We start from the raw sequence: 83,044 nt of genomic DNA, 5'->3' as shown, positions 1-83,044 counted from the left end.
GGCGCGCCACGCCGCGGCGGGGGCCCGCCCCCCCCCCCCCGCGGGGGGGGGGGGGGCGGGGGCGGCGCGGGGGGCGGGGGGGGGGCGGCCCCCGCCCCCGGGGGCCCCCCGGCCCAGAGCCCGTGGCTCAACCGACTACGCCGGGACCAGTCTGCACAGGCCCGCGCCCACGACTTCCCGCACGAGCCCGGGGGTCGCCCGCACGACCTTCTGCGCGATGTGGCCCTGGGCCAGTACGCCGTCGGGGAAGCGGGGGACCCGGTCCCCGTCGTACAGCACCGCCGAGTCCCATTCCTCCGGATCGGACGCGCCGCCCCTGTCGATGATCACCGCGCGCGTGGGCACGGCGAGCCGGGTCGTCGCCGCGGTCACGGCCGCCTCGACGCGCAGCACCTCGCCGGGCGTCAGCCCGTCCAGCCAGAGCGTCTGGATCTCGCAGCCCAGCGGCTCGTACACGAACTCGTCTATGACGTTGTTGTCGGCCGAGAACCACCAGTTCATGGTGAGGGAGGCGATGCGCATGCCGAGCAGCCGGGTCAGTTCCTCCCGGCCGATCGGCACGTCGTCGCCCTCCACGTCGACCACGAACGCGTCGCCCCGCACGGGGTGCGGGAGGCGGAGTCCGTACTCCGCGAAGAGCTCGACCTGCTCGGCGAAGACCGAGGTGGCGGCCGATTCCCGGTACCAGCGGACGAAGCCGTCAGCCATGGCGGACGCCGTGGCGGTCAGAGCCGCGGGCCGGGCCGCCGGCCACGGCTCGACAGCGTGAGGATGTGCGCATTCTCGTCTCCAAAGACCTTCTCGGCCTGCTTGATCGCGGATTCCGGGGTGTCGTCGGCCAGATAGTAGATCGCCACGGCGCCCACTTCGCCGGCCGTGCACCCATTGATCGTCAAGGCTTTGCCGAACGTGGACGGTGTGACCGCTCCATCGAGTGGTGCATTATTCAACCAGCCACCCGGCGGCCGACGTTCACATCCGCCGCACCGCAACGCGGGCCCCCGGCACGGTCCTTCACCGGACGCCCCTCACGCTTATGTGCTCCTTACACGCACAACCACAGTAATCAGACATTCGATTCGGGCGCGGACGTGCGACTCGAAGCGGTCCGCGCGGGCGCTCCCCGTCGCACCCCCGAGGCCCCCGTTCGCCCGGAAGGAACGGACTGTTTACCGCAAAACCATCTACCGGCGTCCGCTATCCGGATTTTTCTGTCCGGAAAGCGGCCTCACGTTTTGACCCGGCTCCCCGTCATCACCAAATGTCGCCGCGTGACCACACCCCAGACGTCCGACCGGCCCCCCGGCGCCGGACTCCTGCAACACCGCGATTTCCGTTGGCTGTTGTCCGGCGCCGCCGTCAGCCAGATCGGCACCCAGGTGACCCTGGTGGCGCTGCCGCTGATCGCCGTCGTCGGACTGCGGGCCCCGGCCTTCCAGGTCGGGCTGCTGACCGCGGCCGAGACCGCCGCGTTCCTGCTCATCGGACTCCCCGCGGGGGCGTGGGTCGACCGGACGCGCCGACTGCCCGTGCTGCTGCGCGCGGACGTGGTGCGGGCCGTCGCGATGGGCAGCGTGCCGCTCGCCGCGGCCCTCGACGCGCTGACGATGGCCCAGCTGTACGCGGTCGCGCTCGTCACCGGCGCCGCGACGGTCTTCTTCGACGTCGCGCACCAGAGCTACCTGCCCCGCCTGCTGCCCAGGGAGCACCTGGTGGCGGGCAACGGCGCGCTGGAGACGGCGCGTTCGGCCGCGCAGGTGGCGGGTCCCGGGCTCGGCGGCGGGCTCGTGCAGCTGCTGGGCGCGCCGGTCGCCATCGTGGCCAACGCGCTCGGCTACCTGCTGTCGGCGCTGTTCCTGCGGGGCATCAAGTCCCGCGAGCCGGAGCCCGAGCCGCCCGCGCCCGGCGTCTCGCTGGCCGACCAGGTCAAGGAGGGCCTGGTCTTCGTGCTGCGCCACCCCGTGCTGCGGATGATCGCCCTGGCCACCGGCACCGCCAACTTCTTCTCGGCGATGCTGATGTCCGTGCAGACCGTGTTCCTGGTGCGGGAGCTCGGCCTTCCCGCCGGGACGCTGGGCCTGATGCTGTCGGCGTCCGCCGTGGGAGGGCTCGCCGGGGCGGTGTGCGCGGGTCCTGTCGCACGGGCCGTGGGGCAGGCCCGGGTCATCTGGCTGTCCACGGTGGTCACCGGGCCCTTCGCCCTGCTGTGGCCGCTGTCCGGCTCCGGGTACGCCGCCGGGTGGTTCGCGGTGGCGTCGGCCGCGGTCTTCTTCGGGGCCGTCGTCTACAACATCGCCCAGGTCAGCTTCCGGCAACTCCTGTGCCCCGACGAACTGCTGGGGCGCATGAACGCCACGCTGCGCTTCCTGGTGTGGGGCACCATGCCGCTCGGCGCGCTGGTGGGCGGGGCCGTCGCGGGGGCGGCCGGACCGCGCGCCGCCGTCTGGGTGTGCGCGGCCGGATTCCTGCTCGTACCGCTCCCGCTGCTGCTGTCGCCGCTGCGGGGGATGCGCGACCTGCCGACACCGGACGCGACGGCCGCGCGCTGAGCGCGCGCCGGCGACCGGCGCCCCGACGGGCCCGTGCGGCAGCACTGTCCGCACCTTCACAGGACCGGCCGCGTCGGCGGCCGCGCCAGAGAGGACATCGTGAACCCCAGCACCCTCACGCCCGGGACCCCCGCGGCACGGACCGCCGTCCCCGGCACCCCCAGCATCACCACCCAGTACCTCGCCAGGTACCGCAGGGCCGTCGGGAGCGCGGCCGACCCCGACGGGCCGCTGCCGGTCACCGGCGCACAGCGGCGCTTCGTGCTCGCCCGGCGGCTGGCCCCTGGCGGGCGGCCCGACGTCGTCCCGCTGTTCTTCGCGTTCCCCGCCGGGACCGTCGACCTGGACCGGCTGCGCCGCGCCGCCGGGCACCTGGCCGCCCGGCACCCCGCGCTGCGCGCCCGCACCGAAGTGCTGCGGGCGGCGCCCGTGCAACGCCTGTGCGCCGCCGAGGCGTTGGTCGAGCGCGCGGCCGCCCGCCCCGGGGAGAGCGCGGCCGACGCGCTGCGGCGGGAGCTGGCGCGGTGGGCCCCAGAAGGGCCTCCGCTGCGGCTGTTCCTCGCGGACGCCTCGAAGGACCGCGCCCCCGACGACCCGCGGACGGACCGGGACGAACCCGTCGAACTGCTCGCGCTCGCCCTGGACCACGCCGTCTGCGACGAACAGTCGCTCGGCCGGATCACCGCCGACCTGACCGACGCCTACCGCGCCGGGCTCGGCCCCGCCGACGTGCCCCAGGACCTCGCCGCCGAGGAGGCGCAGGGGTACCGCGACGCCGTACACCTGCAACTCGCCGCCGAGGAGCGGGCGTCCGCGCCCCGCTCGCTCGCGTACTGGGCACGGCGGCTGGCCTCCGTGCGCACGGAGGCCCCCCGGCCCCCGCACCCCTCGCGGCTCGCCACCGCGGGCGCCACCGAGCCCGCCTGGTCCGCCGACCCGGCCTTCCCCACCCACCCGGCCGGAGCCGCCCGCGCCGTCCTGCCCGTCGCGGCGGGCGACAGCCGTGCCGCCGCCTTCCCCGTCCTGCTCGGCGCGGCCGCCACCGCCGCCAGGGCGCTCTACGGCCCCGGCCCCGTGCCGCTCTTCGCCTACCCGTGGGGCGGCCGTCCCGCGGCGGCGCCGCCCGTCCTGGGGTGCTTCCTCAACACCGTCGTGCACCCCGCGCTCGACGGCGGCCCCGACGAGGTCACCACCCGCTGGTGGGACGACCTCGACCACGCCGACACGCCCTTCGACGAGGTGGTCCACGCGGCACGGGCCGCCTCGTCCCCCTGGTCGGGCAAGCTCGACGGGATGCTGACCTTCGAGGACCTGCACCGGCGCCCGCCGCTCGCCCTGGGCGGCGTCGAGGGCCGCGAGGTGCACGTCGAAGGGCGCCCGCTGCGGGTGCCGTTCGCCATCTCCGTCTCGTACGGCTCCGAGCTGCTGGTCAGGGCGGCCTGGGACAGGTCGGCCTTCTCCGACGCCCACGCCGAGGAGGCCTTCGCCGCTCTCGTCGGCGAACTGCACGCCCGTACCGGCGCCATGGCCCCGGCGCTCTGACCCGCGCCTCCGAGCCTCCCCCACCCGCCCCGACCCGACCCGCCCCGCTCACAGGGCTCCCGGAACCCGGCGCACCACACCCCGCCATCACGCGCCCGGCTCCCGCACGACCCCGTCCCGCCGCCCGACCGGCACCGCGCGACGGCCGTTCACCACTCATCCACCACCGAAGGATGGACCATGCTCCCACTGTCCCCATCGCAGGAAATCGTCTGGCTGCACGAGCAGTTGCTGCCCGGCAGCCGCGCCTACAACTTCACGGCCACCGTGGACCTGTGGGGCACGCTCGACGCGGAAGCGCTCACCGAAGGCCTGGCCACCGCGCTCACCAGACACCCCGGTCTGCGCCTCGAACTCGTCGGCGGCGAGGGCGAGATACCCCTCCAGCGCGTGCGGGAGCGATGTACGCCCCGCATCCGCACCGTCGACCTCTCCCGGGAGGCCGACCCCGAGGCCGCGTTCGCCGCGCTGCTGCGCTCCGAGGCCGAAGCCCCGCTCGACACCTTCGAGGCCCCGCTGCTGCGCTGGTGCCTGGCCCGCCTCGGCGAGCGGCACCACCGGATCGTGCACGTCGAGCACCACCTGATCCACGACGGCCACTCGCTGGCGATCCTGCTCCGCGACGTCTTCGCCGCCTACCGCGCCCGGGTCCTCGACGAGCCCGTCGAACTGCCCGCGGCCCCCTCGTACGAGGAGCACGTCCGCACCCTCGCGGACCGCGACCGCGGCCCGAGCCTGGCCCACTGGCGCGCCGAGCTCGACGACGCCTCCTTCGACCTGCCGCTGCCCGGCCTCACCACGCCGGGAGCGCGGCGCAAGCACGCGGGCGGACAGCTGCGCCAGGCCGTCGGCGCCGACCTCGCGGAGCGGCTGCGCGACCACAGCCGCGCCCAGGGCCACACCCCGTTCTCCACCCTGCTGGGCCTCTTCGCCGAGGTGCTGCGCCGCCACAGCGGGCGCGCCGACCTCGTCGTCGGCACGGCGGTCGGCAACCGGCCCCGCGGCTTCGAGGACACCGTCGGCATGTTCGTCAACACGATCCCGCTGCGGCTGCGGCTCGACCCGTCGGCCTCGGCGACCGAGGCGGTCGACGAGGTCACCGACACCCTCATCAGGGCGCTGCCGCACCAGGAAGTACCGGTGCAGGAGCTGACCCGCTCGCTCGGGCTGCACACGACGGGCGCCGACAACCCCCTGTTCAGCGTGATGTTCAGCGCCCACGACGCGCCGCTGCCGGAGATCGAGGTGCCCGGCCTCGAAGTACTGCTGTACGAGGGCTACAACACCGGCACCACCCGCTTCGACCTGGACCTCGTCCTCATCCCCGACGACCGGCGGACCGTCGGGCCGCGCGAGGGCGTCGCGGGCATGACCCTGGTGTGGGACTACGACCGGGACCTGTTCGACGAGTCGGTGGTACGGCTCCTCTCGGAGCGCTTCCTGGACGTGCTGCGCGCCTATCTGGACGCCCCGGACGCCCAGCTCGCGACGCTGGGCGGCGCTCTCGGTGACACGTCGGACGTCGAGCCCGTTCCAGCGGCCGGTACCGCTCCGGTGACCGACACCGCGGACCCGCTCGACCCGCTGGCCGGGCAGGACCCCGCCGCGCCCGCCGTCACGGGCGGCGCCCAGCAGCTCACGTACGGGCAACTGAACGCGCTGGTCGACGAGTTGGCGCAGCGGATGCGCGCCGCCGGGGTGCGGGCCGGACAGCCGGTCGCGGCCGTACTGCCGCGCGGCACGGACACCGTGGCGACGCTCCTCGCCTGCCTGCGCACGGGCGCCGTCTACTGCCCGCTCTCCCCCAACGACCCGCCCGCCAGGCTGGAGCAGCTGCTGCGCCGACTGGCACCGGCGCTGGTGCTCGCCACCCGCGAAACCGCGCTGTCGCTGCCCGTCGACGGCCTGCCGATCGCGCTGCTCGACGGCCCCGCCTTCCCGCGGGCCGCCGACGCGCGGGCCGTCGACAACGCCGCGTACGTCATCCACACCTCCGGCTCCACCGGCCTGCCCAAGCCGGTCGTCGTGAGCCGGTCCGCGCTTGCCCAGCACGCCAGGCACACCGCCGCGCGCTACGCCCTGAGCGGCGCCGACCGGGTGCTGCTCTTCGCCCAGCCGTCCTTCGACGTGGCCCTCGAAGAGGTGCTCCCCTCGCTCCTGGCCGGCGCGACGCTGGTCGTGCCGCAGCGTGAAGTGCCCACGGCCGCCGAGCTGTTGGCGGTGCTCGCCGCCCGCCGCGTGAGCGTCGCCAACCTGCCCACCAGCTACCTCCTCGCCGTACGGGCCGAACTGTGCGAGGCGCTGGCCGACGGGCGCTGGGCGCCCCGGCTGATCGTGCTCGGCGGCGAGCGGCTGCCGACCGACGCGCTGGGCGAACTGCTCGACGCCACCGGGGCGACGGTCCTCAACGCGTACGGGGTGACCGAGGCCGCGATCACCAGCACCGTCCACGAGGTCGCGCGCGACGAGGTGCGGGCGGGCGGCGAGGTGCCGCTGGGCACCGAACTGCCCGGCACCCGCGTGCACGTGCTCGACGCCGGGCTGCGGCCGCTGCCGTGGGGCGCGGTCGGCGAGCTGGCCGTGGCGGGCGCCGGGCTCGCCGAGGGCTACCTCCGCGACGCCCCGGCCACCGGGGCGCGGTTCGTGGCGGTGGAGGCGCTGGACGGCGAGCGGGTCTACCTCACGGGCGACCTGGGCTACCGCGACCGCGCGGGGCGGCTCTGCTTCCTGGGCCGCCGCGACAACCAGATCAAGCTCAGGGGCTACCGCATCGAGCTGGAGGAGGTCGAGGCAGCGGCGTCGGCCGAGCTGGGCGGGCGGTCCTGCGCGGTGGTGCTGGAGCGCGAGGCGCCCGGCGGCCCCCGGCTCACCGGCTTCCTGGAGTCGGCGACCGAGCCCGATCAGGCCGCGCTGCACGCCGCGCTCGCCCGGCGGCTGCCCGTCGCGCTCGTGCCCGCCCGCTGGGTGCGCCTCGACGCGATGCCGACGCTGCCGGGCGGCAAGCCGCACCGGGCGGCCCTGGCCGAGGTCGCCGCCGCACTGCCGGAGGCCACCGACGCGCGGGAGGCCGCCGACGCGGCCGACCTCGACCCTGGCGTGGCGCTCGTCGCCGAGGGCTGGCGCGAGGTGCTGGGCCACGACGACTTCACGCCCGCCTCGCACTTCTTCCAGGTCGGCGGGCACTCCCTGCTCGCCGCGCAGCTGGCCGCCTGGCTGGAGCCCAGGCTCGGCAGCCGCCCGCCGCTGCGGGCACTGTTCCAGCACCCCGTCCTCGCGGACCAGGCGCGCGCGGTGCGGGAGGCCTCGGCATGAGTTCCTCGCTCTCTTCCGTCCTTGAGGCCGACCACCGCGAACTGGTCGACTCCTTCGAGGCGTTCGTCCGCAGGGAACTGGTGCCGCTCGCCGCCGACCTCCCCGAGACCTCGGACATCCCGCCCGCCGAGCTGCGCGCCTACGTGCGCACGCGCTCCGCGAAGCTCGGCTTCTACGCCGGGGACTACCCCGAGGACCTCGGCGGCTGCGACATGCCCTTCACCGCCGTGGTGCTGCTGCACCAGGCGGCCGGGCGCAGCGGCTGCCCGCTGGCGCCGTACGCGCTGGCGGGCTCCGACGGGCCGAGTCCGCTGCTGCGGCACGGCACCGAGGAGCAGATCGAGCGCTACCTGAAGCCCCTGGTGCGCGGCGAGGCCGTGCGCTGTCTGGCGCTGACCGAGCCGCACGCCGGTTCCGACGCGTTCCACCTCACCAGCACCGCCGTGCGGGACGGGGCGACCGGGGAGTGGGTGCTCAACGGCCGCAAGACGTTCGTGAGCAACGCCGACCGGGCGGACTTCACGCTCGTCGTGGCGGCGGCGGGCGGCGCGGGCGGCGAGCCGACCGCGTTCGTCGTGGAGGCGGGCACGCCCGGCCTGCGGATCGGGCAGCGGTACGACGGCATGTCGGGCGAGCCGCTGTTCGAGCTGCTGCTCGACGGGGTGCGGCTCCCGGCCGACGCGGTGATCGGCGGCGAGGGCGGCGTCGGCGCGGCGCTGGGCAACGGCATCGACAGCCTCTCGCGCGGCCGGCTCGTGGTCGCCGCGATGTGCGACGGGATCGCCGAGTACGCGCTCGCGCAGGGCGTCGAGTACGCCAGGGAGCGGCGGGCGTTCGGCGAGCGGATCGGCGCCTACCAGCACGTCCAGGACCATCTGGTGCGCAGCCGCGCCGAGGTGGAGGCGGCGAAGCTGATGACGCTCGCCTGCGCCCGGCTCGTGGACGCGGGCACGGAGGCGCCGGAGAACGCGGCGCTGGCCAAGCTGACCTCGTCCGAGACGGCGGTACGGGTGGTGGACCGGGCGCTCCAGGTGCACGGGGCGACCGGCTGGGTGCGGGGGCATCCGCTGGAGTTCCTGTACCGGTACGTGCGGATGATGACGATCATCGAGGGGACCTCGGAGATCCAGAAGGTCATCGTCGCGCGCGCCATGGGCCTGGGCTGAGCCCGCCCGCCCGCTCCCGAACCGATTCGACTTCTTCGCACGCACGCGAACAGAGGAACCATGAACACTGCACCCCTGAGCATCGAGTACGGCCCGAAGGCCGCGCCGTGCCGCCCGCGCGACGTCCTGGAGCGCTTCGAGCACTGGGTCCGCGAGACCCCTGCGGCGCCCGCCGTCGAGGACGGCGAACTGAGCTGGACCTACGCCGAGTTGGACGCGCTCGCCGATCTCGCGGCGGCCGTGCTGCGCGACCGGGTCGCCCCCGGTGACCTGGTCGGGGTCTGCCTCGACCGGTCCGTCGCCCTGGTCGCGACGGCCGTGGCCGTCGCCCGGCTCGGCGCCGTCTACCTGCCGCTCGGCCCGCGCCCCGGCGAGCGCCGCCTGGCGGCGGTGGCCGAGAACCTCGACGTGCCCTGTCTGATCGGCGACCCGGGGCTGCTGCCCGAGGCGTACCTGACGGGCGAGCCGCTCCTCCTGCCGTTGCCGAGGGCGGGCGCGAACGCGCCCCAGAAGGCCGTCGCGGCCTTCGCGCCCGCGCCCTCCACCGGGCGTCCCGCGCGGCAGACCGCCCCGGACGGCACCTTCTACACCGTCCTCACCTCGGGTTCGACCGGTACCCCCAAGGCCGTGGCGGTCGGCGGGGCCTCGTTCGCCTCACTGCTCTCCTGGTACCGCGAGCGCACCGGTTCCGGGCCCGGCGACCGGCACAGCCTGCTGGTGGGCGTCGCCTTCGACCCGCACGTCAAGGAGTTGTGGGCGGCGCTGACCTCGGGCGCCGCGCTGAGCGTGCCGCCGGAGGAGGTGCGCTGGGACCCGGCGGCGCTGACCGGCTGGTGGCGGCGGGCCGGGGTGTCGGTCGCCGTGCTGCCGACGCCGCTCGCGGAGACCCTCTTCGAGCGGCCGTGGCCCGAACTGCCCGCGCTGCGGCACGTGTTCGTCGGCGGCGACCGGCTGCGCTGCTGGCCGGCCCCCGAGGTGACGGCACGGATCCACAACGCGTACGGCCCCGCCGAGGCGACCGTGCAGAGCACCGCGCACGCCCTCCTGCCCGAGGGCGTGGACACCACGGCGGCGCCGCCGATCGGCTCCCCGATCGCCGGGGCATTCGTGTGCGTCACCGACGGCGCGGGCTCGCTGGTGCCCCGGGGCGAGCCCGGGGAGCTGCGGATCGGCGGCGCCGGGCTCGCGCTCGGCTACCTGGACGCGGAGCTGACGGCGCGCCGCTTCGTCCCGGCGCCCGCCGGGGTGACCGGCACGGACCGGGTGTACCGCACCGGGGACCGGGTGCGGATGCGCGCGGACGGCGTGCTGGAGTTCCTGGGTCGCATGGACGACCAGGTGAAGGTGAGCGGCGTCCGCATCGAACCGGCGGAGGTCGAGGCGGCGTTCGAGCACGACGACCGGGTGCTGCGGGCGGTCGTCGCCGCGCACACCGGCACCGAGGGCGTCGTCCGGTTGATCGCCTTCGTGCGGCCCGCCCCGGGCCGCACGGCGCCCGAGGTCGCCGATCTGCTGGGCGGCGTGCGGCAGTGGCTGCCCGAGCAGGCGGTTCCGGCGGTCGTGCGGTTCGTGGACGCGTTCCCGCTGGACGCCAACGGGAAGGTGGACCGCGCCGCGCTGCTCGCGGACGAGGAGCGGCGGCCGGTCGCGGCGGCCGGTGACGACGCCTCCCTCGCGTCGGCCACGCCCACCGAGCGGTTGGTCGTGGAGATCTGCCGCGACCTGCTCGGCCTGACCGGGATCGGCCTCGCGGACGGCTTCTCGGACAGCGGCGGCACGTCGCTGCTCGCGGCACGTCTCCTGGCCGCGCTGGAGGAGCGCTGCGGCGTCCGGCTGCGCGGCCCCGAGGTGCTGCGCCAGCCCGATCTGCGCAGCCTGGCCCGGTTGGTGGACGCCCGCCTGGATGCCCACCCTGATTCCCGCCCCGATGCCCGCCTGGATTCCCGCCTGGATTCCCGTCGTACGACCGCGAAGGCAGGAGCCTGACATGCCGCAGATCCAAGACCGGACGGCCGCCGTGTCGCGGGGCGTACCGGCCGCGGTGGCCGCACGCGCCGGGGCCGCGCCCGGCGCCCTCGCCGTGACGGACGGCGAAACCTGGCTTACGTACCGCGAGTTGATGGTGGAGAGCGGGCGGCTCGCCGCCGCGCTGCGCGAGCGGGGGGTGCTTCCCGGCTCGGCTGTCGGGGTGCTGCTGCCCCATTCGGTGCGCGCCGTCGTGACCCAGCTCGCCGTGTGGCGGGCGGGCTGCCACTACGTGCCCCTGGACGCGGCCCACCCGCAGGCGCGCCTGCGGGCGATGCTGGACGGCTCAGGGGCCGCCCTGACGGTCGGGGACAAGGCGCTCCTGGAGGGTGCGGGCATCTCGGACGAGCGGGCGCTGGCGCTGCCCTTCGAGTCCGCGCCGGGCGGCACGGAGGAGTCCTGGGCGCGGTACGGGACGGACGCCCGCTACGATCCCGACGCCACCGCGTACGTGATGTTCACGTCCGGGTCCACCGGCCGCCCCAAGGGCGTGGCGCTCACCCACGGGGGCATCGCGGGCCTGGTCGTGGAGCCCGACTTCGTGACGGTCACCGCGCGGGACCGGGTGCTGTTCCACTCCGCCATGACGTTCGACGCGTCCGCGATGGAGGTGTGGATCGCCCTCGCCAACGGGGCCGCCGTCGCGGTGTCCGGCGGCGACGGGCCCGCGCCGGACAAACTGGCCCGGGACGTCGAGCGGCTCGGTGCGACCGTCGCCAGCCTGACCACCGCGCTCTTCCACCACCTGGCCGCGCGCCGCTCCCCGGTGTTCTCCGTGCTGCGCACGGTGTTCGTCGGCGGGGAGGCCCTGTCGGCCCAGCACGCGCGCACGGTGCTGCGCGCCCACCCCTGGCTCGAACTGCTCAACTGCTACGGCCCCACCGAGGCGACCACCCTGGCGACCGCCCACCGCGTCCTGGACGCGGACTGCGACGCGCCGCCGCCCATCGGCCGCCCGGTCGCGGGCGCGAGCGCGCTCGTCCTGGACGAGCGGGGCGAACCGGTCGCGCCCGGTGCCCGGGGCGAGCTGTGGATCGGCGGGTCCCGGCTGGCCTCCGGCTACCTCGGTCTGCCCGAGCTGACGGCCGAGCGGTTCGTGGACCATCCGTCGGCGGGGCGGCTCTACCGCAGCGGCGACCTCGTGTCCGTCCGCCCCGACGGCCTGCTGGAGTTCCACGGCCGCGCCGACGACCAGTTCAAGGTGCGCGGCTTCCGCATCGAGCCCGGTGAGATCGAGCACGTGCTGCGCGAGCACGCGGACGTGTCGGGCGCGGCCGCCGTGGTGCAGCACCCGTCGGAGGACGACGCCCGTCTCGTCGCGTTCGTCGTCCCGGCCGAGGGGCGCACGCCGACGCCCGACGGGCTGCGCGCCCATCTGGCGGCCCGGCTCCCGGCCCATCTGGTGCCGGGCGCCTGGGAGTTCACCGGGGAGCTGCCGCTGACCCGCAGCGGCAAGGTCGACCGGAAGGAGCTGGCCGGGCGGCTGGTGACGGCCGACGCGCCCGCCGCCGGGGCGGCCCTCTCGCCGCTCCAGCAGGTGGTGGCCGAGGCGTGGAGCGCGGCCCTGAACATCGAAGTCACGGACCCCGAAGCGGACTTCATCGCCCTGGGCGGCCATTCGCTGCTCGCCCTGGGCGTCGTGGAGGACCTGCGCGAGGACCTGGGCGCGGAGCTGACGCTCGCCGACTTCTTCGCGGCCCCCACGGTGGCAGGTCAGGCGGAGCTGGTCGAGCGCGCCCTGCTGGCGGCCCACGGCGAACCCGAGGAGGCACGGTGACCACCGCACCCGACACGTCCCGCGAGCAGGCGCTGCTCAGGCTCGCGCGCGGGCGGCGCTCCCCCGGGGCGTCCCCCAAGGCGTCCACCGAGGCGCCCGCCGCCGGCGGATCCGGTTCCACGGCCCCCCTGTCGTACGCCCAGCGCCGGATGTGGCTCCTGGACCGGCTCGGCGGCAGCGGCAGCGGCAGCGCGTACCACGTGCCCTTCGCGACCCGGGTGCGCGGCCCCTTCGACCCCGAGGCGCTGGGCCGGGCCCTGACCGCTCTGGTGCGGCGCCACGAGGTGCTGCGCACCCGGTACGGGCAGCGCGACGGCGAGCCGTACCAGGAGGTGGTGGCGCCCGCGCCGGTGCCGGTCCGGGTGGTGGACGCCGCCGCGGACCGCACGGACGTGCTGCGCCAGGAGGCGGGCCGCCCGTTCGACCTGGCGTCCGGCCCGGTGCTGCGCGCGCTCGCCGTACGGCATGCGCCCGAGGACCACACCGTCCTGCTGACGTTGCACCACATCGCGGTCGACGGCGGCTCGCTGGCCGTCCTCACGCGGGAGATCGAGGCTTTGTACGGCTCCGCGCCCACCGGCGCCGCACCCGGCCTTGCGGGGCCCGCCCCGAGCTACGCCGACTTCGCCCGCCGCGAGCAGGCGGGCGCGGCCGGGCTGGAGGACGGCCTCGAACACTGGCTGGCCCGCCTCGCCGGGGCCCGCCCCGTGCCGCTCCCCCGGCCGTCGGGCGACGGGTCGGCGCGCAAGGGCGAGGGGGCGGTGCTCGCGGAGCCCTTGGCGGCGGACGTCGTCGACGGGCTGCGGGCGCTCGGGCAGGCGCACCGGGCCACGCTCTTCACGGTGGTGCTGACCGCCGCGTACGCGGCCCTGCTGGAGACGACCGGCTCCGACGACCTGGTCCTGGGCTGCGCCAGCAGCCACCGCGACCGCACCGGGCTGCGCGATCTGGTCGGCCTGTGCGTCAACACCCTTCCGGTACGGGTCGACGCGGCCGGGTCCGCGGAGTTCGGCGCGCTCCTCGGCGTGGTCAGGGACGCGCTCCTCGAAGCGCAGCAGCACCGCGACGTCCCCTTCGACCTGATCGTCGAGCGCCTCGGCGGCGCGGCGCGCGACGCGGACGGGCATCCGCTGGTGGACGTGACCGCCGACGTGGTGGGCGCGCCGCTCGCGCTGCGACTGCCGGGGACGGTGGGCGAACCGGTCGAAGTCGACCTGGGGAACGCCAAGTTCGGCCTCGGCCTCTACGTCGAGGAGGCGGTGGACGGCGGGGCCGGGCCCCGCTGTCTGGTGCGCTACGACCGTTCGCGTCTCGACGGGTCCGCGGCCCGCACCCTGCTGCACGCCTTCGCCGCCCTCCTCTCGAAGGCGTCGAAGGACTCCGCGATCCCGTTGACGCGTCGTCAGAGTGGTGCGGAGCACGCGGCGTTGGCGCTGCTTCTGGCGCGTCCGGAGATCTCCGACGCGGTGCTCGTCGAGCGCGCGGGGCGGCCGCCGCTGGCGTACGTGGTGCCGAGCGGCACCGGCGCGCCCGCGCCGCAGCTGCTGCGGATAGCGCTGCGCTCGCGGCTGGCCCCCGAGCTGGTGCCCGCCGCCGTGACCGTACTGGACCGGCTGCCGCTGGCGGCCGACGGCCGGACGGTGGACGTCGGCAGGCTGCCGGGCGCGCCGGACGCGGCGGGCGGGGCCGGGCACCCCGCACAGCCGCTGGGTGCGCGGGGCAGGGCCGTCGTGACCGCGTTCGGCGAGCTGCTCGGCGCGGAGCCCGAGCCGGACGCCGACTTCTTCGTGCTGGGCGGGCACTCGCTGCTCGCGGTCCGGCTCGCGGAGCGGCTGCGCGGGCGCCTGGGGCTGCCGCTGACCGGGCTCGACGTGATGGAGCACCGCACGCCGCGCGCCCTGGCGGCGCTGCTCGACGCGCGGGACCGGGAAAGGGCCGAGCGGGCGGCCGCCGCGGGCAGCGCCGCGCGCCGCCCTGCGGCGGTGCGGCCGGGGACGGTGCTGGTCACGGGTGGCACGGGGGGCGTCGGCGCGTTCGTGCTGCGGGAGCTGGCGGCGCGCGGGCGGCCGGTGCGGGTCCTGGTCAGGCCGGAGTCCGCGCATCTGGTCGCCGCCGACGGCGTCGAGGTGGTGGAGGGCGACCTCGGCGACCTCGACGGCCTGCGGGCGGCGGTCGCGGGCGTCGACGCGGTGGTCCACTCGGCGTGCACGTTCACCTCGCCCGAGGTGGACGTCGCGGCGATGCGCGCGCTGCTGGAGGGCTGGCGGCGGGGCACGTTCGTGTTCGTGAGCAGTGTGGACGCGTACGGGCAGCCGCCGGTCGCCGAGGTGGCCGAGGACACCGCGCCCGCGGCGCCCTTCACCTCGTACGGGCGGGCGAAGCTCGACTGCGAGCGGATGCTGCTCGACGCGGCGGAGCGCGAGGGGCGCGGCGGAGCGAGCGTGGTGCGGGCGCCGATCGTGTGGGGTCCGCACGCCAGGCTGCGCGACCAGTTGCGCTGGGGTGCGACCGGCGCGCTGTTCCAGGCGGCGCGCTCGGGCGGGCCGATCGAGCTGCCGTCGCCTGACCTCGGCTGGTACGGCGCCCCGTGGGTGCACGCGGCCGCCCTGGCCCGCGCGCTGGTGACCTGCGCGGAGCGGCCGACGGGGCGGCCGGTGAACGCGGTCGGCGGCCACGTCGGCTGGCACGAGTTCGCCGCGGAGCTGGCGCGGCTGCTGGGCACCGGCAGCCGCGTCGCGCACACGGGGACGGTCGCGGACGGCACGCCCGAACTGGTCAACCGGCGCCGCTACCGTTCCGGGGCGCTGGCGGCCGAGCTGGCCGAGCGGCCCGGTGAGGACTGGCGGTCGGCGGTGGCGGCGATGCTGGCGCCCTGAGTCGCACCGGACGCGGCGCCGCCCCTGCCCCCGGGGGCGGCGCCGCGTCGCGTCCGCGCGGATGGCGGCGATCGTCCCGCGCGCGCCGCGTCCGGTGTGCTAGACCCTTCCCATGCCGCTTTCCATGCCCATGACATTAAGTGCTCACGGCCCCGCGCGCCCCGCCGGGCGACGCGGCGGCGCCGCGCCGCGCACCGTCCGCGGGGCCGCCGCCGTCGCCCTGTCCACCGCCCTCACCGGCACCCTGCTGGCCTGGGGCGCCGCACCCGCACGGGCCGAAGGGCCGCCCGTCCAGGGCCGGTTCTACCTCCAGAACCTCGCGACCGGCGACAACCTCTCCGGGGCGTCCGGCTCCGACCCGTACCTCTCGACCCACCGCCCCAGGGGCGACGAGGACCGGCAGCAGTGGGAGTTCCAGGCGACCGGCACCCCGGGCGACTACCGGATCCGGAACGCGGACGGCGACGGCAGGTGCCTGACCCGCGCGCAGGGCCAGGGCGGGACGCGCGTCGCCCTCGGCGACTGCGGCGCGGCCGGCACCGACTGGACCGTGCGACGGACGGCGGGCGAGCGGTACGCCGTCCACGTCCCCGGCACCCAGGAACGCATGGTCGGCAACCCGGGCCAGGGCCAGGTCACGTTCGCCACCGCCCCGCGCGGGGACGCCGAGACCTGGTACGCCACCCCCGTCGACCCGCCCCGCGCGGCCAAGGGCCCCGACCCGACGCTCGACCAGATGACGTACCTCACCGCGCACAACGCGTTCCAGAACACCGAGGACGACCCGATCCGGTTCATCGCCCCCAACCAGCCGCACTCCATCGAACGCCAACTCAAGGACGGAGTCAGGGGGTTGATGCTGGACACGTACAACGGTGGCGGCGGCGAGGCGCTGCTGTGCCACGGCAGCTGCGGCCCCGGGCAGAAGACCTTCGCCTCGTCCCTGGCCACCGTCGCGAACTTCCTGCGGCAGGACACCGGGGCGATCGTCACCCTCTCCCTGGAGAACTACGCCTCCCGCGACCAGCTGAAGGCGTCACTGGCCAAGGTCCCCGGCATCTCCGACCTGGTCTTCCGCCCCGACGCACCCGAGTGGGACGTGCGGAACAGGGGCTGGCCCAAGGTCTCCTCGCTCGTCGCCGCGAACAAGCGCCTGCTGATCCTCGCGAGCAGCGACGGCCTCCAGGACCTGGGCGTCATGCACGACCGGCACTGGACCGTGGAGAACTACTGGTCCATGGGACCCGGCCTGGGCGCGGGCAACTGGAGCTGCTACTCCCGGTGGGGCGACGTCCCGCTCGGCAAGGAGGAGCCCCGCTTCCGTCGGCTGTTCGTGATGAACCACTTCCGGGACGTCCCGATGGCCCCGACGTACACGAACGACAACGCGAAGCTCCAGAACAGGGCCGAGCGGTTCTGCATGCCGGCCGCCCGCCGCAAGCCCAACTTCCTCGCGGTCGACCAGTACAAGAACGGCAACCCCTTCGCCGCCGTCGCCGCGCTCGACGCGTACTCCTACCACGGCGACACCCCCGGCTGGGGGCGGGCCGACTGAGCGGTTCCACGCGCGGGCCCGGTCGCCGTTCCACGTGCTGACCGGGGCGTTCCACCAGGGTGGCACCCGCCTCGCACGACGGCGGGCTCCGTTTGCGGGTGCCACCTGCCTGTGAGATCCAATGGATCATGAACCCAGCCGAGCAGAGCGTGCCCGCGGTCGCCGTGCCGCAGGCCTCCGCAGCACTCGTCGGCAGTGCCCGCGGCGTCCGTGCGGGCGCCCCGCCCCGTGTGCTCGCCGCGTTCCGCGCCCTGAGCCGGGCCACCCTCTTCGCGGTGTGCCTCCTGCTCGTCCTGGCCCTGTCGCCCGTGCTGCTGGTCCTGCGGATCGTCGCCCCCGGGCTGCCGCGGCCGGTGCGCGGCGCGGCACGACTGGCCCTGCTGTGCACGGCGTACCTGCTCACCTGCGAGGTGAGCACCCTGTTCGGCGCCCTGCGGCCGCGACTGTCGCGCGTGCGCGCGGGCCGCGGGCCTTCCGGTGCCCGTACGCCCTCCCAGCCCTCCCAGCCCTCCCGGCCGTCCGGGCCGGACGGCACGGGCCTGGCCATGGTGCGGCGCTCGACCGGGGCGTTCTTCGGCCCCGGGCTCCGCTCGATCGGCATGCCGCTGCACTGCCCGCCGCCACCCGACCTGGACCCCGCACGGCCCGTCGTCGTCCTGCTGCGGCACGCGGGGCTGCTGAACATGCAGCTCGCCGTGCACCTGGTCGTGAACGTGCTGCGGCAGCGCCCGCACGGCGTGTGCAAGAGCGCGGCCACCTGGCTGCCTGGGGCGGCGGCCATCGTGCGGGAGACGTCCGTCGTGCCCCTGCGGTGGAACGCCGAGGGCCGGGCCAGGGCCGGGCGGGAGCTCGTCTCGATGGGGCACCGGCTGGCGGCGGGGGACGCCGTGGCCGTACTGCCCGAGGGCACCAACTTCAGCGAGCGGCGGCGCCGGGCCCGCATCGCGCGGTTGCGCCGCCGCGGCAGGCCGGACCTGGCTGCAGCGGCGGAGGCCATGCCGCGCGTGCTGCCGCCGGTCGTCCGGGGGACGGCCGCGCTGCTCGCCGCCGCGCCCCGCGCCCAGGTGCTGGTGGTCGGGCACACCGGTCTGGAGGACGTACTGCCCTGGCGGCTGGCCGCCGACTACCCGCCGGGCCGTGCCGCGGCGGTGCACCTCACCTGGCGGAGCTTCGGGTCCCACGAGGTGCCGCGCGAGCCGGACGCGCTCGAAGCCTGGCTGTACGACCGCTGGCGGGAGCTGGACGCGTGGGTCCTGACGACCCGTACCGGCCAAGGCGCCCGCACCGCCGAGGAGTCGGCCGCGCACCCGTGACGGACCGCACCCGCCCGCCCCGCCGCTCCCCGGGCCGCGCCCGGCACACCGCGTACGACCAGGAGGAAAGCATGTCCGCAGCGAACACCCCCGAGCCGTCCCCCGAGCCGTCCCCCGAAGGCACCGCGGGCCGCACCGCATTCGTGCTGGGCGGGGGCGGCAAGCTGGGCGGCTACCAGGTCGGGATGTTGCGGGCGCTGCTGGAGCGGGGCACCGTCCCCGACCTCGTCTTCGGCACCTCCGTCGGCTCCCTCCAGGGCGCGCTGCTCGCCAAGGACCCGTCCCCCGCGCTCTGCGACACCCTCACCGAACTGTGGAAGGACCTGCTGGGCAAGCGGGTCATGTCCGTCACGCCGCGCGGCCTGCTGGCCAACGCCGTGCACCGCCGTCCGGCGCTCGCGTCCATGGACGGCCTGCACGAGGTGGTCGGGTCCTACCTCGGCGCGCACACCCGCATCGAGGACCTGACGCTGCCCTACCAGTGCGTCGCCGCCTCCGTCGAGCGCGCCGCCGCCCGGTACTTCGACTCGGGTCCGCTCGTCCCCGCCGTCCTGGCCTCCTGCGCCATCCCCGGCCTCTGGCCGCCCGTGCGGATCGGCGGCGAGCACTACGTGGACGGCGGCATCGTCGAGACGACCCCCGTCGGCCGGGCCGTCGCCTACGGCGCGAGCACCGTGTACGTCCTGCGGATGCGGCAGCGCGAACTGCCGCTGCGGCCGCCCAGGTGGCCGTGGCAGATCGGTCCGACGGCCTTCGAGATCTCCCGGCGCCACCGGCTGGCGCAGATCCTCAACACCCGGCCCCCCGGCGTACGGGTGCACATCCTGCCGAGCGGCGAGGCGGGCGAAGAGGCCGCGAGCATGCCGCGGCGCGCCACCGTGCGCGAGGAGTGCGCCGCCATCGAGCGCCGCGCCGCCGCCGGGTACCGCGCCACGTGCGACTACCTCGACTCCATCGACCAGGGCCGCTCGCCCCGCCTCGCCGCCTCGGCCAACCCCGTCGCGCGCTCCTACCTGACGACGGCCGCCCTGAAGTCCCCCGTGTCCGGCCCGGCCCCCGACGGCGCAGCGGTCGCGCCGTTCCTGGCCGCCAAGCACCGGGCGCTCTTCGGCCTGTTCGACAAGGACGGGGACGGCCTGATCGACGGGTCCGACTGGCAGCGCGCGGCGGGCAGCATCGCCACGGCCTTCGGGCACGCCGCGCACTCCCCCAAGGCCACCGGCCTGGCGGAGGCGTTCCGGGAGTGCTGGCGGCAGTTGTGCGCCGCCGACGGGGGCACACCGCGCACGCGCCTGGACCGCGACACGTTCGAAACGGCCGTGTCCCGGCTCGCGGGCACCCCGAAGGCGTACGGCACGCACGTCCTGCCGATGGTGGTGGCCGTCCTCGCGACCGCGGACACCGACGGCAGCAACACCCTGGACCCCCAGGAGGCCCAACGTCTGCTCCGGGCCTTCGGGGTGGCCCAGGAGGACACCCTCACCGTGACCCGCCGACTGGACACCAACGGCGACGGCGCGATCAGCCTGGACGAACTCAGCGAGGCGTTCGGCGACTACTTCACCAGCGAGGAGCGCGGCTGCGCGGGAAACATGCTGTTCGGCACGCTCCCCGACTGATCGGCACGCTCCCCCGACTGGAGCTGGAGGGGGCACGGACCGAAGGGGTCACGGAATCCGCGGCGCCCTTCTGCGGCGCATCCGCGTCGCCTGGTCCGCCGAGTACAGCGTCAGCGCGCTGCCGATCAGGCCGCCCACCACGACGACGGCGGTCGTACGCAGGAGCGCGTCCCAGTGGAAGCGGCGCTCCGGCGCGGAGTCCGCCGTCTTCCACCGGGGGCGCTCCGCCGTCGCGGCGGCCGCCGGGGCCCGGCAGCCCGCCGCGCCCCCCGGCCCCTTCCCCGGGAGGGCCCTGCTGACGGACGCCGTCTCCAGCAGGGCGAGCAGCGGCCCGGGGGCCTGCCCCGCCGCTTCGGCGAACTCCTCGATCGCGACCTTGGTGGGAAGCTGCTTCCCGTTGAGGAAGCGTTCCCAGGAGGAGCGGCTGTAGTGCGTCCTGCCCGCGAGCCGGTTGTAGCTCAGCCGCGATGCCGCTTTGATCCGGCGCAGTTCCGGGAAGAGGTCCTCCCCCGCGACGCCGTCCGCTCCGCCGCCGTTCGGCCGCCCTGCCATCCCGTGCTCCCCCTTGTCGGAACTTCCCTTGCCGGGGGGATTCTTTCCGGCCACACCAACACGTCCCCAACAGACCTCCAACGGCGAGGCGGGGAAGCCGGGACGGAGGGAAGCGGGGGACGCGGCCGTCATACGGCGGGGGCCCGGTGCACCCCCTTCTCGGCGAGCAGTCGGGCGACCGGGTCGGCGCTGCCCGAGGCGTGCAGTTCCTGGACGAGTTCGCAGTTCCTGGTGATCCTGGTGGAGATCCAGTCCCGCAGCCAGGCGGACAGGCGCGGCAGCGGCAGGTCGGACGGGGCGATTCCGGCCAGGACGCAGCCGGTCGCCGCGGCGCCTCCCACGTTGACGACCACGTCCGGCAGGACGGTGTGACCGGCCTCGCGCAGCAGTCGGCGGGCCGGTTCCGTACAGCTCATGTTCCCGCCCTCGACCACCGTCCCGGCCCTGACCCCGGGCACCTCGTCCGCCCCGACCGCCGCGGCGGACGCCGCGAGGACGAGGACGTCGGCGTCGACGTTCAGCCACGCGCCCGCCGACGCGTGCACCCGGGCCGACGCGGGCAGCCGCGTCCGGTCGACAGTGCCGTCGCTGCTGGTGATCGCGGTGAGGGCGGCGACCGGGAGTCCGCTCTGGTCCTCGATCGTGCCCCGCACGTCGGCGACGGCCACGATCAGGTGCCCGTGGTCGGACAGGTGGCCCGCGACCGCGCGCCCGACCGTGCCGAACCCCTGGATCGCGATGCGCTGCGGGGTCCGCGTGCCCGCCGCGCGCAGGGCGCCGAGCACCGCGACGGCCACGCCGAACCCGGTGACGTCGGCCATGTGGGTCCACAGTTCGTCCCAGCCGACGGTGAGCCGGGTCGCGCCCGGCCGGTGGGCGACGTCGTATCCGGCGGCGTCGAAGGCCGTCCGCCGGTCCGCGTAGGTGGTGCCCTGGTCGCAGCCGAGGTAGACCCCGCCGTGCAGCAGCGGGGCCGCCGCGCGGCCGAACGAGCGCATCGTCTCAAGGCGTTCGACCGGCGCTCCGGGCGCGGGCGCGATGCCGGCCTTGGCGCCCCCGATGGGCAGGTCGACGAGCGCGAGCTTGTCGGTCATGGCCCTGGCGAGACGGGCCAGCTCCCCTTCGGTGACGGTCGCGGTCATCCTGGTGCCGCCCATGGCGAGGCCGTCGACCACGCGGTCCACGACGACCCACGCCCGCACGTCATCGGGCTCCATGCGCAGGGTGGTGGAGAGCAGGGGCGGCCGGGTCGGTTCGGCCCGCGCGGCCGTGGCGGGCGCCCGGTTCACGCGGTGCCCGATTCCGCGGCGGTGTGCTGCCTCAGGCTCAGGGGGCGCATGTCGGTCCACACGCGGTCGATGTGCGCGAGGCATTCGTCCTTCGCGCCCTGTACGCCGACCTCGCGCCAGCCCGCCGGGGACTCGCGGTCGGCGCTCCAGATCGAGTACTGCTCCTCGTCGTTGACGACGACCTTCCACTGCTCGACTGCGGTGTCGCTCATGTGCCTGCCTCCTGCTGTTGGGGGTGTGTGCGGTGCGGGTCGGGTGCCCGGCGTCCAGGCCGGTCCCTGCGTCCGGTGCTCGATCAGGACGGTTCGCGGCGTTCGCGGTCGAAGTCGTCGAGCCAGCCCGGCAGGTCGTCCGTCCGCAGGAGTCCCGCGCCGACGAGCACTCCGGCGAAGCCCTCCCGCACCAGCCGGGCCGCGACGGCCGGCCGCTCGATGCCGCTGGCACTGACCGGGCAGGGGGTGCCGGTGCGCCGCAGGGCGGGCAGCAGTCCGAAGCTCCGTGCGACGTCGCCCGCGCCGCGCTCGCGGGCGGTGATGTCCTTGTTGTTGACCGCGATCACGCAGTCCTCGGCGTGCGGCACGCGCAGCGCCTCCGCCTCCGTCGTCACCTCGACGAACGGGGTCAGGCCGAGCCCCGCGCCGTACTCGACGAGGCTGCCCAGGGTGCTCCTGGGCAGGAGGGCCGCGGTGAGCAGCACGGCGGACGCGCCGTCCCGTGCCGCCTGCTCCAGTTGGCTCCGCCGGGTGATGAAGTCCTTCTGGAGTACCGGGAGTCGCGTGGCCCGCACGACGTCGCGCAGCAGCGACCCGGTGCCGCCGAACCAGTGGCCGGTCACCACGGAGAGGCACGGCGCGCCGACGTCCTCGTACGCGGCCACGATCTCCTCGACGGACCGTCCGCCGAACAGGTCGCGGCCCGTGGCGTCCTGCCGCTTGAGCTCCATGACCACCGGCCTGCGGGCGGCCAGCAGCGCCGCCGTGAACGCGCCCGTCATGCCGCCTCCTCCGGGCCGCCGCCGGCCGTCCGCCAGCCCCGGACCACGTCCGCGACCCGCTCGGCCCGTATCCGGCCGCTGCCGGGGTCCTTGGCCGCCGTGTCCACGTCGATGCCGCGGAACAGGGGGTGTTCCACCACGGCCCGGTGGCCGGGCCCGCTGTCCCCCGTGATGCCACCGGCCAGCAGGAACGGCCGCGACATGCGGTCCACGACGTCCAGGACGGCCCGGCCGTCGAGCTGTCGCGCCGTGCTGCCCAGGCGGCCGTCGGCGGTCGTCGCGTCGATGAGGAAGAGGTCCGTTCCCGCCCGCTCGTACGAGCGGATCAGGGGCAGTTCGGGGCAGGCGGCCGCGCCTCCAGGGCCGAGGTGCACGACCTTGACCACGGTGGGGCCTCCCGTGTCCTTCAGCGCCCGGACCGTGCCCGGCGTCTGGTAGCCGTGCAGTTGGACCCAGTCGATCCGGGCGCGGGCCAGTACGTCGCGCAGCGCCGCCGCGTCGTTCAGGAAGGTGACCAGGACGGGGCGGACGCGCCCGGTGCGGTGCGCGGCCGCCGCCAGGTCGGACAGCTGCCGCGGGGACAGTTCGGTACGGCCGCCGGGGACGCCGTGCCACACGCCGACGAGGTCGGCGCCCGCCGACGCGAGCAGTTCCACCTCGTCGGCGGCGGTGGCGCCGCAGATCTTGACCAGCACCGGGCGTCACAACCCCAGCATCGACGCGATGCGGTTGCGCTGGATCTCCGACGTGCCCGAGTAGAGGGTGCTCGCGGTCGCGTCCCGCAGGTCCTTCTCCAGGCCGCACTCCGTGAGGTACCCCTGGCCGCCGAAGATCTGCACGGCGGCCTGCGCGGAGGCGACGTTGCTCTCGCTCGTGAGCAGTTTGCTGGTGGCGACGTCCGTCGTGACGTTCTCGCCGTCCGTCAGCCGCCGTGCCGTGTCGTAGAGCCACTTGCGGGCGGTCTCCAGGCCGGTCCGCATGTCCACGATCCGGTGGGCGACGGCCTGGTTGGCGCCGATCGGCCTGCCGAACTGGGTGCGGGTCCTCGCGTGCTCGACGCAGCGCTCCAGCCGGTGCCCCATCTGCCCCGCGTTGATGACGAAGGAGCAGAGGATCTCCCACTTCATGACGTGGTCCAGGACCAGGAAGCCGGAGCCGATCCGGCCGACGACGGCGGACGCGGGGATCCGGCAGTCGTCGAAGTACAGGTCGCCCAGCGGGGACGTGCGCAGGCCCATCTTGCCGACGGGCGCGCCGACGGTGAGCCCCGGGGTGTCCCGCTCCACGAGGAAGGCGGTGATGCCCAGCGGTCCGCCGTCCGGGTGCGTCCTGGCGTACACCACGAACACGTCGGCCACCGGGCCGTTGCTGACGAAGCACTTGCCGCCGCGCAGCACGAAGTCCTCGCCCTCGCGCGTGGCCGTCGTCCGCATGGCCAGCGCGTCGGATCCGCTCTCCGGCTCGGTGATCGCGTGCGCCCCGATCGTCCCGCCCGAGCAGATCCCGGGCAGGTAGCGCTGTTTGAGCGCCGGTGAGCCGAAGCGCTGGAGGGGGACGCCGACGCTGACCATGTGGGTGGCGACCGAGAAGTTCAGCCCGCCGTCCCGGCATCCGGCGCCCAGTTCCTCCAGGACGTACATGGTGGTGAGCAGGGACTGGCCGAGTCCGCCCCACTGTTCGTCGAAGGGCAGGCCGAGGATCCCGGTCCGCTGGATCAGCTTCCACTGCTCGTACGGGAAGGCGGCGGCCGCGTCCCGCTCGATGTGGCCCGCGCTGAGTGCCTCGTGCCAGTGGCGCAGGCCTTCGCGCAGGGCCTTCTGGTCGGCGTTCCATCGCATCATGCGTCGGTCCCGTTCAGTACTGGGAGAACTCGGACGAGTCCAGGCTGTGCCGTTCCCCGCCGTGCAGCGCGGGCGAGAAGACGCAGACCAGCCGCAGGTCCTCGTCCGGTCCCGCGACCAGGAAGTGGGCGTCGTGCTGGTCGAGCGCGTAGAGCGTGCCGGGTTCGATCGCGTGGGACGTGCCGGCGGAGTCGATCACTTCGCCCGTGCCGCTGATGCAGTAGCACGCCTCCAGGTGACGCCGGTACTCCAGGGGGGACTTGGTGCCCGCCCGTACCGTGGTGTCGGTCAGCGAGTAGCCCATGCCGTCGGACTCGACCAGGAATCTGCGGCTGAGGCCGTTGCCCCAGTCGACGGCCGCCACATCGTCAAAACGTCGGACAATCATGGGGTGGAACTCCTGCCTGGTTCGGTGGTGCGGTTCTGTCGTGCGGGAAGAAGGGTTCGTACGAAGGTGTGGAACTCGTCGACCACGTCGACCTGTTGGGCCAGGGCGCGCTCGACGCGGGCGACGCCGGCGCTGCCCACGACCGCGGCGTCGGCGCCCAGGGCGTGCACCCTCTCGATGTCGTCCCTGGTCCTGATGCCGAAGCCGACCGCGACGGGGGCGGTCGTCGTCCCGCGCAACCGCGCGAGGGCGTCGGCCAGTCGGGGGTTCTCGGCGGCGGGTCCGCCGCCGCTGCGGCCGTAGTGGGCCACCAGGTAGAGGTACGCGGTGGCGTGTGCGGCCGCGTCGGCCCTGACCTCGGCGGTGGAGCTCGCGTAGCAGGTCGCCACCAGCGGCAGGCCCGCGTCCCGTGCCGCTTCGCGGCAGCCGGTCCGCAGCCGTGGCGGCAGGCCGTGGACGAGCAGCCCGTCGGCGCCCGAGTCGGCGACCCTGCCGACGAAGTCCGGCAGCGGCATCGGTTTGACGGTGTGGCTCCAGTCCGCCAGCAGCGCCACCCGCAGGTGGCTCAGGCGGGGCCGGACCAGGCGCAGGAAGTCGAGCACCTCGTCGAGGCCGACGCCCTGCGCCAGCGCCCGGCGCGCGGAGCGCCGGTTGGTCTCCCCGTCCGTGACCGAGTCGGGGAAGGGCACGGCCAGTTCCAGGCAGTCCACCCGGCAGTCGTCGAGCATCCGCACGAGGTCGGCCAGGACGGGCAGGGGCGGGTCCCCCGCGTTGAGGAACAGGGCGAGGCCGGGCGCGCCGGGCTCCCGCCGCGCGAAGAACCCGCTCATCGCGGTCCCCTCCCGCCAGCGGCCGTGTCCGCCCGCAGCCGGTTGACGAGGTCGAGTGCGGCGCCGCCGGTCAGGGCGTCGGCCGCGGCCGCCCTGGCCTCGTCCCAGTCGTCGACGAGCCCGCTCGCGACGGCGAGTGCGGCGGCGTTCAGCGCGACGGTGCGCGTCGCGAGCCGCCCGCCCCCGCCGCGGAGCACGTCGAGGAAGTGCTCGGCCACCTGGTCGGGGCGGCCGACCGGCCGCAGGCCGGTGAGGGTGGTGCCGCCGGGCGCGTCGGCCCGCAGGTGCCGCGTCGTGCCGTCGTTGACGTGGATGACGTTGTCGACGGAGCTGACCAGTTCGTCGACCCCCAGGGCGTTGCCGCAGAGCCAGATCCTCCGGTCGGCCGTGCGGTCGGCGACGTACCGCAGCCGGGGCAGCAGCGCGTGGTCCGCGACGCCGATCAGCTGGTACGACACGGGCATCGCCGCCAGGAACGGCCCGACCGCGTTGACGAACCGGCCGAGCGTGCGCGGGTCGAGCGGCAGGACGCTCTTCGCCAGCAGCATCAGTTCGCGCGGGTACACGAAGGGCCCGGGGAAGGCGATGCCGTACCGGTCCAGTGCGGCACCGGTCTGTTCGTACGAGGCGGTCAGGGGGATGCCGAGCAGTTCCAGCAGGTCGTGCGAGCCGCAGGTGCTCGTACAGGCGCGCGAGCCCGTCTTGACCACGCGCACCCCCAGCGCGGCGGCGACGAACGCCGCTGCGGTGGAGATGTTGAAGGTGCCGGGGCCGCCGCCGGTGCCGACGATGTTGGCCGCGCCGTCCAGCCGCGCGACGGGCCGGGGGCGGCGTTCCTCCAGCGAGCGCAGGAATCCGTGCAGGGTCTCCCGGTCCGGCATGCGGGTGGCGAGCGAGGCCAGCAGCGCCACCGTCTCGCCGCGCCGCAGGCCGCCCTCGTGCAGCCGGTCCCAGAAGGACCGCCACATCTCCTGCTCGACGGGCCGTTCCCGGGTGAGCAGTGCCAGGGGCACTTCGTGCATCGCTACTCGGTCCCTGCCTGTTGCGCCCGCGCCCGCTCGATGAAGGAGCCGATCGCGCCGACGGTGCGGAAGTGGTCGGGGTCGAGGTCGATCTCGTCGGCGCGCAGGTCGAACCTGTCCTCCAGCCAGGCCATCGTCTTGAGCAGGCCGAGGCTGTCGATGACCCCGCCGGCCACCAGGTCGTAGTCGGAGGCGAGTTCGTCGATGCCGACGTCCGGCAGGAACTCCTCGATGATGAACTGCTTGACAACCGTGTCGTGCGACATTTCAGCGTTCCTTCGTTCGACCGTGCGGGGGGTGGGCCTTCTCGACGAGTGCGCGGGAGATCTTGCCGGTGGACGTCCGCGGCAAGGGGTCGTCCACGATCAGCAGGGTCGTGGGGATCGCGGTGGCGGGCAGCAGTCCGGCGCAGTGGCCGCGCAGCCGCAGCGTGTTGAGTCCGCTGCCGGGGGCCCGGCGGACGACGCCGTGCAGGAGGCGGCCCGCGACGGGGTCGGGCACGGGCAGCACGGCCGCCTCGACGACCTCGGGGTGCTTGAGCAGCACCTGTTCGACCTCGTGGGTGTTGACCCGGGCGCCGCGCACCTTGACCTGGTGGTCGTTGCGGCCTTCCAGGGTGATCCGGCCGTCGGGGTCGCGGCGCACCAGGTCGCCGCTGCGGAAGTAGCGCCGTTCGCGCTCCCCGTCGAAGTGGGTGACGAACTTCTCCGCCCCGCCGCCTCCTCCGAGGTAGCCCTCGGTCTGGAACGGTGTGCGGACGTGGAGTTCGCCGGTGCCGGGTCCTGACAGGATCCCGCCGTCGGCGTCGACGATCACGGCGTGCACTCCGGGCAGGGGCCTGCCGATGGGGACCGGGCGATCCAGCGCTTCGGCGCGGTCGACCTCGTGGAGGAAGCTGTCGTTGGTCTCGGTGCAGCCGTAGACGTTGGAGAGCCGTGCCCTGCCGAACAGTCCGGGAAGCCGGGCGAGGCAGCGGACGGGCATGCTGTCTCCGGTGAAGACGGCGTGCTCGACGGCGTCGAGCCGCAGGCCGCGCCGCTCGGCCGCGTCGGCGAGCAGTTGGTAGAACATCGGCACCGCTTGGACGATCCGGACGTCGTGGTCGGCGACGAGGTCCAGGAGGTGGCGGCCGTCGGTGGCCCGCGCGGGGTCGACCAGGACGACGCGGCCGCCGTTCTTGAGCGTGGTCCAGACGTCCAGCAGGCACAGGTCGAAGTTGAGCGGCGCGTAGTTGAGCACGGTCGTTCCCCGGCGGATGCCGAAGTGCTCGCCCGCCCAGTCGGTGAAGCGGTCCACCGCGCCCGTGCTCAGCGGCACGACCTTCGGCTGCCCGGTGGAACCCGAGGTGGTGAACATGAAGGACACGTCGGACTCCGCGGGCGGGTGCGGTCCCGCCTGCGCGCCCTGCCCGGCCGGGGGCGCCGCCGGGTCCAGCGGTGTCAGCACGTGCGAGCAACCTGCCTGCTCGGACAACCGATCGCGCGTCTCAGCCGTCAGCAAGGGTGACAGCAGGAGAAACCGGCGTCCCTCCATCAGACAGGCGAGCACCAGTGCGATCACCGCGGGCGACTTGGCGGCCAGGACGCCGATCGGCTCCTCCGCGCCCGGCGCGAGCCGGACGAGCCGCGCGCGCTCCCGCTCCGCCAGCTCGCGCAGTTCGCGGTAGGTCGTCCCTTCTCCGTGCCAGACCAACGCCGGGTCGTCGGGGTGACCTTCGGCGTGAGAAATAAAGGAACTCACCAAGTTCCGCTGTCGCGTCATGACTTCTCCGAGTTCCTGGAGTTCCCTCGCGCAGGCGCATCCGCATGCCCGCAACAGGGGTCTCTAAAGCATTGGACTCAGGCGACGACCCAAATGAAAGAGCACCGACAAAACGCTCTTCGGGCAGCACCGAATTACCGAGCAATACTGCCCGGTAATATTTGAGCCGAGTCTGTCCCGCCGATCGCACACAGCGCTCCCACGCCCCCGAGAGCACATCCGACCAGCGACTACGCCTGAACTTCCCCGCCGTCGGCACCCGGGCAACCGTTTATCTCATGGCCCGGAACAGCGGGTTGGCGTTCGACGACGTGATGCTAACCATCGATCCTGTCGGGATGCAACGAAAAGATTTATTGATGGCGGACCGCCTACGTGATCTTGCCGAGCCGGGCGGGCGTCGACTAGCGTCGTTCTTACTGTTCGCGACGTAGCGAATCAGCGGGGGGCTTTCCATGTCTTTGCGGAGTTCCCGAACACCGCGAAAGTTCCCGAACGCCGCGAAAGGTGAATCCGTCATGCCTTCGTCCGAACGGTGCGTGGAGTCTGCGGCAACGTTGTCGTTCGCGCAACAACGACTGTGGTTCCTCGACCGGCTCAGACCCGGCAGACCCGACCACAACGTGCCGGTGGCGATCCGCCTCGAAGGCCCCCTGGACCGGGGGGCGCTGGTGTCGGCGCTGACCGAAGTGGTGCGCAGGCACGAGGTGTTGCGCAGCAGGATAACCGTGGTCGACGACAGTCCGTACCAGGTCACCGAGCCGGTCGACACGTTCGTACCGACCCTGACCGATCTGACCCGCCTGCCTGTGGCGCGGGCGGAGGAGCGGGCCCGCGCGTGGGTGGCCCAGGACGCGGCGACCCCCTTCGACCTCGGTACGGCCCCGATGGTGCGCGCCCGGCTGGTCCGCGTCGCCGACGACGACCACCTGCTGGTGCTCGTGTTCCACCACATCGCCGCCGACGGCTGGTCGGTCTCGGTGCTGTGGCAGGAGTTCTCCGCCGCGTACCGGGCCGCGGTCGCCGACGAGCCCTTCGACCTGCCCGACCTTCCCCTCCAGTACGAGGACTTCGCCGACTGGCAGCGGAAGTACCTCGACGGCCCCGCCCTGCGGCAACAGCTCGACCACTGGCGGGAACGGCTGGCGGGAACGGGCCCGGCCCCGCTCCCCACCGACCGGCCCCGCCCCGCCCTGTGGTCGGGACGCGGGGACCAGGTCGACGTGGAGTTCCCGGCGGAACTCACCGAGCGGATACGCGCGCTGGGGCGCACCCACGAGACGACCCCGTTCATGACGCTGCTGGCCGCGTTCCAGCTGCTGCTCGCGCACCACTCGGACCGGCCCGACGTCACGGTGGGCACCCCGATGTCCGGGCGGACCCGCATCGAGGTGGAGCCGCTGATCGGTTTCTTCGTCAACACCCTCGCCCTGCGCACCGACTTGTCGGGCGACCCCAGCTTCACCGAGGCCCTCGCCCGGGTGCGCCGCTGCGCGGTGGACGCCTACGCCCACCAGGACGTGCCCTTCGACCGCCTGGTGGAGGAACTGCGCCCGGAGCGCGACCTCGGCCAGCACCCCCTGTTCACCGTCATGTTCCAGCTGGAGGGGCCGCCCCCGCTCCCCTCCGGACTGCCCGGACTCGACGTGAGCGCCCACGACGTCCCGTACGAGATCGTCAAGTTCGACGTCGAGGTCTCCCTCACCGACCGCGGCGACCGCTTCACCGGCGCGCTCCGCTACGCCGCCGACCTCTTCGACCGCGGCACCGTGGAGCGTCTCGCCGACGACTACCTGAAGCTGGTCGGCCTGCTCGTCGACGACCCCGAGCGTCCGGTGTCCCACTGGGCGGCGCACCTCTCCCCGCGCGCGAACCGGTCCGCTTCCGGGCCCAGGCCGGACGGCGCGGGCCCGGTGGCGCCGGACGGCGCGCGGCCCACCGAGACCGAACTGCTCGTCATGGACGTCTGGGCCGAGGTGCTGGACGTCGCTCCCGGCAGCGTGCACGACGACTTCTTCGCGCTGGGCGGACACTCGCTGGTCGCCGCGAAGGCCATGTCACGGCTCGGCCGGGCGCTCGACGTCGAACTGCCCCTGCCCCTGTTGTTCTACCACCCCACCGTCGCGGAACTGGCCCAGAGCATCGAAGCGGCGCTGCTGGCGGACCTCGACAGCACCCACTCCCACCCGGCCCCGCTTCCCGCCGGAGAGGACCAGCGACCATGACGCAGCACCAGGGCCGCCCCGGCCCCGACACGCCTCCCGACCCCGGCCGGGCCGCTGCCGCCCGCGCCCTGCTCGACCAGCGCGTCAGCGCCGCCCGGCGCCGTGCCGCCGAGGGCGGCGCCGCGGCGTCCGGAGTGCCGCGCCGCCCCGAGGGCGCGCGCACGGCCTCGTACACGCAGGAGCGCATGTGGCTGGTCGAGCACCTCTCCGAAGGCTCCGCCCTCTACAACGTCCATGAGGTCTTCCGGCTGCGCGGCCCCCTCGACACCGCCGCGCTCGGACACGCCTTCTCGGACCTGGTGCGCCGCCACGAGGTGCTGCGCACGGTCTTCACCGAGCGGGACGGCCGCCCCGAGCCCTCGGTCTCCCCGGCGGAACCCTGCGAACCGGCCCTTGTCGACCTGCGCGCCGCCCCCGGAGCGGACACCGTGGAAGAGCACGGCGAGGACACCGGGGAGGAGCACGGCGAGGGCACCGGGGAAAGCCGCGTCGAGGACCGCGTGCGGCGGGCCCTCGCGCTCGCCCACGACGAGATCCGGCGCCCGTTCGACCTGACCCGCGCCCCGCTGCTGCGCGCGACGCTGATCCGGATCGACGAGGACGACCACCTCCTGGTGGTCGTCGTCCACCACATCGCGGTCGACGGCTGGTCGATGCCGCTGCTGTGGAACGACCTCTCCGCGATGTACCTGAGCCGGACCGGGGGCCGGGAGCACGAACTGCCCGCGCAGACGATCCAGTACGCGGACTTCGCCCACTGGCAGCGGGACCGGCTCGCCGGCGAGCGGCTGCGGGAACAGCTCGACCACTGGCGCGAGCGGCTCGCGGACGTGGCCACCCTGGACCTGCCCACCGACCGGCCGCGCGGCCCGGTCCGTTCGGGGCGCGGCGAGCGGGTCACCTTCGCCTTCCCCGACGAACTGGTGGACCGGCTGCGGCTGGTGGGGCAGCGGCACGGCACCACCCTGTTCATGACGCTGCTCGCCGGTTTCCAGGCGCTGCTCGCCCGCTACAGCGGACAGCACGACGTGGCGGTCGGCACGCCGGTCGCGGGCCGCTCCCGCCCCGAACTCGAAGGGCTGGTCGGCGCGTTCATCAACACGGTGGTCGTCAGGACCGACCTGTCGGGCGACCCCGGCTTCGCCGAGCTCCTCGGCCGGGTCCGCCGCACCGCGGTCGACGCCTACGCCCATCAGGACGTCCCCTTCGAGCGGCTCGTCCAGGAGCTGCGGCCGGACCGCGGCGCCGACCGCAACCCGCTGTTCCAGGTGCTGTTCGCGGGCCTGTCCGGCGACGCCGCCCGCCCCCGGCTGCCGGGCGTCGAGGTGGAGCAGGTCGAACTGGACAACGGCACCGCCAAGGTGGACCTCAGCCTCGTGGTGGCCGAGCGGCCTTCGGGCACGACCGGCACCTTCGCGTTCGACCGGGACCTCTTCGACCGCCCGACCGTGCGGCGCCTGGTCGGCCACTACCTGCGCCTCCTCGACAGCGCCGCGAACGACCCCGGCCTCCCCCTCTCCCGGCTGGAGCTGCTGACCGGGGCCGAGCACGAGGACCTGCGGGAGGCGGCCGGCGAAGCCGAGCCGGTCCCCTCCGAACTGTGCCTGCACGAGCTGGTCGAGCACCACGCGCGGCACACCCCCGAAGCACCCGCCGTCCACTGCGGCGACCGGCGGCTCACGTACGGGGAGCTCGACCGCCGCGCCAACCGCCTGGCCCGGCACCTGCGCGACCGGGGCGCGGGCCCCGAGTGCCTGGTCGGCGTGTGCCTGCCCCGGTCGGTCGACCTGGTCGTGGCCCTGCTGGCCGTGCTCAAGGCGGGCGCGGCCTACCTGCCGCTCGACCCCGAACTCCCCGAGCGGCGCCTGGCGTTCATGCTGGCCGACGCGCGGGTACCGCTGCTGGTCACCGAGCGGTCGCTGGCCGACCGGCTCCCGCGAAGCGGCGCCGACGTGGTGTGGACGGACACCGAGGCGGAGCGGATCGCGGCGTGGCCCGACGAGCCGCTGCCGCCCCTCGCGGTGCCCGCCAACCTCGCGTACTCGATCTACACCTCGGGCTCCACGGGCCGCCCCAAGGCCGTGCTGGTGCCCCACGAGGGCGTCGTCAACTACCTGGTGGTACGCGGCCGTCAGCTCGGCCTCGACCGCACCGACGTCGTCGCTTCGGTGGCGTCGATCTCCTTCGACGTCCTCGTCCCGCAGGTCTTCATGCCCCTGGCCAGGGGCGCGAGCGTGGTGATCGCCCCCTCGGAGGTCGCCGTCGACGGGCCGCGGCTCGCGGACATGCTGCGCCGGTTCGACGTCACCACCCTCATGGCTACCCCGGCCACCTGGCTGCTGCTGCTCGACAGCGGCTGGCGGGGCGGCAGGTTCCAGGCGATCTGCGTGGGCGAGGCGCTCCAGCCCAGGCTGGCGCGCCGACTGCTCGGCGTGGTGTCGACCCTGTGGAACGGCTACGGCCCCACCGAGGCGTCCGTCGGCGCCGTCACCCACCGCGTGGACGCCGAGCGGGACCTGGACGGGCCCGGGGCCTCCGTCCCGATCGGCCGCCCGCTCGGCAACCTCCGGGTCCACCTGCTGGACCGGGCGGGCAACCCGGTGCCGGTCGGCGTTCCCGGCGAGATCCACATCGGCGGCGTCGGGGTCACCCGCGGGTACGCCGGCAGGCCGGGACTGACCGCCGAGCGGTTCGTCCCCGATCCGTACGGCAGCGGCGGGCGGCTGTACCGGACGGGCGACCTGGCCCGGTACCTGCCGGACGGCAGCCTCGTCTTCCTGGGCCGCACCGACGAGCAGGTGAAGGTGCGGGGGTACCGCATCGAGCTCGGGGAGATCGAGGCCGCGCTGTGCGCACTGCCCGGCGTCACCAGGGCCGTGGTCACCGTGCGCGGCACCGGCGCCGACGCCGAGTTGGCGGGGTACGTGGTCCGGCAGGACGCCGGAGGGGATCCCGACGTGCTCCGGCAGGACGCCGGGGAGAATCCCGACGCGCACCGGCAGGACGTCGGTGGGGATCTCGCCGCGCTTCGGCAGGCCCTGCGCGAGTCCCTGCCCGAGTTCATGGTCCCCGCGACCCTGACGGCGCTGGACCGGCTTCCGCTGACCACGAACGGCAAGGTGGACCGCGGCGCCCTGCCCGCACCCGCCCGCCGGGACCCCGCCGCCCCTGTCCTGCCCCCGAGGGACGTGCTGGAGCTCCGGATGGCCAGGATCTGGCAGCGCGTCCTGGGCTCGGCGGAGGTCGGCGTGCGCGACAACTTCTTCGACCTGGGCGGGCATTCGCTCAGGGCGGTCCGGCTCATGGAGGAGATCGACCGGGAGCTGGGGGTGCGCGTACCGCTCAACACGGTGTTCCGCCACCCCACCGTCGAGGCCCTGTGCGCGGAACTGCCCGCAGCACCGGCCGCACTGCGACGGCTCCTCGTCCCCCTGGTGGAGGGCGGGGCGGGGCGGGCACCGCTGTTCCTGGTGCATCCGCAGAGCGGCGGCGTGGCCGGTTACCTCCCGCTGACGCGGCTCATCGGCACGGACCGGCCGGTCTTCGGCATCGAGGCCGTCGGCTACGGCACCGACGAGGAGCCGCTCGGCACCGTCGAGGAGCAGGCGGAGCGCTATCTCCGCGAAATGCGGAAGGTGGCGCCCGAGGGGCCGTACCTGCTGATGGGGTGGTCCTTCGGCGGGCTCGTCGCCTTCGAGGTGGCGCGGATGCTGGAGGAAGCGGGCGAGGCTCCGGCGTTCCTCGGGATCATCGACGCCGGGGCGCCGGGCGCGCCGCGCGGCGACGGCGCCGGCGACGGCGCCGGAAACGGGAGGGCGCCGTTCAGGATCGGTGCGGGGCCGGGCGAACTTCCCGCCCCCGAACGTTCCGAGCTGCTGGGCCGCATGGAGCGCGTCTTCGCCGCGAACGGCGAGGCCGGTTCGCGCTACCTCTCGACGGCGGTGCTGCGTACGCCGGTCCACCTCTTCGTGAGCACCGACGTGCACCCCACGCGCCGCACCCCCAAGGTGCGTCCCGCGCTGTGGCAGCGGCACACCGACGGCGGGCTGAGCGTGTTCGACGTGCCGGGCAACCACTTCGACATGCTGTCGGACCCGTACGTCGACACCTTCGCCAAGACCCTCTCCTCGGTCCTCTCCCCCTTCAGGAGGGTCGCGACATGAGTTCGCCACTGACGTCGGCGCAGTCGGGCATCTGGTTCGCCCACCATCTGCACGCGGGGAGCCCGGCGTACAACACGGGCGAGTACTTCGACATCCCGGGACCGGTCGACCCGGACCTGTTCGAGCGCGCGGTACGGAGCGTGGTGGACGAGACCGATTCGCTGCGCGTGCGGTTCAGCGCCGACGCGAACGGTCCCCGGCAGGTCGTCGTGCCCTCCCTCGACTGGTCGATGCACCGGGCCGACCTCCGCGCGGCGCCCGACCCGCACGCGGCGGCCGTGGCGTGGATGCGCGAGGAGCTGGCCACCCCGGTCGACCTCGCGCGCGGCCCGCTGTTCCGCCAGGCCCTGTTCGAGCTCGCGCCGGACCGCTTCCTGTGGTACCAGCGCGTCCACCACATCGTGGTCGACGGGTTCAGCATGTCGCTCGTCGCGCGGCGCGTGGCCAAGACCTACACCGCGCTGGCCGACGGCGCCCCGCTCAGGGGCCCCGCCTTCGGCCCCCTGGACACCCTCCTGTCCCGTGACACCGCCTACGCCGGGTCCCAACAGCAGGCGCTGGACCGGGAGTTCTGGCGGGGCCGACTGTCCGACCACACGGATCCGGTCAGCCCGGCGGGCCGCCGCGCCACGCCGTCGGGCGGCTTCCTGCGCCGTACGGGCGACCTGCCCGCCCCCGCCATGGCCGCGCTGCGCGGCGCCGCACGACAGTCGGGCGCGACCTGGCCCGCCGCGTGGATTGCCGCGGTCGCCGCGTACCTCCACCGCCTCACCGGCAAGCGGGACGTCGTGCTGAGCGTGCCCGTGACGGGGCGCACCGACCCCGCCGAGCTGGCCGTTCCCGGGATGGTGGCCAACGTGGTGCCCCTGCGGCTGCGCGTACGTCCCGAGCGGGGGCTCTCCGCGCTCGTCCGGCAGGTGGCCGACGAGACGGCCGCGTCGCGGCAGCACCAGCGCTACCGGGGCGAGGACCTGCGCAGGGACCTGGGCCAAGAGGGGCCGGGGCAGGTCACGTTCGGCCCCGTGGTCAACGTCATGTCCTTCTACTACCGGCTGGAGTTCGCCGGTGTCCGCGCCACCGCGCACAACCTCTCCAACGGGCCGGTCGAGGACCTGTCCTTCTCCGTCTACGACCGGTCCGACGGCAGCGAGCCGCGCGTCGACGTCGACGCGAACCCCGCGCTCTACTCCGATGCCGAACTGGGCGCGCACCAGAGGCGGTTCCTGCACTTCCTGGGGGCCGTGACCGCCGATCCCGACCGTCCGCTCGGTGGTTTCGACGTCCTCACCCCGGGCGAGCGGCGGCGGACGGTCGTGGAGCGGAACGACACCGCGCGCCCGTTCCCGTCGACGACGGTGCCCGGTGCCTTCGCCGCGCGGGCGGCGCGCGCCCCGGGTGCGACGGCCGTGGAGTTCGGCGACACCGTCCTTTCGTACGGGGAGCTGGAGGCGCGCGCCAATCGGCTGGCGCACCGGCTCGTCGCGTCGGGGGTACGCGCCGAGGACAAGGTCGCCGTGCTCATGGAGCGCTCGGTCGAGGTGGTGGTGGCGGTCCTGGCGGTCGCCAAGGCGGGCGGCGCCTACGTCCCGCTGGACGCCCGCTCCCCCGCGGCCAGGCTGCGCCACGTGCTGGCCGAGACCGGTGCGAAGGTGCTGCTCACGCACCGGGCCACCGCAGGCCACGGACTCACCGGCCAAGCACGGGAGTTGGCGGTCGACGCCGTGGACCTGTCCGCCGAACCGGCCGACGCCCCGCGCGTACCGCTGCACCCGGACCGCCTGGTGTGCGTGCTGTACACCTCGGGCTCCACGGGCACGCCCAAGGGCGTGGCCCTCAGCCACCGCAACGTCCTCGGCATGACGTCGGACCGGTGCTGGCTGGGCGGGGAGCCGCCCCGGGTGCTCGCGCACTCCCCGCACGCCTTCGACGCGTCGACGTACGAGTGGTGGGTGCCGCTGCTGAACGGCGGCCGGGTGGTCGTGGCTCCGCCGGGCGACCTGGACCTCGCGGCGTACCGGCGCCTCGTCGCCGGGGGCCGGGTCGGCGCGCTGTGGCTGACGGCCGGGCTGTTCCGGGTGTTCGCGGACGAGTGCCCCGAGGCACTGGCGGACGTCGGCCAGGTGTGGACCGGCGGGGACGTGGTCCCGGCCGACGCGGTGCGGCGCGTGCTCGACCGGTGTCCGGACTCGGTGGTCGTCGCGGGGTACGGGCCGACCGAGGCCACCACGTTCACCACGCGCACGGTCCTGCGGCCCGGCGGGCCGGTGCCCGACGTCGTGCCGATCGGCCGCCCCATGGACAACAGGCGGGTGTACGTACTGGACGGGTCGCTGTCGCCGGTGCCGCCCGGCACCGCCGGTGAGCTGTACGTCGCCGGGGCGGGCGTGGCACGCGGCTACCTGAACCGGCCCGGGTGGACCGCCCGGCGCTTCGTGCCGTGTCCGTTCGGTGCGCCGGGCGACCGGATGTACGGCACGGGCGACGTGGTGCGCTGGGGCGCCGACGGTGAACTCGAATTCCTCGGGCGCGTCGACGACCAGGTCAAACTCCGGGGATTCCGGATCGAGTTGGGTGAGATCGAGGCGGTGCTGGCCGGTCATCCCGACGTCGCCCAGGCGACCGTGCTCGCGAGCAGGGACGAGGCTTCGGGCGAGAAGCGGCTGATCGGCTACGTGGTACCGGCCGGGGCCCGGGAGTTCGACCCGCGGGCACTGCGCGAGCACGCCGGGGCGGCGCTGCCCGACTACATGGTGCCCTCGGCGCTCGTCGCCGTGGCCGCCTTCCCCCTGACGCCCCGGGGGAAGATCGACCGGTCCGCCCTTCCCGTGCCGGATCCGGCTCCCGGGCCGTCCGCCGGGCCCGCGCCGGACAGCCCGGCCGAGCGGGACATGTGCGCGCTGTTCGCCGAGGTGCTGGGGCTGCCTTCGGTGGGCGTCCACGACGGCTTCTTCGCGCTCGGCGGGAACTCGCTCCTCGCGACGCGACTGATCAACCGGGTGCGGGCGAGGACCGGCCGGGAACTCACGCTGGGCGCGCTGTTCGACGCGCGTACCCCGGCCCGGCTGGCCGAGGCGGTCGCGGGCGCGCCCGAGGCCCTGACCGTGCCGGGGCCCGCCCGGCGTTCCACCGCACAGACGAAGAGCACAGGGAGTGTCTCGTAATGGTCCAGACGACGGACGCGCTCGGGGTGTCCCGAATACGCCGCTACTACGAACTCGTCGACGCCGGGGACATACCGGCGCTGGTCGACCTGTTCGCCCCGGACGCGCACTACCGCCGCCCCGGCTACCGGCCCCTGGTCGGACACGCCGAGCTGGAGCGCTTCTACCGGGAGCAGCGGGTGATCCGCGAAGGCACGCACACCCTGTCCACCGTGGTCGCGTCGGACGCGGAGATCGCCGTCCACGGCCTGTTCGAGGGCGTGCTGCACAGCGGCGACCGGGTGGAGCTGCGGTTCGCGGACTTCTTCCGCATGGCGCCCGGGGGCCGCATCGCGTCCCGGGACACCTTCTTCTTCGTCCCGGCGGTGTGAGCCGGTGGGCACACCACAGGACGGCACCGGCACGATCCGCGTCGGCCGCCGCCACAACGGCCCGCCGGACAGCGGCAACGGCGGCTACGTCTCCGGGCTCGTCGCGCGGCACGCGCGCCGGATGCTGGAGTCCGGGGAGCCCGGGGACTCCGGTGAACCCCGGGAGCCCGGGTCCTCCGGGTCCTCCGGGTCCTCCGGGTCCCCCGGGGACGACGTAGTGGTCCAACTGCTCCTCCCCACGCCGCTGGACGCCGACCTGCGACTGACCCGGGCCGGACGCCGGGTCCACGTCTGGCACGAAGACGTCCTGATCGCCACCGCCTCGTCCCGGGCGCCCGGCGCCGACGCCCCCGAACCGGTCGGCGCCGAGCTGGCGGAGCGGGCGTCGCGGGAGTACGCGGGGCGGGGCGCGGCCAACCGCTTCCCCACCTGTTTCGTCTGCGGTCCCGCGCACCCGGACGGCCTGCGGCTGGCCCCCGGGCCCGTGCCGGGCCTGGCCGATCACGTCGCCTGCCTCTGGACGCCGGACGCCACCACCGACGACGGCACGGGAACCGTCGCCGAGGAGTTGGTCTGGGCGGCGCTGGACTGCCCGGGGGGCTGGACGCTCGACCCGCTGCGCAGCCCGCTGCTGCTGGGCCGGATGTCGGCCCGGATCACCGCGCTCCCCCGCGTCGGCGAGACCGTGGTCGCGGTGGGCCGGGGCGCCCCCGTACCGGGCCGGGTCCAGACCTGCACCACCGCACTCTTCCGGCGCGACGGAACCGAACTGGCCCGCTCGACGGCGACATGGGTCCGGCTGGACCCCACGGCACCACTCCAGGACACGAAAGCGGAAAACAGTTGACCAAGACGGTCTCCACCACGGACATCACCGGTGCTCCCGGGTTCATCGGCAGCGGGGAACCGCCGTTCGCCGCGCGGCTCCTGCACGAGCTCGTCATCGAGCGGGCCGGGCTGACCCCCGACGCGCCCGCGGTGACCTGCGACGGCCGGACCCTCACGTACCGGCAGCTGATCACCCGCGCCCAGGACCTCGCCGAGCGGCTGCGGGCCGCGGGTCTCGCGCAGGAGGACGTGGTCGGCGTGCTGATGCGGCGGTCCCCCGAGCTGATCGTGGCGCTGCTCGCCGTGCTCGTCGCGGGCGGCGCCTACCTCGGGCTCGACCCGGACGACCCGCAGGGCCGCAGGAATGCGCTGCTCAAGGACGCCGACGTCACGACGGTCGTCGTCGACGACGAACTCCGGGACCTGGTCCCCGGCGGGATCACGGCGGTGTCGGCGGACGCCCCGGCGCCGCGGCCGGCCGCCGGACCGACGGTCCCGCCGCTCCCCGGCCACCCCGACCGGCTCGCCTACGTGAGCTACACCTCGGGCTCCACCGGCGAGCCCAAGGGGGTCGCCGTGCCGCACCGGGCGGTCGACCGCCTCGTGCGCGGCGCGGACTGGATGGAGGTGCGGCCCGGGGACGTGTTCTTCCACATCGCGCCGATCGCCTTCGACGCCTCCACGCTGGAGATCTGGGCGGCCCTGGTCAACGGCTGCCACCTGGTCGTCTACCCGCCGGTCGCGATCACCATGGAGCGGGTCGCCCGGACGGTGCGCGCCGAGGGCGTGACCGTGCTCCTGCTGACGACGGGGCTCTTCCACCGGATGGCGGGCTCCCGGCCGGACGCGTTCGCCGGGGTGCGGCACGTCCTCACCGGTGGCGACGTGGCGTCGCCGAGCCACGTGGGGCGGCTGCTGGCCGCGTACCCGCAGCTGGTCTTCACCAACGGCTACGGGCCGACCGAGAACACCACGTACACCACCTGCTGGACCAGCAGCACCCTTGAGGCCGGACAGAGCGTGCCGATCGGCCGCCCGATCAGCGGCACCAGGGTCGCCGTGCTGGACGGCGAGCTGCGCCCCGTGCCCGCGGGCGAGTGCGGCGAGCTGTACGCGGCGGGCGCCGGGCTCTCGCGCGGGTACCTGCGCCGCCCCGGCGCGACCGCCGAACGGTTCGTGCCCGACCCGTTCGGGACCGAGCCCGGTGCCAGGATGTACCGGACCGGCGACCTGGTGCGCTGGACCCCCGACGGCACGCTGGAGTTCGTCGGGCGCGCGGACGAGCAGGTCAAGGTGCAGGGCTACCGCGCCGAACCGCGCGCCGTCGAGGCCGAGCTGGAGCACCTGGCCGGGGTGCGGCACGCGGTCGTGCTGCCGCAGGCCGACCCGGCGGGCGGCACCAGGCTCCTCGCCTACGTCGTGCCGACGGCCGCCGATCCGGACGACGCGCTCGGCCTCGGCAGCCGACTGCGCCTGGAGCTGCGGGAGAAGCTGCCCGCGTACCTCGTGCCGTGGGCGATCCTGATCCGCTCCGAGCTGCCCCTGAACCGCAACGGCAAGGTCGACCGGCGGGCCCTGCCGACGGCCACCCGGGTGCCGCGCAACGTGGGCAACGAGTTCGTCGCGCCGCTCACCGCCGTACAGTCGCGGCTGTGCGAGCTGTGGGGCGGGCTCCTGGGCGTCGAACCGGTCGGCGTCGAGGACGACTTCTTCGACCTCGGCGGCCACTCGCTGCTGGCCACCGAGCTCCTGGTGGCCGTACAGAAGGAGTTCGGCGTGGACGTGCCCGCGCAGACCCTGTTCTTCTCGCCCACGGTGGCCGAGTTCGCCGTGGCGCTCGCCGAGCGGTTGGCGGAGCGGGACCGGCCGCTCGCCGGGCAGGACCAGGAGCCGACCCGATGACGACGTCCCCTTCCAGCGGGCGGTGTCCCGTCTCAGCGCCGCGGCAGGTCGACCTGATCGACCCCGACCTCTACCTGGGGGACGGGGCGCACGAGGCGTGGCGGCACCTGCGCGCGCACGCCCCGGTGAGCTGGCAGCCGGTCGGCGACATCGGGTACTGGTCGGTCGTCGGCCACGCCGACGCCTGCCGCGTCCTGCGCGACCACGGCACGTTCACCTCCGAGCAGGGCACGCTGCTCAACCTGCTCGGCAAGGGCGACCCGGCCGGCGGGCGGCAGATGGCGGTGACCGACCCGCCCGCGCACGCCCGACTGCGCGGCCCGCTGCAACAGGCGCTGTCCATCAAGGCCGTGGAGAACGACCGGGAGCGGATCCGGCGCACCGTCACCGGCCTCATCGGCCCCCTCGCGGACGGCGGCACGTTCGACTTCGCCGCCGCCATGGCCGCCCTGCCCATGGGGGTGATCGGCGCGATGATGGCGCTGCCCGAGGAGGACTGGCCGCGGCTGACCCGGCTGACCTACGCGTGCATCGCGGCGGACGACCCGGAGTTCCGGCTCGCCCCGAGCCCGCAGGCCACCCTGCGGGCCGCCCACCGCGAACTCTTCGCCTACTTCCAGGACGTCGTCACCCGGCGGCGGCTCGCGCTGGGCGACGACCTGATCAGCGTGCTGCTGACCATGGAGTTCGACGGGCGTCCGCTGTCGCCGGGCGAGATCGTGTCCAACTGCTACAGCCTGCTGCTCGGTGCGACCGTCACCACGGCCCAGCCCCCGAACGCGGCGATGGCGGCGCTCGCCGGGACCCCGGTCCTCGACGACTGGGCCGCGCATCCCGAGCTGTTGAACAGCGGCGTGGAGGAGTCGCTGCGCTGGGCCTCGCCCACCCAGCACTTCATGCGCCACACCACGCGCGACGTGGAGCTCCAGGGGGTACGGATCCCCGCGGGGGACCCGGTCGTGGTGTGGCTGGCCTCGGCCAACCGCGACGAGAAGGCGTTCACCGACCCCGACGTCTTCGACATCCGGCGCGCCCCCAACAAGCACATCGCGTTCGGCGTGGGCGCGCACTACTGCATCGGGCACACCATCGCCCGGGTGACCCTGCGGGTCCTCTTCGCCGAACTGCTCGCCGGGTTCACCGACTTCGCCCTCGCCGGTGATCCGGTACGCCTGCGCTCGAACGTCATCGCGGGGTACGCCCACCTGCCGATCACCGCACGGCCCCGTCCCCGTACAGAAAGCCCCAGGCGATGACCACACCCGCTCCCCCGGCCGGTCCGATCCGCAAGAAGTGGTTCCTGCGCGAACCCTCGCCGACGGCCGAGGCACGGCTGTTCTGCCTGCCCTACTCGGGGTGCGGCGCGAGCATGTACCGCCGCTGGCCCGCCTCGGTCGACGGCGTCGAGATCTGCCCGGTGCAGCTGCCCGGCCGGGAGAACCGCATGCGCGAACCGGCCTACGCCACGTACGAGTCGATGGCGGACGACCTGGCCGAGGCCCTGCTCCCTCATCTGGACCGCCCCTACGCGCTCTTCGGCCACTGCGGTTCCGCGCTGGCGGCGTACGAGACGGCGGTGCGCCTCGCCCAGCGGGGGCACCCCGCCCCCGCCCGGCTCTTCGTCTCGTCCGAGGTGGCCCCGCAGGACGGCCCGTACGGCCGCTTCCTGGAGATGACCGACGGGGAACTCGCGGACGAGCTGCGCGAGTTGGTCGCGGAGCTGGGCGGCACCCTGGAGCCGACCCTGCTCGATCTGTACCTGGGCGTGCTGCGCAAGGACGTCGACATGAACAAGCGCTACCGGGTGCCCGAGCCGGTCCGGCTGCCGTCGCCCGTCACCGCGATCGGCTGGAGCGAGGACAGCGGTATTCCGGCCTCCCTCATGAAGGGCTGGTCGGCCTGCGGCGACACGAGCTTCGCGCTGCTGGAGGGGGGCCACTACCGGTTCATCGACGCACCGGACGAGCTCCTGTCGCTCCTGACGTCGGGCCTGCGCCCCGCGTGAGCGCCCCGCACCACGCGGACGGCCCCCGCCGCGACACTCTCCGGTGTCGCGGCGGGGGCCGTCCGCGTGGTCCCGGCGGCTACTTGCCCTTCTCGCCCAGGCCCTGGATGAACCCCTTCGCCTTCTCGACGCCGGTGTCGATCTTGTCGCTGTGCTTGTGGCCGGTCTTGTCGTCGACGACGTCCCCGACCTTCTCCAGCCCCTGGCTGACGGCGTCGCCGTGCTGGGCGGCCAGCTTCGTCGCCTTGTCCTTGAGGTCCTTCAGGCTGTCGAACATGCTTCAGCCACGTCCTTTCTTCCATAGCGCGACGGCCCCGGCGGGACCGCCGCGGCCTTCTGTCGGGTCGGGTGCCTCACCTGCGGGAGTTGCCGAACAGCAGCCGGTAGGCGATGAGCAGGACGAGGGACCCGCCGATGGCGGCGCCCCACGTCGCGAGGTCGAAGAACTGGTTCTCCACCGGCCGGTCGAGGAACTTCGCGGAGAGCCAGCCGCCGGTGAAGGCGCCCGCGATCCCTATGAGGGTGGTGCCGACGAGGCCGCCCGGATCGCGTCCCGGCAGGAGGATCTTGGCGATGACCCCGGCCAGGAGCCCGAGGACGATCCAGCTGACGATGCCCATGAGGTGAGCTGCCTTCCTGTGCGGTGTGGTGTCCGGTAGAGGTGCCGGAGCCGGTTCAGGCGCGCGGCGCGTCGGTCTCGGCGGACGGCGCGGGGCGGGACTTCATCGCCTCGGCCTCGCTCTTGAGGATGCGGGCCGACTTGCCCATGGAGCGCGCGAGCTCCGGAAGCTTCTTGGCGCCGAAGACGAGGACGACGACGATGAGCAGGATGGCGATTTCGCTGATGCCGAGCATGGGCGTCCGTCTTCTCCGGGTAGGGGGCGGCCTGGCAGGGGGCACCCGGTAAGGGGCAACCCGGTTGAATCTACATCACTGTAGAAGTTGACGGCAGAGGTGAAGGCCCGGCACCGGCGGACGACCTCAACCGCGTACGCAGGAAGGGCAGGAAGCCCCGCTCCAGCAGCGCCTCGCGCCACGCCGCACGGGCCCGCTGGACGTCGTGGACGTCCGGCTCGTCGGCGGCGCGCTGCCGGACCGCGGCGACGAACAGCGCGGAGACGGCGGCCGCCGCCGCCAGCACGGCCACCGCCAGGGCCACCCAGCCGGTCGCGACGAGCGCGTCGGCCAGGGGCTGCCGCGTGCCGGTCAGCCGCAGGGCGAACCCGAGCAGGAGGAAGATGACCGCCGCCCCCGCGGACAGCACCGGCGTGAGCACCGCCAGCGCGGTCAGCAGCCCGTGCCCGACGGAAGCGGATCCGCCCGGCCCGCGCACGGCGCCCGTTCCCCGCGCCCCCGGGGCCCGCAGTCGGCGCAGCGCCGCGTACTCGGCGGCGGCCGCGGCCGCGATGCCGTCCGCCGCCGCCAGCGCCCCGCTCCGCAACTGTTCCTCGGTGATCCGTGACGTCGGTCGCCGCAGGGCCGCCCGGACGTCGGGATCGGCGAGCGCCTGTTCCAGGACCTCGTCGAAGTCGGCCCTGTCGGCCGCCTCCAGGCAGGCCAGTTCGTTGTCCATGGAGACCCCCCGGCCTATGCCCGGCCTGTGCGTACGTCTTGTCGATGTCCAGCTCCCGCGAGCGGCGGAAGCTGAAATCTACAGCACTGTAGAAGTTGACGTGAGGGTTCCGGGTACAGACCGGCGTCCGGTGTGCCGGGCACGGGCGTCGCCGCCCCGGCACACCGGGCGCGCTCAGCCGTGGATGAAGTGCGGCGGGCGCTTGTCCACGAAGGCGGACATGCCCTCCTTCTGGTCGGCGGTCGCGAACACCGCGTGGAACAGTCGGCGTTCGAACCGGACGCCTTCGGCGAGGGTGGTCTCGAAGGCCCTGTTCACGGCCTCCTTCGCCATCATCGCGACCGGCTTGGACATCTCGGCGACGGTCGTGGCGACGGCCAGCGCCTCCTCCCGCAGGTCGTCGGCGGGGACGATCCGGGAGACGAGACCGGCGCGTTCGGCCTCTTCGGCGCCCATGATCCGGCCGGTCAGGCACAGTTCCATCGCCTTGGCCTTGCCGACGGCCCGGGTGAGCCGCTGCGAGCCGCCGATGCCGGGGATGACGCCCAGTTTGATCTCGGGCTGGCCGAACTTCGCCGTGTCCGCCGCGATGAGGACGTCGCAGAGCATGGCCAGTTCGCAGCCGCCGCCCAGGGCGTAGCCAGCCACCGCGGCGACGGTCGGCGTGCGCACCTGGCCGAGGCGGTCCCACGCGGCGAACCAGTCGGTGAGGTACATGTCCAGATAGCTCTGCGGGCGCATCTCCTTGATGTCGGCCCCGGCCGCGAACGCCTTCGCCGACCCGGTGAGGAGGATGCAGCCGACGTCCGGATCCCGGTCCAGCTCCGCCACGGCCGCCACGACCTCCGTCATGACCTGGAGGTTGAGGGCGTTGAGCGCCTCGGGCCTGTTGAGGGTGAGGACGGCCACGCGGCCCTTGCGTTCCACCAGGACGGTCTCGTACGTCATGCGCGGGCTCCGTTCTGCGGTCGGGCGGCGGGCTCGGTGGGCTCGTCGGGCTCGGTGGGCTCGTCGTGCGGTCGGGCGGTCGGGGCGTCGTGCGGTCGGGCGGTGGCGGCGCCCCGGGGCCGCAGGGTGCGGACGATCGCCGAGAAGTCCAGGTCCGCGCCCTCGCCCTCGGCGAACGCCGCGTACATCTCGGCCGCCTTGAGGCCCAGCGGCGCTTCGACGCCCCCGGCCCGCAGGGCGTTCGCGGCGAGCCCCAGGTCCTTGGCCATGAGGGGCGCGGCGAAGCCCGGCCGGTAGTCGCGGTTGGCGGGGCTGGTCGGCACCGGGCCCGGCACCGGGCAGTTGACGGTGAGGGCCCAGCACTGACCGGACGCGGTGGAGGCCACGTCGTAGAGGGCCTGGTGGTCCAGGCCCAGGCTCTCGGCGAGGACGAACGCCTCGCCGACCCCGATCATCGAGACGGCGAGGATCATGTTGTTGCAGACCTTCGCGGCCTGTCCGGCCCCGGCGGCCCCGCAGTGCACGGCCTTCCTGCCCATGGCGCCGAGCAGCGGTTCGGCGGCGGCGAACTCCGCCGCCCCGCCGCCCGCCATGAAGGTCAGCGTGGCCGCCTCCGCGCCCACCACCCCGCCGGACACCGGCGCGTCCAGCGCGCGGTGCCCGGCCTCGGCGGCGGCCTCGTGCGCGGCCCGCGCGTCCGCCACGTCGATGGTCGAGCAGTCGACGAACAGGGTGCCGGGCCGGGCGGCGGCCAGGAGCCCCTGCTCGCGGTAGAGGGCCAGGACGTGGCGGCCCGCGGGCAGCATGGTGACGACCGCGTCGGCACCGGCGGCGGCGTCGGCAGCGGTGGAGGCGGCTTCGACCCCGGTGGCGCGGGCGGCGGCCAGCAGGTCGGGGACGAGGTCGAAGCCGATGACCCGGTGTCCGGCCTTGACGAGGTTGGCCGCCATCGGTCCGCCCATGTGGCCGAGCCCGATGAACGCGACGGTGCTGCTGGACGGTGGGACGCTGCCGGCTGCGGCGGTGCCACTTGTTGCGGCGGTGCTGTTCACCAGGCGACCTCCTGGGTCGGGACGGTCGCGGCGAGCATCGGCCCGTCCGCGTCGAGCGGGGCGAAGAACCGGTCCACGTGCGCGGGGGTGACGTCCTCCAGCGCAGCCGGGGACCAGCGCGGCCTGCGGTCCTTGTCGATGACCTGGGCGCGGATGCCCTCGACCAGGTCGGGCGAGGCCAGCGCCGCGCACGAGACGCGGTACTCCTGCTCCAGTACGCGCTCCAGCGGCCCGAGCCGCCGGGCGCCGCGCAGCGCTGCCAGGGTGACCTTGACGGCCGTGGGGGAATTTGCCAGCAGCCCGTCCGCCGCGGTCTTCGCGGCGGGGACGCCAGACGCCAGGAGCCGCGCGACGATCTCCTCGGCGGTATCGGCCCCGTAGCAGTGGTCGATCCACTCGCGGGCGGCATCGAGACCACCCCGCGGTGGCGGCGCCACGTGCCGTGCCAGCACGGTGCGCAGCGGGTCGGACGCCAGTTCCCGGGCCAGCGACGGCAGGGCCGACGAGGGGACGAAGTGGTCGGCGAGCCCGCACAGCAGCGCGTCCGCGGCTCCGACGGGCGCGCCCGTCAGCGCCAGGTGGGTGCCGAGTTCGCCGGGGGCCAGCGCGAGGAGGTAGGTGCCGCCCACGTCGGGGACGAAGCCGATGCCGGTCTCGGGCATGGCCACCTTGGAGCGTTCCGTGACGATCCGTACGCTGCCGTGGGCGGAGATGCCGACCCCGCCGCCCATGACGATGCCGTCCATGAGGGCCACGTACGGCTTGGGGTAGCGGGCGATCAGCGCGTTGAGCCGGTACTCGTCGCGCCAGAAGGCGGCCGACGCGGTGCCCGAGGTGCGGGCGTCCTCGTGGATCGCGCGGATGTCGCCGCCCGCGCACAGGCCCCGGTCCCCGGCGCCCTCGACGACCACCAGTTCGATCGCGGGGTCGTGCGCCCAGGCCGTCAGCGCCTCTTCGGCGCGGAGCACCATGGGGTGGCTGAGGGCGTTGAGCGCCTTCGGTCGGTTGAGGGTGAGGTACGCGGCACGGCCCTCGGTGCGCAGGAGGACGTGGTCGTCGGTCGGGGTGCCGCCCGCCGGGCTCGCGCCGGGCTTCGCGGGGTGGGTCATCGCAGGGCCTCCGTGAGTCCGCGCGCGACGATGACGCGCATGACCTCGTTGGTTCCTTCCAGGATCTGGTGGACGCGCAGGTCGCGGACGATCTTCTCGATGCCGTACTCGCTGAGGTAGCCGTATCCGCCGTGGAGTTGGAGCGCCGCGTCGGCCACCGCGTACCCGGTGTCGGTGGCGAACCGCTTGGCCATCGCGCACAGGCGCGGGGCCAGCGGATCGCCCGTGTCGAGGGCTTCGGCGGCCTGTCTGACCAGCGCGCGGGCGGCGGCGAGTTCGGTGGCCATGTCCGCCAGCCGGAACTGGAGCGCCTGCGCGTCCAGGAGCCGGCCGCCGAAGGCCTCGCGGGTGGCGAGGTGGGACAGGCTGCGGTCCAGGGCGCTCTGGGCTCCGCCGAGCGAGCAGGCGGCGATGCCCAGCCGACCGCCGTTGAGGCCGTTCATGGCGATGCGGAAGCCGTCGCCCTCGGACCCCAGGAGCCGGTCGGCGGGGACGCGCACGCCGTCGAGGACGACCTGGCGGGTGGGCTGGGCGTTCCAGCCCATCTTCCGTTCGTCGGGCCCGAAGGAGACGCCGGGGTCGTCGCGTTCGACGACGAAGGCGGAGATTCCGGCCGGTCCCGGCGCGCCCGTCCGGGCCATCACCACGTAGACGCCGGCGGCTCCGGCGCCGGAGATGAACTGCTTGACCCCGGTCAACACGTAGTGCCCGCCCTGCCGTTCGGCCCGGGTGCGCAGGGCGGCGGCGTCAGAACCGGCGCCCGGTTCGGTCAGGCAGTAGCTGCCCAGGGTCGCGGCGGAGCAGAGGCCCGGCAGATGGCGTTCGCGCTGGGAGCGGTCGCCGTACCGGTCGATCATCCAGGCGACCATGTTGTGGATGGAGAGGTACGCGGCGATGGAGGGGCAGCCGGTGGCGAGGGCCTCGAAGACGAGGACGCCGTCGCCCCGGCCGAGGGCCGAGCCGCCGTGTTCCTCGCGGACGTAGACGCCGCCGAGTCCGAGCCCGGCCGCCCGGCGGATCACGTCGACGGGGAAGTGCTTGTCCCGGTCCCAGGCGATCGCGTGGGGTGCCAGTTGCTCCTGTGCGAAGTCCAGGGTGACCTCGGCCAGGGCGAGTTGGTCCTCGGTGAGGGTGGTGGTCACGGCGCTCACCCCATCGTGGGGATCGTGAAGCTCGCGCCCTCCTTGACCCCGGCGGGCCAGCGCGAGGTGACGGTCTTGGTGCGGGTGTAGAAGCGGATCGAGTCCGGTCCGTGCTGGTTGAGGTCGCCGAACCCGGAGCGCTTCCAGCCGCCGAAGGTGTGGTAGGCGACGGGCACCGGGATGGGGACGTTGACGCCGACCATGCCGGTGTTGACCCGGCGGGTGAACTCCCGCGCGGTGTCCCCGTCCCTGGTGAAGATCGCCACGCCGTTGCCGTAGGGGTGCTCGCTCGGCAGCCGCAGCGCCTCCTCGAAGTCGGCGGCGCGGACGACGGACAGGACGGGGCCGAAGATCTCCTCCCGGTAGACGCGCATCCGCGGGGAGACCCGGTCGAAGAGGGTGGCGCCGGCGAAGAAGCCGCCCTCGTGCCCGGGAAGCGTGAAGTCCCTTCCGTCCACGACGAGTTCGGCACCTTCGTTGACGCCGATGTCGACGTAGCGCCGGACCCGTTCGAGGGCGTCCCGACTGACCAGCGGACCGAAGTCGGCCTCCGGGTCGTCGGAGCGGCCGATCTTCAGGGTGGCGATGCGGGCCTTGAGCGCGGCGACGAGCCGGTCGGCGGTCTCCTCGCCGACGGGCACGGCGACGGAGATGGCCATGCAGCGCTCCCCCGCCGATCCGTAGCCGGCCCCGATCAGGGCTTCGACGGCCTGGTCGAGGTCGGCGTCCGGCATCACGACCATGTGGTTCTTGGCGCCGCCGAAGCACTGGGCGCGCTTGCCCCGGGCGGCCGCCGCCGCGTAGATGTGCGCCGCGATCGGCGTGGAGCCGACGAAGCCGAGCGCCTGGACGCGCGGATCGTCGATGAGCGTGTCGACGGCCTCCTTGCCGCCGTTGACGACGTTGAGCACGCCCGGCGGCAGCCCGGCCTCCAGGAAGAGTTCGGCGAGTCGCAGCGGCACGGAGGGGTCGCGCTCGGACGGCTTGAGGACGAACGCGTTGCCGCAGGCCAGGGCGGGGGCGAGCTGCCAGAGCGGAATCATCGCGGGGAAGTTGAACGGGGTGATGCCCGCGACGACGCCCAGCGGGCCGCGCAGGGAGTGCACGTCGATGCCGGTGCCGGCGTTGTCGGTGAACTCCCCCTTGATGAGGTGCGGGACGCCCGCGGCGAACTCGACGACCTCCAGGCCGCGTTGCAGGTCGCCGTGGGCGTCGGCGACGGTCTTGCCGTGTTCGGCGGACAGCAGCCGGGCGAGGTTCTCCCTTTCCCCTTCTACGAGTTGCAGGAAGCGCAGCAGTACGCGGGCGCGGCGCTGCGGGTTCCACTGCCCCCAGTCCGCCTGCGCCTCCTCTGCGTTGGCGATCGCCTCCTCGGTGTCGGCGCGCCCGGCCAGGGGCACGTGCGCCTGGACGGCGCCGGTGTTGGGGTCGTGGACGTCGGCGAAGAGCCCGGACGTGCCGGTGGTGTGCTTGCCGCCGATGAAATGGGTGAGTTCACGGACCATGGGTGCCTGCTCTCGTCAGGTCGGATCCGGGGATGGCACGGCGGACTCCGCGGCGGCACCGCACAGGGCGCGCCGGGAGGGGAAGGGCCGTGGGGACTACGAGCGCGCGACGGTGTGCGCGTGCTCCGCCGGATCACCAGGGTCGTGGGTACGGACCGGTGCCATGCGTGTCTGCTCCATCCTCGTGGACAACACGGAACATCCGCGGCCGGTATCCTGACTCCCGGATCCCCGCGCGCCGCCCGCCTTCCCGACAGACCTCGTCAGTGGCGTGTGGATGGCAGCACGCTCCCCGGTCACAGTGGCGGGACCGTGCCGGATTCACACCGGCTTCCCTGCACCGCGGACCTTGTGCGACGAACATATAGTTGGACGTCCTAGTAAGTCCAGACCCACCTCCGCCGCCCGGCCGACCGCCGCGCGCCGCCGGAGTCGCCCCGGCACCGCACGGCGACCGGCCGGGGCGGACACACCGTGACTGGCCAGGGTCGGCACGCGGCGACCGACCGGGGTCGGCACACGGCGACCGGCCGGAATCGACACACCGCGACTGGCCGGGGTCGGCACGCGGCGACCGACCAGGGTCGCCGCATCGCGACCGGTCCGGGTCAGCGCGTGCGGCCGCGCGGCTTCAGGGCCACCGGCGGGAGCGCCGGGGCCGGGATCGGGGCCCCCTCGTAGCCCTTCACCTCGCCGAAGCGCGTGCCCTCCATCCAGTCGCGGCGGGCCTCCTCGATGTCCTCCTGGGACCGCCCGATGAAGTTCCACCACATGATCAGCTCCTCCTCGAAGGGCTCTCCGCCGAGCAGCATCAGGCCCGCGTCGGAGATCGCCCGCAGAGGGAGTTCGGTGCGGCCGCAGCCCAGGTAGAGCATCGAGCCGGGGAGCAGCGCGACCCCGTCGACCTCGGCCTCGCCGGACATGGCGAGCACCGCGTACTCGAAGTCGGGTTCGAGCGGCAGGCGCGCCTCGGCGTCCGCGGCGAGCACCAGGTCGGCCCCGACGATCGGGGTGTACGCGGTGCCGGGCGAGGTCGCGCCGTCGAGGGTGCCGAGGATGACGGTGGCGGTCAGGCCGGGAGCCGTGACGTGCGGGAGCCGCGCGTGGTGCTGGAAGTGCGGCTCGACCTTGCGGTGGGAGTCGGGCAGGGCGACCCAGAGCTGGGCGCCGTGCAGGTAGCGGCCGTGCCCCCGGGGGCTCTGCTCGGAGTGGCTGATCGCGCGGCCCGAGGTCATCAGGCCCAGCTCGCGCGGGCGGATGGTGGCCAGGCTGCCGAGGCTGTCGCGGTGCAGCACCTCGCCGTCGTGCAGCCAGCTCACCGTCTGGAGTCCCTGGTGGGGATGGGGGGCGACCTGCATGCCGTCGGCGCCCTCGATGTCCTCGGGCCCGTAATGGTCCACGAAACACCAGGCCCCGACCATGCGCCTGCCGAGGTTGGGCAGCAGCCTGCGGACCTCGGTGGACGTGCCGAGCTTGACGTTGCGCGGGGTGAGGAGCTCGCGTACCGGCTCCGCCACGACGAAGCCGCGGCCGCCGCAGACTGCGGGGGTCGGCTGGCGATCTAGGTTGCTCATGGTGCTCAACGTAGCGCCGTCGGGGGCCGGCCCGGGAGCCCCACGCGCGAAGTAGTGGAATGTTCAACGAGTGGTCGTTGTTGTGGCGGGCATGAGCGAGAACTACTACGACCACGGGACGGCCGCGGAGCGCTACGAGCGCGCCAAGCTCTTCTTCGACGCGAAGGAGTACGTCACCGCCGCCGGGATCCTCGACGGGCTGGTCTCCGAGGCGCCGGAGCAGGTCGCGCCGCGCCTGCTGCTGGCCCGCGCCTACTACCACTCCGCCCGCCTCGCGAAGGCCGAGCGCGAGCTGCTGGCCGTGCTGGAGCGCGACCCGGTGGAGTCGTACGCCCGGCTGATGCTGGGCCGCACCCTGGAGCGGCAGGGCCGCACGGCGGACGCGGCGCCGCACCTGCGGATGGCGGCGGCACTGTCGGGCGACTTCGGGGACGCGCGGCCGTGAACGGCGTCCGGGCCCGGGGGCACACCCCCGGACCCGGACCCCTAACTCACTCACTCATTCACTCAGGCCGGGCGCCTCAGTACTTCAGGCCCGTGTCCAGCGCGCTCATCAGCGCCCCGTTCGACGTGTCGCCCGACATCTCCCAGATGAAGCCGCCCAGCAGCCCCTTCGACTTGATCCACGCGGTCTTCTTCGCGATGGACCAGGGGTCGTCGAAGGTCCACCACGTGCCGCCCGCGCCGGTGTAGCCGTACGTCGAGACGGACTGCTCGTCGTGGTACACCGTCATGCCCGGATAGGCCGAGAGCATGTTGGAGTAGCCGCGGGTCCCCGCCTCCTCGGGGAACTGGCCGGGCGCCGCGCCGTTGGCCGACTGCCACTCGCCGTTGACGCCTCCGGCCGCGACCTCCTTCCAGCCCCGTCCGTAGAACGGGAAGCCGACGTTCAGCTTGCGCGGGTGGACGCCCGCGTCGGTGTAGGTCTTGATCGCCTTCTCGACGCTGAACTCGAAGGAGTACGGGTCCTGCGCGTCCCGGTAGAGGTTGGCCTGGTGGCCCGTCCTGTTGGGCTCCCAGGAGTTGTCGCTGCCCGCGCCGTGGAAGTCGTACCCCTGGACGTTGGCGAAGTCGAGGTAGTCGAAGATCTTCGTCAGGTCCCAGCCCGCTTCGATCTTCACGGGGTCGGCCGGGGTGAACGCGGTGAGCAGCTTGTGCTGTCCGCCGGTCGCGTCCAGCTGCTTGCGGAACTCGGCGAGCAGCGCGGTCAGGTTGGCCTTGTCCTCCGGCTTGTAGTGGTTGCCGGGGTGGCCGTCGGAGCCGGGCCACTCCCAGTCGATGTCGATGCCGTCGAAGACGCCCGCGCCGGTGCCGGGGCCGCCCGCGCCGTTGTAGACGGGCAGGTTGCCCTTGATCCAGGTGTCGACGCAGGACTTCACGAACTTCTCGCGCGATGCCGGGGTGGCCGCCGCGTCCGAGAAGAACTTGGAGAACGTCCAGCCGCCGAGCGAAACGACGACCTTCAGGTTCGGGTGCTTGGCCTTGAGCTTCTTCAACTGGTTGAAGTTGCCCCGGAGTTTGCCCCAGCCGTCGTCCGCGACGCCGTCCACGGACTGGGCGGCGGGGAAGGCCCGCCCGTAGTCCGCCTCGGCGTCACCGGCACCGGTCCCCTCGTCGGGGTCCTGCGGATTGCCCGACACGCCCTTGGTCACGCCCGCCAGGCAGGTGAGGTTGACCGGATCGACGTTCTCGAAGGCGTAGTTGATGACGTCGAGCTTGGCCGCGGCGCCCGAGGTGTCGAGGTTCTTCACGAAGTACTGGCGACCGTAGATGCCCCACTGCGCGAAGTAGCCGACCTTGAGCGACTTGCCGGGACCCGCGACGTCGTCGGTGGTGACGGTGAGGGCGTTCGAGGCGGGCGAGGCGTTGTCGGCGGTGTCGCGCGCCTTGACCGTGAAGGTGTAGGCGGTGGCGGGCGAGAGGGCGTCGACGGTGACGGACGTGGCCGGCGCCGCGACGGTGCGCACCAGGGCCGCGCCCTGGTAGACGTCGTACGCGGCCACGCCGACGTTGTCGGTCGACGCGTTCCACGCCAGGCTCACGCTGGAGGCGGTCTTGGCGGTGGAGCGCAACGCGCCGGGAGCGGTCGGCGGCTGCGGATCGGTCGACGGATCGACGGTCTTCACGGTGAACGGCGGGCTCTCGGGGCCCTTGTTGCCCCGGGTGTCCTTGGCGCGCACCGTGAAGGTGTAGTCCGTGGCGGGGGTGAGCCCGGTGACGGTCGCGGACGCGGTCGCGGTGGAGGCGACGACGGCCCCACCGCTCAGCACGTCGTACCCGGCGACGGGATAGTCGCCCGGGGACGCCGCGTTCCAACTCAGCGCGACCGTACGGGCGGTGACGGCCACGGCACGGGGCGCGCCGGGCGCCGACGGCGGCACGTCGGGGGTGCCGTCGCACTTGTCGCCGTTGACCGTACAGGCGGTGGGGGTGCCGACGGGTCCGTTGCCGATGAACCAGTAGCTGTACACGCCGGTGGTGCCGCCCGCCGGGACGGTGCCGTTGTAGTGGGCGTTCTTGACGGTGGCGTGGCGGCCGTTGACGGTGGCCTCGCCGTGGTAGTGACCTGTGACGGTGACCCCGGCGGGAAGGTCGAACTCCAGGGTCCAGCCGGTGACGGGCGCGGTGCCGCTGTTGCGGATGGTGTAGATGCCGCGCCACCAGGAACCGTTGTTCTCGCTGGTGAAGGTGGCGGTGAGGGTGCCCGCGGCATTCGCGGGCGGCGCGTTCAGCCCGACGAGGCCGGTGAGGGCGGCGAGCGGGAGGAGCAGGGCGACGAGGAACGCGGTGCGCCTGGGGATACGTCTGCGCCGGTGAGACATGGCTCTCCCAGTGGTCTGTGGGGGAGGTGCTGAGAATGGGGGTGACCGGCCAATCGCACCGTAGAAGGTCTGGACCACTGCGTCAACAGGCCCTACTTACAAGGCCGTTGAAGATTTCCGATGGCCGGGCCCGGTCGAACGCTGGGCAGGCCTTGCTCCTGACCTCGCGAAAGCGGGACGTCATTCCCCTTGAACCACCAACGCACACCCGACAACCGGGCGTTCCGGCTGCGAGTGCAAGATCAGTGAACCCCGGAACCGCCCCGCCCGTCGCCGCACGGGCGGAGCCTTGTTCGGTCACCGTCGGTTTGGACTGCGTCTGACTGTCAGAGTGGTGGAGAGTCAGGATCCCCGGCGGAAGTCGGCGCCCATGCCGACGGGGGGCCTACAGACGAGACGACCCCGCTGAACTCAGACACGTCCGTGCAGGATGATGACCACGGGAGGGGCGAGCGCAAGAACCCCGAGGGCCACGAACGGCAGCAATCCGATTCGTTCACCCTGTTGCCGCGCTCCAAGGAAGTAGCACAGGACGGACTTCGGCAGCCGCCGAAGGGGCCGTTTCTTGAACAGGCCGACTGATCGAGCACGATGCCGACCGTCGCCGCCTGGCACCTGCCCCACAGACGCCGAGGTACTGCCAGTAGATTCTGTTCCCGTCGGCTGCGGGCTCGTTCCCCACGACGTTGGGGATGCTCCGCAGTTGTGGCGAGACCGGTCGAACCGGTTGTCGTGCTCCCCGCATTCCGCGGGGGTGTCTTCCGGGCCATGCGGCCGACCGGAACGGCCGCCGTCATCTGACGGTGGCCGTTCGTCACCTCCCCTGGATGTCTTGGTGGTCGGGGTCGTAGAGCCGACGGCCTGAGGCGGCGCGAATCCACCTCGGTCCGATCGTGGGGGTTGCTGACCGCTGAAATCCGATTCGACCGGTCTCGCCTCGGTCGCGACCAGAATGGTCGCGACCGGTCTCACCTCAACTGATTGGGGGCATGCCGCTCCGGTGGCGCATGCCGTGAACCCGGCCCTCCGCCGTACGGGGGAGGTACTGGCGGGAGCATGCGGCAGGGCTCCCCCCTGGTCAAGAGCACCGACATCCAGGCGGCCGAAAATCCATTCCGCGTCCCCGCCGTTGTGCGCTCACCCCCGGTACGTCTCCAGCAGGCGCAGCCACACCTCGCTGATCGTCGGGTAGGCGGGGACCGCGTGCCACAGGCGGTCGATCGGGACCTCGCCGACGACCGCCACCGTCGCGGAGTGGATCAGCTCCCCCACGCCGGGGCCGACGAAGGTGACGCCGAGCAGGACCTCGCGGTCCAGGTCGACGACCATGCGGGCGCGGCCCCGGTAGCCCTCCGCGTAGAGGCCGGCGCCCGCGACCGCACCCAGGTCGTAGTCGACCGCGCGCACCCGGGCGCCGCTCGCCTCGGCCTCGGCGAGGGTGAGGCCGACCGAGGTCGCCTCGGGGTCGGTGAAGACCACCTGCGGGACCGCCGCGAGGTCGGCGGTCGCGCTGTGCGCGCCCCAGCGGTCGGTTTCGAGCAGCGGGACGCCCTGCGCGCGGGCGGCGATCGCGGCGCCCGCGACGCGCGCCTGGTACTTGCCCTGGTGGGTGAGGAGGGCGCGGCGGTTGACGTCCCCGACCGCGTACAGCCAGTCGCTGCCCTCCACCAGGCAGCTGTCGTCCACGCTCAGCCATGCGCCGGGCTCCAGACCCACGGTCTCCAGGCCGATGTCGTCGGTGCGCGGGGCACGGCCCGTGGCGAACAGGATCTCGTCCGCCTCGATGCGCTCGCCGTCCTCCAGCACGGCGGTGACGGGACCGCCGGCGCGCTCCAGCGCGGCGACGGACACGCCGGTACGGACGGTGGCCCCGGCCTCCGTCAGCGCCTCGGCGACCAGCTCGCCGGCGAACGGCTCCATCTTCGGGAGCAGCCCCTCCCCCCGTACGAGCAGCGTCACCCGCGCGCCGAGCGCCTGCCAGGCCGTGGCCATCTCCACGCCGACGACCCCGCCGCCGACCACGATCAGCCGGTCGGGGACCTGCTGCGCGCTGGTCGCCTCGCGGCTGGTCCAGGGGCGGGCGTCGGCGATGCCGGGGAGGTCGGGGAGCACGGCCCCGGAGCCGGTGCAGACGGCGACGGCACGCCGCCCGGTCAGGACGTAGTGCTCGCCCTCGGGGGTGGTGACGGCGACCTTGCGGGTGCCGTAGAGGCGGCCGTGGCCCCGGTAGAGGTGGGCGCCGATCGATTCGAGCCAGCCGACCTGGCCGTCGTCCTTCCAGTGGGAGGCGTAGTCGTCCCGGTGCGCGAGGACGGCGGCGGCGTCCAGCGGGCCCTGCACGGACTGGCGCAGTCCGGGGACGCGGCGGGCGTCCGCGCGGGCCGCCACGGGGCGGAGCAGCGCCTTGCTGGGCATGCACGCCCAGTAGGAGCACTCGCCCCCGACGAGCTCGCTCTCGACCACGGCGGCGCTGAGGCCCGCGGCCCTGGCGCGGTCCGCCACGTTCTCGCCCACCGGGCCCGCGCCCAGCACCACCACGTCGTACTCCACTGATTCGGTCATGGGCACAGTCTTATGCCGGGTGTGGGAAGGGGCCAGACGGGCATGCGGAATAGGTCGGCCGCGGGCGCCGTTGTGCGGGGCACGGCTACCACTCGGAGAACCCGGGACAGCACGAGGAAGAGGACACAGGACATGGCAACCGTCGAGCTCACGAAGGAAAACTTCGACCAGACGGTCACGGACAACGAATTCGTCGTCATCGACTTCTGGGCCGAGTGGTGCGGTCCGTGCCGCCAGTTCGCGCCGGTATTCGAAAGGGTGTCCGAGAAGCACGGGGACGTGGTGTTCGCGAAGGTGGACACGGAGGCGCAGCCCGAGCTGGCGGCGGCGTTCGAGATCCGGTCCATCCCCACGCTGATGGTCATCCGCGAGAACGTCGCGGTGTTCGCCCAGCCCGGGGCGCTGCCCGAGGCGGTCCTGGAGGACGTGATCGGGCAGGCGCGGGGGCTGGACATGGACGAGGTCCGCAAGTCCGTGGAGGCGGCGCAGAAGTAGGGGGTACGGGGGCGGAGGCGGGGGACGCGGCGCGCCAACGCCCCCGCCGCGGCGACGCCCCCCGCCGCACCACCGCTCCGCGGCGCGCCACCGCCCGCGCCGCGCCACCACCCCCGCCGCGCCGACGCCCCCTACCGCTCCAGCACCAGCGCGATCCCCTGCCCCACTCCGATGCACAGCGCGGCCACCCCCACCCCGCTTCCCGCCTCCGCGAGTTGGCGGGCGACCGCTCCCGCGAGTCGTGCGCCCGACGCGCCCAGGGGGTGTCCGATCGCGATCGCGCCGCCCCGCGGGTTCACCACGGACGGGTCCAGGGAGGGCCACTCCGCCAGGCAGCCCAGCGCCTGCGCGGCGAACGCCTCGTTCAGTTCGAAGACCGTCAGGTCGGCGAACGAACGGTCCGCCCTCGTCAGCGCACGCCCCACCGCGTCCACCGGACCCAGCCCGAAGAGCTGGGGCTCGATCCCGGTCACCGCGGACGTGCGGATCCGTGCCAGCGGCTCCCGGCCCGTCGCGCGCAGCCCGTCCTCGTCCACGAGCAGCAGCGCCGCGGCGCCGTCGTTGAGCGGGGAGGCGTTGCCCGCCGTCACGGTCCCCCCGTCCTGCCGGAACGCGGGCTTCAGCCGACCCAGCGCCTCCATGGACGTCGTGTCCCTGACGCACTCGTCGCGCGCCAGGTCGACGCCGGGCAGCGGCACGACCTCGTCCTCGTACAGCCCCTTCTGCCACGCGGCGGCCGCCTTCTGGTGGCTGGCCAGTGCGAAGGCGTCCTGCTGCTCCCTGGAGATGCCGTGCTTGTCGGCGATCAGCTCGGCGCCCTCGCCGAGGGCGACCGTCCACCGCGCGGGCATCTTCGGGTTGGTCATGCGCCAGCCGAGCGTCGTGGAGTACATCTGCTGGTGCCCCGCGGGGAAGGCCCGCTCCGGCTTCTGCATCACCCACGGCGCCCGCGACATGGACTCCACGCCGCCCGCGATGGCGATCGACGCGTCGCCGAGCGCGATGGCCCGCGCCGCCTGCACGACCGCCTCCAGGCCCGAGCCGCACAGCCGGTTGACCGTCACGCCGGGGACGGTGACGGGCAGGCCCGCGAGGAGCACCGCCATCCGCGCCACGTCGCGGTTGTCCTCGCCCGCACCGTTCGCGTCGCCGAAGACGACGTCGTCGATGCGGGCCGGGTCGAGTTCGGGCGTCCGGTCCACGAGCGCCTTGACGACGTGCCCGGCCAGGTCGTCGGGGCGTACGGAGGCCAGGGCTCCCCCGAACTTTCCGATCGGCGTGCGGACGGCGTCGACGATGTAGACGTCGCGGATGCTCATCGGGTGTCTCCCAGCGCAGCGGTTCGGTCCGGTCCGGCCGCCCCGGCCGCGGGTGCCGGGAGCGGGTCGCGCCCCCGGCGGACGGTGGTCCGCCGGGGCACCCGCCGAGTTTCTGCCGGACTCACACCGCTGTCAACGGATCAACCGATCATTCGTTCGGTGCTCCGGCCGCGATCCGCACGGTCAGTCCGTAGTCCAGTTCGGCGCCGTCCACGAGCACCGCCTCGACCGTGCGCGTCAAGGGGTCGATGTCGGCCTCGAACCCCTCGCCCACGTACCGGGGGTACCCCGAAGCACCCGTCTCCCCGGTGGCCGTCACCACGGCCGAGCGCAATGCGGTCGCCGGGTCGGGCGCGCCGGTGCCGCCCCGGGGGAAGCCGGGCACCAGCAGGATCTCGAAACTCCGCGGAACAGTCGTCATGCAAGCGACGCTAGGCACCCGGGACCCGCTCCGCACCCTCACGTACGGCACACGCCTGTACGGCCCCGCCCGCCGCACGGGCCTTGTCACCGTACGGGCCTCGGCCGCACGCACCCGCACGGCACGCACCCGCACGCACCCGCCCGCGCCCCGCGCCCTCGTGCCGCCGCGTCTCAGCTGGAGTCGCGCGGCACCGCCACCGCCGCCATCAGGTCGTGCTGTTCCACCGCGCCGCCCGGGTCGCGCACCACCCGGTCCACCAGCTCCGCGAGGTGTCGGCCCGTCACCATGTCGACCGCGACCGTGCTGAGCCTCGGGCGCAGCAGACGGCCGAGCAGCAGGTCGTCCGCGCCGACGACGGCCGTCTCGTCCGGCACGGCCACGCCCGCGTCCTGGAGCGCGCGCATCAGCAGCATCGCGTACTCGTCGTTGTACGCGAACACCGCGTCGAGCCCCGCATCGCGCCAGCGCGCCGCGAGCCGCGCCGCCGACTCCTCCTCGTACGCGAGCGGCAGCGCCTCGACCCGCGCTCCCGTGCCGGCGACCGCCCGCCGCGCGCCCTCCAGGCGCGGGCCGGAGAACATGTCGAGGCCGGGCTCTTCGGGGACGACCACGCCGATCGCGGTGCGGCCGCGCGCGAGGAGGTGCTCCACCGCGCAACTCCCCACCTTCCGCTGGTCCATGACGAGGGAGTGGGTGCCCGGCACCCGCTGCGGGCCCAGCGATATCACGGCCTTGGCGCCCGAGCGCTTCAGCAGCGCGATGCCCTGCTCGGTGAGCGGCGTCTCGCCGAGCGACACGACCGCGACCGGGCGCAGTTCGGCCCAGGCGCGCGCCGCCTCGTCGGAGCCCATGCCGAGGCTGCCGTACTGCACGACGGTGTAGTCGAGGCGGCGCATCGCCCACTGGAGGTCGTTGAGGAAGCGGCTGTAGAGCGGGCCGACCGGGACGTGCGCCGTGGGGAGGAGCACCATGCGGGTGTGTCCCGCGCGCAGGCTGCGGGCGGCGGCGTGCGGGACGTAGCCCAGTTCCTCGGCGGCCTCCCTGACCCGTCTGCGGGTGGGCTCGCTGATGCGCACGGCCGAGGTGTTGTTGAGCACGTAGCTGACGGTCGCCCGCGAGACGCCGGCCAGTCGTGCCACGTCGGCGCTGGTCGGAACGGGGCGTTCGGGGGACTGCTTCGGTGTCTGGCTCATCGCGGAAGGCATCCTCCCAGAACTCCGCCCCCCGGGGTCTGGCGGTTGGCCGGATTGCGGTGCTACAACGGGACGGGACAAGCATTGACACGTGTCATCACACGCGTGTCACCGGGCGGTAGGATCCGAGTCCGAAACACGGAAGGCTTCCTCGTGCGACTCCACACCCACACCTGGGGCACCGGCGACCGCGTCGCCCTCCTGGTCCACGGCATCATGGCCGACCACCGCACCTGGCGGCGGGTCGGCCCGGCCCTCGCCGACCTGGGCTACCGCGCCGTCGCCGTCGACCTGCGCGGCCACGGCGCGAGCGCGCGCGGCGAGCGCGCCGACTACGTGCCCGAGCGACTGGCCGACGACCTCGTCGACACGTTCCCCGACGGGGTCGAGGTCGCCTTCGGGCACTCGCTGGGCGGCCTCGCGCTCTCCCTCGCGGTGGAGCGCCTGGCTCCGCAGCGCGCGGTGTACGTGGATCCGGCGTGGCGCCTCGCGCTGGGCGAGGGGGTGAGCGTCGACATGTTCGCCGAGTTCAAGCACGCCACCCGGGGAAACATCCGGATGCTCAACCCGCGCTGGGACGAGGAGGACGTGGACATCGAGGTGGCCACGCTCGCCGCCTGGGACGAGGAGAGCGCGCGGGCCCTCACGCCGTACTCGGACCGGGACCTGGCGCCCGCCTCGCCCGCCGTCAAGTCCCTCGTGGTCCTCGCCGATCCGAGCACCCTGGTCCCGGCGCGGGCCGCCGCCGACCTGGTGGAGCGCGGCTTCGAGGTGCGTACCGTCAAGGGCGCGGGGCACACGATCCAGCGGGACGACTTCGACGGGTTCATGGCCTCGCTCGACGGGTGGGTCTGACCTCCCGGTCACCCGCGGGAGGCGGGGCGGGTCCGAGGCCGCCCCGCCGGGTACGCTCCCGCCATGGATGCCGGGGCGGACGAGTCGATGGTGGGACTGCTGGGCCGGGTCACGGGCACGGTGGGACCCGGGCTCGTCGGCGAGGTGATCGTACGGATCAGGGGCGGCGCCGAGCACTTCCTCGCGTACCCGGCGGCGGCGCAGGAGCGCTTCGAGACCGGCACGCTCGTGACGGTGGTCGACCACCTGCCGCCGCGCACGGTCTACGTCACTTCCGCGTACGGGAGTTGACCCTTCGTCACAGATGTGGAACGGCGCCGCGCAGCCCTCTTCTCGGTCGGTCCCGCGCGGGCGCACACTCCCGTTCGACGGTGCCGCGCGGGCACCGCGCACAGGGGGTGTGCCGATGTTCGTCGGTGTGGTCGCGGGGGCCGGACTCCTCGCCCTGCTCGTGATCGTTTCTCTCTTCAAACTGATGTGGCGGGTGGCCGAGCCCAACGAGGCGCTCGTCATCTCGGGCTCCAAGCACCGGACCGAGGGCCTGGGCCAGGGCATGGGGTTCCGGATCGTCACCGGCCACGGCACGCTCGTCATGCCGGGCGTGCAGGCCGTCAGGAAGATGTCCCTGGACCTCAACGAGACCCAGCTGTCGGTCGACTGCGTGACCCACCAGGGCATTCCGCTGCGGGTGCGGGGCGTCGTCATCTTCAAGGTCGGCGACGACTTCATCTCCATCGCCAACGCCGCGCGCCGCTTCCTCGACCAGCAGAAGCTGATGTCGGAGCGCGTCCACAACGTCTTCGCCGGCCATCTCCGGTCCATCGTGGGCGGGTTGACGGTCGAGGACATGATCCGAGACCGCGACAAGCTCACCGGGCAGGCCCGCGCCGCCTGTGGGACCGAGATGGAGAAGCTGGGCCTGATCGTGGACTCGCTCCAGATCCACGAGATCGAGGATCCCACCGGCTACATCAAGAACCTCGCCATGCCGCACGCGGCGGCCGTGCAGCGCGACGCCCGCATCGCCCAGGCCGAGGCCAACCGCCTGGCCACCGAGGCCGAGCAGCAGGCCGCCGCGCGGATGTCCGAGGCGACCAGGGACAGCGAGATCCTCCAGGCCGGGTACCAGGCCGAACGCGACAAGGCGGCGGCCGCGGCCCGTCAGGCGGGGCCGCTCGCCGACGCGGGCGCCAGGCAGGAGGTCGTCGTCCAGGAGACCCGGGTCGCCGAGCTGGAGGCGCACCGGCGCGAACAGCAGCTCCAGGCGGACGTGCGCAAGCCCGCCGACGCGCAGGCGTACGAGAAGCGGACCCTCGCGGAGGCCGAGCGCGACGTGCGCATCTCGGCGGCGCAGGCCAAGGCGCGGGAGACCGAGCTGGCGGCGGCCGCCGAGGCGACCCGGGTCAAGACGGCGGCCGCCGCCGAGGCGGAGGCCACCGAGCGGCGCGGCGCGGCGGCCGCGACGGCGACCAGGGCGACCGGTGAGGCGGAGGCGGCGGCCGCCGAGGCCAAGGGCCTCGCGCTGGCGTCCGCGACCAGGGCGAAGGGCCTCGCGGAGGCCGAGGCGATCAAGGCGAGGGCCGCCGCGCTGGCCGAGAACCAGGAGGCCGTGGTCGCCCAGCAGCTCGCCGAGAAGTGGCCCGAGATCGTGGGCGCGGGGGCGTCCGCGTTCGGGAACGTGGACCACATGGTGCTGTTGAACGGCGCGGACGGGATGTCGGAGATGTTCGCGAAGGCGCTGACCATGGGCGGTACGGGCCTCGGGCTCGCGCGGCAGTTGCTGGGCTCGTTGAACCAGAACGGGCAGGCGCCCGCGCCCGGTCGGCAGGGCGACGGCGCCGACGCTCCCGTCCCGGCCGCGGCTCCGGCTCCGGCCGCGGCGGTGAACCTGGTACCGGTCCCCGCCCCGGCCGAGCGGATCCCCGTCGGAGACGATCAGGAGGAGAGCGCCGACACGCCGTCCGCGTAAGGGAGTTCAGTCCCGCGCGAGCTCCGTCCACATCGCCGGGTCCTCGAAGTTCAGCGCCCACAGGCCGGTGTTGCGCACGCCGTGGCGGCGCAGCACCGCCAGGTGCGCGGCGACCCCGCGCCCGTCCTGGTACCAGACCTCGCGGCGGACGCCGTCGTCGTCGTACGTGAAGTGGGGCGTCCCCGACTCCGGGTCGAGGCGGTAGGGGGCGCCCACCTTTCGGCGCAGCTCCTCCGCCTCCTTCCACGTGACGTGCCGGGCCCGCGCCCCGCCGTCCGCGGCCCAGTCCCAGCCGTACGCGGGCAGCGCCATCTCCAGCTTGTCGCGCGGGATCGCCTCGGTGGCGCGGCGCAGGATCTCGTCGTACCAGCCGACGGAGGAGAGCGGTCCTGGCGTGCCGCCCGACCAGTGCAGGTTGTACGCCATGATGCGGACCCGGTCCGCGGCCCTGCCGAGCGCCGGGTAGTCCCAGACGCGCCCGGTGCCCGCGGTCTTGGGCATCACGGTGCTGATGCACTGCTTGCGCAGCTCGTGCAGGGCGCGGCAGAGGTCGGTGACGAGCGCGGTGTAGCCGTCGCGCACCGCGCGGTAGTCGGCGTCCCCGGTGGTGGCGATGGTCTCGTAGTCGAGGTCGATGCCGTCGTAGTCGCGGCTGTTGACCACCCGCAGCAGCTCGCCGACGTGGGCGGCGCGCGCGGTCGCGCTGGTGAGGATCGCGCCGAGCGCGCCGGGCTTCATGCCCTCCATGACGGTCGGCACGACCTTGATGCCCGCGCGGTGCAGCCCGTCGATGACGCGCCGCTCCCCCGCGCCCGGGTGCGCGTCGATGCGGTCCGCCGCGATCGCCTCGTACCAGAAGGGGCTGACGGTGTGCAGCTGGTCGGCGTGGCGCAGGGCGTCGCGGTAGGCGCTGTCCTGGTTCCAGTACGGCAGCCAGGCGGAGGTGGTGCGCTTGGTGGGGGCTTCCTTCGCGGGGGCGTCCTTCGTGGGGGTGCCGTCGGCCCGGGTCCCGGCGGTCGGCGCGTCCCCGGCGCGGTTTCCCCCGGCCGGGTCGTCCGCGATCAGCACCTCCGGGGGCGGGGCCTCGCCCGCGGGGGCCGGGACGGCGTGCTGGAGCGCGCCCGCGGGCATCGGGGCCGCGGCGAGGACGGCGGCGGCGACGGTCGCGGTGAGCGCGGCGCGGAATCTGAGCGTCATGGACCGAGCCTCGCGGCCCGCTCCCGGGGCCGCGCTGCGGGCTGGGCCGTACAGGTGCAGCGGTCACCCCTGCCCGTCAGGACACCGCCCGACCGGGCTACCGGGCTACCGGGCTACCGGGCTACCGGGCTACCGGGCTACCGGGCTACCGGGCTACCGGGCTACCGGGCTACCGGGCTACCGGGGAGCGGTACCCGCGAACACCCGCTCGAACGCCGCCAGCGTCGGGGTCCCCTCGGCCCGGTCGAGGATGCCGAAGACGACCTCGTCGAAGTGGGCGGCGAACCGCCCCTCCCCCGTCAGCAGGGCCCGGAACGCCTCCGCGACCCGCGCGGGGTCGTTGCGGAACACCCCGCAGCCCCACGCGCCGAGCACCAGCCTGCGGTAGCCGCAGGCCGCGGCCGTCTCCAGGACGCGCTCGGCCCGCGAGTCGAGTGCGGCCGCGATGCGCGGCCCCGCCGCCGGGTCGCGGCTGAGCAGCTGGCCCGCGTTGGGCGCGGGGGACGTCAGGAACCCCACGGTGTACGGGGTGTCCAGGAGCCGTCCCCGGTCGTCGCGGTAGACCGGCACGCCGGGCGAGTGGATCACGCGGTCCGTGTACGCGAGGTCGGGGTCCGCGCGGTGGTGCTCGTAGTACTCGGGGGCGCGCAGCAGGGTCGTGTAGAGCGCGGACGAGCGACAGAGCGCCTCTTCCTGCGCCTGTGCGCCGCGCAGGTATCCGCCGCCCGGATTCCGGGCGGACGCGAAGTTGAGCACGGCCACGGCGCCGGGCGCCCCGCGGACCATCCGATGGGCGGCGGCGAGGCTGCTCTCGTCGGTGACGGTGATCGTCGTCGTGCGGTCGCCGTCCGGAGTGACGGCGACGGGCTCGGGGCCGTACAGCCTGGTCCCCGCGGTGGCGGCGGCCAGCTCCCGGCCGATCCCGACCTCCCGGCCGTCCGGCGTGCGGTAGCTCCCGGACTCCGCGATGATCTCGTTGTGGCGCGCGATCTCGCGCAGTCTGGCGCTCATCGGCGCTCCCCCGTGTGGTGCATGGGGGAAGCCTCACCGTCCGTCCGGACGGGTGCAACCGGTTATTCACCGCGAAGTGCACTCTTGTGCGAGTGCCCCGCAGAGGCTTGGGTGTAACGGCACGTGCCTTGACCGACCTCTGACCCGAAGGCGGCAAATGACCATGGAATCGGATGAGTTCAGGGACGAGGGGCCTCCCCTCGGCGAGGCGGAGGCGGAGGATCTGCTCCGATGTATCTGCTTCAAGACCGGACCGCCCCGCACCGTGGGCGTCGAGCTCGAATGGCTGGTGCACCACCTCGACCGGCCCCGTGAACCCGTCGACCAGGACCTGCTCGACACGGCGTACGGCGCCGTAAGGGCCCTGCCCCTCTCCTCATCGCTCACCTTCGAACCAGGCGGCCAGCTGGAGCTCAGCTCGCTTCCCGCCTCCACCCTGATGGCCTGCGTCGACACCATGGCCGCCGATCTGGCGGCGGTCCGCGGCGCGCTCGCCCCCTCGGGACTCTCCCTCGCAGGATTCGGCCTCGACCCCTGGCAGCCGCCGAACAGGCGCCTGCGGGACGCCCCGCGCTACAACGCCATGGAGGCCTACCTCGACCGCTCGGGCTCGGCTGGCCGCGCCATGATGTGCTCGTCCGCCTCGGTCCAGGTGTGCCTGGACGCGGGCCACGAGGAACCGGGGCCGCTGGGCTTCGGGCGGCGCTGGCAGCTGGCCCACCTGCTGGGCGCGGTGCTGGTGGCGGCGTTCGCCAACTCCCCCGCGTTCCTGGGCAAGGGCACCGGCTGGCGCTCGACCCGGCAGGCCATGTGGAGCGCGCTCGACCCGGTCCGCACGCTCGCGCCGCGCACCGGAACCGATCCGCGCGCCGACTGGACGGCGTACGTGCTGGACTCGCCCGTGATGTGCGTCAGGGCGCGGGACGGGGACGACGGGCCGTGGGCCGTGCCCAGGACTCTCACCTTCCGCGACTGGATCCGCTCCGGCGCGCCCAGGCCGCCGGTCCGCGCCGACCTCGACTACCACATCAGCACCCTCTTCCCGCCGGTCCGGCCGCGCGGCCATCTGGAGCTGCGCATGATCGACGCACAACCGGGCGAAGATGGCTGGATCGTGCCGCTCGCCGTGACCGCCGCGCTGTTCGACGACCCCGAGGCGTCGGAGACCGCCTACCGGACCGTCAAACCCCTTGCGGAGAGCGCCGGTTCGCATCCCGCGCCGCGCAATCCGCTCTGGGAGGGCGCGGCCAGGGGCGGCCTCGCCGACCCCGAGCTGCGGTCCGCCGCCGTCACGTGCTTCCAGCTCGCACTGGAGGCGCTGCCCAGGCTCGGCGCGTCGGGCGCCGTGCTGGACGCGGTGGCCGACTTCGCGGAGCGCAACGTACTGCGCGGACGATGTCCCGCCGACCACACGGAGAGGGAGCTCGCGCATGACAGGCACTGACCGTACCGGCGGCGCGCCCGGCGCGCGGAGCGCCGGAGGATCAGGCGGGAGCGCGGACTCCGAAGGGTCCGTGGACGCCGAGGCGCTGCGGGTGCGCGCCCTCGCCGCCCTGCTGGCGGCCCGGGAGCGCACCGGGATCCTCACGGACTCCGTGGACGACGGCGACCTCACCGCGCAGCACTCGCCGCTGATGTCGCCCCTCGTCTGGGACCTGGCGCACATCGGCAACCAGGAGGAGCAGTGGCTGCTGCGGGCCGTCGCGGGACACGGCGCCCTGCGGCCCGAGATCGATTCGCTGTACGACGCGTTCGAGCACCCCAGAGCGGTGCGTCCGACGCTGCCGCTGCTGGCGCCCGCCGAGGCGCGGACCTACGCGTCGGACGTGCGGGGCCGGGCGCTGGACGTGCTGGAGCGGGCCGAGCTGCACGGTTCGCCGCTGCGCGAGGCGGCGTTCGCGTTCGGCATGGTCGCCCAGCACGAACAGCAGCACGACGAGACGATGCTGATCACCCATCAGCTGCGGAAGGGGCCCGCCGCGCTCTCGGCGCCCGAGCCGCCGCGCGGTGACGCTTCGGCCCTGCCCGCCGAAGTCCTGGTCCCCGCGGGGCCCTTCACCATGGGGACGTCCGTCGAGCCGTGGGCGCTGGACAACGAACGCCCCGCGCACGGGCGCGACGTCCCGGCGTTCCACATCGACACCGTGCCGGTGACGAACGGGGCGTACCAGCGCTTCATCGAGGACGGCGGCTACGCCGAGCCGCGCTGGTGGGACCCCGCGGGCTGGGCCGCGGTCCGCGAGAACGGCCTGCGCGCCCCGCTGTTCTGGCGCCGCGACGGCGGGGTGTGGCTGCGCCGCCGCTTCGGGGTGACCGAGCAGGTGCCCGCCGACGAGCCGGTGCTGCACGTCAGCTGGTACGAGGCCGACGCCTACGCCCGCTGGGCGGGGCGCCGGCTGCCCGGCGAGGCCGAGTGGGAGAAGGCGGCCCGCCACGACCCGGTGTCGGGGCGTTCGCTGCGCTACCCGTGGGGGGACGAGGACCCCACGCCCGAGCGGGCCAACCTCGGCCAGCGCCACCTGCGGCCCGCGCCCGTCGGCGCGTATCCGGCGGGCGCGTCCCCGCTGGGCGTGCGGCAGTTGATCGGGGACGTCTGGGAGTGGACGGCGAGCGACTTCCTGCCGTACCCGGGCTTCGCGCCCTTCCCCTACCGGGAGTACTCGGAAGTCTTCTTCGGGCCCGCCCACAAGGTGCTGCGGGGCGGGTCGTTCGCGGTCGACGCGGTGGCCTGCCGGGGCACGTTCCGCAACTGGGACCTGCCCGTGCGGCGGCAGATCTTCGCCGGGTTCCGCACGGCCCGTGACGCGGCCCCCGGCGAGGGAGAGCAGAGCTGATGTGCCGTCACCTCGCCTACCTGGGCCCCGCCGTGCCCATCGGCAGCCTGCTGACGGCGCCGCCGCACGGCCTGCACCGGCAGTCCTGGGCACCGCGCCACCAGCGCCACGGCACGGTCAACGCAGATGGTTTCGGGGTCGGCTGGTACGCCGAAGGCGATCCCGTGCCCGGCCGCTACCGCCGCTCCGGGCCGATCTGGGCCGACCCCTCCTTCGCCGACCTCGCCCGAGTCGTGCGCACCGGGGCGCTGCTCGCCGCGGTGCGCGACGCCACCGAGGCGGGCGCGGACGGGGAGGCGGCGGCCGCGCCCTTCGCCTCGGGGCCCTGGCTGTTCAGCCACAACGGCGCCGTCAAGGGCTGGCCGCGCTCCCTCGCGGGACCGGCCACCGCGCTGCCCGCCGCCGAGCTGCTGAGCCTGGAGGCGCGCTGCGACTCGGCGCTCCTGTGGGCGCTGGTCCTGCACCGGCTGCGGGCGGGCGACGACGCGGGGCAGGCGCTCGCCGACACCGTCGCCGAGGTCGCCGCGGCCGCGCCGGGGTCCCGGCTCAACCTCCTCCTCACCGACGGCGAGACGGTCGCCGCGAGCACCTGGGGCGACACGCTCTGGTACCTCGCCGAGCCCGGCCGCCGCACGGTCGTCGCCTCCGAGCCGTACGACGACGACCCGCACTGGTGCGAGGTGCCGGACCGCACGCTCCTCGCGGCGACCCGCACCGACATCCTGCTCACCCCCCTCAAGGAGCCCACTGCGTGAGCCCGTTCCTGCTGACCCGCACCCTGCCCGACGACGCCACCGGCGCCGACCTGCGCGCCGACGTGCTGCACGGGCTGACCCGCACCCCCAAGACGCTGCCGCCCAAGTGGTTCTACGACGCCCGGGGCAGCGAGCTGTTCGACGAGATCACCCGCATCGAGACGTACTACCCGACCCGCGCCGAGCGGGAGATCCTGATCGCCCGCGCGCCCGAGATCGCCGCGATCACCGGCGCGCGGACCCTGGTGGAGCTGGGCTCGGGCTCATCCGAGAAGACCCGCCACCTCATCGGGGCGCTCCTGCCCGAGCTGCACAGCTACGTCCCGGTCGACGTCAGCGAGAGCGCCCTGCGCGGCGCGGCCGACGCGCTGCTGGCCGACCGTCCCGCCCTCGAAGTCCACGCGCTGATAGCGGACTTCACCCGCGGCCTCGCGCTGCCCGGCACCCCGGGGCCGCGCCTGGTGGCGTTCCTCGGGTCGACGATCGGCAATCTGCTGCCCGACGAACGGGAGGTGTTCTTGAAGTCGGTGCGCTCGCTGCTCGCGCCGGGCGACGCGCTGCTGCTCGGTACGGACCTGGTGAAGGCCGAGTCCGTGCTGGTGCGGGCGTACGACGACGCGGCCGGGATCACCGCGGCCTTCAACAAGAACGTCCTGGCCGTCATCAACCGCGAGCTGGGCGCCGACTTCGACCCGGACGCCTTCGAGCACGTCGCGCGCTGGGACGCGCGGCGGGAGTGGATCGAGATGCGGCTGCGCGCCCGCGAGGCGCAGACCGTGAAGGTACCCGAACTGGACCTGGTCGTGCGGTTCGACGCCGGTGAGGAGCTGCGCACGGAGGTATCGGCGAAGTTCCGGGGCGAAGGGGTGCGCGCCGAACTGGCGGCGGCTTCGCTGCGGCTCGATCACTGGTGGATGGACGAGGAGAGCAGGTTCGCGCTGTCGCTGGCGACCGCGGTCTGAGTCCGGACGGAGGCGGGCCGGGGCGCGGCGGGCCGGATCACGGCCCGCCGCGCCGCGTCCGCGAGGGCGCGGCGCGCCGCTCGGTGGGGCATGGGGATCAGGGTCGGATCCGCGGCCCCGATCGGGGGCAGTACCTCTATCTCCGCGCACAGCCCCGCCGTCCGTGCCACCCGCCACAGCGACGTCCCCAGCGGGTCGTCCCCGACGAACGCCGCCGCGCCCGTGGGCCGGTAGCCGATGCGTACGGGCTGGACGGCGGCGCCCGCGTCGAGCGCCGCCTGGAAGGGCGCGGCGCGGAACGGGCCGCCGTCGCCGCGCCCGCACCAGGTGGAGCCCTCGGGGAAGACGACCACCCGGGAGCCGCCCGTCAGCGCCGCCGCGATCTCGCGGACGGTGCCCGGCAGGGCGCGCAGCCGCTCCCGGTCGACGAAGAGGGTGCCGCCGAGCACCGCGAGCGGGCCGAGCACCGGCCAGCCCCGCACCTCGCTCTTGGCGAGCATCCGGCCCGGCAGCACGGCCGCGATCAGCGGTATGTCCAGCCACGACACGTGGTTGGCCACCACCAGTGCGCCCGCCGCGCCGTCCGTTTCCCGGATGTCCCCCAGGACCCGCACCCGGACGCCGAGCGCCCGCAGCAGGGCGCGCGACCAGAGCCGTACGGTCCGGTCGCCGCGCACCAGCGGGGCGCACACCGCGCCGAGCAGGATCAGCGCGACGGCCGCCACGAGCCTGGCCGCCGCGGTGCAGGGGCCGACGAGCGGCCACTGCCCGACGGCGCAGCCGCTCGGCGTGCAGGGCGCGGTGGGCAGCCAGGGGCCGCCGCCCGGTGTGCCGCTCATTGCGCCGGGGCGAGCGAGAGGAAGTGGCGCAGGTAGCGCGGGTTGGTGCGGCGCAGCGAGAGCAGCACGAAGAGGTCGGCGACGCCGAAGTCGGGGTCGTGCGCGGGCGCCCCGCACACCCAGGCGCCGAGCCTGAGGTAGCCGCGCAGCAGCGGCGGCAGCTCGGCGGGCGCGGCCGGGGGCACGTCCTGGGGCTGCCAGAGGCGGTGCGGCGTGACCCAGTACGGCTCGGGCGCGAGGTGCCGGTCCTTGACGGTGTGCCAGGTGGCGGACGCGGTGGCGCCGCCGTCGGCGAGGGGCACGGAGCAGCAGCCGGCGAGCCAGTTGTGCCCGGTGCGGGTCATGTAGCGGGCGAGCCCGGCCCAGACGAGGGCGATGACGGCGCCGTTGCGGTGGGCGGGGTGGACGCAGGAGCGGCCGACCTCGACGAGGTCGTCGCGGATCGGGGCGAGCCTGGTGAGGTCGAACTCGCCGTCGGCGTAGAGCCGTCCGGCGATCCTGGCGCGCTCGGGCGGCAGCAGCCGGTACGTGCCGACGACCTCGTCGCTCTGCGCCTCCCGTACGAGCAGGTGGTCGCAGTAGGCGTCGAACGGGTCGGTGTCGAGTCCGGGCTCGGGGCCGTCGAGCCGGGCTCCGAGTTCGCCCGCGAAGACCTGGAAGCGCAGCCGTTGGGCGGCGCGCACGTCCTCCTGGTCCCGGGCGAGCGAAACGCGGTAGCGGCTGTCGACGGCGGGGGCGAGGGGCAGCACGGTCATGGGGGTCTCCTGGCCGGTCATGGACGGCGGGGCGCCTTCTACTTCTTCCGTGACCGGCTGGATTCGAGATGACCGTGGCGGGGAGAGCGGATGTGGGACGGCTGAATGACGGGGGCGCGCGGAGCGGCCCCCGCGCCGCGCCCCCGTCAGCGGCGCGCGAGGAGGTCCGTGATGAGGTCCGACGCTTCCTTCGCGGCCTTCTTCGGGTCGCGTCCCTGGAGGACCGCCGTCATGTACGGCTTGATGGGGTTCTCGGCCTCCACGTCGGCCCAGCGCGGCGAGTTGGGCGTGGCGCGGCCCGCGGCGGCGGCCCTGGCCATCGCGGCGGGGCCCTCCTCGCCGTTGTTGACGTCGGCGAGCGTGGTCTTGTTCGGCACCACGTTCATGGCCTTGGCCAGCTCCGCCTGCCACTTCTCGCCCGCGAGCGCCTTGACGACCTCGATGCCCGCGGAGCGCTGCCGCGCCCGCTCGGGCACGATCAGGTCCGAGCCGCCGGTGAAGACGGAGCCCGGCCGCTTGGCGGTCTTGCCGGGGATGGGGAAGTAGCCGAGCTTGCCCTTGAGCGCGGGGTTGGCCTTCTCGATGCCCGCGGCGGAGCCGGGCACCGAGATGATCTGGGCGACCTTGCCCCCGGCGAAGACGCCGGACTGCGGGGGCTTCTCCTCGTCGGCGTCCTTGGGGCCGTCACCGAGAGCCTGCAACTCCTCGTAGAACTCCATGCCCTTGAGCGCGGCGGGGGTGTCCAGCGCGCCCGCCCAGTCGCCGCCCTTCTCCACGGCGAGCTGGCCGCCCTCGTCCCAGATGAAGCCGGAGAGCACGTACCAGTTCTGCCCGGCCAGGTAGATGCCCTGGTTGCCGTCCTTGTTGAGCTTCTCGGTCGCGTCGATCCACTCCTCGCGGGTCTTGGGCAGTTCGGTGATCCCGGCCTTCTCGAACAGGTCCTTGTTGTAGATGACGACGCGGTTGGCGGCGTACCAGGGGATGCCGTACTGCACGCCGTTGATGCTGCCCGGCTCGGCGAGGCCGGGCTGCCAGTCCTTGCCGCCGAGGTCGCGCATGGACTCCAGGGTCAGGTCGAGGAGGCCGCCGCTCTCGGCGTACTGCGCGACCTGGGTGTTGCCCACCTCGATGACGTCGGGCGTCTCGGCGCCCTTGGCGCCCGTGAGCGCCGCGGTCACCTTGGGGCCGATGCCGCCCCACTCCTGGATCTTGAACTCCAGCTCGACGTCCTTGTGCTCCTTCTCGTAGTCGGTGGTGAACCGCTCGATGAAGTCGTTGGACGCGCTGTCCTTCATGAGCCACACCGTGACCTTGGTGCGCCCCTTGCCGCCGTCTTCCAGGAGCCCGCAACCACCGATCGCCACGGCACAGACGATTGCGGTGGACATGGCAAGAATCCGATTGTTCACGTGGGTCACCTTCTGCGTTTCGGCATGGTCGAACCGGACCCGACGTGGGGGAAGCGGACAAGGCTCGCACGGGCTGTTTGGCTGGATTTTGGTATGTACCAATGTGCGGGTCAAGGGGCAAGGGTGACGGGAACGTCACGATGCGGAATCCGGCCCCGCCGCCCCGCCCGTCACCCCGCCCGACACCCCGCCCGTCGCACCGATCGGTTACGCCCCGGCGGACCTGGCGACCCGCTCGATCTTCGCGCGGTGGGCCGCACGGGCCTCCTCGTCGATCCGCTCCTCGTGTTCGGCGCGCACCCCGGTCCTGCCGTCGAGACCCTCGCGCAGGATGTCGGCGTGCCCGGTGTGCCGGGCGGTCTCGCCGAGGACGTGCGTCAGGACCGCGAACAGGTTCGTGTTGGGGTACGGCTCCGACCACCACGGCACGTGGCCGGGGGCGTCGAGGGGCAGCGCGTCGATCGTCGCGTCGGAGTGTTCCCACGTACGCCGGTAGAACCCGACGATCCCGTCGCGGGTCTCCTCCCCGGTCGCCCACCGGTCGCCGCCGTCGTGCTCCTGCCACCGGGGCAGCGGTTCAGGGGAAGGGCGGTCGAAGACCTCACCGAAGTACCTGGCCTCGACGGTGGCCACGTGTTTGACCAGGCCGAGGAGGTTGGTGCCGGTCGCCGTCAGAGGCCGGCGGGCGTCGTACTCGGACAGGCCGTCGAGCTTCCAGAGCAGCGCCGCCCGGTCACGCCGCAGTCTGCCGTGCAGGTTGTCCTTCGCGAATTCGTCGATCATGCGGCAGGAGCCTGCCACGGACCGCCCGCGGCCTCAAGATCACTTACGCGCTGCGCTCAGCTGGGGGGATCGAGGCGGAAACCGACCTTCACGCCCACCTGGAAGTGCGCGACCCGGCCGTCCTCCACGTGCCCGCGGATCTCGGTGACCTCGAACCAGTCGACCGAGTGCAGGGTTTCGCAGGCCCGGGAGATCCCGTTCTTGATCGCGGTGTCGACGCCTTCCGGGGAAGAACCCACGATCTCGGTGACTCGGTAGACGTGGTCCGCCATGACGACCTCTCCTTCGTTCCGATGCATCCACACTGCACCGGCGTCGGGGCGGCCGCTAGTCGAGGGATTCCCGCACCGGGGAAACGACGAGTCCCCCTCCAGGAGTGGCTGGAGGCCGTGCGGCGCAGCGCCGGGGCGTGGGTCGCCCATCGGCGCGCCCGGGGCCCGTCCTCATCGGGTGCGTGAGCGCGACGGCCCCGGACGCCTCACGTCCTGCCCTCGCGCTCCTGCGCGTCCTTCAGCGCGGCTGACGTGTCCGCCCAGCGGGCCCGTACCACCCGGAAGCCCGCCGCCTGCGCCGCGTCGCAGACCAGTTCGTCGTCGTCCACCAGCATCCGCACCTCGCGGGTCCGCGCGAGCCGCTTCAGCACCTCCAGCTTGGTGTGCCGGGCGGGCCGCCGGTCGTCGTTGCGGCGCATCCAGATCCGCCCCTCGGGCAGGCCCTGGGCGGCGAGCCACGCCTCCGTGTCCCTGCGGCACCGCTCGGGCCTGCCCGTCAGGTACACGACCTCGCACTCCCGCGCGCTCTCCAGCGCCAGCCGTACGCCCTCCGCGAGCGGCGGGTCCTGCGGGGCCGCCGCGAAGAAGGCGTTCCAGTCGCGCGGGCCGCGTTCGAGGTGGTGCTGCCGGTGCGCGCTGTCGGCGAGCGTGCCGTCCAGGTCGAACACCGCCAGTGGCCTGCTGATCTCCGTCATGTCCCCCACCCTAGGCAACGCCCGGGGCCAGGACGCGGGCGCGGCCGGGAATCCTGGCGGCCCCCGGGCGTTGACACCACTGTGAGCACGAACCTCGCGTCGACCCGCTTCTCCGTCCTGGACCGCTCCCGCATCCGCGAGGGCCACGACGGCCCCGCCGCGCTGCGCGACACCGTCGAGCTGGCCCGGCGCGTGGAGGCCCTCGGGTACCACCGCTTCTGGGTCTCGGAGCACCACTCGGTGCCCGGCGTCGCGGGCTCCGCGCCCACCGTCCTCGCCGCTGCCGTGGCCGCCGCGACCTCCCGCATCCGGGTCGGCACGGGCGGCGTGATGCTGCCCAACCACCAGCCGCTGGTGGTCGCCGAGCAGTTCGGCGTGCTGGAATCGCTGTTCCCCGGCCGCATCGACATGGGCCTGGGCCGCTCGGTCGGGTTCACGGACGGGATCCGCAGGGCGCTGGGGCGCGACAAGCACGACGCGGAGGACTTCGCGGGGCAGCTGCGCGAGCTGCTGGGCTGGTTCACCGGCGGCGGGCAGGTGCACGCCAGGCCCGCGGAGGGGCTGCGCGTCCCGCCGTACGTACTGGCGATGGGCGAGGGCGCGGCGATCGCGGCCGCTGCCGGGCTGCCGCTGGTCGTGGGCGACATCAGGGGGCGCGAGAAGATGCTGGCCGCGATCGAGCGGTACCGGGCGGACTTCCGGCCGTCCGACTGGGCGGCCGATCCTTACGTGATCGTCTCGGGCACGGTCGCGGTCGCCGGCACCGAGGAGGAGGCGCGGCGGCTGCTGGTCTCCGAGGCCTGGTCGGCGGCGTGGTCCCGGACGCACGGCGCGTTCCCGCCGCTGGCCCCCGCCGAGCGGGTCGAGGCGCTGGCGGCGTCCGGCGCGATGGGCGGGAAGGAGCGCGGCTTCTACGAGTCGGGGCTGAGCGGCCAGCTGTACGGCACGCAGGAGCAGGTCGCGGAGGAGCTGGAGCGGCTGGTCAAGGAGAGCGGCGCGGACGAGGTGCTGGTGACGACCAGCGCGTACGAGCGCGGGGCGCTGCTGGAGTCGTACGAGCGCCTGGCGCGCGTCGCGGGGCTGGGCGCCGGGGCCTGAGGGGACACGGCGTGCCCCGGCCGGGGGCGGCGGGGATCATAGGATCGGACCGTTTGACCGCCGCTCGTCCGCCGCGTGTCCGCCGCTCACCGGCCGCTCGTCGGCCGTTCGTCCGCCGCGCCCGCCTCCCCGCACCGTACGGAGCCCCCGATGCACCACCCCCACGATCCGTACGTACGGGTGCGCGACGCCCGCGAGCACAACCTCAAGGGCGTCGACGTCGACATCCCGCGCGACTCCCTCGCCGTCTTCACCGGCGTCTCGGGCTCCGGGAAGTCCTCGCTCGCCTTCGGCACGCTCTACGCGGAGGCCCAGCGCCGCTACTTCGAGTCCGTCGCCCCCTACGCCCGCAGGCTGATCCACCAGGTCGGGGCGCCGAAGGTCGGCGGGATCACCGGGCTGCCGCCCGCCGTCTCGCTCGAACAGCGCCGCTCGGCGCCCACCTCCCGCTCCTCCGTCGGCACGGTCACCACGCTCTCCAACTCCCTGCGCATGCTCTTCTCGCGGGCGGGCGACTACCCCGAGGGCGCCGGGCGGCTGGACTCCGACGCCTTCTCGCCCAACACGGCCGCGGGCGCCTGCCCGTCCTGCCACGGGCTCGGCCTGGTCCACCGCACCAGCGAGGAACTGCTCGTCCCCGACCCCTCGCTGTCGATCCGCGAGGGCGCGATCGCCGCCTGGCCGGGCGCCTGGCAGGGCAAGAACCTCCGCGACGTGCTGGACGCGCTGGGGTACGACGTGGACCGGCCCTGGCGCGAGCTGGAGCAGAAGGACCGGGACTGGATCCTCTTCACCGAGGAACAGCCCGTCGTCACGGTCCACCCGGTGCGCGAGGCGGGCCGCATCCACCGCCCGTACCAGGGCATGTACACCAGCGCGCGCCGCTACGTCCTGCACACCTTCGCCGACTCCAAGAGCCAGGCGCTGCGCGCGAAGGCCGAGCGGTTCCTGCACGCCGAGCCGTGCGGCGCCTGCGGCGGCAGCAGGCTGCGCCCCGAGTCGCTGGCCGTCACCTTCGGCGGCCGCACCATCGCCGAGCTTGCCGGGCTGCCGCTGACGGCCCTCGCGGAGCTGCTGCGCGCGGCGGGCGGGCCCGGGAACGCGACCGCGCGGCTGCTCACCGACGACCTGCTGGCCCGCATCGGGACGGTCACCGAGCTGGGCCTGGGCTACCTCAGCCTGGACCGCACCGCGCCCAGCCTCTCCTCCGGGGAGCTCCAGCGGCTGCGGCTGGCCACCCAGCTGCGCTCGGGGCTCTTCGGCGTGGTGTACGTGCTGGACGAGCCGTCGGCCGGGCTGCACCCGGCCGACACGGAGGCGCTGATCGAGGTGCTGGGCAGGCTCAAGGACGCGGGCAACTCGGTGTTCGTGGTGGAGCACCACCTCGACGTGGTGCGGGAGGCGGACTGGCTCGTCGACGTGGGCCCGCTGGCGGGCGAGCACGGCGGCCGGGTGCTGCACAGCGGCCCGCCCGCGGGGCTCGCGGACGTCCCGGAGTCGGCGACGCGCCGCTTCCTCTTCCCCGAAGGGCCCGCTCCGGTACGGGAGGTCAGGGCGCCGTCCGGCTGGCTGGAGCTGTCCGGGGTCGACCGGCACAACCTGCGCGGGGTGAGCGCGCGCTTCCCGCTGGGCGCGCTGACCGCGGTGACGGGCGTATCGGGGTCGGGGAAGTCCACCCTGGTCGGCGCGTTCACCGAGGAACTGCCGGGCGTCGAGCGGCTGGTGACGGTCGATCAGAAGCCGATCGGGCGCACCCCGAGGTCCAACCTCGCGACCTACACCGGGCTCTTCGACACCGTACGGAAGATCTTCACCGCGACGGATGAGGCGAAGACGCGGGGGTACAAGGCGGGGCGGTTCTCGTTCAACGTGTCGGGCGGGCGGTGCGAGACCTGCCAGGGCGAGGGGTTCGTGACGGTGGAGCTGCTGTTCCTGCCGACGACGTACTCCCCCTGCCCCGACTGCCACGGCGCGCGCTACAACCCCGAGACGCTGGAGATCACCCACCGGGGGCTGAGCATCGCCGAGGTGCTGGACCTGACGGTCGAGGCGGCGGCCGGCTTCTTCCGGGACGTCCCTGCGGCGGCCCGCGCGCTGGCCGCACTGCTGGACGTGGGCCTCGGGTACCTGCGGCTCGGGCAGCCCGCGACCGAGCTGTCCGGCGGCGAGGCGCAGCGCATCAAGCTGGCGAGCGAACTCCAGCGATCCCGGCGCGGCCACACGCTGTACGTGCTGGACGAGCCGACGACCGGGCTGCACCCGGCCGACGTCGAGGTGCTGGTGCGGCAGTTGAACGGGCTGGTCGACGCGGGCAGCACGGTGGTGGTGGTCGAGCACGACATGGCGGTCGCGGCGGGCGCGGACTGGGTGGTCGACCTCGGGCCCGGCGGCGGCGACGAGGGCGGCAAGGTGGTGGCCGAGGGGACGCCCGAGCAGGTGGCCGGGGCGGGAACGCGCACGTCGCCCTACTTGGCGCGGGCGCTGGGGCGCGGCTGAGGGGGCCGCGGGGGCGCGTCCGGTGGTGCCGCGCCCCGCACGATCAGTATCAGGACCCGGCCCGCGAGCAAGCTGACGGTCCGTCAATTACTGGCGCGTAGCGCGCTGTTCCCCCGGGTAACCCCAGTCCTACTCTCAAGTCACTCCGCACCTCCTCGCACCCCCCACACCACCGCTCGCCTTCACCCGAGGAGATCCCCATGGCACGCCACGCCACCCGTCCGCGCGCGCTTCTCACCTCGGCCGCCGCCCTGGCGGCCTCGTTCGGCCTCGCCCTGGCCAGTGCGGCCACCGCCGACGCGCTCTCGGCCGCTGCGGGCCCGACCACGGTCACCCCCGCCGGCCACCGCTTCTCCGCCACCCTCACCGGGAACGCCGTCTTCACGGCAGGCTCGACCACCATGACCTGTACGGTCTCGGCGTCCGTCCCCAGCACGGGCGCCAACAACCAGATACCGGCCGCCCCCGGCAACCACAACGCCGCGGGCCCGGTCTCGGCCCCCATCAACCCGCCCACGTTCAGCGGCTGTTCGACCAGCATCGGCGGCGTGAGCGTCACGGTCACCAGCAACGCGACCAACGGCAACTGGTCCATATCGGCGCAGCACGGCTCCCCGGTCACCGCCGGGCTGACCATCCCCAAGGGCGGCGTCGTCCTGAAGACCAGCGGCCTCGCCAGCTGCACCATCACGGCCTCGCCCACGGGCCCGTCCGCGGTCAACGGCACCTGGACCAACGGCGCCCCGTCCTCGCTGGCCATCACCAACGCGCCCGTGTCCGCGAACGTCACCGGCGGCTTCTTCTGCCCGACCGGCAACCAGACGGCGACGTTCTCCGCGAAGTACCAGGTCAAGGACGTCACCGACCCGGCCCAGCAGATCACCGTGACCGGCTGACACACCACAGTCCCCACCGGAACAGCCGTACGCGCCCCACGGGGGACGAGGGGCGCGTGCGGTGTCCGAGGGGCGGGCGGCGGCTAGCGGCCGACCTTCCCCGCCTTGAGGGTGGCCCGCAGGTACTCCTTGTTCATCGCGGCGATGGACGGCAGCGGGATCCCCTTCGGGCAGGCCGTGGCGCACTCGCCGGTCAGGGTGCAGCCGCCGAAGCCCTCGTCGTCCATCTGCGCCACCATGTCGAGCACCCGGGTCTCGCGCTCGGGCGCGCCCTGCGGCAGCACGTTCAGGTGGTTGACCTTCGCCGAGGTGAAGAGCATCGCCGAGCCGTTGGGGCAGGCCGCCACGCAGGCCCCGCAGCCGATGCACTCGGCGTGCTCGAAGGCGAAGTCGGCGTCCGGCTTGGGCACCGGCGTGGCGTGCGCCTCCGGCGCCGCGCCGGTCGGGGCGCTGATGTAGCCGCCCGCGCCGATGATCCGGTCGAAGGCGGAGCGGTCCACCACCAGGTCCTTGACGACCGGGAAGGCGGCGGCGCGCCAGGGCTCGACGTCGATGGTGTCGCCGTCCTCGAAGGACCGCATGTGGAGCTGGCAGGTGGTGGTGCGCTCGGGTCCGTGGGCGTCGCCGTTGATGACCAGGCTGCACGCGCCGCAGATGCCCTCGCGGCAGTCGTGGTCGAAGGCGACCGGCTCCTCGCCCTCCACGATGAGCTTCTCGTTGAGGGTGTCGAGCATCTCCAGGAACGACATGTCCTCGGAGATGCCGTCGACGTAGTACGTCGCCATGCCGCCGTCGGTGGCCGCGTTCTTCTGGCGCCAGACGCGCAGGGTGAGCTTCATGCGTAGCTCCGCTGAGTGGGGTGGACGTATTCGAAGGTCAGCTGCTCCCGGTGGAGCACGGGAGCGGCGCCGGTGTCGCTGAACTCCCAGGCGGCGGCGTACGAGAACCGCTCGTCCTGCCGCGCCGCCTCGCCGTCCTCGGTCTGGGACTCCTCGCGGAAGTGACCGCCGCAGGACTCCTCGCGGTGCAGCGCGTCGAGGCACATCAGCTCGGCGAGCTCCAGGTAGTCGACGATCCGGTTGGCCTTCTCCAGCGACTGGTTGAACTGCTCGCCGGTGCCGGGCACCTTGATGCGCCGCCAGAACTCCTCGCGGATCTGCGGGATCCGCTCCAGGGCCTTGCGCAGCCCTTCGGCCGTGCGGCCCATGCCGCAGAACTCCCACATCAGTTCGCCGACTTCGCGGTGGAAGGAGTCGGGGGTGCGGTCGCCGTCGACGGCGAGCAGCCGCTCCAGGCGGTCGGTCGTCTCGGCGAGCGCGGCGGTGACCGCCGGGTGGTCGGGGGCGATCTCGTCGCTGTGCGGATGGCGCGCGAGGTAGTCGTTGATGGTGGACGGCAGGACGAAGTAGCCGTCCGCGAGGCCCTGCATCAGCGCGGAGGCGCCGAGGCGGTTGGCGCCGTGGTCGGAGAAGTTGGCCTCGCCGATCGCGAAGAGGCCGGGGATCGTGGTCTGGAGGTCGTAGTCGACCCACAGGCCGCCCATGGTGTAGTGCACGGCGGGGTAGATCCGCATGGGCGTCTCGTACGGGTCCTCGGCGGTGATCCGCGCGTACATGTCGAAGAGGTTGCCGTACTTGGCCTCGACGGCCGCGCGGCCCATGCGGGCGATGGCGTCCGCGAAGTCCAGGTAGACGCCCTGTCCGCCGGGGCCGACGCCGCGTCCCTCGTCGCAGACGTTCTTGGCGGCGCGCGAGGCGATGTCGCGCGGGACGAGGTTGCCGAAGGACGGGTAGATGCGCTCCAGGTAGTAGTCGCGCTCGTCCTCGGGGATCTCGTTCGCGGGCCGGTCGTCGCCCTTGGCCTTCGGCACCCAGATGCGGCCGTCGTTGCGCAGCGACTCGCTCATCAGCGTCAGCTTGGACTGGTGCTCGCCGGTGCGCGGGATGCAGGTGGGGTGGATCTGGGTGAAGCAGGGGTTGGCGAAGTAGGCGCCGCGCCGGTGGGCCCGCCACACGGCGGTGGCGTTGGAGTTCATGGCGTTGGTCGACAGGTAGAAGACGTTGCCGTAGCCGCCGGTCGCCAGCACCACCGCGTCCGCGAAGTACGTGGAGATCTTCCCGGTGATCAGGTCGCGGGCGACGATGCCCCTGGCCCGGCCGTCGACGACGACCAGGTCCAGCATCTCGGTGCGGGGGTGCATCTCGATGTTGCCCGCGGCGATCTGCCGCGACAGCGCCTGGTAGGCGCCGAGCAGCAGTTGCTGGCCCGTCTGGCCGCGCGCGTAGAAGGTGCGGGAGACCTGGACGCCGCCGAAGGAGCGGGTGTCGAGGAGGCCGCCGTACTCGCGGGCGAAGGGCACGCCCTGGGCGACGCACTGGTCGATGATCTCCACGGAGATCTGCGCGAGGCGGTGGACGTTGGACTCGCGGGCGCGGAAGTCGCCGCCCTTGACGGTGTCGTAGAAGAGGCGGTGCACCGAGTCGCCGTCGTTGCGGTAGTTCTTCGCGGCGTTGATGCCGCCCTGCGCGGCGATGGAGTGGGCGCGGCGCGGGGAGTCGGAGAAGCAGAACTGCACGACGTGGTAACCCTGTTCGGCGAGGGTCGCGCCGGCCGAGCCGCCGGCGAGCCCCGTACCGACCACGATGACGGTGTGCTTGCGCCGGTTGGCCGGGTTGACCAGCTTCGCCTCGAAGCGGCGCCTGTCCCAGCGCTCGGCGATCGGCCCGTCCGGCGCCTTGGTGTCGACGACCGGTGCGCCGGTCGCGTAGTCCTCGTAGCTCACTTCAGTCCACCAATCCGGTCATGACGGCGACGGGCACCGCGAGGAAGCCCGCGGTCAGCAGCAGCGCGAGGCCGTTCGCCAGGACCTTCAGCACCAGTTCGCGGCGGGCGTTGCCGACGCCCAGGGTCTGCGCGGCGCTCCAGAAGCCGTGCCGGACGTGCAGGCCGACGGCGAGCATCGCCACGATGTAGATCGTGTTGCCGTACCAGGTGGAGAAGGTGTCCACGATGTTCTGGTACGGGCGGCCGTGCTCGAAGCCGTCCGGGTGGACGGTGCCCGTGGTCAGGTCGAGGATGTGCCAGACGATGAACAGGGCCAGGATCACCCCGCCCCAGCGCATGGTGTGCGTGGCGTAGCTCGCGCGCCGCCGCTTGTGGCGGTAGGCGGTGGGCCTGGCGCCGCGGTCCAGCTTGCTGAGCTGGTACGCGGCGACGCCGTGCGCCAGGACGGCGGCGACGAGCCCCAGCCGCAGGATCCACAGCGCCCACTCGTAGTGCAGCAGGGGGTCGCCGATGGTCCGCAGCCAGTGCGCGTACTCGTTGAACTCGCCCGCCCCGAAGAAGATCTTGAGGTTGCCGAGCATGTGGGCGACGAGGAAGCCGAGCATCGCCAGACCGCTGACGGCCATCACCGTCTTCTTGCCGATGGTGGA

Annotated in this window: 69 protein-coding genes and 1 riboswitch (1 of these 70 running past the window's edge); of the genes, 30 read left to right on the top strand and 39 right to left on the bottom strand. The window is 73.8% G+C overall.

What is annotated here, in order from left to right:
• Positions 1-135: 135 nt before the first annotated feature.
• Positions 136-708, bottom strand: a complete 573-nt coding sequence (locus tag ACIBNE_RS02815) for a hypothetical protein (RefSeq protein WP_399268767.1) — start codon at positions 706-708, stop codon at positions 136-138.
• Positions 709-725: 17 nt separating this feature from the next.
• A complete protein-coding gene (locus ACIBNE_RS02810) occupies positions 726-857 on the bottom strand; it encodes a hypothetical protein (RefSeq protein WP_399268765.1) in 132 nt (43 codons plus the stop codon).
• Positions 858-1,271: 414 nt separating this feature from the next.
• Between ACIBNE_RS02810 and ACIBNE_RS02805 the strand changes: the two genes are divergently transcribed.
• The 10 genes from ACIBNE_RS02805 to ACIBNE_RS02760 all read left to right on the top strand — a co-directional run bounded on the left by ACIBNE_RS02805 (position 1,272) and on the right by ACIBNE_RS02760 (position 19,734).
• Positions 1,272-2,549 carry an MFS transporter gene (locus tag ACIBNE_RS02805; protein ID WP_399268763.1) on the top strand — a complete coding sequence of 426 codons (1,278 nt, stop codon included), beginning with the start codon at positions 1,272-1,274 and terminating at the stop codon, positions 2,547-2,549.
• Between the two features lie 99 nt (positions 2,550-2,648).
• Positions 2,649-4,091, top strand: a complete 1,443-nt coding sequence (locus tag ACIBNE_RS02800) for a non-ribosomal peptide synthetase (protein ID WP_399268761.1) — start codon at positions 2,649-2,651, stop codon at positions 4,089-4,091.
• A gap of 180 nt (positions 4,092-4,271) precedes the next feature.
• Positions 4,272-7,403: an amino acid adenylation domain-containing protein gene (locus ACIBNE_RS02795; protein ID WP_399268759.1), complete on the top strand. Its 3,132-nt coding sequence runs from the start codon at positions 4,272-4,274 to the stop codon at positions 7,401-7,403.
• Positions 7,400-8,569: an acyl-CoA dehydrogenase family protein gene (locus ACIBNE_RS02790; protein WP_399268757.1), complete on the top strand. Its 1,170-nt coding sequence runs from the start codon at positions 7,400-7,402 to the stop codon at positions 8,567-8,569. The genes ACIBNE_RS02795 and ACIBNE_RS02790 overlap by 4 nt, the downstream gene beginning before the upstream one ends.
• A gap of 60 nt (positions 8,570-8,629) precedes the next feature.
• Positions 8,630-10,555 carry an amino acid adenylation domain-containing protein gene (locus ACIBNE_RS02785; protein WP_399268754.1) on the top strand — a complete coding sequence of 642 codons (1,926 nt, stop codon included), beginning with the start codon at positions 8,630-8,632 and terminating at the stop codon, positions 10,553-10,555.
• A gap of 1 nt (position 10,556) precedes the next feature.
• On the top strand, positions 10,557-12,371 hold the full coding sequence (locus tag ACIBNE_RS02780) for an amino acid adenylation domain-containing protein (protein WP_399268752.1): 1,815 nt from the start codon (positions 10,557-10,559) through the stop codon (positions 12,369-12,371).
• Positions 12,368-15,247 (top strand): condensation domain-containing protein, encoded by a 2,880-nt coding sequence (locus ACIBNE_RS02775; RefSeq protein WP_399268750.1) that lies wholly within the window; start codon positions 12,368-12,370, stop codon positions 15,245-15,247. Before ACIBNE_RS02780 ends, ACIBNE_RS02775 begins: the two co-directional genes overlap by 4 nt.
• A 112-nt stretch (positions 15,248-15,359) precedes the next feature.
• Complete coding sequence (locus ACIBNE_RS02770; protein ID WP_399268748.1) at positions 15,360-16,802, top strand: phosphatidylinositol-specific phospholipase C domain-containing protein; 1,443 nt, start codon at positions 15,360-15,362, stop codon at positions 16,800-16,802.
• A 128-nt stretch (positions 16,803-16,930) separates the two neighbouring features.
• Positions 16,931-18,115, top strand: coding sequence for a 1-acyl-sn-glycerol-3-phosphate acyltransferase (locus ACIBNE_RS02765; RefSeq protein ID WP_399268746.1), 1,185 nt, complete (start codon positions 16,931-16,933; stop codon positions 18,113-18,115).
• Between the two features lie 71 nt (positions 18,116-18,186).
• Positions 18,187-19,734 (top strand): patatin-like phospholipase family protein, encoded by a 1,548-nt coding sequence (locus ACIBNE_RS02760; RefSeq protein ID WP_399268744.1) that lies wholly within the window; start codon positions 18,187-18,189, stop codon positions 19,732-19,734.
• A 48-nt stretch (positions 19,735-19,782) separates the two neighbouring features.
• Here the strand turns inward: ACIBNE_RS02760 and ACIBNE_RS02755 are convergent, their stop codons facing one another.
• The 11 genes from ACIBNE_RS02755 to ACIBNE_RS02705 all read right to left on the bottom strand — a co-directional run bounded on the left by ACIBNE_RS02755 (position 19,783) and on the right by ACIBNE_RS02705 (position 28,411).
• A complete protein-coding gene (locus ACIBNE_RS02755) occupies positions 19,783-20,286 on the bottom strand; it encodes a helix-turn-helix domain-containing protein (RefSeq protein ID WP_399268742.1) in 504 nt (167 codons plus the stop codon).
• Positions 20,287-20,414: 128 nt separating this feature from the next.
• Positions 20,415-21,575 carry a Glu/Leu/Phe/Val dehydrogenase dimerization domain-containing protein gene (locus ACIBNE_RS02750; protein WP_399268740.1) on the bottom strand — a complete coding sequence of 387 codons (1,161 nt, stop codon included), beginning with the start codon at positions 21,573-21,575 and terminating at the stop codon, positions 20,415-20,417.
• Positions 21,572-21,787: an MbtH family protein gene (locus tag ACIBNE_RS02745; RefSeq protein ID WP_399268737.1), complete on the bottom strand. Its 216-nt coding sequence runs from the start codon at positions 21,785-21,787 to the stop codon at positions 21,572-21,574. Before ACIBNE_RS02745 ends, ACIBNE_RS02750 begins: the two co-directional genes overlap by 4 nt.
• Before the next feature lie 83 nt (positions 21,788-21,870).
• Positions 21,871-22,569, bottom strand: coding sequence for an indole-3-glycerol-phosphate synthase (locus tag ACIBNE_RS02740; RefSeq protein WP_399268735.1), 699 nt, complete (start codon positions 22,567-22,569; stop codon positions 21,871-21,873).
• The gene (locus tag ACIBNE_RS02735; RefSeq protein WP_399268733.1) at positions 22,566-23,264 is read right to left on the bottom strand and encodes an N-(5'-phosphoribosyl)anthranilate isomerase; all 699 of its coding nucleotides are present in this window, start codon (positions 23,262-23,264) and stop codon (positions 22,566-22,568) included. Before ACIBNE_RS02735 ends, ACIBNE_RS02740 begins: the two co-directional genes overlap by 4 nt.
• A 6-nt stretch (positions 23,265-23,270) precedes the next feature.
• The gene (locus ACIBNE_RS02730; protein ID WP_399268731.1) at positions 23,271-24,410 is read right to left on the bottom strand and encodes an acyl-CoA dehydrogenase family protein; all 1,140 of its coding nucleotides are present in this window, start codon (positions 24,408-24,410) and stop codon (positions 23,271-23,273) included.
• 13 nt (positions 24,411-24,423) lie between these two features.
• Entirely contained in the window at positions 24,424-24,798 is a 375-nt protein-coding gene (locus tag ACIBNE_RS02725) for an ectoine synthase (protein ID WP_399268729.1), read from the bottom strand.
• Positions 24,795-25,628 carry a tryptophan synthase subunit alpha gene (gene trpA, locus ACIBNE_RS02720; RefSeq protein ID WP_399268727.1) on the bottom strand — a complete coding sequence of 278 codons (834 nt, stop codon included), beginning with the start codon at positions 25,626-25,628 and terminating at the stop codon, positions 24,795-24,797. The genes ACIBNE_RS02725 and trpA overlap by 4 nt, the downstream gene beginning before the upstream one ends.
• The gene (locus ACIBNE_RS02715) at positions 25,625-26,650 is read right to left on the bottom strand and encodes an anthranilate phosphoribosyltransferase (protein WP_399268725.1); all 1,026 of its coding nucleotides are present in this window, start codon (positions 26,648-26,650) and stop codon (positions 25,625-25,627) included. Before ACIBNE_RS02715 ends, trpA begins: the two co-directional genes overlap by 4 nt.
• 2 nt (positions 26,651-26,652) lie before the next feature.
• Positions 26,653-26,916, bottom strand: a complete 264-nt coding sequence (locus ACIBNE_RS02710) for an acyl carrier protein (protein ID WP_399268723.1) — start codon at positions 26,914-26,916, stop codon at positions 26,653-26,655.
• Position 26,917: 1 nt separating this feature from the next.
• A complete protein-coding gene (locus ACIBNE_RS02705) occupies positions 26,918-28,411 on the bottom strand; it encodes an AMP-binding protein (protein WP_399268721.1) in 1,494 nt (497 codons plus the stop codon).
• A 518-nt stretch (positions 28,412-28,929) separates the two neighbouring features.
• On the opposite strand from ACIBNE_RS02705, the gene ACIBNE_RS02700 reads away from it, so the two are divergent.
• From ACIBNE_RS02700 to ACIBNE_RS02665, 8 genes are read left to right on the top strand one after another with little or no spacing between them, the layout of a single operon-like run.
• Entirely contained in the window at positions 28,930-30,636 is a 1,707-nt protein-coding gene (locus ACIBNE_RS02700) for a condensation domain-containing protein (RefSeq protein ID WP_399268718.1), read from the top strand.
• On the top strand, positions 30,633-34,799 hold the full coding sequence (locus ACIBNE_RS02695) for an amino acid adenylation domain-containing protein (protein WP_399268716.1): 4,167 nt from the start codon (positions 30,633-30,635) through the stop codon (positions 34,797-34,799). Before ACIBNE_RS02700 ends, ACIBNE_RS02695 begins: the two co-directional genes overlap by 4 nt.
• Positions 34,796-37,960, top strand: a complete 3,165-nt coding sequence (locus ACIBNE_RS02690; RefSeq protein ID WP_399268714.1) for an amino acid adenylation domain-containing protein — start codon at positions 34,796-34,798, stop codon at positions 37,958-37,960. The genes ACIBNE_RS02695 and ACIBNE_RS02690 overlap by 4 nt, the downstream gene beginning before the upstream one ends.
• On the top strand, positions 37,960-38,331 hold the full coding sequence (locus ACIBNE_RS02685) for a nuclear transport factor 2 family protein (protein WP_399268712.1): 372 nt from the start codon (positions 37,960-37,962) through the stop codon (positions 38,329-38,331). Before ACIBNE_RS02690 ends, ACIBNE_RS02685 begins: the two co-directional genes overlap by 1 nt.
• A 4-nt stretch (positions 38,332-38,335) precedes the next feature.
• Positions 38,336-39,178, top strand: coding sequence for a hypothetical protein (locus ACIBNE_RS02680; protein ID WP_399268710.1), 843 nt, complete (start codon positions 38,336-38,338; stop codon positions 39,176-39,178).
• A complete protein-coding gene (locus ACIBNE_RS02675) occupies positions 39,175-41,061 on the top strand; it encodes an amino acid adenylation domain-containing protein (protein WP_399268708.1) in 1,887 nt (628 codons plus the stop codon). Before ACIBNE_RS02680 ends, ACIBNE_RS02675 begins: the two co-directional genes overlap by 4 nt.
• The gene (locus tag ACIBNE_RS02670) at positions 41,058-42,317 is read left to right on the top strand and encodes a cytochrome P450 (protein WP_399268705.1); all 1,260 of its coding nucleotides are present in this window, start codon (positions 41,058-41,060) and stop codon (positions 42,315-42,317) included. The genes ACIBNE_RS02675 and ACIBNE_RS02670 overlap by 4 nt, the downstream gene beginning before the upstream one ends.
• Positions 42,314-43,066: a thioesterase II family protein gene (locus tag ACIBNE_RS02665; protein ID WP_399268703.1), complete on the top strand. Its 753-nt coding sequence runs from the start codon at positions 42,314-42,316 to the stop codon at positions 43,064-43,066. The genes ACIBNE_RS02670 and ACIBNE_RS02665 overlap by 4 nt, the downstream gene beginning before the upstream one ends.
• A gap of 79 nt (positions 43,067-43,145) precedes the next feature.
• Here ACIBNE_RS02665 and ACIBNE_RS02660 read toward each other — a convergent pair whose 3' ends face one another.
• The 10 genes from ACIBNE_RS02660 to ACIBNE_RS02615 form a co-directional block, all read right to left on the bottom strand.
• Positions 43,146-43,343 (bottom strand): antitoxin, encoded by a 198-nt coding sequence (locus ACIBNE_RS02660; protein ID WP_399268701.1) that lies wholly within the window; start codon positions 43,341-43,343, stop codon positions 43,146-43,148.
• Positions 43,344-43,419: 76 nt separating this feature from the next.
• On the bottom strand, positions 43,420-43,686 hold the full coding sequence (locus ACIBNE_RS02655) for a GlsB/YeaQ/YmgE family stress response membrane protein (protein ID WP_399268699.1): 267 nt from the start codon (positions 43,684-43,686) through the stop codon (positions 43,420-43,422).
• Between the two features lie 55 nt (positions 43,687-43,741).
• Complete coding sequence (tatA, locus tag ACIBNE_RS02650) at positions 43,742-43,921, bottom strand: twin-arginine translocase TatA/TatE family subunit (protein ID WP_399268697.1); 180 nt, start codon at positions 43,919-43,921, stop codon at positions 43,742-43,744.
• A 70-nt stretch (positions 43,922-43,991) separates the two neighbouring features.
• Positions 43,992-44,639, bottom strand: a complete 648-nt coding sequence (locus ACIBNE_RS02645) for a hypothetical protein (RefSeq protein WP_399268695.1) — start codon at positions 44,637-44,639, stop codon at positions 43,992-43,994.
• Positions 44,640-44,813: 174 nt separating this feature from the next.
• Positions 44,814-45,587 carry an enoyl-CoA hydratase gene (locus ACIBNE_RS02640; protein ID WP_399268693.1) on the bottom strand — a complete coding sequence of 258 codons (774 nt, stop codon included), beginning with the start codon at positions 45,585-45,587 and terminating at the stop codon, positions 44,814-44,816.
• A complete protein-coding gene (gene mmsB / locus ACIBNE_RS02635) occupies positions 45,584-46,549 on the bottom strand; it encodes a 3-hydroxyisobutyrate dehydrogenase (protein WP_399270025.1) in 966 nt (321 codons plus the stop codon). The genes ACIBNE_RS02640 and mmsB overlap by 4 nt, the downstream gene beginning before the upstream one ends.
• An 86-nt stretch (positions 46,550-46,635) precedes the next feature.
• Positions 46,636-47,748 carry an enoyl-CoA hydratase/isomerase family protein gene (locus ACIBNE_RS02630; protein ID WP_399268691.1) on the bottom strand — a complete coding sequence of 371 codons (1,113 nt, stop codon included), beginning with the start codon at positions 47,746-47,748 and terminating at the stop codon, positions 46,636-46,638.
• Positions 47,745-48,899 carry an acyl-CoA dehydrogenase family protein gene (locus tag ACIBNE_RS02625; protein ID WP_399268689.1) on the bottom strand — a complete coding sequence of 385 codons (1,155 nt, stop codon included), beginning with the start codon at positions 48,897-48,899 and terminating at the stop codon, positions 47,745-47,747. The genes ACIBNE_RS02630 and ACIBNE_RS02625 overlap by 4 nt, the downstream gene beginning before the upstream one ends.
• Positions 48,896-50,395 carry a CoA-acylating methylmalonate-semialdehyde dehydrogenase gene (locus ACIBNE_RS02620; protein ID WP_399268687.1) on the bottom strand — a complete coding sequence of 500 codons (1,500 nt, stop codon included), beginning with the start codon at positions 50,393-50,395 and terminating at the stop codon, positions 48,896-48,898. The genes ACIBNE_RS02625 and ACIBNE_RS02620 overlap by 4 nt, the downstream gene beginning before the upstream one ends.
• A gap of 188 nt (positions 50,396-50,583) precedes the next feature.
• Positions 50,584-50,762: riboswitch (cobalamin riboswitch) on the bottom strand.
• A gap of 241 nt (positions 50,763-51,003) precedes the next feature.
• Positions 51,004-51,969 (bottom strand): pirin family protein, encoded by a 966-nt coding sequence (locus ACIBNE_RS02615; RefSeq protein WP_399268685.1) that lies wholly within the window; start codon positions 51,967-51,969, stop codon positions 51,004-51,006.
• A 91-nt stretch (positions 51,970-52,060) separates the two neighbouring features.
• Between ACIBNE_RS02615 and ACIBNE_RS02610 the strand changes: the two genes are divergently transcribed.
• The gene (locus ACIBNE_RS02610; RefSeq protein ID WP_399268683.1) at positions 52,061-52,414 is read left to right on the top strand and encodes a tetratricopeptide repeat protein; all 354 of its coding nucleotides are present in this window, start codon (positions 52,061-52,063) and stop codon (positions 52,412-52,414) included.
• A gap of 76 nt (positions 52,415-52,490) precedes the next feature.
• Here ACIBNE_RS02610 and ACIBNE_RS02605 read toward each other — a convergent pair whose 3' ends face one another.
• The gene (locus ACIBNE_RS02605) at positions 52,491-54,791 is read right to left on the bottom strand and encodes a glycosyl hydrolase family 18 protein (RefSeq protein WP_399268681.1); all 2,301 of its coding nucleotides are present in this window, start codon (positions 54,789-54,791) and stop codon (positions 52,491-52,493) included.
• 1,137 nt (positions 54,792-55,928) lie between these two features.
• A complete protein-coding gene (locus tag ACIBNE_RS02600) occupies positions 55,929-57,353 on the bottom strand; it encodes a dihydrolipoyl dehydrogenase family protein (protein ID WP_399268679.1) in 1,425 nt (474 codons plus the stop codon).
• Positions 57,354-57,365: 12 nt separating this feature from the next.
• On the opposite strand from ACIBNE_RS02600, the gene trxA reads away from it, so the two are divergent.
• Complete coding sequence (gene trxA, locus ACIBNE_RS02595) at positions 57,366-57,848, top strand: thioredoxin (protein ID WP_399268676.1); 483 nt, start codon at positions 57,366-57,368, stop codon at positions 57,846-57,848.
• 131 nt (positions 57,849-57,979) lie between these two features.
• On the opposite strand, the gene ACIBNE_RS02590 is transcribed toward trxA, so the two are convergent.
• The 3 genes from ACIBNE_RS02590 to ACIBNE_RS02580 form a co-directional block, all read right to left on the bottom strand.
• Positions 57,980-59,167, bottom strand: coding sequence for a thiolase family protein (locus ACIBNE_RS02590; RefSeq protein ID WP_399268674.1), 1,188 nt, complete (start codon positions 59,165-59,167; stop codon positions 57,980-57,982).
• Between the two features lie 148 nt (positions 59,168-59,315).
• On the bottom strand, positions 59,316-59,588 hold the full coding sequence (locus ACIBNE_RS02585; protein ID WP_399268671.1) for a hypothetical protein: 273 nt from the start codon (positions 59,586-59,588) through the stop codon (positions 59,316-59,318).
• A gap of 173 nt (positions 59,589-59,761) precedes the next feature.
• On the bottom strand, positions 59,762-60,784 hold the full coding sequence (locus ACIBNE_RS02580; protein ID WP_399268669.1) for a LacI family DNA-binding transcriptional regulator: 1,023 nt from the start codon (positions 60,782-60,784) through the stop codon (positions 59,762-59,764).
• Between the two features lie 153 nt (positions 60,785-60,937).
• Here ACIBNE_RS02580 and ACIBNE_RS02575 point away from each other — a divergent pair, with 153 nt between their 5' ends.
• The 3 genes from ACIBNE_RS02575 (at position 60,938) to ACIBNE_RS02565 (ending at position 63,608) form a co-directional block, all read left to right on the top strand.
• Positions 60,938-61,639: an alpha/beta fold hydrolase gene (locus ACIBNE_RS02575; protein ID WP_399268667.1), complete on the top strand. Its 702-nt coding sequence runs from the start codon at positions 60,938-60,940 to the stop codon at positions 61,637-61,639.
• A gap of 87 nt (positions 61,640-61,726) precedes the next feature.
• The gene (locus tag ACIBNE_RS02570; RefSeq protein ID WP_399270023.1) at positions 61,727-61,930 is read left to right on the top strand and encodes a hypothetical protein; all 204 of its coding nucleotides are present in this window, start codon (positions 61,727-61,729) and stop codon (positions 61,928-61,930) included.
• A 115-nt stretch (positions 61,931-62,045) separates the two neighbouring features.
• Positions 62,046-63,608 (top strand): flotillin family protein, encoded by a 1,563-nt coding sequence (locus ACIBNE_RS02565; RefSeq protein WP_399268665.1) that lies wholly within the window; start codon positions 62,046-62,048, stop codon positions 63,606-63,608.
• Between the two features lie 6 nt (positions 63,609-63,614).
• Here ACIBNE_RS02565 and ACIBNE_RS02560 read toward each other — a convergent pair whose 3' ends face one another.
• Together ACIBNE_RS02560 and ACIBNE_RS02555 are read right to left on the bottom strand one after the other, a co-directional pair.
• Positions 63,615-64,805, bottom strand: a complete 1,191-nt coding sequence (locus ACIBNE_RS02560) for a glycosyl hydrolase family 18 protein (RefSeq protein WP_399268662.1) — start codon at positions 64,803-64,805, stop codon at positions 63,615-63,617.
• A 177-nt stretch (positions 64,806-64,982) separates the two neighbouring features.
• On the bottom strand, positions 64,983-65,816 hold the full coding sequence (locus tag ACIBNE_RS02555; RefSeq protein ID WP_399268660.1) for a TIGR02452 family protein: 834 nt from the start codon (positions 65,814-65,816) through the stop codon (positions 64,983-64,985).
• 163 nt (positions 65,817-65,979) lie between these two features.
• Between ACIBNE_RS02555 and egtA the strand changes: the two genes are divergently transcribed.
• The 4 genes from egtA to egtD are packed head-to-tail and all read left to right on the top strand — an operon-like array spanning position 65,980 to position 70,367.
• Positions 65,980-67,260, top strand: coding sequence for an ergothioneine biosynthesis glutamate--cysteine ligase EgtA (gene egtA / locus ACIBNE_RS02550; protein ID WP_399270021.1), 1,281 nt, complete (start codon positions 65,980-65,982; stop codon positions 67,258-67,260).
• Complete coding sequence (gene egtB, locus ACIBNE_RS02545) at positions 67,247-68,650, top strand: ergothioneine biosynthesis protein EgtB (RefSeq protein ID WP_399268658.1); 1,404 nt, start codon at positions 67,247-67,249, stop codon at positions 68,648-68,650. The genes egtA and egtB overlap by 14 nt, the downstream gene beginning before the upstream one ends.
• Complete coding sequence (gene egtC / locus ACIBNE_RS02540) at positions 68,650-69,405, top strand: ergothioneine biosynthesis protein EgtC (RefSeq protein WP_399268656.1); 756 nt, start codon at positions 68,650-68,652, stop codon at positions 69,403-69,405. The genes egtB and egtC overlap by 1 nt, the downstream gene beginning before the upstream one ends.
• Positions 69,402-70,367, top strand: coding sequence for an L-histidine N(alpha)-methyltransferase (egtD, locus tag ACIBNE_RS02535; protein ID WP_399268654.1), 966 nt, complete (start codon positions 69,402-69,404; stop codon positions 70,365-70,367). The genes egtC and egtD overlap by 4 nt, the downstream gene beginning before the upstream one ends.
• On the opposite strand, the gene ACIBNE_RS02530 is transcribed toward egtD, so the two are convergent.
• The 6 genes from ACIBNE_RS02530 to ACIBNE_RS02505 form a co-directional block, all read right to left on the bottom strand.
• On the bottom strand, positions 70,310-71,206 hold the full coding sequence (locus ACIBNE_RS02530) for a lysophospholipid acyltransferase family protein (RefSeq protein ID WP_399268652.1): 897 nt from the start codon (positions 71,204-71,206) through the stop codon (positions 70,310-70,312). The genes egtD and ACIBNE_RS02530 overlap by 58 nt on opposite strands.
• A complete protein-coding gene (locus ACIBNE_RS02525; protein WP_399268650.1) occupies positions 71,203-71,961 on the bottom strand; it encodes a GNAT family N-acetyltransferase in 759 nt (252 codons plus the stop codon). Before ACIBNE_RS02525 ends, ACIBNE_RS02530 begins: the two co-directional genes overlap by 4 nt.
• A 146-nt stretch (positions 71,962-72,107) precedes the next feature.
• Positions 72,108-73,370 (bottom strand): extracellular solute-binding protein, encoded by a 1,263-nt coding sequence (locus tag ACIBNE_RS02520; RefSeq protein ID WP_399268647.1) that lies wholly within the window; start codon positions 73,368-73,370, stop codon positions 72,108-72,110.
• A 207-nt stretch (positions 73,371-73,577) separates the two neighbouring features.
• The gene (locus ACIBNE_RS02515) at positions 73,578-74,153 is read right to left on the bottom strand and encodes a DinB family protein (RefSeq protein ID WP_399268645.1); all 576 of its coding nucleotides are present in this window, start codon (positions 74,151-74,153) and stop codon (positions 73,578-73,580) included.
• 56 nt (positions 74,154-74,209) lie between these two features.
• The gene (locus ACIBNE_RS02510; RefSeq protein ID WP_399268643.1) at positions 74,210-74,425 is read right to left on the bottom strand and encodes a dodecin; all 216 of its coding nucleotides are present in this window, start codon (positions 74,423-74,425) and stop codon (positions 74,210-74,212) included.
• 206 nt (positions 74,426-74,631) lie between these two features.
• On the bottom strand, positions 74,632-75,120 hold the full coding sequence (locus ACIBNE_RS02505; protein WP_399268640.1) for a haloacid dehalogenase-like hydrolase: 489 nt from the start codon (positions 75,118-75,120) through the stop codon (positions 74,632-74,634).
• Between the two features lie 81 nt (positions 75,121-75,201).
• Here ACIBNE_RS02505 and ACIBNE_RS02500 point away from each other — a divergent pair, with 81 nt between their 5' ends.
• The 3 genes from ACIBNE_RS02500 (at position 75,202) to ACIBNE_RS02490 (ending at position 79,610) form a co-directional block, all read left to right on the top strand.
• The gene (locus ACIBNE_RS02500; protein ID WP_399268638.1) at positions 75,202-76,218 is read left to right on the top strand and encodes an MsnO8 family LLM class oxidoreductase; all 1,017 of its coding nucleotides are present in this window, start codon (positions 75,202-75,204) and stop codon (positions 76,216-76,218) included.
• Positions 76,219-76,368: 150 nt separating this feature from the next.
• Entirely contained in the window at positions 76,369-78,714 is a 2,346-nt protein-coding gene (locus ACIBNE_RS02495) for an ATP-binding cassette domain-containing protein (protein ID WP_399268635.1), read from the top strand.
• 200 nt (positions 78,715-78,914) lie between these two features.
• Positions 78,915-79,610 carry a hypothetical protein gene (locus ACIBNE_RS02490; RefSeq protein WP_399268633.1) on the top strand — a complete coding sequence of 232 codons (696 nt, stop codon included), beginning with the start codon at positions 78,915-78,917 and terminating at the stop codon, positions 79,608-79,610.
• Between the two features lie 83 nt (positions 79,611-79,693).
• Here ACIBNE_RS02490 and ACIBNE_RS02485 read toward each other — a convergent pair whose 3' ends face one another.
• The 3 genes in view from ACIBNE_RS02485 to ACIBNE_RS02475 are tightly spaced (at most 1 nt apart) and all read right to left on the bottom strand, a layout consistent with a single transcriptional unit that may run on beyond the window.
• Complete coding sequence (locus ACIBNE_RS02485; RefSeq protein WP_399268631.1) at positions 79,694-80,449, bottom strand: succinate dehydrogenase/fumarate reductase iron-sulfur subunit; 756 nt, start codon at positions 80,447-80,449, stop codon at positions 79,694-79,696.
• On the bottom strand, positions 80,446-82,392 hold the full coding sequence (locus tag ACIBNE_RS02480) for a fumarate reductase/succinate dehydrogenase flavoprotein subunit (RefSeq protein WP_399268628.1): 1,947 nt from the start codon (positions 82,390-82,392) through the stop codon (positions 80,446-80,448). Before ACIBNE_RS02480 ends, ACIBNE_RS02485 begins: the two co-directional genes overlap by 4 nt.
• Position 82,393: 1 nt before the next feature.
• Positions 82,394-83,044, bottom strand: the 3' portion of a protein-coding gene (locus ACIBNE_RS02475) for a succinate dehydrogenase cytochrome b subunit (RefSeq protein WP_399268626.1). The gene runs 93 nt beyond the window's last position; only the last 651 of its 744 coding nucleotides appear in the window; its start codon lies beyond the right edge, outside the window; the stop codon is at positions 82,394-82,396.

Origin of the sequence: Streptomyces sp. NPDC050504 (genome assembly GCF_044458065.1) — a bacterium.
GTDB lineage: Bacteria > Actinomycetota > Actinomycetes > Streptomycetales > Streptomycetaceae > Streptomyces.
This window is presented reverse-complemented; position numbering and strand designations above follow the sequence as displayed.

Bases quoted from the DNA above. Each gene is read 5' to 3' on its own strand.
- ACIBNE_RS02815 (WP_399268767.1), bottom strand. From the start codon at position 708: ATGGCTGACGGCTTCGTCCGCTGGTACCGGGAATCGGCCGCCACCTCG.
- ACIBNE_RS02795 (WP_399268759.1), top strand. From the start codon at position 4,272: ATGCTCCCACTGTCCCCATCGCAGGAAATCGTCTGGCTGCACGAGCAG.
- ACIBNE_RS02790 (WP_399268757.1), top strand. From the start codon at position 7,400: ATGAGTTCCTCGCTCTCTTCCGTCCTTGAGGCCGACCACCGCGAACTG.
- ACIBNE_RS02785 (WP_399268754.1), top strand. From the start codon at position 8,630: ATGAACACTGCACCCCTGAGCATCGAGTACGGCCCGAAGGCCGCGCCG.
- ACIBNE_RS02780 (WP_399268752.1), top strand. From the start codon at position 10,557: ATGCCGCAGATCCAAGACCGGACGGCCGCCGTGTCGCGGGGCGTACCG.
- ACIBNE_RS02770 (WP_399268748.1), top strand. From the start codon at position 15,360: ATGCCGCTTTCCATGCCCATGACATTAAGTGCTCACGGCCCCGCGCGC.
- ACIBNE_RS02765 (WP_399268746.1), top strand. From the start codon at position 16,931: ATGAACCCAGCCGAGCAGAGCGTGCCCGCGGTCGCCGTGCCGCAGGCC.
- ACIBNE_RS02760 (WP_399268744.1), top strand. From the start codon at position 18,187: ATGTCCGCAGCGAACACCCCCGAGCCGTCCCCCGAGCCGTCCCCCGAA.
- ACIBNE_RS02755 (WP_399268742.1), bottom strand. From the start codon at position 20,286: ATGGCAGGGCGGCCGAACGGCGGCGGAGCGGACGGCGTCGCGGGGGAG.
- ACIBNE_RS02745 (WP_399268737.1), bottom strand. From the start codon at position 21,787: ATGAGCGACACCGCAGTCGAGCAGTGGAAGGTCGTCGTCAACGACGAG.
- ACIBNE_RS02740 (WP_399268735.1), bottom strand. From the start codon at position 22,569: ATGACGGGCGCGTTCACGGCGGCGCTGCTGGCCGCCCGCAGGCCGGTG.
- ACIBNE_RS02730 (WP_399268731.1), bottom strand. From the start codon at position 24,410: ATGATGCGATGGAACGCCGACCAGAAGGCCCTGCGCGAAGGCCTGCGC.
- ACIBNE_RS02725 (WP_399268729.1), bottom strand. From the start codon at position 24,798: ATGATTGTCCGACGTTTTGACGATGTGGCGGCCGTCGACTGGGGCAAC.
- trpA (WP_399268727.1), bottom strand. From the start codon at position 25,628: ATGAGCGGGTTCTTCGCGCGGCGGGAGCCCGGCGCGCCCGGCCTCGCC.
- ACIBNE_RS02715 (WP_399268725.1), bottom strand. From the start codon at position 26,650: ATGCACGAAGTGCCCCTGGCACTGCTCACCCGGGAACGGCCCGTCGAG.
- ACIBNE_RS02710 (WP_399268723.1), bottom strand. From the start codon at position 26,916: ATGTCGCACGACACGGTTGTCAAGCAGTTCATCATCGAGGAGTTCCTG.
- ACIBNE_RS02705 (WP_399268721.1), bottom strand. From the start codon at position 28,411: ATGACGCGACAGCGGAACTTGGTGAGTTCCTTTATTTCTCACGCCGAA.
- ACIBNE_RS02700 (WP_399268718.1), top strand. From the start codon at position 28,930: ATGCCTTCGTCCGAACGGTGCGTGGAGTCTGCGGCAACGTTGTCGTTC.
- ACIBNE_RS02695 (WP_399268716.1), top strand. From the start codon at position 30,633: ATGACGCAGCACCAGGGCCGCCCCGGCCCCGACACGCCTCCCGACCCC.
- ACIBNE_RS02690 (WP_399268714.1), top strand. From the start codon at position 34,796: ATGAGTTCGCCACTGACGTCGGCGCAGTCGGGCATCTGGTTCGCCCAC.
- ACIBNE_RS02685 (WP_399268712.1), top strand. From the start codon at position 37,960: ATGGTCCAGACGACGGACGCGCTCGGGGTGTCCCGAATACGCCGCTAC.
- ACIBNE_RS02670 (WP_399268705.1), top strand. From the start codon at position 41,058: ATGACGACGTCCCCTTCCAGCGGGCGGTGTCCCGTCTCAGCGCCGCGG.
- ACIBNE_RS02665 (WP_399268703.1), top strand. From the start codon at position 42,314: ATGACCACACCCGCTCCCCCGGCCGGTCCGATCCGCAAGAAGTGGTTC.
- ACIBNE_RS02660 (WP_399268701.1), bottom strand. From the start codon at position 43,343: ATGTTCGACAGCCTGAAGGACCTCAAGGACAAGGCGACGAAGCTGGCC.
- ACIBNE_RS02655 (WP_399268699.1), bottom strand. From the start codon at position 43,686: ATGGGCATCGTCAGCTGGATCGTCCTCGGGCTCCTGGCCGGGGTCATC.
- tatA (WP_399268697.1), bottom strand. From the start codon at position 43,921: ATGCTCGGCATCAGCGAAATCGCCATCCTGCTCATCGTCGTCGTCCTC.
- ACIBNE_RS02645 (WP_399268695.1), bottom strand. From the start codon at position 44,639: ATGGACAACGAACTGGCCTGCCTGGAGGCGGCCGACAGGGCCGACTTC.
- ACIBNE_RS02640 (WP_399268693.1), bottom strand. From the start codon at position 45,587: ATGACGTACGAGACCGTCCTGGTGGAACGCAAGGGCCGCGTGGCCGTC.
- mmsB (WP_399270025.1), bottom strand. From the start codon at position 46,549: ATGGGCGGACCGATGGCGGCCAACCTCGTCAAGGCCGGACACCGGGTC.
- ACIBNE_RS02630 (WP_399268691.1), bottom strand. From the start codon at position 47,748: ATGACCCACCCCGCGAAGCCCGGCGCGAGCCCGGCGGGCGGCACCCCG.
- ACIBNE_RS02620 (WP_399268687.1), bottom strand. From the start codon at position 50,395: ATGGTCCGTGAACTCACCCATTTCATCGGCGGCAAGCACACCACCGGC.
- ACIBNE_RS02615 (WP_399268685.1), bottom strand. From the start codon at position 51,969: ATGAGCAACCTAGATCGCCAGCCGACCCCCGCAGTCTGCGGCGGCCGC.
- ACIBNE_RS02610 (WP_399268683.1), top strand. From the start codon at position 52,061: ATGAGCGAGAACTACTACGACCACGGGACGGCCGCGGAGCGCTACGAG.
- ACIBNE_RS02605 (WP_399268681.1), bottom strand. From the start codon at position 54,791: ATGTCTCACCGGCGCAGACGTATCCCCAGGCGCACCGCGTTCCTCGTC.
- ACIBNE_RS02600 (WP_399268679.1), bottom strand. From the start codon at position 57,353: ATGACCGAATCAGTGGAGTACGACGTGGTGGTGCTGGGCGCGGGCCCG.
- trxA (WP_399268676.1), top strand. From the start codon at position 57,366: ATGCCGGGTGTGGGAAGGGGCCAGACGGGCATGCGGAATAGGTCGGCC.
- ACIBNE_RS02590 (WP_399268674.1), bottom strand. From the start codon at position 59,167: ATGAGCATCCGCGACGTCTACATCGTCGACGCCGTCCGCACGCCGATC.
- ACIBNE_RS02585 (WP_399268671.1), bottom strand. From the start codon at position 59,588: ATGACGACTGTTCCGCGGAGTTTCGAGATCCTGCTGGTGCCCGGCTTC.
- ACIBNE_RS02580 (WP_399268669.1), bottom strand. From the start codon at position 60,784: ATGAGCCAGACACCGAAGCAGTCCCCCGAACGCCCCGTTCCGACCAGC.
- ACIBNE_RS02570 (WP_399270023.1), top strand. From the start codon at position 61,727: ATGGTGGGACTGCTGGGCCGGGTCACGGGCACGGTGGGACCCGGGCTC.
- ACIBNE_RS02565 (WP_399268665.1), top strand. From the start codon at position 62,046: ATGTTCGTCGGTGTGGTCGCGGGGGCCGGACTCCTCGCCCTGCTCGTG.
- ACIBNE_RS02560 (WP_399268662.1), bottom strand. From the start codon at position 64,805: ATGACGCTCAGATTCCGCGCCGCGCTCACCGCGACCGTCGCCGCCGCC.
- ACIBNE_RS02555 (WP_399268660.1), bottom strand. From the start codon at position 65,816: ATGAGCGCCAGACTGCGCGAGATCGCGCGCCACAACGAGATCATCGCG.
- egtA (WP_399270021.1), top strand. From the start codon at position 65,980: ATGGAATCGGATGAGTTCAGGGACGAGGGGCCTCCCCTCGGCGAGGCG.
- egtB (WP_399268658.1), top strand. From the start codon at position 67,247: ATGACAGGCACTGACCGTACCGGCGGCGCGCCCGGCGCGCGGAGCGCC.
- egtC (WP_399268656.1), top strand. From the start codon at position 68,650: ATGTGCCGTCACCTCGCCTACCTGGGCCCCGCCGTGCCCATCGGCAGC.
- ACIBNE_RS02530 (WP_399268652.1), bottom strand. From the start codon at position 71,206: ATGAGCGGCACACCGGGCGGCGGCCCCTGGCTGCCCACCGCGCCCTGC.
- ACIBNE_RS02525 (WP_399268650.1), bottom strand. From the start codon at position 71,961: ATGACCGTGCTGCCCCTCGCCCCCGCCGTCGACAGCCGCTACCGCGTT.
- ACIBNE_RS02515 (WP_399268645.1), bottom strand. From the start codon at position 74,153: ATGATCGACGAATTCGCGAAGGACAACCTGCACGGCAGACTGCGGCGT.
- ACIBNE_RS02510 (WP_399268643.1), bottom strand. From the start codon at position 74,425: ATGGCGGACCACGTCTACCGAGTCACCGAGATCGTGGGTTCTTCCCCG.
- ACIBNE_RS02505 (WP_399268640.1), bottom strand. From the start codon at position 75,120: ATGACGGAGATCAGCAGGCCACTGGCGGTGTTCGACCTGGACGGCACG.
- ACIBNE_RS02495 (WP_399268635.1), top strand. From the start codon at position 76,369: ATGCACCACCCCCACGATCCGTACGTACGGGTGCGCGACGCCCGCGAG.
- ACIBNE_RS02490 (WP_399268633.1), top strand. From the start codon at position 78,915: ATGGCACGCCACGCCACCCGTCCGCGCGCGCTTCTCACCTCGGCCGCC.
- ACIBNE_RS02485 (WP_399268631.1), bottom strand. From the start codon at position 80,449: ATGAAGCTCACCCTGCGCGTCTGGCGCCAGAAGAACGCGGCCACCGAC.